Genomic DNA, 115,343 nt, shown 5'->3' with positions numbered 1-115,343 from the left:
TTAATTCTTGATGAACCTACGAACTTTTTGGACATCAAAAGTGTGGAAGCGTTAGAGAGTGTGATTCAGGCATATGAAGGAACAATTCTTCTCGTGTCTCATGATCGGGAGTTTCTTCAAAGAGTTAGTGATGTAGAGTATAAGATCGTAAATCAAACGTTACAAGAACAATAAGTAAACTGAGCCGCAACCGAAGATTGCGGCTCAGCTTCTGTTTAGGCATGGTACCCTATAGGAAACCTTTATAAGGGAGAATGACGGATGACCATTCAATCTTTAGCTGTTGGACGACCGCAAGTGTTATCGTCAAAGCAAGATCAAACGATAACAACGGGAATTAAGAAGACACCGATTAAAGAAGTGGAGTTAGAGTACGCTGGTTTTCAACATGACGATGTTGGAAATAAGAAGAATCACGGGGGAGTAGATCGCGCAGTATGTTTTTACCCATATGAACATTATGCGATGTGGGAACGTGAACACGGTCAGAGATTACCGTTCCCCGCCTTTGGTGAGAACCTTACGGTTTCTACGATGCTTGAAGCAGACGTTTGCATCGGTGATGTTTATCAAATTGGTGAGGCAGTTGTTGAAATTAGTCAAGGCAGGGTTCCGTGCGCGACGATCAATCTCTATACGTCATCTTCACAGTTACTCACTCGTTTTGTAGAAACGGGTTATACAGGTTATTTCGGAAGGGTGTTACAACGAGGGAAGGTGACCGATCAGTCCTCGATTACATTACTCCAAAGGGACCGAACTGAAGTAAGTGTGTTACACGCGATCCAAACGCTATTTCTTGGAGAAGACGTCTCAGAAATGGAAAGGATTCAGTCTATACCGAGTCTTTCTGAAGAATGGAAGAATCGCTTCGAGAAAAAGTTGCTTAAGAAGTCGTAATCGACGTCAATTAGAACAGCTTGCAATGTTTACCATCTTGGTTAGTTTAGCTATTTTTGCGTACGCTAAGCTAAAGAGGTGAAAAATGTGAAGCATTTACGGCTAGACTGGCCTGTCTTTTTAATTAGTGGGGGCGTGCTCTTAGCATTTGTGATCGCTGCACTCATTAATGCAGAGGCGGTTAGCCAGTTTGTTGACGTTACGTTTGCATGGTCTTCAGAGTTTTTCGGCGCGTATTGGCAGATTCTCATGTTGCTAACGTTTCTGATTGCAATTTTTATGAGTGTTATGGACTTGGGGAAAGTTCGTCTTGGTGATCGTGATCTCCCTGAGATTTCAACGTTTAAATGGTTTGCAATGGTCATGACGACGTTGTTAGCGGGTGGCGGTGTGTTTTGGGCAGCGGCAGAACCGATGTATCATTACCTCGATACACCACCATTATTTGATACGGATGATGCTTCAGCATCGGCGTTGCATGCAGGTCTCGCTCAAGGTTTTTACATTGGGGTTTTCTTGCTTGGTCAATGATTGGGACATTGGGTGTCGTCGTTTTAATGTACGCAAAAGAAAAAGGTTTACCGCTAAAGCCACGAACGTTACTTTATCCAATCATGGGCGAGAGGGTCATGCAATCGAATAGTATCATCGGTGCAATTGCCGACATTACTTCAATCATTGCGGCGTGTGCTGGTACAATTGGTCCAATCGGTTTTTTAGGTCTTCAAGCAGGCTATGGATTGAGTTCCATCTTTGGGCTACCAGACACGTTTGCTGTTCAAGTTAGTATGATTTTCGTGCTCGTTGGGATTGCGACAATTTCAGCGGCAACTGGAATTTACAAAGGGATTCAATGGTTAAGTCGATTTAATATCATATTTACGGTTGTGTTGGCGATCTTTATCCTATTGCTCGGACCTACGGGATTTATCTTCGATCATTTTATTAGTGCATACGGGTCTTATTTGCAGAATTTCTTCTCAATGAGTTTATATCGAGGAGACGAAGCTTGGTTATCAGGCTGGACGATTTTCTTTTGGGGATGGTTTATAGGATACGGTCCGATTATGGCAGTATTCATTAGTCGAATTTCTGATGGGCGCTCAATTCGTGAGCTTTTTCTAAGCGTAGCATTTTTAGCGCCGATTGTGACCAACTTTTGGTTTACCGTTGTTGGAGGGACAGGCCTTTACTTTGAAACGCAGAATCCTGGTTCTGTAAGTGATGTATTAAATGAAGGTGGACTTCCTGCTTCTATTTTTGCGATTGTACAGCAACTACCATTTGCGTTTTGGTTCGCTATTGCTTTTATTATCGTAACGTGTGTGTTTGTTGCCACAACTGCAGATACGATTGCGTATACCATTTCCATGATTATTACGGGACAACATACGCCACCAAGAAGCGTACGCATGTTTTGGGCAATTATCTTCGGTGCGGTAGCGGCTGTATTATTGTGGATTGGCCAAGGGACGGTTGATGCGTTACAATCCTTTATTGTCGTTACAGCAGTGCCTGTATCACTTCTAATGCTAACGACTCTTTGGACGGCACCCCAGACGGCGAAGAAGTTACTAAAAGAGAAACATCGACGAATGTAGTAAAGGATGAAAGTACATACTTTGTACTTTCATCCTTTTGTATGATCAGGAGGAAAGTAGTAGTGGCAAACAAGAACATATGCACATCCATAATTAACTGAATAATGAGATGATAAAGAAAATAGGAGGGTTGTCTAGTGAAAAAGTTTTATATGTTATTAGGAGCAGCTGCATTTTTAAGCGCGCCGTCACTTACAGATGCACAAACGGAGCAAGTACCAGAAGCGAATGATGAAGAGTCACGAATTCTTTATATTGATTCTGAAGAATCATTGCAACAACATGCACGAACTTCGCGAGCGGATCATGAACGATTAGCTGAGCGCTTTATTATAGATCATGTCGAAACGTTCGGCATCGAAAATCCAAAAGATGAGTTAACGGTCGTAGATAAAACGACGGATGAATATGGTATGACGCACATTACTTATCAACAGACGATGAACGGATTCCCTGTTGAAGGTCACAAATTGATCGTCCATTTCGATGCGAATGGAACGATTAGTAGCGTGAATGGAAACTATCATGATGGCAATGTAAAAACGGTTCAGAGTATTTCGATTGATGATCGTGAAGCTATAGAAATCGCGAAGGAACACGTTGGTGCTCCGAGTGATCTGGAGTATGAACCGAGCGCAGAGCTCGTCATCTATCCGATGGGTGATGAAGCTGTCACAGTTCAAAAAGTAAACGTCAACTTTATGGGTGAAGACCCAGGAAACTGGTTCGTTTTTGTTGATGTCGCAAGTGGTGATGTTGTAGATGCTTACAACACAATTGGGCATGTGGCAGAAGATGCAGGCTTAGATGAGGAACAAGTTGATGTCGTTGCTCAACCATCACCAACATTGCTTGAAACGGCAGTGAACGTACAAGCTTTGCCAGAAGATATTGACCGATCTGATTTTGGCCCGATGCACGGTTCTGGCTTTGGGGTTCACGGGGACTACCGAGTCTTGAATTTGGTCTATAAAATTTCAGATATTCCTCAAGGGACATTTAAGTTATTTGATTGGACAAGACCTGACTTTGATGGAATTTATACGTACGACATGAAAAATCAATACCAATCCTCGACGTTCAGACTACCAGGGGATCCGTTCACCAATAACACGGCAGGATTTAACTCGACATATGATGCACCAGGCGTTGATGCTCATTACAATTCTACAAAAGTCTATGAGTACTTTCTTGAAGAGCACGACCGTAATTCTCTAGATGATGAAGGAGCTGCTCTGATTTCATCAGCCAACTATGGAGACAATTATAACAATGCATTTTGGAATGGTCGTCAAATGGCTTATGGAAACGGTGATGGTCAACAATTTATTCCATTATCAGCGGGATTGGACGTTGCGGCTCATGAAATTACACACGGTGTGATCACGAATACAGCAGGTTTGCTTTACCGCTTTGAGTCTGGTGCGGTGAATGAATCAATTGCTGACATCTTTGGGGTGCTTGTTGATACATCTAGTTGGGATATTGGGGATAATATCATTGGCGAAGCTTGGTTAAATGAAGGAAGAACGGCACTACGCAGTCTTGAAGAACCAGGGAAGTTCCCAGTGAATGCAAATTACGTTGAATACGGGGACGGTAGTGGTGTATTCCCAGCACATATGGATGAGTTTTATGATATGCCACTGAATGTGGATAACGGAGGGGTTCATGTAAACTCATCGATTATTAACCATGCGGCATATTTAATTGGAGATGAAGTGGGAAGAGAGGCACTTGGTAACATCGTTTATCGAGCGTTAACGGTATACTTAACTCCAATCTCAAACTTCTCGGACACTCGCTTTGCATTTATCCAATCGGCAATCGATATTTACGGTGAAGGCAGTGATGAAGTAGAAGCCACGGTCGATGCATTTGATGGTGTAGGAATTTATGAATAAAGTTGATCTACAGCTTCCTCAGTATGAGGGAGCTGTTTTTTATTGTTGTAAGGCAAAGGAGTAATTGTTTGTGAATTGCAAAATAGTTTGTGAATTTTGGATCATTCATTTTATTGTTCCGGCTTCTATGTTATAAAATAGTCGAGTGTGTTGGTGATTTTGGCATCTATTTAATTCATTATTAAGATTTTTTTTAATTATTAAAATTAGGTGGGTGAATAATCATGAAAAAAAACATCGGTTGGTGCAATTGCTGTCTTGATGTTAACAGCATGTAACGAATCAGATGTTGATGACGTTGAACATGACGAAACGTCGACTGAACCTATGGAAGAAGATAGTGATGAAACTGAATCGAGTGATCAAAGTGATGTAGCATTACAAAGTGAACCAAGTGAAACGATGAATGCTGAGCCCATTGAATATTCTCAAGAATTATGGCACTCCGGCGATGAGGAAACGTATGAAGTGTCTGGAACGGTAGGTCCGATTATTCGTGATGGTGATTTGGCGATCTTACCAGTGTCTATGGATACTGAAGATGATGTGACAACTTTATTTACGAATTTATTTGATCAGGGCTTAAGTACCGGAGAAGGAATTGCCTCGCGTCAAGGTTTAGATATTCAACTCATTGACTCTGAACGGATGGCCGTTTCTCGACCTGGAGCATTCTCAACAGAAAATGACCTTACCGATGCTTTACACACGTTTATCGGTAAGGTAGTCGAAGAACACAATCGAGTGTTGGTGGAAATCAAGAACCAGCCCGTTATTATAGTGTGTTTAAAGCTCCTGAAAATGATTATGTTCATGTGATGTTCAGACGACTTGGTGTGATCGATACGGTGCCTGTGATTGACCGTGAAGATGCGGGTGTTCTAACGATTGCAGAACTTGAATCACAGATGACAGAAGATGAACGTGCAGAGATTGATGAAGATCATGAAGATTACTACGGTCAAGTTGTACCGTCAGTTGAAGATATTATTAAACGAGAATTAAGAACGAGTCATTTTAATGAGTTTGGGGATGAATTAGACCGCGTACAAGTTCGAGAAATGCCGATTGAAAGCTACCGAGAAGGAGTGGAAACATCGGTTAGTCGTATTGACGAGTATGAACATTCAACGTTGATGATCTCAAGCGATGTCTTATTTGAAACGGATTCATCAGATCTATTAGAAGAAGCTGATGAAGAGTTAGCTGCAGTAACTGCAGAACTCGAAGAAGTAGAAGGTGGAGAGCTGAGAATTGTCGGGCATACAGACAATGATGGAACAGAAGAGTATAATCAAGGGCTTTCAGAAGAGCGCGCAGAATCTGTACGTGACGAGCTAGCAACGTTGATTGGTTTAGAGGATTTTGATGTGGCTGTAGAAGGAGAATCTTTTAGAGAGCCAATTGCAGATAATGAGTCTGAAGAGGGAATGGCACTTAATCGACGGGTCGAGTTGCACTTTACCCCTCCAACTGAAACGATTGAAATCGAAATTGAAGGTGAGTTACCAGAAGCTTTAGGAGAAGATGAGGAGTATCCAAACGCAGTTCATACTGGAGATGGAGCAATTGAAATTGAGTCCATTCAACGGATCGACGATTTAATGGTCGGAAGAATTAAGGTTAGTGGTTTAGAAGATGTAGGGGCGAACTACACAGCGCTCACCTTTGGTTTTGGAAGAGGCATTGGAGCCAGAGGCTGGAGTAATGATGAAACGCTCGGTTTCAGTCAATATTCCGCGTATGCACCGACGCTAATTCACAACAACCAACGATACTATCCTTTAGATATTTACCTTACACCATTACAAGGGAGTTCAGCTGAAGAATGGGTAGATGATGCAGATGGAGACATGGATCTTATTATTCCACTTGCTGAACGTAATACGTTTGAAATACGAAACCTCGGAGCAGACGGTCATTATACCGCAACAGTTCTTTGGCCAGCGATTGATGATGAGACTGTGACCGTAGATGTTACAGTACCAAGGCATTATCAAGATGAACTTAGCGACCGTCAAATTGAAAATACGCACCCGTGGAGAATTACAAACGTCCCGATTGAAGATTTATAGCACGGTTATAAACGGTGTAGTTATTTTGAAGGATCCTTAGGTCGGTAAGCAACCTAAATGTATGGAGTACGCACTAACCATGTAATAAAGTTGCTTTGACGTAACATGTTGGGATTTGGTCCCACAATTAAAGAGGGATCGTTAAGATCCCAGCATACGCTATAGAAGAAAGCCCTGGCTCATAGAACCAGGCTTTCTTACTCACCTTTTGATAGCCAATCAGATTAAAAACCTAGCGTACGTTCGGAATCATCCCACCATTCGCCACGTTCGCTTTTTCGTTTCTCTTTTTTTGATCGTGTCGATCGTTTGCGTAATGTTTAGTGTTCCTTCGTTATGCCATTCAATGGCGGAACTCATGAATAGTTCTTTGATCTGTGCAAATGAGAAACCGTCGGTTAATAAAGTAATGTGATCGACGTCGATGCTTTTGTCTAACATCGGGAATCCGAGCTGTTGAATGTATTGCTTACGTAACGCAGTTGGAGGAGCAGTAATCTCATAACCGCGATCAAAACGACCAGCACGGTTGACGAGACCAGGGTCGATTTTCTCAGGATAGTTTGTCGTCCCGATCAGGAAGATTCCTTCTTTTGATGTAGCCCCGTCTAGTGTATTGAGAAAGTAAGAACGTGTATGGTCTGGTAGGGAGTCGATGTCTTCAATAACGAGAATCATCGGAGCCAGTTTCTGTGCAGTTTCGAACACTTCTTGGATCGAATCACTTGAAGTGAACTCGGTAATTTGCCAGTAGGCAACAGGCGCATCGACACTATTGGCAATCGATTTCACGAGTGTGGTTTTTCCGTTTCCTGGTGGTCCATAAAGCAAAATGCCTCGTTTATAAGGAACGTTGTACGTTTCAAAAAAATGATCGATCTGCTTGGAAGAACTGATCAAGAGAACGATAGATTTCTCGTTTAATGAAGTCTTCCAAAATTACTTCGTCTCGTGTTACATCTTTTGAGATGGCTTGATATTCTTGTGATAGACCTTCATCGCTATCTTTTAGTAAGAGGATTTCATTTTTACTTTTGTTCCACATTCTTTCGCGTACGGTAGTTAAAAATGCAGACATGGCCTCTTGGTTACTCGCAAAAACCGCATGCATATAAAAAACAGAAGCTTCACTGAAAATCGGTATTTGAGCAAACGCTACACCGTCATGATGATAGGCAAACACTTGATTCGCATAGGCGCGGTGTACCCGGTACTTAGGGATTTGCGCACCTTCTTCATACTCAAACGTATACTCACCAAGGTGTTCAAAGATTTGCGCAACATGTGTGAGTTCATGGCTTTCACTTTTGACATCTTCTTCAAAGATTGTCCATAAATCAAAAATATGTTCATCAACTTGAAACGCTGAGTAGCTCGTACCAAACGTTTCTTCTAACGTGTCTGTAATGGTTGATAATAATTTGGCAAGAGGAGCATAACCACTCACTTCTGTATTATGTTCATTCACATAGGGATAAATGGTTTTCATCTTTTTCTTTATTTTCCTTCCGTAAACCATGGTTATAAAGCTTATTTATCTTATATAGAAAAGTCAAAAAAAGTCTAGGTCCTTAATAGAAAGATAATAAAACAGAATATTTGTTATAATGTAAAGGGATATAAATCTGCGACATAGAGGGGGAGTAGGTCTATTCATGAAGCGGTGAAAGTAACCCAATCACTCGTTAGAATTCCGTCTGAGAATCCTACCGGTAGTGAGCGTGAGTGTGCACTATATGTGGAACATTACTTGAAAGACTTAAGTGGGATAACGGTACAAGTACAACCTGTAGAGGATCAACGGTGGAACGTTATTGCAACGTGTAAAGGCTCTGATGCTTCTTTACGTCCACTCGTCATTCTCGCTCATATGGATACCGTGCCAGTAGAAGGTACATGGTCACAACAACCATTTGGAGCAGAAATTCGTGAAGGCAGATTGTATGGACGTGGTGCGTGTGATATGAAGAGTGGACTAGCTTCCGCACTCGTTGCTTTTAAAAACGTCGTCGAACAATCGCAACCGAAACGAGATTTGTATTTAGCGATCACGGTTGATGAAGAGGGACCATTTATGAAAGGCGCTGTAGCGTTGGTGGAAGAAAAGCTCATTCCAGAGAATGCAGAACTACTCGTGACCGAACCGACAAGCAATACCATTGCTGTTGCTCATAAGGGAACGATTTGGTATGAAATTATTATTACTGGGAAAAGCGCCCACGGAGGTCATGCTGTTGTTGGTATTGATGCTGGACATGTGGCTGCAGAAAGCATTATTCAGCTAAAGGCAAATGTTGCTGATCTTCCATACGATCATCAACGTTTTGGAAAACCAACGCTCTCTGTAGGAACAATTCATGGTGGAGAAAAGACGAATATGGTGGCGGGGTCTGTCCGAATGGAACTTGATTTTCGTTTAGTCGCACCAATGACGCAAGAAGAAGCAGATGAACTCGTTGACCGTTCACTACAAACCGCTTGCCGTAAATTTGAGGGAGCAAGCTATCGCGTGAATCATTACGGGTACCCGAGGCCACCAATTGATTCGAACTTAGAATCAGATCTGCTCAAGCGATTGGAAAGTACTTATGAAACGACATTGAAAGAAGCGGCTATTCATACCGGCTTCCCTGCGTACACAGATGCCTCGATGATCGCTTTGAAAACAGGCAAACGGGATTTATTCGTTTTTGGTCCTGCAAACTTAGAACAAGCACATCGTATCAATGAATATGTAGAGGTTCAACAAATTGAAGATTGTGTGAACGTACTAGAAGAGTTCATGAAAACATGAAACGAAGGTACCATTCGCAACGTAGAACGTGGTAGAATTTAAAGCGTATATGTTCTTGGAGGTGGGGGAATGGGGAAACGAGCGTTTCTATTTATATTAACGAATATTCTTGTGATGACGACAATCTTTATCGTTTGGACGTTAATCACAACATTTACACCAGTGGGCGGTATGTATGCAGACGGCCAACTCGTGTTATCAAGTTTACTCGTATTTAGTTTACTTTTTGGGTTTGGTGGATCCTTTATTTCACTAGCCATGTCACGTTGGGTCGCAAAGAAAATGATGAAAGTACGTGTACTTGATCCAAATGACAACTTAAATCAATATGAACGCCATATTGTTGAGAAAGTGCACCGACTATCACGTGCTGCTGGACTTGCGCACATGCCAGAAGTCGGAATTTATCATTCAAAAGAAGTGAATGCTTTTGCAACAGGACCATCCAAAAAGCGCTCACTCGTAGCAGTATCGTCAGGACTTCTTGAAGCCATGGACGATGACGCGGTTGAAGGCGTAATTGCTCATGAAGTTGCTCACATTGATAATGGTGATATGGTAACGATGACGCTCTTGCAAGGAATTGTGAACGCAATTGTTATTTTTGCAGCACGCGTTGTAGCATTTGTTGTATCACGTTTTGTACGTGAAGAAATGGCAGGCATCGTGAATTTTATTCTGATCTTTGTCTTACAGATTCTCTTCTCGATCTTAGGAAGCCTTGTCTCAATGCCTATTCAAGACACCGTGAGTACATGCGGACAACGGTGGAGCCGATCTTGCAGGCAAAGACAAGATGATACACGCGCTACGTTCTTTACAGAATTACGTAGATCGCGCAACAGTCAATGATCATCGTGACGACTCAGCAGTCCAAACGATGAAAATCAGCGGTGGTGGCGGTATGATGCGCCTCTTCTCAACACACCCTGATTTAAGTGACCGCATCGAAAGCTTAGAACGTAAATAATGAACGACGCCCTTTAAGGTTTTCTAGACCTTAAAGGGCGCTTTTTGTTTGTGTAAGGAAAATGATTGTGATTATATTCTAATCCTTAATCCACTTCACGTTTAGTGAGAGTAACGAACTTTTGTAAGGCGCTATCCAAATGTTGTTCTTTACGATGTACAAAGATCATTTGGACGTTGGCATGTGATTCTGGAATGCCATAGATGGAGACAGGGCGATCGAATTTGTGGGAATCAACAAGAGAAATCGGAGCAATGGAAAAGCCAAGCCCCGCGTTTACACAGTTCAATATGGATTCCATTGTGTTAAACTCCATGATGCGTTTTGGATAGATCCCTTCGTCTTCTAACCAACTCTCGAGACGTTCGCGATACAGGTCGTTCGGGCGGGTTAACAAGGTTTTATCACGAACATCGTGTACTTGAATCGGCTCACTTGAGAACAAGACAAGCTTTTCAGTAAACACTGGCGTACTGACGAGGTCGGGGTGTTCGATTGGGCCGACCATGAATGCACCATCTAGTTGATAATTGAACAAGTCTTCTAATAAGAACGCCGTTCGCTCAACACGAAGGGAAAGTTCAACATCCGGGTATTTTTTTTGCTATATGAAGCAAGTAATTGTGGCAATTTACTCGATGCTGTCGTTTCATTCGTGCCAATTCGTAAATGACCGAACGGCAATTCATCGTCCATCAATGCATGACGAGTCTCATCGATGAGATGAAAAATCTGTTCGGCATAATCAAGTAACTGCCTTCCTTTAGGTGTTAATGTCATTCCTTTTGAATGTCGGTAAAACAATGGTGTCTGGAATTCTTCTTCAAGCTTTTTAATTCGAGCGGTAATGTTGGATTGGACGTAATTTAGCACTTCTGCTGTTTTTGTTGTGTTTTCTTCGTACGCAAGCGTCACAAAAATCCGCAAGTCCTTTAGCTCCATAATAATCTCCTATCATTTAAAATGATCGATGTTATTCACTTTTAATTATTTTTAATGATGGATGTCCTCATCTATACTATAAGTAGAGCAAAAACAAAAGGAGCTATGATAAACCCATGTGGTTAATTCAAGAGTTAGGTATGAGAGAAAGCCATAACGCTAAATACTATCAGTTCATTGAAGACAATTTGAAACGGTATGAAAACAACGAACCGATGCTTATGATGAACGTAAATGACATTAGCATGATACGTCCAATTTGTTGGATCGTTGGTCTGAAATAAAGCAACAAATTAAACTTATGGATGGTGTGGAAGACAGAATTGAACTTCTGAAAAGCTATCTGAATGAAACAACGCAGAGCAAAAGTTTGAAAGAACTTCTTCAGCTAATTGAAAATGATCGAGAGAACCTTAAAAAAATGAACGAAGATCAAAAAACAATTGACGCCCTTGAAGAACTTCAACAAACCATCACATCTCTACGCAAATTACACCTCGTCTAATCCTTAGCATTAATGATACACTTTTGTTAGAATAAACCTAGTATATATTTTATCAATATACTAGGAGGCTTATGATGAATGTCATGTCTGTTACTGATATGATTGAAGGATTTCAAGCAATACTCCCAGATCACGTATCAATAGCCATAACCGATGGCGATAAATATATGTATTATCGACCGAGCAAGACCATTGATTTAAAGATTGAGCCCGGTGATCTTATTAAAGAAGACACCGTTACCCATAAAGCGTTAACGATCAAAAAGAAAACGGCTGAATATGTTTCAGCACAAGTATTAGGTGTTCCGTATTACGGAATCTCAACGCCTCTATTCTCCGATCATCGCCTCATTGGATGCATCACTCTTATATCAGAGTCGGTCCAGTCACATTATCAGTCTAATTTTTTTAACCGTGATGAATCAAAATTGTTGGTATCCAGTTCCGCACGATGACATTACTGTCATAGAAGCAAACAGTCGTAGAACTTGGGTACACACAAGGTCACGTGTTGGTACGAATAAATTCAATTTATCACAATTAGAAGCAATACTCCCGCACGATACGTTTTACCGTTGTCATCGGTCCTACCTCATTAATATCCTTCAAATCAAAGAAATTCAACCCGAGTCACATTCAACATTTACGCTAATCATGAATGACGATACTGTCGTTCCAGTCAGTCAGTCGTACGCAAGTCACTTTCGAGAGATGCTTGCCTTCTAAAAAAAATGAAAGCAAGCTCTCGCTTGTGTTTTTTAGGCTGCCCTGAACGCTGATTCATGTCGTAAATTTGCTGGCTCATCCAACATCTAAGCCCTTTCATACAGAATTGAATGTTCAGCATAACAGGCATTGATACACTAAATAGAAAAAGAAATGAGGGTCTTATTATGAACACACAAGACAAACTGCGAAACCCCCATTTATCGGAGAAAATCGTCACAGATCAAATCGCAGCAAGTTGGATTAAAGACGGAATGACACTTGGTCTTAGTGGTTTTACTCGTGCAGGAGACGCAAAAGCTGTACCAACCGCACTTGTAGAACGTGCGAAAGCTGAATCGATGAAAGTGAATGTTTTCACAGGTGCATCACTCGGCTCTGACATCGATAAGAAAATGGCAGAAGTTGATCTCGTAAACAAGCGACTACCATTCCAAGTCGATAAAACGATGCGAAACAAGATTAACACAGGACAAATGTGGTTTATTGATCAACACTTATCGCATACTGCTGAAGCGTTGAGACAAGAGGTGTTTGGGGAGATTGACTTTGCGATCATCGAAGCGATTGCGATTACAGAAGATAACCGGATTATCCCAACAACATCCGTCGGTAACTCTGCAGCGTTTGTGAACCATGCCAAAGAAGTGATTGTTGAAATTAATACGGCTCAACCAGCTGCTTTGGAAGGGATGCATGACATTTATGAACTCGGTGAGCAAGGGTCCCGTGTGCCAATCCCACTAACGGATTCGTCTGATCGCATTGGTGAGACAGGAATTGCTGTAGACCCAGATAAGATCCGAGGGATCGTCTTCACAAACCAAGAAGACTCACCGTCAACGGTTACACCACCGGATGAAGATACAGAGAAGATTGCCAACCATCTCATCGCATTCCTTGAAAAAGAAAACGATGAAGGCAGATTACCGAAGACGCTAGCTCCCCTTCAATCTGGAATCGGGACTGTAGCGAACGCTGTATTTAGCGGTTTAAAGAATTCACGATTTACAGACCTTGAGGTTTACTCAGAGGTTCTTCAAGATTCCGTGTTTGATCTTTTAGATGCAGGAAAAGTAAAAATGGCTTCGGGCTGTTCAATTACACTATCCGAAGATAAAATGAACGATGTGTTCCCACGTCTTGACGATTACAAAGATCGCCTCGTTCTAAGAGCGCAAGAGCTATCGAATCACCCAGAAGTGATCCGTCGCTTAGGTTGATCTCAATTAATACGGCAGTGGAAGCTGATATTTACGGCAACGTGAATTCCACTCACGTTCAAGGTACGAAAATGATGAACGGTATTGGTGGTTCAGGTGACTTTGCTCGAAACGCTAGACTCGGGATCTTTGTTACAAAATCGATTGCGAAAAACGGTGACATCTCTAGCATCGTACCGTTTGTTTCCCATGTGGACCATACGGAACATGATGTGGATGTACTGATCACTGAACATGGACTAGCAGATCTTCGTGGACTAGCGCCGAAAGAACGTGCAAAGGAGATTATTACAAACTGTGCCGATCCATTGTATAAAGAGCAGTTGCTCAGTTACTTTGACCGAGCGGTTGAACAAGTTGGTGGTCATACCCCACATCTCCTTCAAGAAGCGTTTGCTTGGTATAAGAACTTTGACGAACACGGAACGATGCGTGAACGAGAACTTGTTATGAATTAATAAAAAAGCTCGAAGGCAATCTAGCCTTCGAGCTTTTTCTAATTTACGATTGATACCAAGCTTTTTTTTAGCGATTGAATGCCTTCTTCAATTGTTTCTTCCGATAAGCCAGCAAATCCGAGCAATACTTGTGAGTAGCTGGCTTTTCATTCGCATAATAAATTGAAGTTGGGTACACTGCTACCCCGAGTGTCTCTGCTCGACGAATCAACTCTTCTTCACTTAGCGGGAGATTTGGCTCCACGATCACATGAAGCCCCGAATCATTACCGGAAACGTTAAGATCTGGCATGTGCGTTTTAAGTGCGCGAAGTAATGTCTGTTGCCTTGATTTGTAGCGTGTTTTCGTACGATTTAGATGGCGCCACCAATCGCCACTTTCCATAAAGCGTTCGAGCGTGTATTGATGGAACCTAGAGACGGTTTGTTGTAAATGAGTAAAGTTCTCTGAATAATGACTGAGCAATCTTTGTGGCAAGACAGCATACGAAATTCGAGCAGCGGGTGTCAATGATTTAGCAAACGTTCCAAGGTAGATGACATGTTCATGATGGTCAATACCTTGCAGCGCAGGGATCGGCAGCCCAACGTAGCGGAATTCACCATCATAATCATCTTCAATGATATATCCGTCTACATTCTTCGCCCATTCTAACAATTCATTCCTTCGAGATAACGGCATTAACAAGCCAGTAGGAAATTGATGGGATGGTGTCACATAGACGACGTTTGCATTGGATTCATACAACTTGTCCACCCGAATCCCTTGGTCGTCAAGGGGAACAGGAGATAAGGAGACTCCGGCATGTTGAAACGTTTCGCGAATTCGATTATATCCGGGTTCTTCCATCGCATAAGAAACCTTAGTGCCAATTAGTTTACATAGCAAATCAACCAGATATTGGGTTCCTGCGCCCACAACAATCTGTTCGGGGAGACACCGCACGCCTCGAGATTGATAAATATAATGAGCAATTTCTTTACGTAAGCCAAGTTCTCCTTGGTGATAACCATAGAGAAAAAGATCTCGATTTTCACGATGAATGCTCTCTAGCGTATACTTGCGCCACTGTTTATAAGGGAAATGTTCAAGGTCAACTTCTCCGTATCGAAAGTTAAAACGAGTCGGAGTTACGGGAGCCGATGTTTCCTCGGTTCGGAAGAGGCCTTGCTTTGGTTCGGGAAAAAACAAATCTTGATTTAATGGAACGACAAATAATCCTTTTCGTTCAACGCCTTTGACATAGCCTTCAGCACTCAATTGTTGATAGGCAATGTCGACGGTATTGCGACTCACATTTAAATGCTTTGCGAGTTGGCGTTGTGACGGTAATTTCGTATGGGCAGGTAAGTGACCTTTTTGGATTTCTAAGCGAATGCTTTTATACAGCTGGATGTAGAGGGGATCACTTCCCTTTTGGACATTCGGTGTAAATTCAATCATGATTGTTCCCCATTTCTCGTGTGGCACCTTTAAAAAGATGAAGGTTGGGTCTTTCAACAGGTGCAAAGCTTTTGTACACTAAGCTTACAGAAAAAAAACGATCAATTGAGAACAGTGTGAAGGGAGAACGTTGTTATGTATGTACCGAAACATTTTCAAATGGCCGACCGAGAAGACGTGTATGAACTCATCACTAAACATAGCTTTGCAACGCTCGTTTCAACAAATGATGAAGTACCGTTTGCGACACATTTACCGCTATCTTTGTCAGATGATCAACAGTATTTAATCGGTCATTTTGCACGAAAAAAACCCGCAGTGGCAAGGGTTAGAAGGGCAGCGAGTATTAGCAATTTTTCAAGGTCCCCACTGTTACATTTCTCCCACATGGTATGAAACCGGTCAAGCCGTTCCAACGTGGAATTATATGGCGGCACATGTGACAGGAACGGTTGAATTTGTTTCTGACGAAATGTTGCATCAATCACTTGCAGAACTTGTTGCGAATTATGAAGACAAAGAGAGTCCTTATTTGTATGAAAAACAAGATCCCGAGTTTTTGAATAACATGTCCAAAGGCGTTGTAGGTTTTCAAATAAAGATTGATCAGCTTGTTGGTAAGGCAAAGCTATCGCAAAATCATCCTGAAGAGCGAAAGCGCCTTGTTATTGATCAGTTAGAAAAACAACCGAGTGATGATGAACGACAAATTGCCACGTACATGCGTCAGCATAACGATCTTTAAAGGAGTCATTTATGGGAAGAGCGATAACAATTGAGAAGAACCATAAAGCATGGGCACATGAGTATATCGTTGAAAAAATAAAAATTGAACAAAACATAAAAGGACACTTTAAAGCGATTGAACATATCGGCAGTACAGCAATTCCAGGTCTTGGAGCTAAGCCAATCATTGATATGATGATTGGTGTCGACGATCTAGAGAAAGTTCATAAAATGAATGAGCCGCTTGCTGCAATCGGCTATACACACGTTTATCATCAAGAGTTTCCAGACCGTCGTTTCTTTAGAAAAGGAGAATGGCGTAAAGGCACACACCATCTTCATGTTTACACATACAACGGTACTGAATGGGTTGCTAGGCAACAATTCAGAGATTACCTGATCGCTCATAAAGAAGAGAGAAAAGCGTACGAAACGTTAAAACGTTCATTAGCTGAGCGTTATCGTAATGATGTTGTGTCTTATACAAATGCCAAGGAACCATTTATTCAAGAGATTATGGCTAAAATAGCTTATGAGGAGAGTTTGTAATGGAAGATGTTGCAACGATCTATTTACGCATAGTTAAAGAGAGGTTCCAAAGTGTGAAGGAGCTCGGTGATAGAACGTTTGACCAATGTACAGAGGAAGATTTACATTGGTCAATGGATAAAAACTCAAATAGTATGGCAACGATTGTACAACATATGAGCGGAAACATGTTGTCGAGATGGACGGATTTTCTAACGACCGATGGTGAAAAACAAACGCGAAACCGAGACGAGGAATTCGAAAGGAAGCGCGAGACAAAAACTTCATTACTAGAGCGGTGGGAAAGAGGCTGGCGTGTGTTATTTCAAACACTTGAGGAGCTTCAACCAGAAAATGTCGAGCAAAGCGTAACAATTCGATGCGAAGAACACCTCGTAATGGAAGCAATTGAACGCCAAGTGGCCCACTATTCTTACCATGTCGGACAAATCGTTTACATAGGAAAAATGATCAAACGTGAGCAATGGGACAGTTTAAGTATACCGAAGGGTCAGTCAATTAATTACTTAGAAGAAATGCAAAATAAGCATGGATCAAAAAGAAAAAGGTAGCTCATTGTAGCTATCTTTTTTTAAATTAGCAAAAATTGGGTAAAGGAAGGTAGGAATGTACGTCCTTAAAACGAGGTGGTTAGCCATTCAGTTCTTTATTGGAGGATCAATCGTACTGCTCGCTTCAATTGTTTTACACATCGGTCTTATTTTAATTAATGCAATTTTCATTAGTAATTCTGTTGATGCAGTCGGAGCACAGCAAATCATCGATTCGACATGGAATCAATTTGGGAATTTGATGACTGGATCAATCGTGTTATTTGCACTTGGTAGTGTCTGTATGTTGGGAGGCGTAGTTTTAGAAATTATCGATCGTGTAAGAACGTAGGGAACCGGATACAAAACTTTCAAGTAAATGCTTAAAGTATATGACGGATGTATTGCTTTTTTTTAAAGACTTCTTAGTTCATAACCTTCTCATTTGCATTCATCTTATAAAATGAAAGGGTAGTCGAGATTAGGAGGTTGAGTGAATGAGTGATTCAAGTAGCAATACGAGTCGAACAATCGCGCTGTTTGATTGTGATTATCATAAGTTTGATGAGCACTTAGAATTTTATACCGCACTTGGTTTTGATATTGTGTATTATCAAAAGGCTCCGTATCGGTATGCGTCAGTGAAGATGGATGGTCTTACGGAGATTGGTTTCTATGGTGCGCGGAACGATCGTGAAGGCATTAACCGTGGTGGGTGTTACGTTGACGTTCCAGATGTACGTGAAGTTTATGAACAATTGCGTGCCAATCTCAAAGCCTATTTCGGACGAATTCCAGTTAAAGGGACGCCTCGAATCTCTCGACTGAACAAAACAGCCGAAGATTGGCGTGTAAACATTACAGACCTTAATGAGAATACGATTATCATCGGTGAGAGCCTAGGCGATTCAACAACATTAATGCAAGAAGAAGAGGCTCGTGTAAAAGCCTTACAGTCGAAGTTTGAGAAGCTTTACGCCTCTGCGTACCGTTTTGCATACTCCAAAGAAGATTATTTTGCCGCCCGCAATACGTTAGAAGTTGCTTTTCATAAGTATGTGAATGATGGGTCGAACGAGTATGTCGTAAAAGCGAGAGTGTTGCAAGCAGAAGTTTTTGATGCTTTAAATCAACGCGATCGAGCGATAGAAGCCATGACATTGGCTAAAGAAATTGTGGTGTCAGAACTAGAACAAGCTGCACTTAGAACAACGTATGAGCGATTGAAAGAACTAGAGCAAAAAGACATCTAGGTTTAGATGTCTTTTTACTAAGGTACACTTTTTCCCGGTGTATGACCTCGCATTGTCTCCCTATCAAAAAGAGATATAGTGTGGAGAGGAATAATGGGAGGATTCATATGGTACGTTTTTATCTTAGTTCGTTTTTTTGTGTACTTGCTCATCGTCATCTTATTAGTTGCATTTGGTGCCCCGTGGTTTGTAGCGGTTGGTTTTCTATTTTTAGCTGGCTTGCAGCTTTTTCATTTTTTTCGATTATCGAAAGCAACAATCTAAAACGTCTAAAAGTCGCTATGGCTTACTGTGATTACAGTAGAAAGATGTCGAGAAAATAGAGAAACAATTTAAATTCCAAAAAAATGCTAGACAAATGAAAGCGCTATCATCTACAATGAAGTTGGGTAGAACAACAATCGTGGTTGTTTCGGCACTTGGCGTAGGTGGGGCCAGTGCTATGTAGGCAATGCTTTGGCATTGCCTTTTTATTTTGCCTCAAAGCTTTACTTAGGCTGAGCGTTTAGAGATCAACTTCTTCCCAGCTCTTTACATACGTGCGTTTTGTTTCTAAGCGAAGAGTGGCTCCTTCTCTTAATGGTGCACTGGCTGTGAACGTGACTTCACGCTCTTCACCGTCTTCGGTGATCCCTGTCAACGTGTATTCCACTCGGCCGCTTCCAAGTTCTTCACCTTCACCTTCCACGATCACATATACATCTTCTTCTGGTACAAAAGGATTGAGTTGATCGGCAAATTCATGTTGAACGAGCATCGTAAATAAGAAGATAAGTCCTACGGTTGCTGTTACGATCGTCAAAATTATAATCAGTGCTTTACGCATTTAATCACCTCTGTGATCAGTCTAATGCGCGGGCAATGAAGGAACCATTGCTTTCCCTTTCACGACTCTTACAAAGTTGTACGAATCCATACCGTTAGCAGGAAAATTCGACAGCACTATCGAATTTTTACTATAGACGAAGTGTTAGTGAAAGGTGATTTTATGGCAAACCAAACATACTCCAAAGAAGTCTTGCAACAACAAGTAAATGTGCTGAATTTGAAAGAAGCACCGTCACTATTATTAAAAAAATGTGACGTATTTGCATTCTTATTTACATACATGGATGAAAGGCAACATCTGGATTTACGGTGAGCGCATTGTGTACGTAGGTAAAGAAATGCCAGAGGATGCTCCGAATGTTATGGATTGCTCAGACATGGTTGCTGTCCCCGGTTACATTGAACCTCATGCCCATCCATTCCAGTTGTACAATCCAGTTTCTCTTGCTCATCAAGCCGCTCAATTTGGGACGACGACGCTAATTTGTGATAATCTTTCATTTTTACTCGGATTATCAACTGAAGAAGCTCATCGTCTGTTAGACGAACTTCGTTCCTTGCCGAGCACGTTATTTTGGTGGAGTCGATTCGATGCACAATCGTTGTTAAACGATGAAGCATCAATGTTTACGGGTGAGTCTGTGAAAGCCTGGCTTGATCATCCTCTTGTCGTACAAGGCGGAGAATTAACAGGCTGGCCGAGACTGCTTCAAGGTGATGATAACATGCATGCGTGGGTGCGCTATGCAAAAGAGAACAAAAAGCGAATGGAAGGACACTTTCCAGGTGCATCAGAAAAAAAACATTGGCGAAACTGATGCTATTAGGCGCTGAAAGTGATCACGAGGCGATGACAGCCGACGAAGTAATCACTCGGCTTTCTCAAGGCTACTATGTGACGTTACGAGATTCCTCGATTCGTCCAGATCTTGAAACCATTCTTGAACAATTAGTAAAGAAAGGGATCAATCGATTCGATCGATTATTCATGACGACGGATGGTTCACATCCATTCTATTATGAACGTGGAATTTCAAACGTCCTCATCAAAAAAGCCATTGATTTAGGAGTCCCAATCATTGATGCGTACCACATGGCGAGTGACAATATTGCTCGTTATTATGGTATGGATCATTCGTATGGGAACATCGCAACCGGCCGCGTTGCGAACATCAATCTATTATCTAGCAAAACAGAACCGACTCCTATGCATGTAATTGCAAAAGGAACAGTCGTTAGTAACAACGAAGAAGACAGCAAACTACCGCAGTTGCCAAGTCTTAAATTAGATTGGCAACTATCAGAAGACGACTTTCAATTTGCAAGTCAAATGGGAATGCATCTCGTGAACAACGTCATCGCGAAGCCTTATCGTTCAGAGCAAGATTTATCAGTAGATCAACTATCACAAGAACAAGATGAATGCTTTCTCATGATGGTTGCAAGAGACGGGAGTTGGCGCTTGAATACGGTTGTAAAAGGATTTGCACAGATTGATGGACTTGCTAGTTCCTATTCTGGAACTGGAGATGTACTTCTCATCGGTAAATGCCGACAAAGTATGATTCGAGCGTTTAATCGGGTGAAAGAATTAACGGGTGGGATTGTTCTCGTTCAAGAAGGAGAGATTCGTGCAGAGATTCAGTTGCCAATCTTCGGTAGCATGAGTCAAAAACCTTTTAATCAAGTCATTGCAGAGGAACGAGAAATCATTCAAGCACTAAAAAAACGCAGGATATGCGTTTGAAGATCCTGCGTTTACGTTGCTTTTCTTAACAGCGACACATTTACCATTCGTGCGAATTACACAAAAAGGGTTAATCGACGTGAAAAATCAAGAAGTTATGATTTCTCCTGTAAAAAGAAAAGGATTCTAGCGATTATGTAACTGCTGGATTTGCTGTTTTAATTCGTCATTTTGCATCATTAAGTCTTTGTTTTGTTCAATAATAATCTTATCATTTTGCTCAATAATGCGTTTGTTTTGAGTGTGAATGAGATCATTTTGTATAAAGAATATAATGCAAAAGGCTAAAAAAAATGAGCACTAGCATGGGCTATCGAACCTCCTAAAACAAATAAAGGTATAGTATAACAAATGTAAGGCTCTTTGTTGGAAAGATTGAGATATTTGTCGCTATTTGTCGAGTTCTAAAATTAAAAGAGCCGTCCCGATCACTTCATATGCTATAATTAAGACACGCATAGTAATGTATGAACGGGAACGGAGGTAAGGGTAATGAAGTATCCAAATTATATGATGCTCATTATGGCTTTATCTGCAGTGATGGCAATGGTCTATGATAGCGATGCATTTTACTCCATCTGGGCACTAACCATCTTTGTTTTTTTCAGGAGCTTCAGCACTCTCAGTTCGTAATACAAAGAAAGTATTTTTATGGATTCCGATCGTCGTTTTGTCGGTCGTGGGACTTGTTATCACATTTCTTTAATAGTAGGAACTGTTCTTATCAATAAGGGCAGTTCTTTTTTTATGACCTTTTAAACCCCCAACCTTTTTAAGCGGCTGGGGGTCTATTTACGTGATACTCTGCTCGATATCGTCCATGAGTAATTCCATGTCTTCATTGCCAAGGCCATCATAACTGCGAACGACTTGGCCTTGTTCATCAATTAGAAAAAAAATTCGTTGTGTGGAGAATATCAGGATCTTCTGGATCGTTTAAGACCGTAGATTGAAAAGAGTCTAGCATTAAGGTTTCAATTTCTTTCTCGGAATATCCGGTCAAGAATTGCCAATTCGATTGATCAACACCGTAACGATCCATATAATCAGTGAGTACGTCAGGAGTATCGTGATTGGGGTCAACGGTAAAAGAGACGAATTGGAGATCAAGATTACGAGATTCAGCTTTCTCTTGAATTTCCACTAAATGTGGAGTCATGAGATTGCAAATGGTAGGGCAACTCGTAAAGATGACATTGGCGATCCAATAGGAACCTTCATAATCCTCGCTAGAAATAACATCTTCGGATTGATTGATATACGAAAATGGTTCAACGGTTAAGTCTGATTCGTTAAATCACGACCAAGTAGATCGGATTCATCTGACGATTGATACAACCAGTTGCAACCACTGATCATCGCAAATAGTGTACATACACTTAGCATGTATATGAGTCGTTTAATCATTAAACTCATGCCTTTCGTGATGGAAATTACGAACTTACCTCATCAAAGATATACTCTGGTAAGTCAATATGAACGTCGTACCGACGTGTAAGGTAGATTCAATGGTCAATGCTCCGTGATGTTTTTTGACAATCTCTTCGACAATGGCAAGTCCTAACCCCGTGCCCCATCCGTCCGTGTTCTTGCATCATTCACACGATAAAAACGATCTTTAATATACGCCAATTGATCTTTTGGAATGCCTACGCCTTCGTCTTGAATGGTGAGGCGATAGCATTGATTCTCCCATCGGATCAGAGACACGTGAATCGTCGTATTACGATTAGAATAGTGAATGGCATTATCTAGTAAGTTACGAACGACTTGTTCCAGGCGTTTGGCATCACCAGTAATAATTGCAGCATCATCTAAGTTTCGTTGGATTTCAATGTGATGCTTGTTTGCCGTGATTTCCATACGCGCAATAAGGTCATGTACGATCTCAGCAAAAACGACAGGTTCTTGTTCAATCGTATACGAGACACTTTGAAGCTTTGTCAAATCAAGAAGGTCATTCGTAAGGTGTAACATCGATTCAGCTTCTGATTGGATAATCGTAATTCCAGTCTTTCGATCAACCACATTTTTCTCAATCGCTTCTGCGTAGCCTTTAATATAACTAAGAGGCGTTCGAAGCTCATGCGAAACGTTACCGATAAAGGTTCTACGAGTTTTTTTCTTCTTCTTCCAATGTTTGTGCTAAATGATTTAATGATTCTCCTAAGCGTTTTAACTCAATTGAACGCGGTTGATGATGCACGCGTTCCTGAAAGTTTCCTTCAGCCATCTTTAAAGCTGTGTGCTGCATTTGTTGAATCGGCTTAACGGCTTCTAACGAAATTACCCTTCCTGTCACGATTAACAGTGCAATGACGATTGCGAGTAAGACTAGCGCAAGCACACGCAATTCAGCGAGTGGTTCGTACACACTAGCTAACGGTTGAGAGAGAAGGATTACCCCTGTGAGTTCATCGTTTTCAATGAGTGGAATCGCCACGCCAAGAATCTCTTGATCGTAACTTGGGTGATTACGTAACATCACGACTGTTTCACCCGCTTCAAGCGCTTGTCTCTCGGCTGCATCCACGAAATCAAGGTGAATGCTCCCGTTGTCGGAACTGCCTTCTGTAATGAGAGGGTGCTCGTCTGTAAGAAAAGCAACATCTGCACCTAAGCTTTGGTCGGTCCACTGTACTCGCCATAAAAACGCACTCTCTGAGTCATAATTATGGTAGACACTTTGCAACTCTTCACCAGAAGTCATTAATAAGTTTATTTGTTCATCGACATACAACCGTTCATATAAAAACGAAATCACATACATTCCTACAAACACAATGGTTATAAAAATTAGTCCTAACGCTAACCAAATGCGTACATGCAATGATTTAAATCGTTCCATTAACTTTGAAATTTATAGCCAACTCCCCAAACTGTAGAAATCATATGTTTCGCGGATTTCAGTTTTACTCGAAGTGTTTTAACGTGTGTATCGACCGTTCTAAGTGTCGATTGTGAACCATTTTTGTCCCATAGAATCTCATGCAAATGTTCTCTAGAGAATACGTGAGAAGGATGCTCACAGAGAAAAAGCAATAAGTCGAATTCTTTCTTTGACAAAGAAAGTCGCTCATCATCGACTGTCACATTTCTAGAACCAACATCGATCGTCAAATTCTCAAAAGATAAGACGTTCTTATGATTTGAATGCCCAAAACGTCTCAAGACAGCTTGCATTCTGGCTAACAGTTCCTCAAGCCCAAAAGGTTTTACAATATAATCATCTGCGCCGAGGCGAAGTCCATGTACCCGTTCTTCTTCCTCGCCTCTAGCTGTTAGCATAATGATAGGAATGTCAGTTTGTTGACGGATTTCATGACAAAGCTGAAATCCATCCATTCCGGGCATCATCACATCTAATAACACAAGCTGAACCTTTTGTATTCGAAGGATTTCTAGAGCCTCAATCCCATTTGATGCGGAAACGACGTCGTAACGTGCAGCTTCAAGTACAGGTTTAATTAGCTCAATCAATTGTTTTTCGTCATCTACGACTAAAATCAATCTATTTTCACTCAAAATGGACCCCCCAGAGATTTATTTTCCTCTGTATCTTCTTAGTATAGCCAATCCATGATTGTCTCGTACACCGGTCTGTATTTTACGTTAGCATATCGTGAAGTTGTGAAGTAATTGTGAGCTTTACGAAACGAAAATTGGAACTTTAAAGGCGTGATCCTCACGGAAATTTCACAAATATAGAATAGAGTAAAAGGAGAGGAGTTGATCGACGTGTTAAAACGATGCTTAGTAGCAGTTGCAAGTTGTGGAATCTTAGTTGGTTGTGCAAATGAAGAAAGCGATAAAAGTGCGACAAACGAAATGATGGAAATCGTTGAAGTAGACGTTCTATTTGATTATGAATTCGAAGAAACTGGCAATCACGAACTTGCAATTCGCATCAGTCAAGGCGACGGGGCAATAGAAGATGCACAACACGTAGACTTTGAAATTTGGAAGGCAGATGAGCGAGCGAATGGTGACATCATCTCCGCATCACACGCTGAGAATGGAGTCTATGAAATTAACTACACATTCAATGAAAGTGGTGCTTACTTCGTTCAAACACACGTAACCGCAAAAGGATATCACGTTATGCCACTCAAAGGTATACTCATCGGAGACTTTACGAAACAAGACCAATCAAGAATTGAAGAAGGACCATTAGAAGATCGATCCAATTATGATCATAGTGAGATCGATGCTATGAAGATTGGTGGGTGATTGTAAAGGTAAAGATATTATTTATAGTAATTGTTGTATTAACGTGTTAATAATCTATTAAAAATATGCAAGTGTAAGAGGCTGGATTAATCGTGTCCTGTCTCTGTTTTTTTATTTCTCTTCCTCAAATTAACGAGGAAAAAAGAGACTTGAATCAATACACCTAAAGTTGTAGAATTTTCAAAATATAATATTGCAAATTAAAATCATAAACATTAATATAGTAATATATAAATCGCTTGTTAAAAGATAGAATTTAACGAAAGGAGAAGATTTACTCTTAAGAAATATCTTTATATTAGCTATATTAACAAAAATAACTATTCTATTCGAATAAGTTTGGGGGGGTACTTATATGAAAAAAAGTATATTCACTTAGTTTTTCAGGCTTAGCGCTAGTATTATTAGCGGCATGTGGAGGGGACTCAGAAGAACAAGCTTCTTCGAGTGAAGTAGATGAAGATTTAGAAATGGATGTTGATGAAGAAAGCCGTGATCTTACAATTGCTTTAGGCACAGATATTGTAACGTTTGATATCCATGATCATAACAATACATCGACCGAAGCCGTTCATGTCAATATGTTTGATTACTTAATACAAAATGATCATGAGAATGAAGAATTTGTACCTAAATTAGCAGAGAGCTTCGAAAATATCGATGATACAACATGGTCATTTACTCTTCGCGAAGGTGTGGAATTTCATAATGGGGACCCACTTACGAGCGAAGACGTTAAGTTTACATTAGAACGTGTTGCGACGGATGAATCATTACAAGAGCATACATTATATAACGTTATTGAAGAAGTAGAAGTAATTGATGATTTGAATTTCAATATTATAACGGCTGAGCCAGAACCTATCTTATTAAATCGTCTTTCTAGAATTGGCTCTGGAATTCTACCTAGCGGTTATATTGAAGAAGAGGGTTGGGATCATTTTCTAAGCAATCCGGTGGGTACTGGTGAATTTGCTTTTGTAGAATGGGCACGTGATGATCGATTAGTGTTAGAGGCATTTGACAATTATTGGGATGGTACAAATGAAGAATGGGATACTGTTACGTTTAGAATTATTCCAGAGAACTCAACACGGGTTGCGGAGTTATTAACTGGCGGTATTGATATGGCTGTTAACGTTCCACCTAGTGAGTGGGAACGTATCGAAGAAACAGAAGGTGTATCACTCAAGTCAGAATCGTCTAATCGTGTTCTTATGCTCACATTAAGAAATACAGAAGGATACCCTACTTCAGATCCTCTCGTTCGAGAAGCAATTGATTTGGCAATTGATAATGAAGCAATTATTGAAAGTATATTAATGGGAGCAGCGACTCCAACCAGAACTCGTGTCACGCCGGGTAACAATGGTGCAAATGAGGAGCTTCATGACACAAGCGTGTACGATTTAGACCGTGCGTTAGAGTTAATGGAAGAAGCGGGTTATGCAGAAGGATTTGAGATGACGTTACACTCTCCAAGAGGTAGATATTTACAGGACACTGAAGTTGCAGAGTTAATAGTAGGAATGCTTTCTACAATTAATATTACTGTCAATTTAGAATTTATGGAGTGGAGTAACTTTGTTGATCTTCGTCAAAGTGGCAACCATGAGGATAGCTTTATGATTGGTTTTGGTAACTCAATGGCAGACGCAGATAACGCATTAGATCGATACTATTCTACAGTATCAGCGGGTGAACACGATTATGAGAATAGCGAAGTTGATGAGTTATTAGATGCTGCTCGACAAAATATGGATATGGATCAACGTGTTGAACAGCATCAAAGAGTGCAAGAGATTATTGCTGAAGAACGACCAGACGTTTATTTACATCAGGAAACAATAAATGTTGGGGTTAATGATCGAATTAATTTCACGCCGACTTTTGATGAAATGTTCTATGTCAATACAATAACTCGTAACTAAATTTCGTTCTATTAAAACGAACACAAGGACTTGTTCCTTGTGTTCAACTTGTAAGTGGATCGATACATAAAAAGTGGTGAAAATATGACAAAGTATCTTTTTTGGAGAATTCTTCAAATTATTCCTGTTTTACTTATTATCTCATTTATTGTCTTCATGCTTGTTTACGTAGCAGGAGATCCAGTGTCCTTAATGTTACCAGATGATGCGACAGAAGAGGATCGACAACTATTAAGGGAGGCTCTAGGGTTAGATCAACCTTTCTTTGTGCAATATGGAACTTACTTACTAGGTATTGTACAAGGTGATTTTGGAACATCGTATCATTATGGTGGAGATGCTATGAGTGTTGTTTTAGAACGATTGCCAGCAACATTTGAGCTTGCCCTTGCAGCAATTATATTTGCAATTGTAATTGCGGTACCACTTGGTATATGGTCAGCTACTCTTAAGAACTCTCCACTTGATTTGTTAGCAACAGGTATCGCTGCCTTAGGTAAAGCAATGCCAAACTTTTGGTTAGGAATTATGCTCATTTTATTCTTCTCAGTAACATTAGGCATTTTTCCGGTATCTGGGAGAGAGTCATTTAGTCATTTGGTGTTACCAGCAGTCACTCTAGGAACAGGTATTTTTGCAGAGATGACCCGTTTAATTCGCTCGAGTATGTTAGATACTTTAAATCAAGATTATATCCGTACAGCAAAAAGTAAAGGTTTAAAAAAAACAAAGTAATTATTTATAAGCATGCATTCAAAAACACGCTAGTGCCTGTGATTACGATAACTTTTTTACAAACATCCACTCTGGTCGGAGGTACATTAATTACAGAAACGGTTTTTGCATGGCCTGGCATTGGTCAATTAATTATACAAGCCGTTAATACACGAGATATGGCAGTCGTTCAGGCTAGTGTGTTTGTTATTGCTTTAATCGTTATTATTATGAACTTAATAGCGGACATATTGTATAGATTATTTGATCCTAGAATTAAATATGATTAAGAAGGAGGTCCATATGAGCCAAACAGTAACTGAACCAGTAAAGAGGCCTTCTAGTCTATTCATAAAAAGATGGAGCTATCTACTTTTTAAAAGCAAGACTGGAACCGTAGGGTTTTTTATTCTACTAGTTATAACGCTTATTGCCCTGTTAGCTCCTGTTATCTCACCACATGCACCAGATGCTGTGAATGCTGTTAATCGACTTATGCCACCTTTTTGGTTAGATGGTGGAACGACAGAACATTTGTTAGGGACAGATCATTTGGGGCGGGATATATTAAGTCGGTTATTCTACGGAGCACAAGTATCTTTACTTGTTGGTATTAGCTCTGTCATTTTGGCTGGATTAATTGGTGTGACTATCGGACTTGTTGCAGGGTATTATGGTGGATTTTTAGATAACGCTCTCATGAGAATTGTTGACTCATTTTTGTCAATTCCGAATATCTTATTTGCACTAGTGATTTTAAGTGTTTTTAGTCCAGGTATGTTAACACTTATTTTAGTTTTGGGTGTTACGAACTGGGTGAACTATGCCAGGTTGGTTCGAGGAGAGGTTTTATCTTTAAAAGAGCGTGAGTTTGTAAGAGCTGCAACGTCTTTAGGGGTTCGAAAAGGCAGAATAATAGTTAGGCATTTACTTCCAAATATTATGTCGTCTTTTATCGTTATCTCGACATTGACAGTAGCGACAACAATTATTTTGGAAACTTCACTGAGTTTTTTTGGGTCTTGGAATACAACCACCACAAGTCTCATGGGGAGGAATTCTTGCAGACGGAAGAGACTATTTGGCTACAAGTTGGTGGTTAGCGACGTTCCCTGGATTAGCAATTACAGTCACTGTTCTTGCGGTCATATTTATTGGAGATTGGATCAGGGATATACTTGATCCGCATTCAGTAACAAAAAGATAAAAGAAGGTGTTCAAGATGACTGAAGAATTACTTCTTGAAATAAAAGATTTACGAACACATTTTCATACAGAAAATGGAGTAGTGCCGTCAGTTGATGGTGTGTCTTTTACGATTGCAAAGGGGGAAACGATTGCTCTAGTTGGGGAATCTGGTTCGGGAAAAAGTGTTTCTTCGCTCTCGATCATGGGTTTGCTTGCGGAGTCTGGAAAGATAGAATCTGGAGAAATTCAATTTAAGGGAAAGAATCTTGCAACCGCAAATGAGAAAGTAATGCGCTCAATTAGGGGCAACGAGATCGCAATGATATTTCAAGAGCCCTTAACTTCTTTAAATCCTGTTTTTACGATAGGGAATCAATTGAGTGAGATGCTCATACTTCATAAAAGGATGAACAAGAAAGAAGCCAAGGAGAAAGCTATTGAAATGTTAGAGCGTGTTGAAATCCCTCGTGCAAGAGAAATAATGAATGCTTATCCACATTCATTAAGTGGAGGTATGCGTCAAAGGGTGATGATTGCAATGGCACTCTCTTGTGACCCAGAGTTATTAATCGCTGATGAACCTACTACTGCTTTAGATGTCACAATCCAAGCCCAAATTCTACAAATGATGAGAGAACTGACCAAGACATTTAATACTTCAATTTTATTTATTACACATGATTTAGGTGTGGTTGCACAAATGGTCGATAAAGTCGTTGTAATGTATGCGGGACAAGTAGTAGAACAAGCAGATGTTCACACAATATTTAAAGCGCCAAAGCATCCGTACACAAAAGGATTACTAGATAGTACTCCTAAGATACATGAAGAGAAAGAAGAATTGCATTCCATTCCAGGTGTAGTACCTAACCCTTTAGAAATGCCTGTAGGTTGTCGATTTGCTCCTAGGTGTAATCAAGTAATGGAAATCTGTAAAACTAAAGAGCCTATACTTCAAGCGACTGAAACGGAACAAATTCGATGCTGGCTTTATGATGAAAGAGAGGAGTATACGTATGCCCACTCTTAATAGAAAAGAACCGCTACTGATCGTCAATGATTTGTCGAAACATTTCAAAATAAAGAGAGGGTTATTTGGACAAAACGCTAAAGATCTCAAGGCGGTTGACGGTATCAGCTTTACTGTATATCAAGGAGAGACATTAGGTATTGTCGGTGAATCTGGCTGTGGTAAATCAACGACAGGTAACGTCATCACTCGTTTGTTGGAACCTACGGAAGGTGAAATTATATTTGATGGACAAAATATCACATCTTTAAAAGAAAGTTCATTAAGAAAAATAAGACGTGACATGCAAATGATCTTTCAAGACCCCTTCTCTTCATTGAATCCACGAATGAAAGTGTTCGATATTATTGCTGAACCACTTCGTACCCATTATTCGTATTCTGCTAAACAATTAAAGTTAGAGGTCCTAGATTTAATGGAGAAAGTGGGGCTTAGCGAAGCACATGCTTATCGCTATCCTCATGAATTTAGTGGTGGACAAAGACAACGAATTGGCATAGCAAGAGCGATTGCGTTAAAGCCTAAAATAATTGTTTGTGATGAACCAGTTTCGGCTTTGGATGTGTCAATCCAAGCGCAAATCTTAAATTTATTGAAAAAGTTGCAACGAGAATTGAATCTTACTTTTGTCTTCATTGCCCACGGACTTCCGGCGGTGAAACATTTTAGTGATCGTGTTGCTGTAATGTACTTAGGGAAGATAATTGAAATGTCATCAAAAAAAGATTTGTTTAAGTTACCAATGCATCCATACACAATGGGTCTATTAAATGCCGTACCAATACCTGATCCTAGTCAACGCAGTCAAATAACAAAGTCTGAGATCCGAGGGGATATACCTAGCCCTGTTAACTTACCGACAGGTTGTAGGTTTCATCCACGATGCCCATATGCAGATGAACAATGTCAACAAATAGAACCTGCTTTTGAAGAAAAGAAGGATGGACATTTTGTAGCTTGCCATTATCCACTAAGTCAACAATTTCTAACAAAAGAGGGATAAGATGAAGGAAGTATATGACTATATAGAATCGAACAAAGAACGCTATATTGAGTGGCTACAAGAGCTGTGTCGTCAACCGAGTGTAGCTGCTCAAAACCGTGGTATGAAAGAGACAGCAACTCTAGTTGAATATTATTTACATCAAACGAGTGCTTCTACTGAACAACTGTCTACTAGCGGGTACCCGGTTGTTTTTGCAGAGGTAAATACGAACGCAGAGAAAACGTTATCATTTTATAATCATTACGATGTTCAGCCGGAAGACCCTATTGAGTTATGGGAAAGCGCCCCATTTGAAGCTGAAATTCGTAATGGGAAAATGTATGCAAGAGGTGTCGCAGATAATAAGGGAAATTTAATGGCAAGAATTTGTGCTGTACATGCCTATGAGCAAGTTTACGGGAAGTTACCAATCAACGTTAAATTTATTATTGAAGGTGAAGAAGAGATTGGGAGTGTACATCTTGATGAGTTTGCGTCAAAGTATCCTGATAAAATCGCTTCAGATGGATGTATTTGGGAGTTTGGTTATAAAAATCCTAATGGTAGATTGCAAGTTTCTCTTGGGGTTAAAGGCATGTGTTACGTTGAGCTAAGAGCAAGGGGAGCCAATACTGATTTACATTCAGCAAATGCAGCAGTTATTAAAAATCCTGCTTGGCGCTTAATTTGGGCACTCCAAACATTAAAGGATGAAAATGAAAATATATTAATTGATGGTTTTTATGATGGTGTCTTAGAGCCGGATGAGACCGAAACTCAATTGTTAGAGGCAATGGAGTACGAAGAAAGAGAGATACTTAGCTCATTAGGATTAGATTCATTTCTTTTAAATTTGGATGGATTGGAATTGAAAAAGAAACTTCTTTTTCAACCAACATGTACAATCTGTGGGGTTGAATCGGGTTATACGGGAGAGGGTTCAAAGACTGTCTTGCCTTCATTTGCGAAAGCTAAGCTTGATTTTAGACTCGTAGGAGAACAAAACCCAGATAAAGTATTTCAATTATTACGAGAGCATTTAGATCGTAATGGCTTTACAGATATTGAAGCAGTGCAATTGTCTGGATGTCACCCAGCAAAAACAGATCCAAATGATCCACTTGTTCGAACAGTTGTTGATAATGTCAAAGATGTTTACGGACAAGAGCCCGTTGTTTTACGAAATACACCTGGTACAGGGCCGATGTATGATCTTTGTCAAAAATACAACATCCCGGCTATATCATTAGGTGTTGGGAATGAAGATTCTAGAAATCATGCTCCTAATGAAAATATTGCTATCGATGATTATATTCTAGGAATAAAAATGATGAGTAAAATTATCCATGAATTCGCCAATTAAACCGAATGAGGAGTTATAGTATGGATACAAAACAAAGGGCAAATGAAATGAAAGAAGAATTAATAGAATGGCGAAGACATATCCATCAAAACCCTGAATTAGGTTTTGAGGAGGTGGAAACTCAAAAGTTTGTTGAAGAAACACTTAAGCAATTTGGTATTCCTTCAAAACGAGTGGCAAAGACGGGGGTTATTGCGACAATACAAGGGAACTCCGATGGCAAAACAGTAGCTCTTAGGCTGATATGGATGCATTGCCAATACAAGAAGACAATCAACAGTTATCATATCGTTCTAAAAGACCTGGAATCTCACATATGTGTGGTCATGATGCACATACTGCGATGCTTTTAGGTGCAGCAAAACTATTAAAAGAAAATCCTCCTGAACATGGGCATGTAAAATTAGTATTCCAACCAGCTGAAGAAGGATTGTTTGGTGCTAAAGCTATGATAGAAGATGGGGTGTTACAACATCCAAAGGTTGAAGCAATAGCTGGATTGCATGTATACGCTAAAAATGAAGTCGGTACAATTTCAATTACACCAGGGTTAAGTTCAGGTGCAGTTGATGTGTTCACAGCAAAGATTGTTGGAAAAGGTGGTCATGCTGCACATCCCTATTTAGCAACAGACCCTATTACAACTGCCATAGAATCAATCTCAAGCTTACAACATATTATTAGTAGAAAAGTGGATCCTCTTAATTCTGCAGTATTATCAATTACTAGGATCAAGGTGGAACTGCAAATAACGTTATTCCGAATGAAGTAACCTTTGGGGGTACAATTAGAACATTAGAGCCTGAAGTAAGAGATTTAGTAGAGAAAGAATTGAAACGAATCATTGCAGGAGTAACATCTGCTTTTGGTGCATCTTTTGAACTTGATTACCAAAAAGGTTTCCCTTCAGTTTATAACGAACCAAAACTTGTTCCTGTTTTAGAAACAGCGACAGAGAAGATATTAGGTAAAGAGTCTATTCACTATGGAAAACCATCGATGGGTGGTGAAGACTTTTCCTATTACACAAATGAAATACCAGGTATTATGTTTAGACTAGGTGTTGGTAATGAAGAAAAGGGGTTAAATGCCTCTTTGCATTCATCTAATTTTAACATCGATGAAGATGCTTTACCTTTAGGCAGTGCAATACTCAGTCAATGGGCATATGATTACTTATCAAAGTAAAAACCAGAGATAGCGAGAAGCTGCCTCTGGTTTTTATATGAATTACAACGTCTTCTTAATATCCTCTTCAAGCTGTGCGGGCTTGTCCTTAGGTGCGAAACGTTTAACGACGTTCCCTTCTCGGTCAACGAGGAATTTTGTGAAATTCCATTTGATATCTTCACCGAACAATCCTTTTTGTTGTTCTCTTAGGTGCTTAAATAGCGGGTTTGCGTCTTTTCCTTTTACGTTCGTTTTTTTGGAAAAGGGGGAATGTGACTCCGAAATTGAGCTTACAAGCTTCTTCCATCTCTTCGTCTTTTAATGGTTCTTGATTCATAAATTGATTGCTTGGGAAACCGAGGACTCGTAATCCTTGACCTTTATAATTTTGATGCAACTCCTCAAGCCCATCAAATTGATTAGTAAATCCACACTTTGAAGCTGTGTTTACGATGAGTAAAACGTCTCCCTCGTACTCAGACAGCGGGAAGTCTTCTCCATCGGGCTTTTTAACGGTGTAATCAAAGACTGACATGTAGAAATCCTCCTTTTCTCTATCTTATCTGATTGTAAAGGTTGAAACAAAGCAATGCGCTCATACAATGCATTGTCAGAACATAAGAAAAATCATGATACACTAGATATGGAAAAGGGGGAGTATGCGTTGAAGTTGAATCATATCACCTACTCTGTGTCAGATTTGGCTCGTTCTATGGCATTTTTTTGAGAGCGCGCTAGGTGCGAAACGGTTGGTAGAAGGTGAAAAGATGGCGTATTACGATGTTGGTGGTGTTTGGTTTGCGTTAAACGTACAACAAGACATTAGCAGAAATGAAATTGAAGAATCATATACCCATCTTGCGTTTGCCGTAACTGAAGAGGAATTAGAAGAACAGAAGGAACGTTTTCAAAGGCTAGGTCTATCTTATACACATGGTCGCCCAAGAGATAAAGAGCATGAAGGTGACTCGATTTACTTTAGAGATCCTGATGGACATTTATTTGAATTTCATACAGGAAGTTTAGAAGGGCGAATCCAATATTATAAAGATGAAAAGAAGCCGATGACGTTTACGGATTAAGGTCATGACAATTAACGATTATATACTGCTTATTCTTAGTATAGGATTTATTATCGCAGCAATTGATTATGTGTTAGGGAATAAGTTTGGGCTCGGAAATCAATTTCAGCAAGCCTTTGCTATGCTCGGTTCGTTAACGATTGTCATTGTTGGCATGGTTACAATAGCGCCGATTATAGCAAACGGTCTTGCATTTGTTAGTGAACCGTTATACATACATACAGGGATCGATCCAGCGGCAGTCATTAATACGGTATTGGCACTCGACATGGGTGGTTATGCTATGGCAGAAACGTTGTCGTATAGTGATCAAGCCGCGCTATTTTCTTGGGTTTTACTTGGGACGATGTACGGACCTACCCTTTCTTTTACCGTCCCTGTAGCACTCGGTATCATTCGTAAAGATGATGTGAGTTATTTTATTAGAGGAATCTTGTTAGGTATCGTTTGCGCACCGATCGGTTGTTTGTTAGGAGGGTTTGTGGCAGGCTTTCCATTGTCAATGATGCTAATCAATTTAATTCCTGCTATTGGGGCTTCAATAATCATTATCATTGGACTTTTATGGAAGCCGGAAGGAACAGTACAGGTCTTTACATGGTTAGGGCGCATGGTGACAGTGATCGCTGTGATCGGATTAAGTGTGCTAATGATGGACGCCATTTTTCCAGGAGTCGAAGTGTCTGGAATTACGCCGATTGAAGAAAGTATGGCGATTGTCGGACGGATTGTGCTCGTTTTGGCAGGTGCAATCCCGCTCACGTATCTACTGTCAAAAGCATTGCGCAAACCATTACAATCGTTTGGTGAACGAATAGGGATTAATAAGGAGAGCAGCACAGGGCTGCTCGCGTCACTTGCTCATGCGATTCCTGCATTTCACCTTTTTCACGAAATGAACCCGAGAGGAAAAGTGCTCGTGGCTTCATTTGCTGTTGCAGGAGCGTTTGTATTTGGGGGTCACTTAGGCTTTGTTGCTGGAATTGATGCCAACTATGTGAGTGCAATGGTTGTAGGTAAATTGACTGCAGGAGTGTTAGCACTTGTGGTCACGTATTCCGTTACAAAGTCAATGCCTTAAGCTTCCTTAACGAGTTGTTGGTAGCGAGTCTGTACATGGTGCAGCTCGCTTTTTTTGTTTTTCTTGTTGGGTGAGAACTTGTTCAAGTAGTTGATTAACAGTATCTTCCATATCCTCAACTTGTAGTTTTGATTCGTTAATGCGATTGTGAACCGTAAGATCAACGATAAAGCCATCGAAGAAGTAATCTGCAAAAGTAAGGAAGTTACCAATCTCAAACGAATGATCGGTTAATTCTTCAAGGTCCATAAGCTCTTCTTGAAAATGACGAAGTGCAGTTTGAGCCTTGTGAATATCATGACTCGCATCGTCCATACGTTGGTGTTTTAAACCGGTCGCAATCATTCCTCCAAAGAAAATATCGTACGTCGAGTAATTTCGTGCACTCTGAATCGTATTTAATGCATCTTTAATTGCCGACGCTGCCCTTTTGCCTGCCTCGAACACATCGTCTAACTCATTAAGTTCAGCATACAGCTGTGCTTCTCTCAATTCGAAATCACTCAATTGTTGGTGTAGTTCAGGATTGTGTTGAATGATCGATAAACGCTTTTCTTCAAAAACGTGTTCATAATCTTCTTTTGCATGTTCAAGCTGTTGCAAATTACATTTGTATTCGTCTATTTCTTTTTCTAAATCTTCGACGGTTCTTTCGGCTTCTTTATATTTCAGTTGTGTCGATAAGACGGATTGTTGTCGCTCATCAATTTCATCAATCTTTTTTCCTACGACTGTGTAGAATAACGTAGAGAATGATAACCGTTCCAATTGCTCGACTCGTTTCTCTAAGGAATGGAGTTCTTCTAGTAAAGTATTCTTCTTAGCCGTCTCAGTTTGTAAATACTGTTCTGCACGCTTTAAATCTAAGCTCCATTTTTTTATATAGATGTTTGTTGTTTTCCGCCTCTATTAAGGCTTTACGTTGAGTTTCAAACATTTTGGACCCTCCGTTTCGTTATTTCCCGGGCAATTACTTTGCTCCAGAACGTTGCAGCCGTTTTGATTGTGTATGAGCAAAAATCCCAAACAATGTATAAACAATAAATAAAGACAATGGTAAATAAAAATGTAAGGAAAGGGGTGCTAATAAAAAAAATCGTACTAATTGCTACAATCGTAACACTAAAGATCGTATAAAGGTGCGTTTGATAGACCCACATATACGGGAAAAAATGAGCGCCATACATAACGCCAATAGCAAACAACAACTGCATTGGTTGTACTAACGCGAAGTAGATGATCACAGGAATGAAAAACAATTGAATGCCGCTGATAATACCGATGAGCATCGTAAAAGGATTGTTCTTAGGGTATAAATCAACGTGTAAAAACTTTGCTAGTAAAATGCCTAAAGGAAGCACAAATGCTAATGAATAGAGATATACCCATGGAAATGCCGAGTCCGGCAAGAACGTTGTACACAGAGCGACAAAAAGCCAATACGTAGCTCCTGCAAAAAGCATTGGAGAACCTAATCGAGAACGATCGGCTAAATCATCATGGTAATGCAATAAATCGTTCATAGCTTCCTCCTCTTACGTAGATTACGAACATTATCCCATAGCTAGAATTACCTCGACAATATTATCTTCAAACTTGCTTTTAAAAACGATTTGTTTTCATAATGGGGAAAAGAAGGACGGAAAGTAGGGATCAGATGACCACGGTTTTACTTGCTGATGATGATGCAAATTTACGAGGGTTTGTCCGAGAGCATTTGCAGCGTGAAGGGTATCATGTTATTGAAGCAAAAGATGGTGTTGAAGCCCTTGAACAAATGGAAACAACACGAATTCAACTTGCGATTGTTGATCTTATGATGCCAAAAATGTCGGGGTACGAGCTTGTTGAGCAACTACGCGAGCATTATGAAATTCCGATTCTCATGCTCACAGCAAAAGACCAATTACGAGATAAAGAGCGTGGGTTTGCTGTAGGGACTGATGATTATATGACGAAGCCCTTCGAAGTGAAAGAGTTAGCGTTTCGTATGAAAGCATTATTACGTCGTTATCATAAACCGAATGAACAAGAAATAATTGTTGGAGATTTGGCGATTGATCGCAAAAGTTTTGAAGTTCGTTGTGAAGACCGAACCATGTTTTTGCCATTAAAAGAGTTTGAGTTACTTTCTCAACTAGCTAGTTTTCCAGGCCGTACATTCACGAGGGAAATGTTGATTGAGCTTGTTTGGGGGTTTGATTATGAAGGAGACGACCGTACGGTTGATGTACATATCAAGCGATTACGGGAACGTTTTAGCGAAATCAGTAAATTGGTCCACATCAAAACCGTTCGAGGTGTCGGTTATAAGTTGGACGTGCATTCATGAGAAGTTTTTATGTTCGGATGCTCTTAATTACGTTTGCTGTCATGATTCTAAGTAGCCTACTCGCTTTTACTCTAGCAAATGGGTATTACCAGTTCGTATTACAAGAGCAAAATGAAGAAAAAAATTGAACAAACTGCACGAGATGTAGCTCAGTTTCTAACCGATTTGCCTAGTACTTATCACGAAGATTACTTAATTCATGCAGGGGAGTTAGGTTATCAAGTCACACTTTTGCATGAAAACGGTTATTCCAGTCACTATGGTACACCTTACCGAGATGCTTCAATTCCGAGTGATGTCATAGCTGAAGTGTTAGAAGGAACGGTATATCGAGGCATCACAGCTCAAGAGTTTGAGTGGTTTGTGACAGGTTTTTTTTAACAATGTTGCGACGAACACGATCGGGGTTCCAGTTCAGATTGAAGGAGAAAACTATGCCTTATTTATGCGTCCGGATGTTGAACAAAACCTCGGAGAATTCCGTTCATTTTTAGCGATACTTCTCGTATTAACCCTTTTGTTTAGCTTCCTGTTTATTGCGATTGCAGCGAAGCGGATCGTTAAGCCGGTCGTGTCGTTAACTGAGGCTACAAAGCAAATTTCAGAAGGTGAATTTCACGTAGACTTAAACGTAAGAAGGCAAGATGAGATTGGTCAATTAGCGAAGCATTTCAAATCAATGAGTAAAGAATTAGGTCAACTTGATGCGATGCGACAAGAATTTGTCTCAAATGTATCTCATGAAATTCAATCGCCGTTAGCAACAATTTCGGCCACATCTCATGCGTTACAAGCAAACGATATCTCAGACAAAGAGCGAGTCACTTATAGTGAACTTATTGAAAAAGAAAGCTTGCGACTGTCTTCGCTCAGTAAGCAATTGCTCACATTAGCATCTCTCGACCAAGAAACAGACGTCGTAAACAAAGAAACGATCAATTTAGAAGAGCAGATTAAAGGAGTTGTGCGTTCACTCATTTATCAAGCTCAACAAAAGGGTATTTATATTCAGTTAGATACGATGCCGTGTACGGTTACGGGAGATCCTTTGTTGCTTCATCAAGTTTGGGAGAACCTTATATTTAACGCAATAAAATTCACACCTACCGGTGGCACCATTCACATTACGTTCAAAAATCGTCAGGTGTTGATTCAAGACAATGGAGTGGGCATGACCGAGCATCAAATCAAACGCATTTACGAGCGTTTTTATACAGTCGATGAGGCGAGAACAAATGAGCAAAACAGTACGGGATTAGGTTTATCAATCGTTAAAAAGATTGTTGATTTGCATAACGCTGATATTAACGTCACAAGCACAGTTGGAATCGGCACAACATTTACAGTTACGTTTTAATGTTCATTTTCCGTTCATAATCCACCTTTACCGTTTAGTGTAGCGAAAGCAATCCTAAATGTGAGAAGGTGGATGTTTTGTTTTTAGCATTAAAAGAACTGCGATACGAAAAGACTCGGTATGCACTCGTTGCTGGGATTATGTTTCTCATTTCATTTCTAGTTTTATTTGTGTCTGGATTGGCACAAGGGTTGGCGTTTAACAATGCGTCTTCGCTTGAGACGATGAATGTTGATCATTTTGTGCTTGATGAAGAGGCTGAACATCAGCTAACGAGGTCTCTTGTATCTGATGCAGACCAGCAAGTAATTGAAGATGGAGAGATTGATGCCACACCTTTTGGTCTTCATATGACGATGCTCATTCGAGAAGAGGCAAGTAACGTTGATGTTGCGATGATGAGTGTTGATTTAAACTCTCCAATTGCTCCAACGATCATTGAAGGTCAGACACCGAGTGAAGGACAAGCGCTAATTCATGAATCCATTCAAGAGGAAGGCATTGAGATTGGAGATGTTGTTACGGATAACGCCAGCGACATGGAATTCGAAGTGTCGGGTTTTACAGAAGATCAGACATTTAGCCATGCGCCAATTATGCACGTACATGAAGAGGACTGGCGCGAAATGCGTGATGGAGAGTTTATCGTAAGCACAATTGCCATTCACGGAAGTGAAGAAGAAGCGGCACAAGTTGGAGAGCAACTTACCGATAGTGAAGTCATTACATTGGATGAGGCTCTAGCAGGAATACCTGGCTATAGTGCGGAGCAAGGATCCCTTACGATGATGATCGTCTTTTTGTACATCATCGCTGCGTTTGTACTAGCTGCATTTTTCTATGTTATTACGATTCAAAAATTGAATCAATTCGGCATTATGAAGGCGATCGGATCACCAGTCAGCGTGTTGGCAAAATCCTTGCTCGTACAAGTGATGGTTCTTTCAGCTGTCAGTCTAACACTTGCAATCGTTGTAACGTTAGGTGCTGCACAGATTATGCCTGAAGGACTTCCGTTTCAGTTAACAGGTACGATGGTTGCCATTAGTGCAGGATTATTCCTTTTAACAGCGATTGTGGGCTCGTTATTGTCACTGTATAAAGTCGCAAAAGTTGATGCGTTAGAAGCCATTGGAGGTGGGAAATAATGAACGCAAAATTATCATTACAACATGTGCAAAAGACATTTACAGACGGCGACCGAACGTTGACGGTTCTAAAAGACGTTTCTTTCGACATATTTCCCGGGGAATTTGTTGCGATTGTCGGACCGTCCGGTTCAGGTAAAAGCACGATGTTATCCATTGCAGGTGCATTGTTGTCACCATCATCCGGAAAACTTTTACTTGATGGCAAAAACATCGCCGATGCGAGCGAGAAAGAACGGCAACTCATTCGACTCCACCAAATCGGCTTTATTTTTCAATCGTCACATTTGCTTCCGTATTTAACAGTCAAAGACCAACTCATGCTCATGACTCGACTGAGTAAGGAGTCAAAAAAAAGACGCAGAACAACGAGCCGAACGCTTATTAACGGAACTTGGACTTCGCCATCGACTTCACCAATATCCAGAACGCTTATCAGGAGGCGAACGCCAACGAGTCGCGATTGCCCGTGCATGGATGAATGAACCAGACTTAATTCTTGCCGACGAACCAACCGCAAGCCTAGATACAGAACGGGGCCAACACGTCATTGAGCAGCTAGCTCATCAAGTGAAACAACAGAAACGAGCCGCAATCATGGTCACTCACGATGAACGAATGCTCGCGTATTGCGACCGCGTCATCACGTTGGAAGACGGCGCAGTAAGTTAGTTAGCGGGGCGGATAATGTAGCAAGCGAGTGCGTAGGTGTAGCAAGTAAAGGCTGAGTTGTAGCAAGTGAAGGCTGAGTTGTAGCAAGCGGAGGCCATGGTGTAGCAAGCGGGGGCGTAGGTGTAGCAAGCGAAGGCCGAGTTGTAGCAAGCGAGGGCCTGGGTGTAGCAAGCCGAGCCCATGGTGTAGCAAGCAAAGACACCCAGACAGCCTAAACAGAGTTTCCACCATGAATACGGAAGAAAATATCCCTTCTTATGCTCTACCACCGTACGAAAACCGCGGGCCTTCAAAAGGTCCGCGGTTTAGTTTAGGATGCTTGTTCTTCTTCAATTGGTGGGCGTTTGAAGGAGAAGATCGCAAAGCCGAGTGCGATGATGACGAGAATACTACCGGCGATTGGAGCAGCTTGTACGGAAATGCCGTTAACGACGAGTCCGCCGACGCCTGAACCGATTGCGATCCCGAACTGTAGCTGATGTGTTCACACTTTGTTGGATATCAGATGTGCTTGGTGCGGTTTTAATTAGATATCCTTGTTGAGCTGGTGCGATCGACCAGCTTAGCATTCCCCAGATAACAACGGCAATTGTGAAGAGCACGATTGAGAAGGTTGTAAATGGGATGAACGCAAGAACGAAGAAGAACATGATAATGAAAATGATAACGGTGCGTTCGGGTCCGATGCGGTCCGTAACCCAACCACCAATTCCACCACCACTTACTGCAGAAATACCGAAGACGAAAAATGCAACGCTGACCCAAAAGGGCTCGACTTGCATCGTTACGTTTAGAAATTCTGCAAAGTACGCGTAAAACGTGTAGTGTCCGGCTAAAACGAGCAAGGTAACGATGTGTGCTGTTGAGAGCTTTACGTGTCTTAACGAGCGGATTTGTTCTCGTACGGTGCTCACTTGTTCAGGTTTGATAGGATCTAAGAATTTCATAATAACGAGTGCAGCGATGAGTGTCATAAATGCAATGATTAAGAACAGGATTCGCCAGCCGAATGCTTCGCCGATCAATACACCGAGTGGTACTCCGAGGACGAGGCTGAACTAACGCCCATTGTAATAATGCCGATGGCGCGTGATTTATATTCAGGCTTTACAATTTTTGGTGCGATGGTTAGGGAGAGCACAATGATTAATGATGCGCTCATTGCAGTAATCACTCGAAAGAAAACGAGTATGGCATAATTCGGGCTTAGAAATGCCCCAATATTAGCAAAGAAAAAGATCGTTAGGGCAATAAGGTATAAGTATTTTCGTTCATATTTGCTCGTTAATGAGAGTAGAACGGGTCCACTTACGGCAAAGACAAGTGCAAAGATTGTAATTAATTGGCCAGCGGCGCCGACAGAGACGCCGAGGTCTTCGGAGATGATTGGAAGAATACCTCCAATGATTAGTTCGACCATTCCGACGACAAATGCTGAAACTGCTAAAACATAGACTTTGAAGTTCATGATGTTCCACCTTCTTTTTTTGTAAAGAAATCTAACTGCTCCATTCTACTTTAGTTAAATCAAAACAACAAGTTCGCCACACGAAACATAAAAAAAAACAAGCGACTAATTAAAGTCGCTCGTTAAAATATTAGAGAATGACTGCAGCGAGCCAGCCGAAGATCACAAGTGGAATATTAAAGTGTAAAAAGGTCGGTACACATGTATCCCAAATGTGATTGTGCTGACCATCTGCGTTTAGACCGGCACTTGGACCGAGTGTACTATCAGATGCGGGAGCACCTGCGTCACCAATTGCACCTGCAGTACCAATTAAAGCAAGGGTTGCTAATGGACTAAAGCCCATCGCTGCACAAATTGGAACGAACAAGGCGGCGATAATCGGTACAGTTGCAAATGACGACCCAATGCCCATCGTAATGAGCAAGCCAATTAAAATCATAACGATTGCAGCTAGACCTTGACTATCACCCATCCAATTGGTCGAGATAGCAACGATTTGTTCGACATGGCCGGTTTCACGGATGACTTCTGCGAAGCCTGATGCCGCAATCATAACAAAACCGATGAAAGCCATCATTTTCATTCCTTCAGTAAGGAGCTCATCGGACTCTTTAAAGCGCACCGAGCGGCTAAAGACGAGTACAATGAGTCCAGCAACACCAGCAAAGATCATGCTGTCATAGAGAACTTGAATGATGACCGTTGCGATTACAGCGACAACCGCACTAATGAGTGAATACACCGAATAAGTTGATGGTTCTTCATCTTCTTGATGCCCTTCAATTGGGCGGTTTTCGTAGTCTCTAGACTTTCTATAAGAGAAGAACACTGCGACAAGTAAGCCGAGAAACATTCCAATTGTCGGATGAGCATCGCAATAGGCATATCAGACATGTTGGCACTCATACCATTTGCTTCGGTATTTTCAACGACAATACTGTGGAAGATTGCACCGAATCCGAACGGTAGCAACATATAAGGTGCTTTTAATCCAAAGGTCATAATCGTTGCAACAGCGCGACGGTCAATTGCTAATTCATTAAGAACTTGTAAGATTGGCGGAATCAATATAGGAATAAAGGCGATGTGAATAGGTACTAGATTTTGTGACATACATGAAATTGTAAAGATAATTAAAAAGATCAGTGCCTTCGGCAACGCTTTAGAGCGTGACTCACCTTTCTTACCGACAATCTTAATCGAGATATCTACGAGTAAGCGTGGCAACCCAGTTTTAGAAAGAGCAACGGCAAACGCACCGAGAACAGCGTAACTTAATGCAATGTTGGCGCTATCTCCAAGTCCATCCGAAAATGTTGCGATGGTTCCTTCGAATCCTAATCCACCAAGTAGTCCACCGACAAGGGCTGCGATGATGAGGGATATAACGACATGGACGCGCATTAAGCTCAATACAATCATTAGTAAAACGGCAATAACGACAGCATTCATTGAAATCATCCTCTAAAATACTTTAGTTCGATAAATCACTAATACGATAAAATGTATGCTATCATTGCTCCTTCATTTTTGTCAATACAAAAAAAAGCAGCCGAGAAGCTCGGCTGCAACAACTTAAACGGAATAATCACTGTTTTCATTTCGAGTCGTAAGATTTAAGCGTCGGCGTTTATGCTTTTTCATTAAGAAAGTTCCACCAGACACATCTTTTACGTTATGAACGACGATAAAAGCGTGATCATCGACTTCCTCGATGATCTTTTTCAAATAAAAAAAGACGCGGGGTTTGAATGACGATATAAATTACATCACGTGATTGTTTTGTGTACATTCCGTGCCCGGAGAAGACCGTCGCGCTAGCTGACATTTTTTTCGATGACAGCATCTGCGATTTCTTCGGCACGAGGAGAAACGATGTTCACAGCTTTTCTCGTATTAATTCCTTCAAGAATAAAATCTGTCGCTTTTTTTCCGATGAACAAGGCAACAATCGTATACATGGTGAGCAGTGGTCCAATAATAAACATTCCACTCAAAACAATGAGAAGATCCAACACGAAGTTCGTGGCAGTCAAATCCCAGCCGAATCGGTAGTTCAACATTCTTGCAATGATTGAAGTACCACCCATCGTCGAGCTACCACGAAAGATTAAACCGAAGCCAAAGCCAGTAAGTAATCCAGCGAAAATCGCTGCAATCAACGGATCATCAATCGGTTGGCCAAGATTTTCTGTAAAGTAAATGAATAGCGATAATAACGGAATGTTCAGAATTGAAAGCATGACCATTCGTCTTGGTAACAAGCGGTAACCGATCACAAGTAAAATTCCGTTCACAATCAATGTTACGAATGCTGGTGAGAGCTCCACCGCGTAATAAAGCAGTAAAGATAAGCCAGCAACTCCACCTTCTGCCAGTTGATTTGGCATTGAAAGTAAAGTGATGGATAAGGCAAATAAAAACGTTCCAGATGTCATGAGGGCTAAATCTTTAGCGATTCTCACGCAAAACACTTCCTTTCTCTCTCTATTGGAATTGTTGTAGGCGAGATTATCTTAACACTTCCATTGTGACAAATTTCGTACTTTTCCTTAAAATGAAGTGAGAATAACTGGAAAGGTTGTGATGTGTTGAAAGCGGTAGGGTTTTATAAAGGCGCACAATTACAAGATGTTTCGGTCGAGAAGCCACAAGCGACAGGACGTAATCTCGTAGTCCGTGTTCAGGCAGTTTCGGTGAACCCGGTTGATACGAAGCAATTTAAGGCAGGAACTGAAGATGAAAAGCATCCAAGAATTCTTGGGTATGATGCATCTGGAATTGTTGAAGAAGTCGGCGAAGAGGTTACATTGTTTTCGCCCGGCGATCATGTTTATTACGCAGGAGATGTGACCAAAGCTGGGACAAACAGTGAATATCATCTTGTTGATGAGCGAATCGTTGGCAAAAAGCCGGAATCATTGTCTTTTGCTGAAGCTGCGGCGATGCCGCTTACGACAATTACAGCATATGAAGGCCTGTTTGATCGTCTGGATATATCAAAAACTATTGAGGACAATAAAGGAAAGAAAATACTAATTGTAGGTGGTGCAGGAGGTGTCGGTTCCATAGCCATCCAACTCGCCAAAAAAGCGGGCTTGCATGTCGTTACCACAGCCTCTCGTGCGAAAACGTCAGAATGGGTGAAGCATCTTGGTGCAGATGTCGTTATTAATCATCAGCAACCTTTGAATGAACAATTAAAGAAACATGATATAGAGTACGTTTTTTTGTTGTACACATTTAACGACGCATTGGGATGCCATTTGTGAGGTTGTTGCTCCAGAGGGCAGGATTGTGAGCATCGTATCAGAGGAGAAAGTCGACCTGAATCTGTTAAAGACGAAGAGTGTAACGTTTTCTTATGAATTCATGTTCACACGTGCAATGTATGAAACGGAATCGATGATTAAGCAGCATCATCTATTAAATGAGGTAAGCAAGTTCATCGATCAAGGTGAAATTCAACATACGATGACTGAAGTTCATTCTCCACTTACCGCACAAACAGTTGCTAAAGCACATGAGAAACTTCAATCACAATCGATGATCGGTAAGTTAGTTATTGAGGTGAAGAATTGAACAATTATGTTCAATTCTTCATCTTCTTTACTACATAATCTGAATATTCTTCAGGATTGAAATTTGATACTAACGAAGATAAAATAGTTGAAGACGTGTGCCAACATATACCTACACAGAACGTTCACAAGCTTATTTGTAGAATGACGGTTTTTTTATAGAAATCATGGTAAACTAACGAGAGATACTTAGTCGATAGGAAAGAGGGGGAACATGCGGAGTAATGTAAAAGTCAACAAAACAATGGATAAGGCTACACCTGCGACAGCAACTGCCTCTCTATCCATACCACGACAACGTACTTCTAAAGTAATCGCCGAAACCGTAAAGACAGGCATCGTTAAGTCGAACTTAATTGCGATGTTTGCCGGAATGGCGCTAGCGCTTTATGCAAATCAATTAAATCCACTAATTATGATTCCTGAAATTGTACTTGCGACAATTGGTTCAGCTTTTGTCATCGGTGCAGCAGGGACATTTAATAATTTATATGATCGCGATATTGATCGGATTATGGAACGTACGAAGAATCGTCCTACCGTGACAGGGGTCATGTCACTGCGAAACGGATTGATCTTCGGTAGTTCACTTGCAATTTTAGGACTCATATCATTATTTATTGCATCACCGCTTGCAGGATTGTTCGGTTTCTTAGGTCTGTTTTTGTATGTAATTCCATATACGATGTGGACAAAGCGTCGCACCATCTATAACACTGAAATTGGAAGTCTTTCGGGTGCAGTGCCACCGTTAATTGGATGGGCAGCAATTTCAAGTGACATGATGAGCCTGGTGTTTTAGGACTCTTTATCGTGATGTTGTTATGGCAGATGCCGCATTTCTATGCGATTGCGATTCGTAAGCACGATGAGTACAAGGCAGCATCTGTACCGATGTTACCTGTCGTTAAAGGATTAAGAAGAACATATTTGCAAACGAACTTTTACTTAGTGTTGTTGATTGCAGCGAGTTTCTTGTTCTTGCCACTAAGTCTAGGAATTGTTCTCGTAGCCCTTCTTCTAAGTGGAGCATGGCTCGTACTGAGCATTGTGGGCTATCATAAGATGGATGAGCAGAAATGGGCACGTGTGATGTTCATCTATTCGTTAAATCATATGAGTATTTTATTTGCGACAATTATTTTGTATTGCATTGTTGCAACGGTCTTTTAAACGTTCAAAAAAAGATGAATGGTGAACACCATTCATCTTTTTGGCATCTAATGGCGAACTAAACATTGCAACCACACTCCTGGTTCTGCTTCAGAGATGTAGTCGTGAACAAAGCCAAATCGGCGATACAGATCAATGGCAGGTGTGTTGAGGCTACCGGTTTGAACGTGAATTGGTCCTGATTTACTTGTCGTTAAGATGTGATCAACGAGTCGGCTCGCGACACCTTTTCGAAAGTGTGTTGGTACAACACAGAGCCTAGTGATTTGATAATGATCTTCCCGTTTTTCGTAAGCGATAAACCCGAGTAAGTGATCATCATCATAACAACCAATAAATGTTTCTTGGCTCATCATAATCGTATCTATGTTATCGTTCAGATAAGGAATCCCATCAAAACCGATAATTTTGGATTCTTCTTTATACGCAGGGCATTGGACGGAAAGGATGTCTTTTGCAGTTGACGTATTCGTATGATCCAAGCGACAAAGTTGCATGCATGGCCTCCCTATATTGACTCAACTTTAATCATCTTAAAGAGTATTCTAGCATATTTGACTAATGATTATTGCCGGAATCATCAATTAATTCATCTACATCTTATGAAGAAGACATGAGGATTGCGCACGTCCTAAAGAGTTGGTGAGAAATAACAAAATGCTTACGGACAGTTTAATGATATGATAATAGATATGTACTAGACACGAGGAGGAATTTCGTTTGACTCAACCAAACTTGCAAATACAACAAGTGATTGAAGCAGTAGAACAAGTCGTCATCGGGAAGCGGGAAACGATTAAGCTTGCTGTGATTGCGTTCTTGGCGAAAGGGCATGTATTGATTGAGGACGTACCAGGGTAGGGAAAACGATGCTCGTGCGTGCGATTTCTAAAGTAACAAATGCTGAGTTTCGTCGAATTCAGTTCACACCGGATTTATTACCATCTGATGTTACGGGTGTTTCAATATACAATCAAGACAAACAAACTTTTGAATTTCGTGCTGGGCCAATCATGGGCAACATTGTGTTAGCAGACGAGATTAATCGATCGTCACCGAAAACACAATCTGCTCTTTTAGAGGCATTAGAAGAAGGAAAAGTGACGATTGACGGAGAGTCGCACCAACTTCAAGATCCGTTTTTTTGTGATGGCAACGCAAAACCCAATTGAACATGGGGGAACGTACCCTTTGCCTGAGGCGCAGCTGGACCGGTTTCTTTTTCGGATTAAGATGGGCTATCCAACAGAAGCAGATGAGTTGGAGTTGCTTTCAATGACTGAGCACGGTCATCCAATTGATCAAGTGCAACCTGTTATTCACGTGGACGATCTCGTCTCATGCAAAATGAAGTGCCAGCGGTATATGTAGACGGAGCCGTTAAACAGTATATTGTCTCACTCGTTCGAGAAACTCGCCAGCTTGAAGGCGTAGAGCTTGGCGTCAGTCCACGAGGTGCTATCGCTCTTATGCGTGCAAGTCAGGCGCTTGCATATGTTGAAGGTCGAAGCTATGTGTTGCCAGATGATGTGAAATATCTCGCACCTTATGTTCTCGGTCATCGTCTTGTTGTAGATACTGATTTACTTTCTGCGCAATCAGAAGATGCAGAGAAGATTGACCGAGTATTGCGTAAAGTGAGTGTACCTACTGCATCGAAGGATTTTGTACGATGAAACGAAAAGTCGGCTCACTGATTAAGCAGTTGGTGAGAACGCTACTTCTGTTATCAATAATCGTCATCTTGTACAGTTATGCGATGTTTCAAGGAGGATTTATTAGTTGGTTCCTCTTTTATAGTGTAACAACGGTTGTTGTGTTAGGGTTTGTGACTGCGCTTTTTCCACTTCGCTTCATTTCTGTAGATCGGTCTATTCAAAAGCCGTATCTTGAGAATGGCGATCATGCAACGGTAAAAGTTACGATCACAAAGAACGTACCGATTCCGCTTTTTTATCTTGGAGTGTACGATGCACCTCCCAACTCCATTCGCGTTGAAAGTCATCCAGGATCGTTTTTCTTTATGCTTTTTAAAAAAAGAACAAACGTATAGTTATGTGATTCGTGGTGACAAGCGGGGTGTACACACCTTTACAGAAGTGGAGCTCGAGACTGGTGACATGATTGGTCTTATTAAACGAAGACGGATTGTTCGGGTAGACAACGAGATTCGCGTTTATCCAAAGCGCGCAAGCTTGCCAATCGCATTCTCAAGTCTTCGTAAAGCCATTAAATTGCAAAACGAAGGCAATTCGAGTCGTCGTATGACGTTTAATGAAACGCTAGATTTCTCGCACCTACGAGAATATGCACCAGGCGATCGCTTATCAACCATTGATTGGAAAGTAACTGCAAGACGAGGGGAACTAGCGACTAAAGAATTTGATACTGAAGACCCGAAAGGTTTACTGTATTGCTCGATTGCCGCGCGGAGACTGATGAACAGTTCGAGACAGCTGTTGAATGGGCTGCAGGCTTGTGCACCATTCATTTACTGAGAAAGATATTATGAACTTTGCAGCAATCTCATCGACACCACTTGCACTTAACAAGACGTATGAACAAAAACAACTGCGACAAGTGATGAACGTGTTAACGAGTGTCGAGAGAGACGACTTAGATGAGAATGTACAACTGCATCGTTCGTTTTCTTTGTTACGTACGATCGTTTACGTTGCGCCGACAGTGACTGAGAAAACGACTGCAAAACTAAAACAGTTGGCTGCAAGAGGTACAAGCTCATCGTTCTTTACGGAGATGACGGGAATAAGGCAGATCGTGTACTCAGACAATTGGACGTTCATTTGCTTGCGATGCCAATCACTAAGAAGGACAAACGTAGGAGGCGAGCTTCATAATGAGTAGAGATACTTCATTGTTCCGCCACCCCCATTTAGCTGTTTTATATGTATTAGGGTTTTTATTACTGGCTGAGTGGCTATTTCCACTTCCGCAATTTACAGATACAGGTTATGTGCTTGTGTTTCTCATGTTGGCAGGTTTCTTCTTTATTCTAAGTGCGATCCCCATGTCTACGTGGTTGCGCTTGCCACTTGTTGTACTTGCAATTTTAGTAAGCTTAGACGTCATTTTCTTTAACGAAACCTTTATGTCAGTGGCTTGGTGGCAGACGTTTATGAGTGAAGCGGTCTCCCAAGGTAACTTGCTTCTAACAGGTGAATGGCAAACGTTATCGCCAATGTTTCGAACGTTACTCTTTATGATTATGCTCATGCTCATGAGTTTCTTGATTTACTATTGGGTGATTTATGTAAAGAGAATCTTATTCTTTTTCGCTTGTTCAGTCATTTACGTAGCAATCTTAGACACATTTACGATGTATGAAGGTTCATGGGCAATGATTCGACTCGTTGTAATCGGTTTTGTATTGCTGGCTTACCTGAAGTTGTCACGGTTAAGCACGGTTTATGCGAACATATCATGGCGTGATTGGACGCGTTGGTCGATTGGAACGACACTTGTCATCTTTGTAGCAGGTAGTGTTGCCTTCTTCGGACCGAAATTCTCACCACAATGGCCAAATCCTGTACCTTATATTCAAGCAGCAGGTGGGTTTGGAGAAGGATACTCAACTGAAAATCGCAGAATTGGATACGGTGAGCATGATGACAGACTCGGTGGAGGTTTTGAATTAGACGAATCACCTGTCATGTATGCTGAAGTGGAGGACCCTGGTTATTGGCGAGGTGAGGCCAAGCACATTTATACAGGCCATGGTTGGGAGTCAGAACAGCACGGAGAAGCCGTTGAAGAACAAGGCGAGCTTAATTTATACGAAGAACAAACGGACGTAGAAGAGAACGATGCGACACTCCGATATACTCCGTATTTCCAAACGCGAGAGCTTATTTTTGCACAAGGTGAGTTTTTCGAGGCTACGTCTGCAGAGCAACCGCTAAATTATTATGTGGATGCAATTAGTGGGCGTATTGAAATGGGATCAGGCTACGATGAAGAAGTAGGGATGAGCCTGTCTTATCGAGAAGCTGAGTTCTCAATTGAACGAATGCAAGAGGTGCCTTTCCAAGAAGGTGACGCAGGTGATCCTGAAGGAATTGAATTAAGGTACCTACAAACGCCAGAAGAGTTGCCAGAACGTGTTACTGAATTGGCTGCAGAGATCACTGGTGAAGAAACGGATCGTTATCGTGCAGTTCGAGCAGTAGAAGATCATTTGCGTAACGAATACGAGTATGAAACGGAAGATGTCCCCATCCCTGAAGAGGGACAAGATTATGTGGATCAGTTTTTATTTGAGAGTCAAATTGGGTATTGCGATAACTTCTCTACAGCAATGGTCGTCATGCTCCGAAGTCAAGACATTCCTGCTCGCTGGGTGAAAGGCTTCACACCTGGTGAGGAAGTTGAAGACGGTACGTATCAAGTTACAAACGCTAACGCCCATTCATGGGTTGAAGTCTATTTCCCAGAAGTTGGCTGGGTGCCATTTGAGCCTACACCAGGATTTAACAATGAAGCGAACCATGCTTATACAGACTTAGAGCTTTCAGATTCACCTGATTTAGATGATCGTGATGTTCCAGATCCTTTAGAGGATGAACAGCTCGATGAAGGTGATACTAATGAGGAAGAAGAAAGTGCAGCAGCGGGCAGTTCAGACGCTGAGGGAGGGCTATCGCCTGTTTTGATTGGAACGGTCAGTGTAATGCTTTTAGGTGGGATTATCGTTTTCTTCTTGCGAGAGCGTATTATCATCAACTGGATGAAGCGTAAACACCAAGACATTCAAAGCACTGAGCAGTTCCAACGAGCGTATCTATCACTCCTGTGGTTACTCAAATTTACTGGATTTAAGCGTAATAAATACGAGACATTATCAGAATATGCGAATCGGATCGATCAACGGTTGGATAATGAGAATTTCACGCGACTAACTCGTCAGTATGAAGATTTGTATTATGGAAAAGAGCGTTCGTCCATTACAGATGGAACGAACGAGCAATATCACCAACTGTTGCGGGATGTTCACAGTCGGATCGCGAGATAACATTGACCACTACCAAGGTTATTGATAAAATTATGTTCGTATTTTATAAGCGAAACGTCTATCTTTTAGACACGAGACAATGTCTTGATCATAAACTCACGAGGTGCAATGATGAATAAGGAAATAAACGAAACGATTGCAGTGCTCGATTTCGGTGGGCAATACAATCAATTGATTACGCGACGTATTCGCGATTTAGGTGTTTACAGTGAACTGTATCCTAATACAGTTACAGCGGAAGAGTTAAAGCAACTCGATTTAAAAGGGATCATCTTCTCAGGTGGACCGAACAGCGCGTACGTGGAAGGCGCTCCGAGTTGTGACCCTGAGATTTATGAATTAGGAGTTCCAATTCTTGGAATTTGTTACGGAATGCAGTTAATGACGCATGATTTTGGTGGGAAGGTTGAAGCTGCTAACCACCGTGAATACGGAAAAGCGACAATGACAGTACAAAATCGTGACGTAAAGATTCATAAAGGATTACCAGAAGAGCAACTCGTTTGGATGAGTCACGGTGACAAAATCGTTGCACCGCCAGAAGGCTTTACCGTTGATGCAACGAGTCCATCTTGCCCAGTAGCTGCAATGAGTAACGTTGACAAGAACCTTTACGGTGTACAGTATCACCCAGAAGTTCGTCACACAGAACACGGCAATGCATTGCTCAAAAACTTCGTCTATGAAGTATGTAACGCAAGTGGCGAGTGGTCGATGGAGAACTTCATCGATATGGAAGTTGAGAAAATCAAACAAGCAGTAGGCGACAAGAAAGTGCTTTGTGCACTAAGTGGTGGGTTGATTCTTCCGTTACTGCGATGCTCGTTCACCGTGCCATAGGTGATCAACTAACGTGTATGTTTATTGATCACGGTCTTCTTCGTAAGAACGAAGGCGATATGGTTATGCAAATGTTCGAAGGGAAATTCGATATTAAAGTTGTACGCATTGACGCAGCAGATCGCTTCCTCGGAAAATTAAGTGGTGTCAGCGATCCTGAACAAAAGCGTAAAATTATCGGAAATGAGTTTATTTACCTGTTTGAAGAAGAAGCGGACAAGCTAGAGAACATGGACTTCTTAGCACAGGGTACGCTATACACCGACGTGATTGAAAGTGGTACGGCAACTGCAGAGACGATTAAATCACACCACAATGTTGGTGGTCTTCCAGAAGAGATGCGCCTCGACTTGATTGAACCATTAAACACACTCTTCAAAGATGAAGTTCGCGCGCTCGGTAAAGAGCTCGGCTTGCCAGAGAACTTCGTTTGGCGTCAGCCATTCCCAGGACCAGGTCTTGGAATTCGTGTACTTGGAGAAATTACAGAAGAAAAGCTTGAGATTGTACGTGAATCGGATGCAGTTCTTCATGAAGTCTTAAAAGCACACGGTTTAGATAAAGAGATTTGGCAATTCTTCACAGCACTTCCGGATATGAGAAGTGTAGGTGTTATGGGTGACTCTAGAACGTACGATTACACAGTAGGCGTTCGTGCAGTTACGTCCATTGATGGCATGACTTCAGACTGGGCAAGAATCCCGCACCATGTTCTTGAAGAAATTTCAGTTAGAATCGTGAACGAAGTACCAAATGTCAATCGCGTTGTTTACGATATTACGAGTAAGCCACCTGCGACGATTGAGTGGGAATAACGTATAATGGAGATGCCTAAAGAGATTTAGGCATCTCTTTTTTGATGAGGGGGGAAGGTACATGTACACAATTAAGCGACTCGATCAACTCGATAAGTCTTATAAACAACAAGCAGCGAGCGTATTGATTCAATCGTTTAAAGAAGATTTTGCAATCTTTAATAAAGATGAGCGTTCACTTTCAATAGATATTGCCGATAGTTTTAGAAGCGATCACGTTTACGTTGCGATGAGTGATGAAGAAGTTATTGGGCTCGCGGCTTTCTCAACGAAGCATCGCTATTCGCAAGTGAGTACACTGATCCGATCGGTTCGAGCTTTCGGTTTTTTTGAAAGGATATTTGTTCGCGAAAGCGATTAAAACAAAGCCAGTGCCGATCGAAAGCGGTCAATGTTACATTGAAGACGTCGCAACCTCCCCGAGTCATCGTAAAAAGGGCGTTGCTCATGCGGTTATTACTCACCTCATGCAACATGAACCTTACTCTGAGTTTATTTTAGAAGTGTATCAAATAAACAAAGGTGCAATTTCTGTATACGAATCATTAGGGTTTGAGACGTACAGTATGGGCAAAGAGAAGCTATGGTTTATTAATTTAAGTGAAAATCAACGCAAACAATACATGAAACGAAGCGTTCGAGCAAATTCTTTGTAAGAAGGCAACAAATCAATTATCGTAAATGATTAAGGGGGATTTAACATGAATATTGAAGTATGGTCGGACATTGCTTGTCCATTTTGTTATATTGGAAAAAGAAAATTCGAGATGGGTTTAGATCAATTTTCGGATAAAGAGAACGTCAAGGTGACGTACAAAAGCTTCCAACTCCAACCGGATGCAGACGTACACACGACAGAGACGTTAAATGAGCAACTTGAGAAGAAATTCGGGCAAGGACCAGAACAAGTTGTTGCAATGCAACAACAAGTCGTCCAACAAGCGAATGATGTTAACCTTGATTATCATATGGACGATGTAAAACCGACGAACACAGAATCCGCTCACCGCCTCATTCATTACGCTAAAGAACACGGCAAAATGGCTGAGATGAAAGAAGAGTTGCTAAAAGCGTACTTTATCGAAGGGAAGCACGTCGGTGAACACGAACAATTAGCCGCTCTTGCAGAACGAGTGGGACTAAATAAAGAAACCGCATTGGCGATTCTTGAAAGCGGTGCGTACAAAGAAGCCGTACAACAAGACATCCAAGAGGGCGCTCAACTAGGTGTACAAGGCGTTCCGTTCTTTGTCTTCAACGTAAGTATGCCGTATCAGGTGCCCAACCTCCTGAAGCATTTCTTGAGGTACTAAACAAAGTACGCGATGAAGAAAAAGATCAAGGCCTTAAGGTGATGAATCAAGGCGATGCGTGCACGGATGAATCTTGCTAATTAATTGAACCTCAGCGATGGGGTTCTTTTTTTTATTTGTGATGAGGACTTAAATACGAACGAATGGTAAAATAGTCATTTTAATGTTCGTATTTTACTTGACTTCAATGATATAGGCTGATAGTATAATTATAGACAAAATCATCAATGATACCTCATATAACAACAAGGATATGGCTTGTAAGTCTCTACCAAGACACCGTAAATGTCTTGACTATGATCGGTATACTTTTGACTTCTTTACTCTTACAAAAGTGATCGGTCGTCTTGCTTTTAGGCAGCGACTTTTTTTTATTTTGAGGAAATCAGAACTTACAATCAGGGGGCAAAGAGGTTGAAGAATTACTTTGAATTTGAGAAGCACAACACATCGTATAAAAAGGAAACGCTAGCTGGTTTCACGACGTTTCTTGCTATGGCGTACATTTTAGCGGTTAACCCACTGATTCTTGGTGACGCGGGTATGGATGCGAACGCAGTCTTTGTTGCAACGGCCATTGCTGCAGCGATCGGTTCACTCGTTATGGGGGTTTGGGGGAAATACCCAATTGCACTAGCACCAGGTATGGGTCTGAATGCATTCTTCGCTTATACTGTCGTTTTAGGTATGGGGATTGATTGGCAAATTGCTTTGTTCGGAGTTTTTCTTTCTGGTATTATTTTTCTAATTATTACGTTGTTCAAAATCCGTGAAGTCATTATTAATGCAATCCCAGCAGAGATGAAGTATGCAGCGGGTGCTGGTATCGGTTTGTTTATCGCTTTTATCGGGATGCAAAATGCTGAAATTATCGTTCCAGATCCAGCGACACTCGTTAGTCTTGGAGACTTTAGAAATCCTTATACGTTCTTAGCCGTGTTTGGTGTGATTGTGACTGCCTGTTTAATGGTACTTAACGTTAAGGGCGGAGTATTCTTCGGTATGGTGATTACAGCGGTTGCGGGGATGCTTTTCGGTCTTATTTCACCTCCTTCTGGTATTATTAGTTCAATTCCAAGCTTAGCACCAACGTTTGGAGCCGCGTTTACTCATTTAGGTGAAGTTCAGTGGACGACAGAAATGATCTTGCAACTTTCAATTGTAGTACTTACGTTTTTATTCATTGATTTCTTTGATACAGCAGGAACGCTTTATGCGGTTGCAAATCAAGCGGGCTTTATTAAAGATAATAAATTACCGAACGCCGGGCGTGCATTACTCTCTGATGCATCAGCTACGTCGGTCGGTGCGATTCTCGGTACGTCAACAACGACGGCCTATGTCGAATCATCTGCTGGTGTTGCAGCGGGCGGACGAACTGGATTTACGGCGATTGTAACGGCAGGGTTTTTCCTGATATCATTGTTCTTCTCACCGTTGCTTGAAGTTGTAACGTCACACGTTACGGCAGCTGCTTTGATTATCGTAGGTGTGTTAATGGCATCCGCCTTACGCCTTATTGAATGGGATCGAATTGAAATTGCCATTCCAGCATTTCTTGTTGTGGTCGGTATGCCACTTGCCTACAGTATCGCGAGTGGGATTGCACTTGGTTCATGTTCTACCCAATCACAATGATTCTTGCAGGGAAAGGGAAAGAAGTTCATCCGATTATGTACTTCCTCTTCTTCGTCTTTGCTGGATATTTGTTCTTCTTATAACTCTAAACGTCGACAAGCGATCATCAATCGCTTGTCTTTTTTTTATGAGTAAATCGATGCCAACTCGGACAAAATAGTGCCAGTTACATAGAGGAAGGAACGAAGAACGAATGAAACGAGTTGCACGACAGTTTGCTTTGCTGGTGATAGCCATCGTGTTCGTAACAACAGTTACGGATCATGTAAAAGCAGAAAATGTAGGTCCATTTACATCAACGTTAACGAATAGTGAAGGAGAACGAATTGGTCTTGCCTACTTTGAGCCTGACGATGAAGGCGTTCGGGTTCATTTTAGTGTTTCGGGTCTAGAGCCGAACAGAACGTATGAATTTAATTTCCATGAGCATGCAACATGTGAAACACCGCTGTTTACGAGTGCAGGTGATGTATTCAATCCTACAGCCGAAAAACAAAACGTTGCAGGAGAGTTGCCGAGTATTCGAACAGACAACAACGGACGCTACAGTGATTCTTTGGTCGCTGAGCATGCCAGTTTAGATACGATGGATCTCACAAATCCGGCACTTGAGGAAGGATCTTCGCTCGTTTTACAAGCCGGGGGCGAACGGATTGCATGTGGCATAGTGCAATATTGAAGTTAACACGAAAAACTGCCGAATTGGAGGTGTTCCAATCGGCAGTTTTTTTGTAATTTAAGCAACAGGTGTTCCGTTTAATACGGGTTGGTCAGGAGTGAGCAAGACGACGTCTCCTTTTTCAGGAACTGCGCCAATGACGAGAACTTCTGACTTAAAGCCTGCAACTTTCCGAGGTGGAAAATTAACAACGGCAGTTACTTGCTGACCAATCATTTGTTCAGATTCATACCGAGCAGTAATTTGTGCGCTTGATTGCTTAACGCCAATTTCTTCTCCGAAATCAATGGTCATTGCAATTGCTGGGACTTTCGCTTTTGCGAGCGGCTCAGCAGTAAGAACTGTACCGACGCGAATATCTAATTTCAAAAAATCTTCAATGGTAGCCATAGGTGTTCAATGTCTCCTCTTTTGTTTTTTTCCTTAGTGTACCGAAACTTCTAACTCTGGTTCAATGAGTGACCAATTCTGATCGTTCACTAAGCTCCAATTCTCTGGATCAGACGGGCGAATCCACCAGCCTTTTCCGTTAGAGCCACTCGTTACATATCGAAAACGGACGAGAATTTCTTCTTCTGTTAAATGTTCAATTGAGGCTTGTGCTTCAACCCAATGATTTTTCGTTGAGCCAATCCAAGAATGGTGCATTGTTTTTGTATAGTCATCCATGGCGATCGTTACAGGCAGTGGTTTCCATGTGTCACCATCATCGGTCGAAAAATCTACGAAGCCTTGATCACGTGCGATATCATTAAGAATATCAAAGGAAGTATCAAAGACTAGACGGTCTGTTTCGTGAGTGTCAAATTCGAAAACGAGTTCACTACTCACATTGCTTGTCATACCTGAGTACCAAGTGTGACCTTCAAGTGGATGGCTGTATGGAATGGAACGTATGAATTGCTGAACAAGGTCGTGGCGCACGCCATTAATGGAACCTTCGTCTCTAGTAGGATGTACACGATTCGTTAAGAAAATAACAAACGAGTCAGTCAGAGGATCAAGGACAAATGAAGTACCCGTGAATCCGGTATGACCAACGGTCGATGGTGAAGAAAGACCAGCCATAAACCAGCCACGGTTTACATTCCAACCTAAGCTTTGACCGAGATGCGATTCTGTTGTGATTTGATCTTCCATCATTAACTGCACGGATTCAGGTTGCAGCACTTGTGCATCACCATAACTACCACCATTAATCATCGTTTGTAAAAAGATTGCAAGATCATAGGCAGTACTAAAGAGACCAGCGTGACCTGCAACGCCTTGTAAGGCAGCTGCTTTCTCATCATGAACATCTCCCAAACGAGTCCGCGATCAGGCTGTATTCAGTCGGAGCAATGGTATGTAGCTCTCTATTCGGATTAAACATCGTATCAGTCATGCCAAGAGGAACTGTAATCCATTCTTCAACATACGAATCGAGCGATTGCTCACTCACAACTTCCACGATTTTACCGAGAATCATCATACCAACATCGCTATAAATCATTTGTGCTCCGGGTGTATAAACCGTCTCCAAAGACAATATGGCGCCCCACATTTCTTCTTGCTCATCATAGTCGGCTAATGAAATTGAGGCTGGAAGACCAGAAGTATGAGTAAGCAGTTGCTCGATTGTAATCGTATTTTTATCTGGATGCGTAGAAAACTCTGGAAGGTAATCAATGACGAGATCATCAATGGAGAGGCGATTTGTCTCATGGAGTTGCATAATGGCAGTTGCTGTAAATGTTTTCGTTAACGAAGCAAGATCAAACAACGTTTCGTTCGTCATTGCAATCGCTTCTTCACTAGTAAGTGGCTCACCGTTTGCATCGTACTTGTACGAATCCCCAACCGATTCGTGGAATACAATATCTCCGTCCTTAGCAATGAGTGTGACAGCACCGGGGTACAGTTTGTCTTGAAGACCGGAGGTCATCACATCTTCAGCTTTCTTTAGTTCGTCATCGTTAAGGTTCAATTCTTCAGGAAGTGCATAGCGAAGTTGTGTCGTCTCTAGCCGGTCTGCCCAATCAAAATCATACGAAAAGTACAACGTGTCGTGCCGATGAAGAAAGTAATTGGTTAACGTACGTAATTGTTCGTAACTCGTTTCATTAAGTCGACTTTGATCACGGTATTCAGCAAGTGACTGTTGAAATTCAAGCATGTACGAATGAAGCTTTTCGTCGGTCGGATCTTTAAGGAAAAAAACGCATGACGGTGAGCTCTCTTTGCAGGTCGCTCGCTAGCCGACGATCGGTAAGGAGACCTTGTCGTTCAAGACGTGAGATGGCTAACTGGATGTCGCCAAGCGTCACGGACGGATGTTCTGTCAGCGCTGCATCAGTCGCTTCTGTTTCGGCATGAACAAGATCAGTGGAGAACATGACGGGTGAAAAGATGAGAGCAATGGCTAATGTTAGTTGCAATATAGATTTCATAGCACACCCCTTGAAGTTAGAATAATGAAACTATTCATATCATCTCTATTGCCTACGAAAAGGTCAAGCTAATGATAAGAAATAATAACAGGGAAATGGAATGAGCTACTCAGAACAACAATAAAAAACGTACCTTCACATTGGGTTGTAAAGATACGTTAGTAACAGGTTTATGGTGGAGCTGGAGGGATTCGAACCCTCGACCTCTTGTCTGCCAGACAAGCGTTCTCCCCCTGAACTACAGCCCCAAAAATGATAACAACAATTAAAAATATACCAGTTAACTTTCGCGATCGTCAAGGAATTTTCGAGTTTTTTTGACAAATTCAGTTGCTCAGTAAATAGAATATGGAGAAACCTATTAAAAGAGAAAAAGCACAATCATGTTGATTGTGCCATCAAGTGTATTTAGTTATTGTTCGATGCTTAGTCTTCCTTCAGCAACTTCACGAAATTCTTGTCCCTCTTGATCAATGGCTTTAATTTCTATTTCTGCGCCGTCGACTTGCAGATTATTTGTTGCAGTCCAATAGCCTTCATAGTACCCATCTTCAACTTCACGCATCATGATTTCTGTCGGTGCAGCAGCTCTCGTAAAAAGCGGGATTCGAATAGCAAAAGAAGCGTCAAGTCCTGGTTCTCCTTCAAACGATACACGCACTGATTCACCAGCTTGAAGCGTTTGATCTTCCGTTGGTTGAATGTTTCGAATTACAGATTCGTCTTGCTCGGGTTGTTCTAGAACCGGAGCTTCACGGTAATTCGTGTCTTGTTCATAGCTATAAGCCATCGCCAGCAGTTCTTGCTCGCTCCACATTTCCCCAAAGAACGCAAGTGAGAATGGAGAGCCACTTTCATAATTGCCAGCTGGAACGGTTACAAGTGGTAGACCACTCATATTAATCTCAGGAACCGTTGTTGCGGAGTGATCACCTCCATGAAGGTTTGGGATCTCTTCCGACATTTGTGGATAAACAAATCCATCAAGGTCATGCTCTTCAATCACTTGGTCCACAATGTGAAGGTAGGCGGTACGTGCTTTCGTAAAGTCGACTTGTTCTGGAATGTCGTATGGATTCTGTAAATCTTCTTCAAAGTCAACCCCGCGATTACCAAAGTGCGCGAGCGGTCCACCTTTAGCCCACGGTACTTCTTCAGCTTGTTCAAAAAGCTCGGCAATCGATGGAAGATCGCCACTCGGATTTAATCGATCCAAATACGCTTGGAAATCACTAACTAACGCTTCGTAGCCGATGTTACCATATTGTTCCGCCACACCAATAAATTCTGAACCTGCAAACGGATCCTCAACGACTTCAGCTCCGAGAGCCTCTAGCTCTTCAATTGAACGTTCATAGAGTTCTTCAGTTTCCTCAGAAAGTTCCTCATCACGCCATCCTTCACCATACAATCCAATTCGTTTTCCTTCTAACGAACCTTCAGAAAGACTATCGGTGTAGCCATCCGCTGGGATGTTACCGATTGCTGCGATGGTTTTTGGATCTTGCACGGTGTAACCAGCTGTCACATCAAGCATAATCGCTGCATCTTCAACCGATCTTGAATGCGGACCAAGTACGTCACGTGTATTTGCCGCAAGAGGTGTTGTACCTGTGTTTGGCACGAGTCCAAATGAAGGTTTAACACTTACTAGAGATTGAGCAGCTGCTGGATTTTGGATAGAACACCGGTTTCTTCAGCAACCCCTAAGACAGCGAAGTTTCCAGAAATGGCTGTTGCCGTTCCGCTACTACTACCGCCTGGTGCGAGCGCGCGATCCACGGCATTATACGTATCACCGGCCCAACTCGTATCTGCTCGAGTGCCAGACGTACTGAACGCAGGGATGTTTGTTTTTCCGACAATAATTGCACCTTCTGCTCGTAAATCTTGTACGATCGGTGCATCTAGCTCAGGGACAATTGAAATTGATGAATCAGGTCCAAATCCTTCCCATCCGAAAGTCGACTGAAACCCTTCTACATCAACCGCTTCTTTAATGACAACAGGTATGCCTTCAAGTGCACCCGCTTCACCGTTTTGAATTCGTTCATCTGAAGCTTTAGCATCTTCGATGGCTTGGTCGTTTAGAAATGTAAACGCATTATAGTGGTCTTCATAACGTTCAATTCGTTCTAAGTAGCTCTCTGTTACTTGTTCGGCGGTGTATGTCCCGTCTTCATATGCTTCTTGTAAATCTGAGACGGTAACTTCTAGTAATTCAAATTCCTCTTCTGCCGCTGCTGGTGTTACTGAAGCGATGGATAATGCAAGAGCTGAAACCGATAGAAATGCCGCTCTTTTAACATTCAAGTAAGTGTGTGCTCGCATATCGTCGTCACTCTCCTCATTTTTATCTCTCCTATTCTTTGTATCAAATGAGTCTAAGAGAAGACGACTAGTTTGTTAGATTATCTAACCTCGACTAAGAGCGCTGAGGATATGCCCAATGCCCGTGTCGAACGTGCAGAGGAGATAGTGTTGTAAATCAAGATCGACCTGACTTCTGTGTAGAAGTTGGTTTAAATGGAATAGGAAGGAGTTCGGGGGAAGATGATCTAAATCTAATTCAAAAATAATGTGTACAGTCTACTGATCATCTTTCGTTTGCTACTAAAAGATAAGGGTAATCATAAGCAATGATGGTCGCTTTCTTTTGCGGTGAATGCTCGTTATGGCTTCGCGCTACAAATGGTGCTAAAATGATAATGTACTGGAGGCTGTTGGATGCTAAATAATACGAATGTAATCATTGAAGCACTTAATTATACTCGTGCAGGGGTATTAATTACGGATCCAAGTTTGGAAGATAACCCGATTGTTTATGCGAACCAAGGGTTTGTAGATATGACGGGGTATACAAAAGAAGATATTATCGGAAAGAACTGCCGATTTCTGCAAGGTGAAGAAACGAACCGCTCAGAAGTATCGCGGTTACGAGAAGGTATAAAAAAAATAAAACATCGGTTTTTGTTGAATTCGTCAATTACAAAAAAAGATGGCACGAAGTTTTGGAATAGCCTGTCGGTCGATTCGCTTTATATGGAAGATGAGGACAAGCATTATTTCGTTGGGGTACAACGCGATGTGACAGAGCGTAAAGAAATTGAACTAAACTATGAAAAATCACTTGAAGAAGTGAAATCATTGGCGTTTCCTATTGTGCCTTTACTAGATGGCATTGCGGTATTGCCACTTATTGGGGAGATGAGTGAAGAGCGCTTTCAAGCAATCTTCCGAGATGCTTCTGCCTATGTTGGTGAAACGAAAGTGGAAACATTCATTCTTGATGTATCGGGCTTAACGAAGTTACGCAACTATGAGATGGAAGGGATTTTGAAGTTGAAATCGGTTCTATCTTTACTTGGTACAGAAATGCAATTAAGTGGTGTGTCTACTGATATGGCTATTCAAGCCGTCAATCTTACAGACATTAAAAACCACAACATTAAAACGGCAACGTCCGTAAAGCACATTCTCGAGCGGTTGCTAAAACATTAATTCAAAAAGCGCGGAGGTCATTCGTGCTTTTTTTACATGAATGTTCCAACACATACTGGTACAATAACATTTGGACAAGGAAAAGGAGAATTACATATGTTGAAAAAATGGTTAGCAGTAGGATTTGTAGCAACTCTACTCGTCGGTTGCGCAACGGATGAGGAAGCACCGGAAGAGCAAGAACTAGAACCTGTTGAAGAAGCGGAAGATGAAGCAACGACTGATGATGAAACAGCATCGGATGCAACAGAGGAAACGTTCGAAGCGACGATCATTTTAACCGAAGATGGTGAAGAAGTGATTGAAGAAAGTACGGTAGAGTTTTCTGAGGGAGATAACCTCATGGAAGTTATGGATGAATATTTTGAGCTATCGACAGATGCGGATCAAACGTTCATTGAAGGGATTAACGGGTATGATTCAAATGAGGCTGACGGCTACTTTTGGACGTACACAGTAAACGAAGAAGAGATTTTTGAAGGTGCTGCAGATTACGAATTAGAACCTGAAGATGAAGTTCACTTTGACTTTGCAGAGTGGTAGGAAGAAGGAAAAGCGCGGGCGATCCGCGCTTTTTTTTAGTTCACTAAAGCAGTGGGGGTCAGTCCCCCGCTGCTTTAATAGGTTAAAGAGATAGACATAATACTGTTACGAATGTACGGTGCTGAACCATTACCGAATGATAACAAATCTTCATCACAGTAACGCGATGGGGGACTGTCCCCGGACGTTTGGCGACCTGTTCTGTACTCTTTGCAACGACGGCGTTTTAGAGTCACGGTAAGCGTGTATAGATAGGCAACACGAAGACGTGTACACAGACAGGAGGACGTAACACATGAAAAAAATACGTAGCGATGCTTGGAATCTCACTTTTACTCACGGCTTGTACGACAACAAATGATGAAGCAACATCAGATGAAGAAATGACCAATGATGACGAACAGGTTGAACCAGAAGCTAATATACAAGAAGAGACTGAACAAGTAACAGAAACTGAAATAGATACTGAAGGGGAAGGCGGCTTCCTCTGGAAGGTTGAGGAAGGAGAGACAACGGTCTATTTGCAAGGTACGATCCATGCAGGAATAGAAGAGATTTATCCATTAAATGAGGAGTTGGAAGCGGCATTTGATGAGGCTGACGTATTACTACCAGAGATTGACTGGCCTCGAATGGACCCGACAGGTGGTTTAAGTGAAGAAGAGATGATGGATTTAATTACATTTGATGATGATAGAGTATTGTCAGATGTCCTGGATGAAGAGACTTACGAAACTCTTTTAGACGTAATGGCTTCTGAGGGAATGCAAGAAGATATGATTGAACAAATTGAACCTTGGTACTTTGTGATGGGGCTTGAAGATGTTGAGACCGGTGAAATCTCATTAGATCAAGGGGTTGACTATCATTATCTAGAGCGAGGCTATGAGGAAGGCAAAGAGATTCGTGAGCTAGAGGGGCAAATTATTAGCTACAAGCAATGGAAGGGCAGTCATATGAACTACAAGTTGAACAATTAGAGTATTTGCTCAATCAAGATCGTCATGTAGAAGATGAGATAGATGAAGTCGAATTTTTCAACATGTATATGCATGGTGACGAAGAAGCAATGATCGGCGTATGGGAAGATGCCTCATATGGCGATGAATATGACCGAACAAATTTGTTTGATCGTAACGAACGAAATGCAACGATCATTGACGAAATTCTTCAAGAAGACGACGGACAAACCTACTTGGCGCTCATTGGTACGTTTCATTATGTCATCGAACCTGGAGTACAACATTTTCTAGAAGAAAAAGGCTACAGCGTTGAGCGAATAAATTAACGTTTTGTGCACAACTAAGTTACTTGGTTGTGCATTTTTTTGTTGCTTGGATCCATTTACGTACACCGACGAACGTAGAGATTTTTATTATTGTCATATTCTGAAAATTTGGTATGGTTTTTATGACGTGTGAAATTGAAGTAGATGTTAGGGGGAATCGTATGAGGATGCGCATTCACACGAAAATTATGCTGTTAATTGTTAGTCTCGTTTCAAGTGTGGCGATAATTATAGCAAGCATTTTTGCCTACTTAGAGACGAGAGATATTTACGAGACCCTTGGGGATAAGGCGTTAAGTACGGCTGTGCATATCGCAAATTCGGAAACCGTTATTGCGGCGTACACCGATGACAATCCTTCACTCGTCTTGCAAGCATATGCCGAACGATTTAGAGAAGAAACAGGAGCAGAGTTTGTCGTTATTGGTAATGATAAAGGAATTCGTTTAGCTCACCCTGATTATTGGAAAATAGGGCAAGCAATGGTTGGAGGAGATAATGATCCGGCGTTAAAAGAAGGCGAGTCTTACATTTCGCGAGCAGAAGGAACGAGGGAGAATCGTTACGAGGAAAAACTGCGGTTCGTTCTGAAGATGGAGAAGTCATCGGCGTTGTTTCAGTTGGTTTTTTTTGATTCAAGACGTTCATGCAGCGATTTGGCAGAGAATTGGATTGTTAGGGATTATCACGCTTGTCATCGTTAGCGTCGCAGCAATTGGAAGTTTGCAATTGTCTCGTAGTATACGAAAAGATATGTACGGATTAGAACCGTTCCAAATTGCGGGAATGTACGATGAAAGGCAAGCAACGCTTGCGGCGATCCGAGAAGGTGTGATCGCTGTCGATGCGGATGCGCTCATTACAACGCTCAATGATTCAGCCAAAAAGCTATTAGGGATTAGCGGGGATGTTATCGGAAAACCGATCGACAAGATTATTGAAGGGACGCAAATCCAGAAGGTATTAAGCGAAAAAAAAGCAGAATATAACCGTGAGCTAACGATGAGAGGACGTGTGTACATTGTTAATCGTGAACCGATTATGAGAAATGAACATGTCCGAGGTGCAGTATGCACATTTCGAGATAAAACAGAGATGATTGAAATGGCAAACACTCTTTCAGATATTAAAAAATATTCTGATGATCTTAGGGCGCAAAATCATGAATTCACGAATAAATTGTATGCTATCTCTGGGTACTTGCACTTAGGTTTTTATGAGAAGGCTGAACGGTACATTGAAGAAGAGACAACGCGTCATGATGAACAAGGACAAGTTCTTACAACCTCGATTAAGGATGCAACGGTTCAAGCGATCTTAATGGGGAAAGCAGGAAGAGCATCCGAATTAAAAGTAACGCTTCGTGTTGATCCGACAAGTCATTTAGACACTTTACCAAATCACATGGGCTCATCTCAAATCATTTCAATCCTTGGGAATGTTATCGATAATGCTCTAGAAGCAGCTCTAGTGAACGAAGTACCGCAAGTATCTGTTTTTATTACAGACATTGGTGATGATGTTGTATTTGAAGTTAGTGATAACGGTGCTGGCTTACCTACTGACTTCTTGGATGTTACGAAACGTGGATTCTCCACGAAAGGTCGTTCAAGGGGGTTTGGACTTTCGATCGTCGAGGAATTAGTGTCGCACTTTGAAGGATGGTTTGAGCATCACTCATTGCCAGAAGGTGGAAGTTTGTTTTCAATTTATTTACCTAAAACGTTAAGGGGGGAGAGCGATGATTGACGTTCTGATTTGTGAAGATGATTTTCGTATTGCCGATATCCATAAATCGCTAATTGAACAATATGCTGAACTGAATTGTATAGGGAAAACGAATTCAATTATAGATACAAAAAGGATGTTAGAGGAGAATAAGGTTGATTTATTGTTATTAGATATTTATTTGCCTGATGATATTGCAGTGAAGAGGCTCGGAGAATTCAGAGTATTGCGACCTAATTTGGATGTGATTGTTGTCTCTGCTTCAAATCATGATGAGCACATCAAAAAGTCATTGCGATATGGTGTTTATGACTACATTTTAAAAACCGATTCTTTAAAGCGCTTAAAGTCTTCATTATCGAGTTATATTAAATACTTTCAGACGATAGAAGAACAGCAAACGTTCAATCAAGATACGATTGATCACCTCATTTATAAGCAACAGCAATATGAACCGATAAAAGTGCTTCCGAAAGGAATTGATGGAATTACACTAGATTTAGTACGGCACCAATTAATGACTCATCAGGATGGCCTCACAGCAGAAGAATTAAGTGAACATCTAGGTGCATCTAGAACGACAGCGAGGCGTTACCTTGAATACTTAATTCGCTTAAAACACGCGAAAGTTATGCCGATTTACGGAATTGTGGGTCGACCTGAACGGCGTTATTTTTCTTTATAAACGGACCGCTATGAACAATATGAATTTAATATCGTTTATGCTACTTATGAATCTTAGAATGTAAACGGTTACATTCTAAGATTTTTCTTTTAGTATCTGTTAGTAACTAAAGGAGGGGTAGCATGAAGAAATTAGTTTCAGTAAGTGCAAGCTCGTTTTTAACGTTGGTAATGCTGTCTGCTTGTTCAGATAATGGGTCGGAAGAAGCAGCGTCATCGGATCAAGGGGAATGGTCACCGACGAACAACCTTGAATTTGTCGCACCTGCAGGTGCGGGTGGAGGTTGGGATACAACTGCAAGAATGGCCGCCCAAGCATTTGAGGAAGCAGACATTGTTGATGTTGGGATAGGGGTTATCAATCGAGAGGGTGGTGGAGGAGCTGTTGGTTGGTCATACATCGCTAATCAGGCTGGTGATCCTCACTATTTGTTTGCCGCATCACCACCATTACTCTTAATTCCACTAAATGGCCAATCTGAATACAGTTATGAAGATTTTACGCCAATTGCTAACGTCATTGCTGATTTTGGAGCATTTGCAGTACGAGACGATGCACCGTGGCAAGATTTAAATGAGTTGTTTGAAGACATGCAAGATGAATCGAGTTCAATTACAGTTGTTGGAGAATCCGCACCTGGAAGTATGGACCATGTTCAATTTGTCAATATCGCAAAAGCTGCTGGAGTGGACCCGGGTAGCATTACGTATGTTTCGGCTCAAGATGGTAGTGCAATGACGAATTTATTAAATGGAAGTGTAGACGTTTATTCTACAGGTGTGACAGAAACGATCGAACAAGTACGTGCAGGTGAAGTTCGAGTGCTTGCAGTAACAGCAGAAGAGCGTCTTGAAGGAGACACAGTGGAAGATTATCCAACAGCTATTGAGCAAGGAATAGATGAGGTATTTGTTAACTGGCGTGGATTTTTCGGTCCACCGGACATGACTGAAGCTGAAGTTGAGTATTACGTAAATGCGTTTACTGAATTAAATGAGTCGGAAGAATGGGATGCCGTAAGAGAACGGTATTCATGGGATGAATACTTTATGGTCGGCGAGGAATATAAGCAATTTCTAGAGGAACAAAATGAAGAGATGAGACTGCTTTTAGAAGAGCTCGATCTATACGGAGAGAGTGAGTAACACATGGCGTTAACCGTTCATCGTGGCATTTCTATTGTTCTTATTATTATCGCCATTTTTTTTATTTGTATCTAGCTTTTCAATTGCCTAGCTTTATGAATACGGTCATTGACGCAGATACAATACCGAAGATTACTGGGTTTCTACTCATCATTCTTTCTGTTCTCTATTTCTTTATGCCTGTGAAAGAAACGGAAGTAGAAAAAGAAAAACGCACTGAAGCAAAAAAATGATTGGCGTTACATTCTCGGTATGTTCATCATGACGTTTTTATACATTACGCTTTTAGAGGTTAGTGGATTTTTAGTAACTTCTATCGTATTTATTTTCGTTTGCACTCGTATGCTCGGATACAAAAAAATGGAAGACGAATAGTATTGTTTCAGTTCTTGTGCCACTTTTCTTGTATTTAAGCTTTACGTTTTTACTAAATGTTCGATTGCCAACCGGATTCATGCCATTTTAGGGAGGGTACTTAGAGATGATTGATTTTAGCGGAATATTAAGTGGCCTTCAAATGGCAATCAGTTTAGAAGGAATACTTTTTGTGTTTATTGGCGTCTTTGTTGGAACATTTATTGGACTTATGCCAGGGTTAGGTCCAATTAGTGCCATTGCCATCATGATTCCGATGACATACAACATGGACCCAACCATTGCCCTTGTCATGATGGCCGGTGTTTATTACGGAGCGATCTTCGGTGGGTCGACGTCGTCGATTCTCCTAAATGCTCCGGGAGTAGCTGGGACAGTAGCCACATCTTTTGATGGATATCCTATGGCACAACAAGGGAAAGCTGGTAAAGCACTTGCTATTGCAGCGATTGCGGCATTTATTGGGGGAACAGTAAGTGTTGTATTCCTCATGTTATTTGCGCCTGTTTTATCAAGTGTAGCGATTCAGTTTGGTCCACCGGAATACTTTGCGCTCATGTTACTTGGACTGACTGCGATTGCAAGCTTATCTTCAGGGTCAACGATTAAAGCTCTCATGTCTGCGTTACTCGGAATTATGGTCGTAACCATCGGAATTGATGCGCAAACGGGTACGGTTCGATTTACGTTTGGAAGTGCTAATTTATTGGAGGGCATCGATTTCTTAGTGATTGCATTAGGGATCTTTGCGCTCGCTGAGGTGTGTGCGTTAATTATTAACCGTCAGAAGACGACATTTAACGCGAAGACGATTGGAAGTCTGAAAATAACGAAAGAGGACTTTAAAGAAATGGTCGGACCGATGAGTCGTCAATCTGTTTTAGGTTTTATCATCGGTGTTTTACCTGGTGCTGGTGCAACAATTGCTTCGTTTATCGGTTATACGACTGAAAAGCGATTCGCAAAAAATCCCGATGAATTTGGTAAAGGTTCGATTAAAGGATTAACAGCTCCAGAAACCGCGAATAATGCAGCAACGAGTGGTGCGTTCGTGCCTTTACTTAGTCTCGGTATCCCAGGTTCGGGAACGACTGCGGTCATGTTAGGGGCTTTACTCGTATTGAATGTACAGCCAGGTCCATTACTCATGACAGAGAATCCCACGCTTTTCTGGGGTGTCATTATGAGTATGTACATCGGAAATATTTTCTTATTAATTCTGAACTTACCCCTTATCCCGTACATTTCAAAGATCTTAGCGATCCCAAGACCGATGTTGATCTCATTGGTTGTTGTGTTCTGTATCATTGGGGTATATTCAATTAGTTTTAGCATCTTTGATTTATACGTGTTGCTGGCTTTTGGGGTGATTGGCTATTTAATGAGAATGTTCCAATTCCCCGCAGCGCCGTTTATTCTTGCGTTTATCCTAGGTGGAATGCTCGAGCAATCATTCCGTCAAGCAATGACAATTTCAGGTAACGATGTCTCGATCTTTATCTCAAATCCATTGTCAGCACGTTACTTGCTTTGGCTGCAATCTCATTCTTGTTCCCTCTATGGCAAAGTTATCGGAATAAGAAGAAGAACAATCAAACACTGTCTATGTAAGAGTAAATAGACAAAGTCATCTCTTGCTCATTCAGTGTTGCGTGTGAAATTACACCATGTAGTTCAAATGCGTCTGTCGTGTCTGAGACGTCTATAGGAGTTCGTTAGCCTGAAGAGCCCATTTATTCGTTGTTAGTACTTAGACAGTATATGTCAGTTTCTTAGCAACTCGAGACCTTCTTGTAATTAGAAAAATACTTTATTTGTGACCAATGCTTAAGCTTTTGTTGACCTTCTGTTGAGACTAGTCAAGTAATCTAGCGATAACAACTAATTTGTATCGCTTGGAGGTCATTGCATTGAATACAACAAAACATTACCACATCCTCGCTCATCCTTTTGCGTTAGATTTAGTAAATGCATCTGAAAATGAGGCTAATGAGAAAGAACAACGAACGTACACGACGTTTTTAACGTCAATTGGATATGTAGTAGGGATTGTAAATGTGCACGTTGAATCAGTTCCATTACATGAAGAAAACGGTGAGGTATCAATGGTGATGAATGAGGAAGCCTATTCTTTGTCTTCATACATTGAGGCAATTCAATCAATCGCTCACCCAGGTAAAAAAAAGAAGACATTGCGATCTATTTATCAGATGTGAGCATCTACTCAAACCTACAAGTGGAACATCCTCATCAGTCCACGCATCTTACACTCTATACAGATCAAATTATTGGAGTCATACCTGGCGATTTTAAGCAGTGAAATTTTATTTAAGCACGTAAAAAGAGCAGATTCCATTCTGCTTTTTTTTTAGTTTGTCATAAAAGTATTTTGTGGTATGGTTTGTTTTGCATCTAGAATATTGAATGGGATACACGATGAATTGAAACCCTAAACGTAATTCCTGATAGATCGAAAAGGAGGAGACCACAGTGAATAAACAAGAACTTAAGCAACTCGTAGAAAATCACGGACTATACATTCTGGAAGAATCGGTTCAAATGAATGAATCAGGTGTTGATTTTCAAGTTGCGCATGCGAAAGATACTGGTGGAGAGCCGTGGATTATTCGCATTCCTCGTAGAAAGGAGTCTATGAGAAATGCAAAAGTGGAAAAGCAAGCACTTGATGTGTTGGAGCGCACGGTGAATTTCCAAGTACCAACGTGGTCCATTTTTTCTGAAGAAGTTATTGCATACAAGCAATTAAAAGGGTCTCCTGCGGCTACAATTGACCTTGAACAGCTCGGTTACAAGTGGAGCTTTGATGAGAAAAATGTGCCGAAAGAATATATCCAGTCACTTGGATCGGTGATGGCAAACTTACACACTGTTGAACCGAAGGAATTTAAAGGCATTCCGATGGAAATCTTAACTGCCCAAGATTTGAAGACGTCAATGAAGCAGCGTATGGAGCGAGTGAAAGAAAGTTATGAAATTCACCCCGATTTATGGGAGCGGTGGCAGGTATGGTTAGGAAAAGATTTCTGGCCATCATTTGTCGGAGTAAAGCATGGCGATTTGCATCCTGCTCACATTCTCCTGAATGACGATCATCGCGTAACTGGACTCATTGATTGGACAGAAATTGGGATTGGTGATAGTTCCGTAGATTTTATGTCTCATCTGTTGCTATTTGGTGATGAAGGACTAAAGAAATTAATTGATGCGTATGACAATGCTGGGGGAAGAACCTGGTCTGGGATGGAAGATCACATTAAAGAACTGTTATCAACGAGTGCCATTACCGTTGCTGAATATGCACAAGTGTCAGGATTACAAGAAATGCATGAAACAGCAAAAAGTATGCTCTCTCAGCGGGGAGATAGTTAAACTGTTTTACTTATTGAATTGATGGTTATTCGTCGTTTCTACAAATTCCGTCGTACGCATGACCGATTGATTGTGAATGAAACTTCTTTTCATGCTTGTTCGTATACAATAAAAGCAGATTACGAAACGTGTTAAGAGGAGGGTGCTGATCAATGTTTCGCTTTATTCGTCGACGTAAACAATTGAAAAAGATTAAGAAAGTGAAAGAAGGAGACGGTCATTTATTAAAGCCGTATCGATTCTGGCACATCCTTACACGTTCCGTTTTTTATTTGAAGTTAAAAAAATGAGCAAGATGAAAAATTAATCTATGCCATTAATTACAGTTATTGGGCGGATGATTATGAGGTTGATCTCTATCGGAATGGCAAGCACGTGGCTTCATCCAAATTGCCAGCAACATTTCCTGTCTATGGCGGTGTCATTGAGATGGCAATTGGTTCATATGGGTTCAGTCGCGCTCATTATGTTCCGGATCATGGAGAATCCGATCCGTTGCTTCCAGATCGACAGTCCGTTAGAGGGCTTCGTCTTAGATTTCATAAACGTTTCAAGAAAATAAGCACTGTTATCGGAATTATCGCTGCACTTACGTTACTCGCTTCTGTGTTTCTTAGCCTCCCGCAGTTAATCGAATACCTATCACAAATCCCTTGGGTTGAAGAGAATATCGGAACTTTTGTTTCACCAGTTTCTTTACCGGGTTGGGCAAACGTAACAATCATTACTGCAGGAATTTTGGCTGCAACTGAAAGGGCGCTTATGTTACGAAGTCATTGGTTAATAGATATGGAAACAAGTTATTGGGATCATTAACAAAAAAAGGATACCAAATGGGTCCTAAGCTGTTAAGAAACATAGAAGTACTAGATAGGTACTAAAGCAGATAACGTAGGTTATGTGAGGTTGTCGCAACAGTGGTTGCCATACTATCAACACATCATCGCGTATATGTTGGGATTTTGCTTCTGGAAATTAAGCAAAATGATGAAAATCTCTGCAGACACGAGCTGGGCTGTGCAATCTTCAAACTATGAAAGAAAGCGTTGGTTCACGAAACCAACGCTTTCTTTTCTATTCCTCTTTATATGCACTAAAACGTAGTCTTACGTAATCGGCGTACCATTGTTCACCGTCACGTAATGCAGGTTCTGCAAATTGAATCGTTCGCTCGAGCACTTCTTCACGTACTTCAGCATCAAGAGGCTGTAGCAATGGATCGGCGAAGTTCTGCATCCATGTCTTTAGCCCTTCCGCGCCACCTTGTAGTGGAGTTGGACGTTTGAAGTATGTAGCATTTTCTACGATAAAGCCGTGTTTTTCGAGCAACGTCGTGTATTCACCAAGACTTGGGAAATACCATGGGAAAATCGCAGGCATCGGTTCTTGACCGATCTCTACAAAGGCCATATTTACAGCAGCAATGATCGTTGCGATGTTATCGTTTGCACCCATTTCACCGACAAATCGTCCACCTGGTTTTAGTGATTTTGAGACCGCTTTCAACACGGGTTCAGGTTCAGTCATCCAATGAAGTGCAGCGTTAGAGAAGACAGCGTCTACTCGCTCATCAACTTTAAAGTCTTTCGCATCAATAACTTCGAACGAGAGTTCAGGAAACTTTCCTCGTGCGGTTTTAATCATCGATTCAGAAGAATCAATGCCATGAACGGTTGCCCCTGACTTCGCAATTCGAGCAGCCAATTCCCCAGTTCCACATCCTAAATCAACGATGTGATCCCCTTGTTTTGGTGCGAGCCAATCATCAAGCAAGCTTTTGCCATATTGTGAGACATAAGATGCCGTATCATCGTAAAGGGAAGGATCCCATTCTTTTGCAGTCATGAGTAGTAAACTCCTTTCTTTAATTCTTAAGTATATGGAAAAAAAGTCGAAAAGCCAATAGGAATGGTACAATGAAATCCGACAAAATGTTACAACTTGGAGGTATTCATGGCAGAAACACTCATTCCTTTAGACGTTGAGCATGCGAAAAGCATCATTCAACTCTCTCAGGCAGTCGGTTGGTCTTTTGATTTGGCTGATGCAAAAACGCTTCTATCAGCCGGTCATGCATTTGGTGTCATCGATGACAAAAACGAGTTAATTGCTACGGCGACAGCGATTCATTATGATCGTAGGCTTGCATCATTAGGTATGGTCATCGTCCACCCGAACCATCAGAAAAAGAGTCTAGGTAAACGGGTAACGAAGGCATGCCTACAATCGTTACAAACCAATCAATCAATGATTTGTGTGGCAACCGAAGCGGGATTTCCACTATACAAAAAGCTAGGCTTTGAACCTTTGCATACGGTACATAAGTATACGACGAATCAAGTTATGGCGCCAAAAGAGCGAATTTTTCGTCCCTTCAAAAAAGAAGATATAAAACCGATAATAGAACTTGATGCAAAAGCAACGGGCTCAAACCGTAGCGATTTTCTAAAGAAACGTTTTAAGCAGGCCGAAAAAGTATTGGTGAAGTATGATGCTAACGGTCAAATCATTGCTTACGGTGTAGCAATTCAAGGGGAGCATATGCGCGTAATCGGTCCCATTGTTGCCAAAACACAACAAGACTTCTGCATGCTCGTGCAAGAGCTTGCAGTGGATGCAAAAACGCCGATTCGAATCGATGTGCCGACCGACCGTTACCACGATGAACTAGTAACGATTGGTTTTACAATCGACGCGACACCATGGATGATGGGATATGGTCGTAGTGATTCACCGTACGAAGAAAACTATCATTATGCATTAGCCGCTCAAGCTTACGGGTAATAAATCACGCGTCCACCTCATAGAGTCTAGTAATAGTATAGAGGAGGGCGATTGAGTGAAGCGTGAGAATTCGTTCTTTCAATGGTTACTTTGCATGGCACTAGCAGTGGCGCTTCTATATATGCCAGTTCAGCTTTTGCGACGGCGCAAAAAGAGGCCATGCTAGAGACGAATATCCAAGAAGAAACGCAGTGGCAGACATTTCAATATCAATATTTGGGTAAAGGACAATTATATCGAAATGGGAATCACTCATTCTATCTAGCGAACAACTATGCAGGTTACTACTTAATCAGTGTGCAACAAGATGGGCATACGATTGAACGGGTAACCCCAATTGGTGCAGACCGTTCTATGATTGAACGAGAAGTTGAGCGATACAACATTTCCCAATGAGAGCTTACGGTTTATTTTTGAAATAAATTTCTGTATGATAATATAGATTGGCTATTTTTATAGAAAGGAGGGGTATGTGATGAAAAGAGATAAAGCAGTTGTTGTTTTTAGTGGTGGACAAGATAGCACGACGTGTTTGTTTTGGGCACTAGAACGATTTGAAACGGTCTATGCCGTCACATTCTCTTATGGGCAACGTCATAGTCAAGAAGTTGAGGTGGCCAAATCAATCGCAAATGATGTTGGTGTTGAGCATCATGTGCTAGATATGGATTTACTCAATCAACTTGCGCCTAACGCACTTACGCGTTCAGATATTGAAGTAACAGACGGAGGCGAAGGTGAGCTTCCTAGTACGTTTGTTCCTGGCAGAAACCTGCTCTTTTTGACGTTCGCAACGATTTTCGGTCAGCAACGAGGTGCGTTCGACATTATCACAGGTGTGTGTGAGACTGACTACAGTGGGTATCCAGATTGCCGTGATGGTTTTGTGAAATCACTAAACGTAACGCTCAATCTTGCGATTGACAACACCTTCGTTATTCATACTCCTCTCATGTGGCTGGATAAAGAAGCAACATGGAAGTTAGCAGATGATCTTGGAAAGTTGGATTACGTACGTGAACGCACGTTAACGTGCTACCACGGCGTTCAAGGCGATGGCTGCGGCGAATGTCCAGCATGTGAGTTACGAATGCAAGGATTACAAAAGTACCTCGATCATAAGGGTAGGGATGACTAATGCTCCAACAATTTTACCCACAAGTACACCATGACTATCGGTATGAACTCAACAAGGACATGCATTTTGCTGCTGCGCATTTTATTGATGATGAGCGAGCAGGTGTATGTAAAGAAATGCACGGTCATACGTATTTCGTGAACATTACCGTCGCAGGTGATGACCTTGATGATACGGGCTTTTTAATTAACTTTAAATCACTAAAAAAACAAGTGCATGGTCGTTTTGATCATACACTCTTAAATACACATCCAGAGTTTCCAGAAGGGATTCCAACGACTGAAGTCGTTGCGAAAGTGATCTGGGAGCTTGTTGATGAATTGTTATCACAAGAAAAGCATCGTCCTTATTGTTTACAAGTAATCGTTCGTGAAACGCCTACGAGCTATGCGATCTACAGGCCAAAGCGAGGCGAACATCGATGAAAATACCAGTACTTGAAGTATTTGGACCAACGGTTCAAGGCGAAGGCATGGTTGCAGGTCAAAAGACGATGTTCGTACGTACGGGAGGCTGTGATTACAGTTGTGCATGGTGTGATTCGGCATTTACGTGGGACGGAAGCCAAAAGGCGGATGCTCTGACACCAGAAACAATTGTGGCAAAGTTGCAAGAGATCGGTGGCGATCGCTTTAATCACGTAACCATCTCAGGTGGAAATCCTGCTCTTCATAAAGGGATTGGTGAACTCGTTCAGCTACTGAAAGCGCAAGACATTGGCACTGCGGTTGAAACACAAGGTAGTTTTTGGCAAGAATGGTTACGAGAGATTGACGATGTTACGATTTCCCCAAAGCCCCCGAGCAGTAAGATGATTACGGATTGGGAGAAACTCGATTATTTTTGTGAACAGCTTCAAACAAGACCATCGGGTAGTCAGTCGTTAAAAGTCGTTATTTTCAATGAAGGCGACTTGGCTTACGCGAAAAAAGTGCATGCACGTTATCCGAATATGGCATTCTATTTGCAAGTCGGCAATGACGACTTAGAAGAAGGAGCACCTACTCGTTTGCGTGATCACCTTTTGGAGCGCTATGAATGGCTTGTTGATACAGTTATGGAAGACAAAGAACTAAACAACGTCCGTGTTTTACCTCAAATTCATACGTTGATTTGGGGCAACAAGCAAGGCGTCTAAAGAAAGGAATTTGATTGATGGTTGGTAGAGGAAAAGAAGACTTACCAGAGATTACGCAGCTTGGTAATCAAGGTACGAAGTATTCGTTTGAATACGACCCAGGGGTTTTAGAGACATTTGAGAACAATCACCCAACGAGAGACTATTTCGTTAAATTCAATACCCCTGAATTTACAACACTATGTCCAATTACTGGACAACCGGATTTTGCAACGGTGTACATTAGCTACATTCCGGATGTGAAAATGGTAGAAAGTAAATCACTTAAACTTTATCTATTTAGCTTCCGTAACCACGGTGATTTTCATGAAGATGCGATGAATATTATCGTAAATGACCTCGTGGAATTAATGGATCCTCGATACATTGAAGTGTGGGGTAAGTTTACACCTCGTGGCGGAATTTCGATTGACCCGTACGTAAATTACGGTAAGCCAGGGACGAAATACGAAAAATGGCAGAGCAACGACTGCTCTACCATGACATGTATCCAGAAACGATTACAAATCGTTAAAAAAAACCGCTAAACAGCGGTTTTTTATTTGCGATTTTCGATACCAATTAATTCACTAACCGTCACAAATTCATACCCCTGAGATTGCAACTCTGGAATGATCGTTTGTAATGCTTCTGGTGAATTCACCGTCAAATCAGGCTGTCGACGCATCATGCAATAAGATGATACTGCCAGCTGTTGTGTCAGCGATGACTCGTTCACTGACTTCATCAGCAGGAATCTCTTGCCAATCATTGGGGTCCACATCCCACCCAATCGCCACGTTGTTCATCTCTCCGAGCCGTACAACGTCTTCTTCTGAAATACTACCAAATGGTGGACGGAAGAGACGTGGTCGAAAACCGACGATATTCTCAATGACAGCATCTGCTTGATTAATTTCCTGTTCCATCTCATCAACAGTAAGGTCAGCGAGATTTGGATGGGAATAAGTATGATTGGCAATATCATGCCCTTCATCAACGATGCGTCTTACATAATCAGGGTTTGCTTCTGCTCGTTGCCCGAGTACGAAGAACGTTGCAGGTACATCAAATTCTTCTAATGCGTTCAGCACCGTGTCCGTGAACCGAGGATCAGTCCATCATCAAATGTAAGTGCGATCTGGTTTGATGCATCATTTCCTCGAACGAATACAAGTTCAGGATATTGATCAGCAAGTCCTGGCAACGAACCGACTTGTCTTGCGTCCATTGAATCAACAAATACCGAAAGAGCAATGAGTAATGTACAAAGAATACTAAGTGTAAATCGTTTCATCACGAGTATCATCCTTTCTTTTCCTTTCATAGTGTCACCGTGCAATGAAATTTCATACGAGAAAAAAAGTAGAGAAATAAGGCTAGTGTAAGTTTTGTCTTACATGTCTTTCAGAACATTGACTGTTTTTCTGAAAATAATGCTTGCATTAGCAAATAACCCATAGTAAAGTAACACTATCAACTACATATAGAATCTTATGAAGAGAGGTAGAGGGACTGGCCCTATGACACCTCAGCAACCCCACGTCAGTGGAAGGTGCTAATTCCATCAGAACGATTGTTCTGAGAGATAAGAACGGATACTACTCTCTTTTCTCTTAGAAAAGGGAGTTTTTTGTTCTTGTGAATTTCATATATTCTAATAACAACTAGAAGGTGGATGAACATGGATAAGAGTAAAGTGAAATTCGGATTGTTTGCGTCAGTTGCGGTCGTATTAGCCGCGTGTTCTTCAGAGCCAACAGATGAACTTAGCAATTCTGGCTCTAGTAATGAAGGTGAATCAGCAGGAGGAGACGAGCTTATTGTTGCCGTAGCCAATGATGCGATTAGTCTTGATCCTCATGGTTCAAATGATACTGCTTCAACACATATTCGAACGAATATTTATGATAAGCTCGTTAATCACGATGAGAACATCGAATTACAACCTGAGCTTGCTGAAAGTTTTGAACAGATTGATGATTTGACATGGGAATTCGTATTACGTGAAGATGTGACGTTTACCGATGGTGAACCATTTAATGCTGAAGCTGTAAAAATTAATCTAGAGCGTGTGATTGACCCTGAAGTTGCTTCACCAAAAGCATTTATGTACGACATGATTGATGAAATTGAAGTCGTTGATGAGTATACAGTTCATGTGACAACCGAGTATCCCTTTGCACCGTTTGCGATGAACCTCACTCATGACGGTGGAGGAATGATTAGTCCAAAGGCGATTGAAGAACACGATAATGGTGAACGCAACTTAGAGCTTGAACCAGTTGGGACTGGAAGCTTTCAGTTAGATGAATGGAACCAAGGTGAATCGGTGCGTCTCGTTCGCAACGATGAGTATTGGGGAGAGCTTCCTGAGATTGAAGCATCCACATACAAGATTGTTCCAGACCAGTCCACTCGAATTGCGATGTTAAACAATGATGAAGCACACGTCATTGACGAAATTGAGCCTGTCAATACATCACAAATTGAAACGATGGACCATGCTGATGTCGAGACGGTTGAAAGTACAAGATTGAACTTTATTATCTTAAATAATGATGTGGAACCGTTTGATCAAGTTGAAGTTCGCCAAGCGATTGCAAAAGCTGTTGATACAGAAACGATTGTAGAAGGTATTTATGAAGGATATGGTCGTGCGGCTGATGGCCCGGTTCCTCCTGGTGTCTTCGGTCATACGGAAGATTTAGATAAAAATGATTATGATCTTGAAGAAGCTCAAGAACTGCTTGCATCTGCAGGATATGAAGACGGGTTTAGTACGACGCTTTACGTGCGTGACAACGACCAAATCAACATTCAAACTGCGGAATACATTCAAGATCAACTTGGACAAATTGGAATTGATATTTCTATTGAACAGCGTGAGTGGAGTGCGCTTTTAAGTGCAATGGGTGAGGGAGAACACGAAATGGCGATTGCGGGTTGGACGACTGTGACTGGGGACGCTGACAATGCAACATACTCGGTTTTCCATTCTGATAACAAAGGTGCGAATGGGAACCGTTCGTTTTTGATCACGAAGAAGCAGATCGTCTGTTAGATGAGGCGCGAGAAGAAAGTGATCCTGAAGTGCGTGAACAATATTATGCTGAATTTCAACAAATCGTCTTAGATGAGTCACCGTTAGTGTTTATTGCCAATGATCCATTCCGTGTTGGTGTTCATGAGAATGTGGAAGGATTCATTCCATTGCCAATTGGTGTATTTGATATAAGTCAAGTTCGTCTTCAAACAGATCAATATTAAGATCATGCGAAGAACAAGGAGATCGTGTCCTTGTTCTTTTTTTATTGCTAAATCTGGCGAAAGTTTGGGGGAATGTGTGAATCGTGTTGGATAAAGGGGGGTTGTTATCAGAATGATGACACGGAGATTTCAAAAGGATTTCGCAAATGTGGTAAAGCCTATAGCATCTTCAAAAAACGTCAGAAAGGGTAGGCGATTTAAATTTCAGTTGCTATGATGTACTCAGCTAACAAGGAAAGCCAAGCCGTTAGCAATAACGATCCTCATAATATAGGAGTGTTAAACAATGAATAAGAAACTTCTTTACGGAGCTCTATCAGCAATTTTTTTCAGTAGGACTACTAGCAGCGTGCGGTGAAGAAGCACCAGAAGAAGATCCGGGCATGGACACTGAGGCTCCTGCTGAACCAGCACCTGGTGAAGAAGAGGATGGTCTTGAAGATGGTGGGCTAGAAGATGATGGACTTGAAGACGACGGTCTTGAAGATGAAGATCCATTAGGTGAAGAAGACGAAGATCCACTTGGTGAAGAAGATGAAGACCCACTTGGTGAAGACGACGAAGATGGCGACTTATAATAAATAGCGGACTCTACTGTCCAAAACAAGAAGCGCAAGGAAAATCATCCTAGATTTTCCTTGCGTTTTTTTATGTATCAAGTACTTACTTGTTAATTAATTCCATAAATTTAAAGGTTATAAGACATATTGTACAAAGCACGAAGCATCGTTGAGGATTGCTGACAATGGGGATGAGGAAGTCCTCTTATTACACAGAATGATCGGTTTAATGGTAATACCGCCTTAGATGAGGTTTGTGGAATGGAGATGATCGTGATAACTTTTATGAATGACTTTAGTTGCATAACAACAGGAGGGGTTTAACGAATGAAAAAATTCGCAATGATGAGTGCATTTCTAAGCACTGCTGTCATACTTACTGCTTGTGGAAATGGAAGTGAGGACGAAGAATCAACGGCAAGTCTCGGTGAGCAAGTAGAATATGAAATTATCGGGATCGATCCCGGTTCTGTCATGATGGATACGACAGAAGAAGCACTTGTTCATTATGGCTTGGATGACTGGACGCTTACGAGCAGTTCTGAAGGTGCGATGGTTGCAGCACTTGATACCGCTTACCAGAATGAGGATCCTATTATTATTACGGCTTGGCAACCTCATTGGAAGTTTAATGCGTATGAATTAAAATTTCTTGAAGATCCAGAAGGTGTAGTAACGGTAGAAAATGACGTTCATACCCTAGTGCGTAATGGGTTAGAAGACGACCTTCCTGATGTTTTTCAGTTTTTAGATCAGTTTCAATTTGAATTGGATGAACAACAAGAAGTAATGGCATTGATGGACATAGAAGAGATGAGTGCATACGATGCTGCTCGTGAATGGCTTGAAGACCACCCAGAACGAGTTGAAGAATGGACAGACGGTGTTGGAGAAGGTGACGGAGAGGAAGTTCGATTTGTACTCGAAGCTTGGTCTGATGCACAAGCAGCAACGAACATGGCAGCTGTTATGCTCGAAGACCTTGGTTATACTCCGCATTTAAATGAAGTAGCGGTTAATATGATGTATGCAGGATTAGCTACAAACTCAGCAGACGCACTTCTTGCTTCATGGATGCCAAACCAAACGCCACTATTTGAAGAATTTGATGGTGATTTTGTAGATCTTGGTCCGAACTCAGTCGGCGCAGTTACAGGTGTTGCGGTTCCAAAGTATATGGGTATTGATTCATTTGAAGAACTCCAAGATGAATAGTCATCGATCACGGGTTAGTGCCTCATCCGTCAAATACTTTGACCGGATGAGGCACTAACTTTTTTTACATCGAATGTCCGAATGTACAATACATAAAATTGCCAATGAGGGATACTCTACCCATATTGACTAATAGTGAGGTGTAGAGGTTGGCTATTATTGAATCTGTCGCTACGGCATTGCCAAAACATCCAGTTTCACAAGATCAAATTGCATCGCTTGTGCGCGGAGTATTCAAAGATAAATATAGTGATATTGACCGTCTTTTACGTGTGTTTAATAACGGAGATATTGAAGAGCGACAATTCGTCATGCCCCTTGAGTGGTATCAACAACCCCACTCTTTCGGTGACAAAAACAACGAGTTCATTGAACGTGCGGTGGAATTAGGTGCCGAAGCGGTGACGAATTGTCTACATAAAGCCGAAGTTCATTCAGATGAAGTAGATGCGTTAATTTGTGTGACGAGTACAGGGATTGCAACTCCAACCCTCGACGCGCGAATCATGAATCGACTGAACATGAACATGCATACGAAACGTATTCCGATTTGGGGCTTAGGGTGTGCAGGTGGTGCAGCTGGATTATCGAGGGGATTCGAATATTGTCGTGCATTCCCTAATGCTCGTGTCCTCGTTCTTTGCATTGAGTTGTGCAGTTTAACCTTTCAAACAGGCGATGTTTCAAAAAGCAACCTTGTTGGAACATCGCTATTCTCTGATGGAATCGCTTGTGCGTTATTACAGGGGACAGACGTATCGTCTAAGCAAAAATATATGCCAGTCATTACCGGTTCACAATCTACGCTTATGCCTGATTCTGAACGTGTGATGGGGTGGGACGTGGAAGACGACGGATTGCATGTTGTTTTCTCCAGAGATATTCCGACGATTGTTTCTTCTTGGCTCGATGACAATGTGATTCATTTTCTAAATTCAATAGGAAAATCAAAAGATGACATTACGCATTTCATTGCCCATCCTGGAGGAAAAAAAAGTTCTAACTGCGTATGAAGATGCATTGAAATTACCAGATGGCAAAACGAATCCTGCAAGAGACGTATTACGAGCTCATGGGAATATGTCTTCTCCGACGGTTCTTTACGTATTGAAATCCATTTTAGAAGGGAACACCGCACCTCACGATGAAGGCATTATAACCGCTTTAGGACCAGGGTTTAGTTCAGAACTATTGTGGGTGGAATGGAGTGAACACGCATGATTTTATTTTTAATTATTATTTCGTGGGTCATCTTTCAGAGAATCGTCGAGTTGTACGTTGCCAAAGTGAATGAGCGACACGTGAAAGATCTCGGAGCGATTGAGTATGGGGCGAGGCACTACCCGTACATGGTCGGCATGCACGTCCTCTTTTTTGTGACATTGATTAGTGAAGTCATCTGGACTGGTTTTCAAACTTCCCCAGTTTGGCAACCGTTATTACTCGTATTTCTAGGTGTGCAAGCATTGCGCCTTTGGGCGCTGATGACACTCGGACGTTTTTGGAACACGAAGATTCTCGTTTTACCTGATGGACAACGTGTCGCCGAAGGACCTTATCGCTTTATGAAACATCCGAACTATGTGGTTGTTATTTTAGAAATTATGTTGTTACCGCTGATTTTCCAAGCCTATGTCACAGCGGCTATTTTCTCTGTTGCCAATTTCTTATTTCTATATTTTATACGAATCCCTAAAGAGGAAGAGGCATTGCGTCACTACCAAAAATAGATGTCGAAAACTGCGATTTTTTTACGTCTTCTAAAGGAAGAACAATCATGTTATATTTTGGCGGAAGTCTTAAGTTACGAGTACAGGGGGATCGCCGCCATTGTTTAACGAGCTCATGGAACATATGTGGAGTGTTGTTCTTCTCATTTTTGTCATTAACATCGTTATGTAAGTCTTTTGACGTTACGGTTAATTTTAACGCTTAAAGGTTTAAAGATGCTAGCTGCACTCGCGGGTATGTTTGAAATCATTGTTTATGTAACAGGGCTTGGAATCGTGTTAGACAATATGACCTCTGTGTTTCACATTGTTGCGTACGCACTAGGATATGGAATTGGTGTCATTATCGGAATAAAAATCGAAGAAAAACTGGCGCTCGGTTACATTACTGTCAATGTCATTACGAAAGAATACGAGCCAGATATTCCGAATTATCTGCGAGACAAAGGGTACGGGGTAACGAACTGGGTGGCGTACGGGCGTGAAGGAGAACGACTTATGATGGAGATCTTAACTTCTCGTCGAAGTGAAAAGGCACTTTATGATACAGTGAAGTTATTAGACCCAAAAGCATTCATTATTTCCCATGAACCGAAAGCGTTTTTTGGTGGTTTCTGGGTGAAAGGATTACGTAGATAACATGGCTCGTAAGAAAACATTTGAAGTCGAAGGACATGAAACGATTAGCGATTGTTTAGTACGAATCGACCGAGAAGGATATCGCCCCGTTCGTCGCATGGAGAAACCGATCTTTACCGAGGACAGCAACAAGAATGTCACGGTAAAAGAACAAAGAATCGTTTTTGAAGCAGTGTTGAAAGAATAACCTTCTCCAAGTGGAGAAGGTTATTCTCATTTTCAAATGTACTAAATCCGTAAAAAAAAGTTAATTATGGATCAGATCGTTCGGAAAAGTTCAGTTAAAATGAGGTGTAACTTTTGGTATACTTGTCATACAACTAGATAAAGAGGTGGGAAGTCGTGCAGAACGTCATGGCAAAATTAAGAAAACAACCGTTTATCGTACAAATGATCATTCTCGTCCCCGCATCGATCCTCGGCGCTGTATTGTTTATGACCGTCTATGAATGGTTAGTTGCCGTACTGCAACCGTAGTAAAACAGAGATATACGCAAATGACTGTTTGAACTTACGAATGTTTACGAGTAATCGGTATACGATTGATGGCAAGTTGCTCTCAAATGAGGTTTCTGAATACAGGAATAGTTATGATTTCATGGGGATGATTAAGTAATCGCTATGATAAATGGAAAATTGCGTACGGGAACGAATTCATACATAGTCAATATCCGAACGATTTATTAATAAAAGGTATAAATATTCGACTTTACATTGACATTTAATCTTACACATACTACGATAGAAGAAGAGAAAGGCATTTCATTGATCCTTCAAAAGATACCTCATATAAATTCGAGAATATGGCTCGAAAGTTTCTACCTAGCTACCGTAAACAGCTGGACTATGAGGAGACGATTTTTTTTGTTGTGCTTATGGATGTGACATAAGTTCAACACGTCTTCTCCCGGTGCTCGGATGAACATGACAGCGGGCTCTTTGATATGCCTATAGATAGGAGCGTACAGAATGACTGTTGAAGTTGGCGTAATAATGGGAAGTACCTCAGATGAACCGACAATGATTCATGCTATTCAAGTGTTGGAAGAATTACAAATCCCATATGAGAAGCGAATTGTTTCGGCTCACCGAACGCCAGACTATATGTTTGACTATGCAGCAACAGCAAGAGAACGTGGCCTTAAAGTGATTATTGCTGGAGCAGGAGGAGCGGCTCATTTACCAGGGATGGTCGCTGCAAAAACAACATTACCTGTCATTGGAGTGCCTGTACAATCTAAAGCGTTAAGTGGATGGGACTCACTATTATCGATCGTACAAATGCCAAAAGGCGTACCAGTTGCAACGGTCGCAATTGGAACAGCAGGAGCAGAGAACGCAGGACTTTTGGCTGCGCAAATGCTGAGTGTATTTAGTGAAGAGCTTGCACACAAACTAGATGCAAGAAGAGAAGCTAAGAAAAACGAGGTGCTTTCACACCAGGAGGCGGACGTATGATTATTCCTGGCCAAACAATCGGATTTTAGGTGGCGGACAACTCGGTCGCATGATGGCGCTTGAGGCAAAAGCGATGGGCTTTAAAGTTGCTGTGTTAGAACCATCAGCCAACTCGCCAACAGCTCAAGTCGCAGACGTTGAAGTAATCGGTGCTTATCACGATCCAGAAGCTGTTCAGAAGTTAGCGGATCAGAGTGATGTCGTTACGTTTGAATTTGAGAATGTCGATGCAATAACAGCTACGATTCTCCAAGAAGCAGGTAAACTACCTCAAGGTACAGCGTTGCTAAAAACGACGCAACACCGCTTACGAGAAAAAGAAGCGTTAGAAAAGGCTGGCTTAACCGTCGCTCCTTACCGAGCTGTTTCTTCTATTGAAGAGTTACGTACTGCAATTGATCTTCTCGGGACACCAGCTGTGTTAAAAACGTGTCGCGGTGGCTATGACGGAAAAGGACAATATGTCATTCAGTCAAAGGAAGAAAGTGCAAAGGCATTTCACGAGCTTGATCGCGAAGGCGTTGAGCTTGTTCTCGAAGGCTTTGTTTCCTTTGAAAAAGAAATTAGTGTGATTGTGACAAGAAATGCTAAAGGAGAGCTTCAAACGTTCCCAGTCGCAGAGAACGTCCATGAAGCCAACATATTAAAGCGTACAATCGTGCCAGCACAAATTAGTGCAGAAGCAGAGGCGCATGCCATTCAAATGGCAGAAACGTTTGCAAAGAGCATTGACTTGATTGGAACGCTCGCAGTCGAGATGTTCTACACTTCAGATGGCGAGATTTATGTAAACGAACTAGCACCAAGACCACATAACTCGGGGCATTATACGATGAACAGTTGCAACGTCTCTCAATTTGGTCAGCATGTACGGGCGATTTGCGACTGGCCGCTCGTTGAACCGATGCTTCATCAACCAGTAATCATGGATAATATTCTCGGGGAACATGTTGAGAAGGCACTTGAAGCCATTCCACAGTTCACAAACGCATTCCTCCATTTATATGGAAAGAGTGAAGTGAGAACTGGACGGAAAATGGGTCACGTAAATAGTGTCGGAAAAACAATTGAAGAAGCAATAAATACATCCAAACAATTAAACATACGAATGCATGCAATGGAGGCAGCAAGATGATTGAACGTTATACAAGAGAAGAAATGGGAAGTATTTGGACAGAGCAAAATCGTTTTCAAGCGTGGTTAGAAGTTGAAATTGCAGCATGTGAAGCATGGGCAGAACTTGGTGACATACCAAAAGAAGATGTTGAAAAGATTCGCGAGCATGCATCATTTGATGTAAATCGCATCCATGAAATTGAGGCAAGTACACGACATGATGTTGTTGCCTTTACACGTGCGGTGTCAGAAACTCTTGGCGAAGAGCGCAAATGGGTACATTACGGTCTAACGTCAACGGACGTTGTTGACACAGCGTTGTCGTACTTATTAAAACAAGCAAATGATATTCTTCGTCGTGACCTTGAACGATTTATTGACGTGTTAGGAAGAAAAGCTAATGAACATCGCTATACGCTTATGATGGGAAGAACACATGGTGTACATGCAGAGCCGACAACATTCGGCTTGAAGCTTGCACTCTGGTATGCAGAAATGAAGCGTAACTTAGAGCGTTTTGATCAAGCATCAGAAAGTGTTCGAGTAGGAAAGATGTCTGGAGCTGTAGGGACATTCGCGAATATCCCTCCTGAAATCGAAGCGCACGTATGTGAACGCTTAGGATTAGACGTTGCACCGATTTCAACACAAACGTTACAACGTGATCGTCATGCGCACTATGTTTCAACTCTTGCACTCATTGCGACGAGTATTGAGAAGATGGCAGTAGAAATCCGTAACCTCCAAAAAAACTGAAACTCGTGAAGTTGAAGAGTTTTTCGCAAAAGGTCAAAAAGGATCTTCAGCAATGCCTCATAAGCGTAATCCGGTTGGATCAGAGAATATGACCGGCTTAGCACGTGTAATTAGAGGACATGTGACGACAGCATTTGAAAACATGCCACTTTGGCATGAGCGCGACATTTCCCACTCTTCAGCAGAGAGAATTATCTTGCCAGACAGCACAATTCTTTTGAATTACATGTTAAATCGCTTTACGAAAATCGTAGATGAACTAACGGTATATCCTGAGAACATGAAAGAGAACATGGAGAAAACGTTCGGTCTCATTTATTCTCAGCGCGTACTTTTAACTTGATTGACAAGGGGATGGCTCGTGAAGAAGCGTACGATCTCGTACAACCAAAAGCGATGGAAGCTTGGGAAACAAAGGTACCATTCAGAACTCTCGTCGAAGCGGAACCGAAGATTACTGAAGTGTTAACACAAGCTGATTTGGATGAATGCTTTGATGAAAAGCATCATATGAAAAATGTTGATGTACTGTTTGAACGTGTCGGTCTTTAATACAAGATAAGTTCTGGAGGGAAACGGTATGACACTTCTATATGAAGGTAAAGCGAAACAATTATTCACGACGGAGAATGAGAATGAACTCCGTTTGCAATATAAAAATGATGCAACGGCATTCAATGGGGTAAAACATGACATCGTTGAAGGGAAAGGGAGGCTGAACAACGAAATATCAGCACTCTTCTTCCCGTTGCTCGAAGAGGCTGGAATTCCAACCCATTTCATTAAACGTCTAAGTGAAACAGAGCAACTTGTGACACCGACGACAATTATCCCGTTAGAAGTAGTAGTCAGAAATATTGCAGCAGGAAGCCTCGCCAAGCGACTCGGCTGGGAAGAGGGGATCGAATTACAACGATCCATTGTTGAGTTTTATTACAAAGATGATGCTCTTGGTGACCCGCTAGTCACTGAGGAGCACATCGCCCTCCTTGAAGCTGCAACTGTCGAACAATTGGAAGAAATGAAGCGTTTAGCTCTCTTAACGAATAAAACGCTCCTTTCAATCTGTGAATCTGCGAATTTGTTGCTCGTTGATTTTAAGTTGGAATTTGGGATGACGAAAGATTGTGAATTAATTCTTGCAGATGAAGTCTCTCCAGACACGTGTCGCTTTTGGGATCGAGACACATTGCAAAAACTAGATAAAGATTTGTATCGCTTTGAACTTGGTTCACTTACAGCAGGGTACGAGACAATATTAGAGCGCATTGGAGGCGTTGTTCATGGTTAACGTGCACGTATACATCACACTTAAAGAAGGCGTATTGGATCCTCAAGGAAAAGCAGTTGAACATTCGTTAACAGCACTTGGGTATGAAGGTGTTGAAGAAGTTAATGTTGGGAAGTGGATTCAACTTAAAGTAGAAGATGGAGAAGGATTAGATGCACGAATTACAGCGATGTGTGAACAACTCTTAGCCAACCCAGTCATTGAGAATTACAGTTACAAAGTGGAGCGGGAGGCAACGGTATGAGAGCCGCAGTCATCGTTTTTCCGGGTTCGAACTGCGACACTGACATGTTTCATGCAGTAAAGGATTTCACGGAAGCAGAAGTGGTTGAATTTGTTCCACATACTGCAAAAAGTGTAGCAACCTATGACGCGATTTTTATTCCTGGTGGGTTTTCTTACGGTGATTACCTTCGTACAGGAGCGATTGCACGATTTGCGCCCGTTATGAAAAGCGTGGGTGAGGAAGCGGCTAAGGGCAAGACGATCGTAGGTGTGTGTAATGGTTTTCAGATTCTTCAAGAAGCGGGCTTACTACCAGGGGCAATGAAGCGAAACAAAGATCTGAAGTTCATTTGCCGAACGGTTGATCTGAAAGTTGAGAACAGTAAGACGCGTTTTACTTCAAGTTACGACACAGGTGACGTTCTTCGCATTCCTGTTGCCCACGGTGAAGGAAACTTTGAATGTGATGATAAGACGTACGATCAATTGCAACAAAAGGGACAAATTGTATTCACATACGTAGATGATGTGAATGGTTCAAAAGGTCAAATTGCAGGCGTTCAGAACGAAGCAGGTAACGTTCTTGGCATGATGCCACACCCTGAGCGAGCGATGGAAGCTTGGCTTGGTAGTGAAGATGGACGGAAATTGTTTACGAGTGTTTATCGCAATTGGAGGGAATCGAATGTTGTTACAAACTGAACCATCATCAACAACGATTAAAGAAGAGAAAATCTATCAAGAGATGGGCGTTAAAGATCATGAGTATGAGAGAATCGTTGAGTTAATCGGACGCGAGCCAAACTATACAGAGATTGGCATGTTCAGCGTACTCTGGTCAGAGCATTGTAGCTACAAACATTCCAAACCATTACTTCGCCAATTTCCTGTCGACGGTCCTCACGTATTACAAGGACCGGGAGAAGGCGCAGGTGTCGTTGACATTGGAGATGAGCAAGCAGTCGTCTTCAAAGTTGAAAGTCATAACCACCCGTCAGCAGTAGAGCCATATCAGGGGGCAGCTACTGGTGTAGGTGGGATTTTGCGTGATGTGTTTTCAATGGGCGCGCGTCCCATTGCGCTACTTAACTCGCTTCGTTTCGGTCCACTAGACACACCTCGTGTACGTTATTTGTTTGAAGAAGTTGTCGCTGGGATTGCGGGTTACGGCAACTGTGTAGGCGTACCTACTGTTGGTGGTGAAGTGCAATTTGACCGCTCTTATGACGGGAATCCTCTCGTGAATGCGATGTGTGTTGGACTTATTGACCACAAAAATTTACAAAAAGGTGTAGCCGCAGGTGTTGGGAACACGGTCATGTACGTAGGTGCAAGCACTGGACGTGACGGTATTCACGGTGCTACCTTCGCTTCAGAAGAACTTAATGAAGAATCACAAGCGAAACGACCGTCTGTTCAAGTTGGAGATCCATTCACAGAAAAGCGTGTCTTAGAAGCTTGCTTGGAGCTTGTTCAATTAGAATCTCTTGTTGGAATTCAAGATATGGGTGCAGCAGGTCTGACGAGTTCATCAGCAGAGATGGCGAGTAAAGCCGGTTCTGGTATTAACATGAACTTAAATCACGTACCACAACGAGAGAAGAACATGACACCATACGAAATGATGTTGTCTGAATCTCAAGAGCGTATGCTCCTTGTCGTCAAGAAGGGACACGAGTCAGAGATCGAAGCGATTTGTGAAAAGTGGGACCTTGATTATGCTTCAATCGGTGAGGTCACGGATGACCGTAATTTAACGCTTTATTTTGACGGAGAAATTGTTGCGGATGTTCCGGTCACAGCACTCACTGACGATGCTCCAGTCTATGAAGTAACTTCAACGGAACCACAGTCTTTTAAAGAGAATCAAGCGAAGAAGTGGCAACCAGAAGCGATTACTGACTACAACGAGACACTTCGTGAATTGTTAAGGCGACCTACAATTGCATCAAAAGAATGGGTATACGATCAATACGATCATATGGTTCAAACGAATACCGTTGTTGTTCCAGGTTCGGACGCTGCTGTTCTACGCATTCGTGGTACGAAAAAAGCACTTGCCATGACGATGGATGGTAACAGTCGTTACATTAAGCTAGACCCTGAAAATGGTGGGAAACTTGCTGTAGCGGAAGCGGCAAGAAACATCGTCTGTTCAGGTGCAAAGCCACTCGCACTGACTGATTGTTTAAATTACGGAAGTCCAGAGCAACCGAACATTTACTGGCAAATGAAAGAATCGACAAAAGGCATGAGTGAGGCTTGTCGCACCCTTTCTACCCCAGTCATTAGTGGAAACGTTTCGTTGTACAACGAAACATCTGGGGAAGCCATTTACCCAACGCCAATTATCGGTATGGTCGGTTTAGTTGAAGACACAGACCACATTACGACGCAACAAGCAAAAGCTGCTGGTGACGTGGTGTATGTTCTTGGTGAAGGTTCTGAACACTTTGGTGGAAGTGAACTTCAGCTTATGCAAGACGACGACTTGTCTGGCATTGTACCGAAGATTGATCTAGCGCTTGAAGGCAAGCGTCAAGAACAAGTGTTAACTGCGATTCAAGCAGGCGTCGTTCAATCTGCTCACGATTTAGCAGAAGGTGGATTGGCTGTTGCACTTGCAGAGAAAGTAATGGGAACAGAACTCGGTTTGAAAGTGACACTGTCAAAAGACGTGGAAACGCTGTTCTCAGAAGCACCTTCTCGCTATGTGTTTACAGTAAAAGCAACAGACGCTAAGCAATTTGAAGCGTTGATCCCAGAAGCTGTCGCTGTTGGTACGGTTACAGCTGACCAACACGTCACGATTGAAGATGAAAACGGGCAGCCATTTGTAAACGAGTCTACAGAAGAACTAACTCGCATTTGGAAGGGAGCCATCCCATGTTTGCTGAAATCAAAGGCTTAAATGAAGAGTGTGGATTGTTCGCGATTTGGGGACATAATGAAGCCGCTCAACTGGCTTACTATGGTCTTCACAGTCTGCAACATCGTGGTCAAGAAGGTGCAGGCATTGTTACGAGTGATAAAGAACAACTGTATGCACATAAAGGAGTCGGACTACTCACAGAGGCGTTTGGACCTGGCGATATAGAAGGACTAAAAGGCAATCATGCGATCGGTCACGTTCGGTATGCAACAGCAGGTGGAGGCGGAATTGAAAACGTTCAGCCGCTCCACTTTCGCTCCGAAGACGGTGGCATGGCCATCGCTCATAATGGTAACCTCGTAAACTACCAAATTTTAAAGGGTGACCTTGAGCGTAAAGGCAGTATCTTTCAGACGACAACGGATACTGAAGTGTTGGCGCATCTTCTTAAGCGTCAAAGTTCTACGAAACTCCGTAAACAGCTGCACGCAGCACTACCGCAATTGATCGGTGCCTATGCATTTGCTGTAATGACTGAAACAGAGCTTATTGTCGCTCAAGATCCACACGCTTACGCCCGCTTTCACTCGGTCGCCTCGGTGATGCGTATGTCGTTGCTTCTGAAACGTGTGCGTTTGATATTATCGGTGCGACGTATGAACGAGAAGTCGCTCCAGGTGAAATGATTATTTTCGATGAAAGTGGCATGCACTCGTCACGCTTCTCAGAAGCAGAAGACCGAGCGTTATGTAGCATGGAGTACGTATACTTTGCTCGTCCTGATTCGAACTTAGACGAAATCAACGTCCACACAGCAAGAAAGCAGCTCGGAAAGCAATTGGCAGTAGAAGCGCCAATTGAAGCAGATGTCGTTACAGGTGTTCCGGATTCTTCAATCTCAGCCGCAATTGGCTACGCTGAAAAAACTGGGATTCCGTATGAGCTCGGCTTAATTAAAAACCGTTATGTTGGTCGTACGTTTATTCAACCGTCTCAAGAGCTTCGTGAGCAAGGCGTGAAAATGAAGTTATCTGCCGTGCGCGGGGTCGTTGAAGGAAAACGGGTCGTGATGGTCGATGATTCAATCGTTCGCGGTACGACGAGTAAACGAATTGTTCGCCTTCTAAAAGAGGCAGGAGCTACGGAAGTACATGTACGTATTAGCGCTCCACCAATTATTCGTCCTTGTTTTTACGGTATTGATACGTCTAGTCGTGGTGAACTTGTTGCGGCGAACTTAAGCATTGAAGAAATGCGCGAAATGATGGGGGCAGACTCATTAAGCTTCTTATCCGTAGAAGGATTAAAGTCTGGCATCGGCCGTGACGAGTCACAACCAAACTGTGGTCAATGTTTAGCTTGTTTTACCGATCAATATCCGACTGCCATTTTCAACACGAAAAAAAGAACTTGTCACCGTAGGCATGGATTAGGGGGAATTGCGTTGAGCGAGGCATATAAGCAAGCCGGTGTTGATGTAGAGGCCGGTTATGAAGCTGTGAAACGAATGAAAAAGCATATTACACGCACAGAGCGACAAGGGATTATGGGGACATTTGGCGGCTTTGGTGGCATGTTTGATCTCTCGCAATTAGCATGAACGAACCCGTTCTCGTGTCAGGTACAGATGGTGTCGGAACGAAACTTATGCTTGCGTTTCAAGCGGATCGTCACGATACAATTGGAATTGATGCGGTTGCAATGTGTGTAAATGACATTCTAGCTCAAGGGGCCGAACCGTTGTATTTCCTAGATTACATTGCAACAGGTAAAGCTGATCCTGACCGCATTGAGCAAATTGTAAAAGGAATTAGTGACGGCTGTGTAGAAGCAGGAAGTGCACTCATCGGTGGGGAAACCGCTGAAATGCCAGGGATGTATGCAGAAGATGAATATGATCTTGCTGGGTTTGCTGTTGGTGCTGTTGAAAAGGCGAAAATCGTCACGAATGAGAATGTTCAAGAAGGAGATCTTCTCATTGCGATCCCGTCTTCGGGTGTTCATAGTAACGGATTTTCTCTCGTACGAAAACTCGTAGATGACGGTGAGCTTAATTACCATGAGATCTACGAACCATTTAAGCGTTCGCTCATTGAAGAGCTACTCACACCTACTCGTATTTATGTCAAAGATGTTTTGCCACTCTTAAAGGACACCGATGCTGTAAAAGGAATGGCTCACATCACTGGTGGAGGTTTGTATGAGAACATTCCACGTATGTTGCCGGATGGTCTTGGTGCAACGGTAGATCCTTCAACGTGGCATCGACTTCCAATCTTTGCGTTCTTGCAACAACTTGGACAGTTGTCAGATCGTGATATGTATGGAACGTTTAATATGGGCATCGGTTTTGTGCTTGCAGTGCGACCTGTAGATGAAGCAACAGTGCTTGAGCGCATCGACGGATCGGTGACAATTGGAAAAGTAACAACCAACAACGGTCTTACGGTTAAGGGAGTGACGTCGTGAGGTTCGCCATATTTGCATCGGGTTCTGGAAGCAATGCAGCACGCATTCTTCAAGCGGTACAAAGCGGTGACTTAGAAGGTGTACCACAATTCGTTTTTAGTGATCGTAAAGATGCCGGTGTTCTTTTTAAAGCAGAGCAATACAACGTTACGGCGTATCAATTTTCTCCAAAAGAGTATGAATCCAAGGAAGAGTATGAAGAAGCTTTACTTAAGCTTCTAAAAGAACATCGTGTGGAATGGGTTGTACTTGCAGGGTATATGAGGTTGATTGGCGATGTGCTACTTCGTCATTATGAAGGAAGAATGGTCAATATTCATCCATCATTGCTGCCAAGTTACCCTGGACTTGATGCAATCGGTCAAGCGATTGATGACGGAGCAACGAAAAGTGGAGTAACCATTCACTATGTTGATCGTGGAATGGACACAGGACCAATTATTGCACAACAATCACTTTCCATTGAACGAGGAGAAACGAAGGAACAACTCACAACGCGCATTCAGCAACTCGAACATCAACTGTATCCAAAAACGCTACAAAGGGTTTTTAAGGAAGGGGAAGCATACCAATGAAACGCGTAATCATTTCCGTAAGTGATAAAACAGGAGTCGCTTCATTTGCTAAGCAACTCATTGAACTAGGTTTTGAGATTATCTCAACAGGAGGTACGAAGAAGGCGTTGCAAGATGCTGGAATCGACGTAATTGGCATTTCAAACGTCACGGATTTCCCTGAAATTCTTGAAGGTCGTGTGAAGACATTGCACCCAGCCATTCACGGTGGACTTCTTGCAAAACAAAGTGATCAGAACCATATGAAAGCTCTTGAAGAACAAGGAATCTCTCCAATTCACCTCGTTGTCGTTAATTTGTATCCATTTAAAGAAACAATAAAAAAAGAATGGTACAACATTTGAAGATGCAATTGAAAACATTGATATTGGTGGTCCTGCGATGTTACGCGCATCAGCCAAAAACCATGAAAGTGTTACGGTTGTAACGGACCCAACTGATTACGACGTTGTTCTTGAAGAGCTTTCAAAAGGAGAAGTGAGCTGCACGACGCGACGTCGCCTCGCAGCGAAAGTGTTCCGTCATACCGCAAGCTATGATGCGTTGATTGCTGAATACTTAACGAAAGAAAGTAATGAGAAATACCCGGAAAGCTTAACACTTACATATGAACGTAAACAAACGCTTCGCTACGGGGAAAACCCTCATCAAGAAGCAGCGTTCTATGAGACGGCACTTCCAGCTAGTCCATCTCTTGCAAATGCCGAGCAACTTCATGGGAAAGAACTTTCGTACAACAATATTAATGACGCAGATGCAGCGCTTGCGCTCGTATCCGAGTTCAAAGATACGGTTGCAGCAGTTGCTGTGAAGCATACGAACCCTTGTGGTGTAGGGATCGCTGACACGCTTGAAGGCGCATTTAATGAAGCGTATGAAGCAGATCCTGTATCGATATTCGGAGGAATTGTCGCTGTAAATGAAACGATCGATAAAGCGACCGCTACAAAGTTGGCAGACATATTCTTAGAAGTGATTATTGCTCCAGACTATAGCGAAGATGCTCTCGCAATTTTAAAGAAGAAAAAGAATATCCGTCTCTTAAAAGTGAACAACACGACGAAGAAAAACGACGTTCAAACGATTACATCAGTCAAGGCGGCTTACTCGTTCAAGACGAAGACCGTTCTGGCTTAGATGAGGCAATGGTAGAAGTTGTAACAGAACGTAAGCCAACTGAAGAAGAGTGGAAAAGCTTGAAACTCTCTTGGAGCGTTGTAAAACATGTGAAATCAAACGCCATTGTACTCGTGAATGGAAACCGTACTGTTGGCGTTGGAGCAGGACAAATGAACCGTGTTGGCGCTTGTGAAATCGCTGTTAAGCAAGCAGGAGAATTAGCAAAAGGCAGTGCACTTGCATCAGACGCATTTTTCCCGATGAAAGATACGGTTGAAAAAGCAGCTGAAGCAGGTATAAAAGTTATCATTCAACCTGGCGGTTCCATTCGTGATGAAGAGTCGATTCAAGCTGCTAATGAAGCAGGTATTGCAATGGTTTTCACTGGTATGCGCCACTTTAGACACGCTAGGAGGAATGATGATGAACGTTTTAGTTGTAGGTAACGGTGGTCGCGAGCATGTGCTTGCTTGGAAACTTGCACGAAGTAAGCGCGTAGAAACGGTCTACGTTGCACCAGGGAATCCTGGTATGGAAGACGTTGCAACGTGTTTAGACGTAGATATTGCAAATCACGATGAGCTAATCCAAAACGCAAAAGAACTCAACGTAGAGCTTACCGTGATTGGTCCGGAAGCGCCGCTTGCTGCAGGGGTTGTTGATGCGTTCACGGAAGCTGGATTAGCCGTGTTTGGACCAAGTAAAAAAAGCAGCACAAATCGAGGGTAGCAAAGCGTTTGCAAAAGATTTGATGAAACAGTACAACATCCCTACTGCAGACTACGAAGTGTTTACTGATTTTGAAGAAGCACTTCACTATACAAAAACACAAGGCGCACCAATCGTCGTAAAGGCAGACGGTCTTGCTGCGGGTAAAGGTGTAACGGTTGCCATGACTCTAGACGAAGCGGAGATAGCTCTTCGCGACATTTTACTTGATGATGCATTTGGCACTGGCGCGAAAGTCGTGTTAGAAGAGTATCTCGAAGGAGAGGAACTGTCGATCTTAGCACTTGTTAATGGTGACACTGTCGTTCCTCTTGCAGAGTCTCAAGACCATAAGCGAGCGTTTGATGCTGATCAAGGCCCTAACACAGGTGGAATGGGGCTTATTCGCCGGTACCACACATTGATCGTAGTGACATTTCTAAAGCGATTGAGACGATCGTAAAGCCAACCGCACAAGCGATGATTAAAGAAGGGACACCATTTACTGGCGTCTTGTATGCAGGATTGATGATGACCGCAGAAGGCCCAAAAACAATTGAGTTTAATGCTCGATTTGGAGACCCAGAAGCGCAAGTCGTCCTTTCTCGTATGGAAAGCGACCTTGTTGATATTATTCAAGCTGTATTAAATGACGAAGAGCCAGCGGTCCATTGGTCAGAAGAAGCCGTTGTTGGTGTTGTACTCGCAGCAGACGGTTACCCGAGTAGCTATACCAAAGGATTAACCGTGCCAAAGCGACCGAGCGGAGAGGTGTTCTACGCAGGAGTTGAAAGAGGTTCCAAGAGTCTTACGAGTAGCGGGGGGCGTGTGTATATTGCCATTGGCAAAGGTTCATCATTGAAAGAAGCACAAGCAAAAGCCTATGAAAATGTAGACTCGTTAGATACAACAGGTTATCATTACCGAACCGATATTGCGTACCGAGCGCTATAATGATCGTGAAGAAACCACCCTTTTGAGGGTGGTTTTTTTATGTTTGTAAGGCACGCTTTTGTATCCGAAGACTAAGTCTTAAATCACATCGCCACAAGAATTTTTGGCTAGTAACGACGCGAGATCAACCGTTTACACGAGAAAAGGTTGATCGTTCGATAGGTTTAAATTTATGGACAGCGGGAACACCCTCTGTACAATCAAAGGGAGTGAAGCAATCATGTTTAAACACGAAAACAAGTTGTTTATTAACGGTGAATGGATTGACTCGACAAATGATGAAACAATTAACGTAATTAACCCTGCGACTGAAGAAGTGATCGGTACAATTTCAGCGAGTACTAGCGAAGATTTAGATAAAGCTGTGCAAGCAGCGCGGGATGCTTTACCCGCATTTTCTAGAACGATTAAGAAGGAACGTATTGATTTATTAAATCGAATCGCAGATGAATATGAGAAGCGCAAAGATGAATTCATTGATGTGATGACACTAGAACTTGGTGCGCCACGGACAATCTCTGAAAACGTTCATTATGAAATGGGACTCGCTCATTTTCGAACGGTCGCAAAAGCATTAGAAGACTATTCATTCGAAGAAGAGCGTGGCGGTCATACGGTCGTTAAGGAATCAGTCGGTGTTAGCGGGTTGATTACACCGTGGAATTTCCCGACGAACCAGACGTCAACGAAGATTGCTGGGGCGATTGCAGCGGGAAGTACGATTGTTTTAAAGCCATCAGAAGAGACCCCATATGCAGCGATTATGCTTGCAGAAATTATCGAAAAGGCAGGAGCACCAAAAGGTGTCTTTAACCTCGTAAATGGAACAGGAGATACGATCGGTGATGGCATTAGTTCTCACCCAGACATCGATTTCGTGTCGTTTACCGGTTCTGGAGCAGTAGGAACGAAAGTAATGAAAAATGCATCACAAACGATTAAGAATGTCGCACTTGAACTCGGCGGAAAGTCTCCACTCTTCGTTTTGAAAGATGCCGACCTTCAAAAAGCTGCAAAGTCCGCCGCTCAACACATGATGCTCAATAGTGGACAAGTATGTTCGGCTGGAACGCGAATTCTAGTACCAAAAGAAATGCAATCAGACTTTGAAACGGCGTTAGTCCAAGCGTTAGACAAGTTTAAGATGGGTGATCCACAAGACACAGCCAACTTTACTGGACCTCTTATTTCAAAGAAACAATATGATACGGTTCAGTCTTATATCAAAAAGGGACAAGAAGAAGGTGCTCGCCTCGTAGAAGGTGGGGAAGGAAAGCCTGAAGGCCTTGAAAAAGGCTATTATGTGAAACCGACGATCTTCTCAGATGTATCGAATGATATGGTTATTGCCCGTGAAGAAATCTTTGGTCCTGTAACGGCAATTATTACGTATGACGACATTGAAGAAGGTCTTCGAATTGCTAACGATACTCCGTATGGCTTAGCAGGATATGTTATTGGTGAAGATGAGAAATCCTTGAAATATGTCGCAAGCAACATTCGCGCTGGTCAAATTACAGTAAATGATGCCAAAACGGATCATCTAGCGCCATTTGGCGGTTTCAAGCAATCTGGAATTGGTCGTGAGTGGGGCGACTTTGGTATTGAAGAGTATCTAGAAGAAAAAGCAATTATGGGAGTGTAAACGAACAACCGAAGGTCATCCCTTCGGTTGTTTCTAAGCGAGGTGGAAAATTGAAGCGACACGTCGTTTTCTATGATGCTACGTGTACACTATGCCAAGGGCTAAAACGAATGATGAAGAAGTTGGATTGCAATCAAAACGTCGATTGGTACCCTGTTCAAGAAGTTAGTAATAAGACGAAAAGGCTGGCAGCGCAATTTAAGGATATGGAAAAAGAAATTTACTTGTTAAGTAATGCGAAGACTGTGTATATCGGGTATAATGCCATTCGAAAGCTTTTGATTACAATACCGATTACAAGGCCAATTGGAATCGTTTTATATATACCTGGTGCGCGTCTCATAGGGCAACCGGTTTACCGAATTGTTTCAAACAGGCGCCATCGTTGGTTCAAAACACTGCCTTACAAATAAGCATAATAAAAAGTGCCCCGAAAGGGACACCTAATTATTGAACGTCTAGCCATTCGTCAACCGTTTCACGATTGTCGTCGATCCATTTTTGAGCAGCTTCTTCTTCTCCCATACCCTCTTCAGAGATGTAGAGCATGACTTCGTTCATATCATCTGTTGTCCAATAGAAGTTATCAAGAATTTGGAAAGCGACTGGGTCGTCTTCTTCTAAGCCTTCGCGTACGATTGTACGAATTTCACCGTCTTCTTGGAAGATTCCTTTTGGATCTTCAAGAAACTTTAAATCGTGCGTATTAAATTTCCAGTGTGGTTGCCAAGCAGTGACAACAATCGGTTCTTCATTTGCAATATGTGTTGCTAGTTCTTGAGTCATTGCAGCGTCGAAGCTTGTCTGTACGGTTACATCATCAATACCGTATTCTTCTAGAGCTTCTTCAGTTGTTGATACGACCCCAGCACCTGCATCAATACCTGTAATTTGACTTACGACAGAACCATCAAGTTCTTCAATTGAATCGATGTCCATGTACGTTGGTACTGCAAGTCCTGTTTGAGCGTTTTCAAGATTCGGTCCAAGATCAACGACATCATCGCCAAACTGTTCGTAGTCGTATTTCATATCATCTGGTAACCAACCTGCGACGTGAGCGTCTGCGTCACCAGAAGCAACACTTGCCCACATGACTCCTTGCTCGACTGTCGTAATTGTCGTGTCGTAACCCGCTTCTTCTAGGACGAGTTTCATTACGTTATTTGATGCAACTTCAGAATCCCACGTTACGTATACGAGTTCAAGCTCGCCACCTTCTGTAGCCGATTCTGTTGTTTCTTCTTCCTCGGTTGCGCCGGCATCATCATTTGCGGCCTCTTCATCTCCATTCCCGCAAGCTGCGAGCATGACTGCGCTGATCCCTAATAAAGAATGCTTCCAATACTTCATAAACTCTCTCCTTCAAAGAATTTCGTTTGTTTAATATTATTTAAACGTTGCTTATAGGTTATCATAAATATGAGTGAAGTCAAACAATAAGGTGTTTGTCACAAAAAGTAAACTTGCAAAGACGAAACCTCAAAGCTATACTAGTTTTGAAAATGTTTTATATGTTTTAAACAAAAGGGGTGCTAGCGATGTCTGATCATTCAGCAGCTCAAGAAGAACTAGAACAAATTCATGCTCTTATTAAAAACGGTATTGCCGATACAATGGATATTTACGGAGTGAATCGCTCTGTAGGCCAACTTTATGCAACGCTGTATCTAAGTGATGAACCGATGACACTCGATCAATTAAGAGACGAACTTGGCATGAGTAAAGGTAGCATGAGCCTAGGTGTAAGAAAACTTCTTGAAGAAAAGATTATTCATAGAGTCTATCGAAAAGGCGAACGTAAAGACCTGTATCAAGCAGAACAAGATTTTTTCCAGTTTTTTATTTCTTTCTTTACTCGTCGTTGGGAAAGGGAAAAGAACGTGAACTTGTATGCTGTTAAGCAGGCACAGCCACGTTATCAAGCATTAATGGAAGACCCAGACACACCAGAAGATGTCCGTGCAGAAGCAGAACGACATTTTAATAAGATTAATGATTCACTACAATACTACCGTTTTCTTGATATTCTCGTTGAAGAATTTGAAGAAGGCGACTTGGCTCAAAAGCTTCTTGAACGTCATAACAAAAGACAAGCATCTGAATTGTAACGCATTAAGAGCGAGTACCTATGAGGGACTCGTTCTTTTTATATTGTGCTTAGGCTAGGAATGCCCTCAGACTGCCAATCTTATAAATTATAATCATTTCCTTTGACAGTTATTTTGAACGGTGGTAAATTATTATACATAGAACGTTTAATATATATTAAATGAATTGAAGGAGAGTGAGTTCCTTGGAATTAAAAATGTACATTAATGGCGAATGGACCGAATCGGTGCATGGCGCAACGAGGGACATTATTAATCCGTTTAATCAAGAAGTGATTGCAACGGCTACAGAAGGAACACGTGAAGATACAGAGAAAGCAATTCGTGCTGCACGAGTAGCATTTGATAAAGGAAGTTGGAGTACGACACCAGCGAGTGATCGTGGCAAGATTGTCGGTCACATCGGTCGTCTAATTAGAGAGAATGCGTTGGAACTAGCACGACTAGAGACGCTTGATACAGGAAAGACGCTTGAAGAGAGTAAGGGAGATATGGAAGACATTGCGAATGTCTTTGAATTCTTTAGTGGACTGGCCGACAAAGATGGCGGTGAAGTCATTGAAAGTCCAATTCCTGACTCGACGAGCAAGGTTGTACGAGAACCTATTGGTGTATGTGGTCAAATTACACCATGGAATTATCCATTGCTCCAAGCAGCGTGGAAGCTTGCTCCAGCATTAGCAGCAGGAAACACACTCGTCATGAAGCCGAGTGAAATTACTCCGCTAACAACGGTTCGTGTCTTTGAACTGTTTGAAGAAGCAGGAGTACCAAAAGGTGTTGCTAACCTCGTTCTTGGAACAGGTCAAGAAGTAGGAGCACCACTATCAGAAAGTCATGATGTTGACCTAGTGTCCTTTACAGGCGGAATTGAAACAGGAAAAACGATTATGAAATCAGCAAGTGACAACGTAAAGAAAATCGCGTTGGAGCTCGGTGGTAAGAACCCGAACATCGTGTTTGCAGATGCAGACTTTGACACAGCGGTTGATCAAGCATTAAACGCAGCCTTTTTCCATGGTGGCCAAGTTTGTTCAGCAGGATCACGCTTACTAATAGAAGAATCATTGCATGACCAATTTGTTGAAGAACTAATTAAGCGTGCGAGTCACATTACGCTTGGAAATGGCTTTGATGAGGCAACAGAGTCAGGTCCACTAATTTCAAAAGAACACCGTGAAAAAGTGGAAGCCTACATTGAAGTAGGTGTAAACGAAGGTGCAACGCTTGCACTTGGTGGAAAACGTCCAGAAGGGGAAGCGCTTCAGAATGGATTCTTCTTTGAGCCGACAATTTTCACAAACTGTACGTCTGAAATGAGAATCGTTCAAGAAGAAATCTTCGGTCCTGTCATTACAGTCGAGACATTTACAACGACTGAAGAAGCAATAGAAAAAGCAAATGACACGATTTACGGTCTTGCTGGTGCAGTCTTTACAAACGACATCGATCGTGGTGAAGAAGTAGCCGAGCGCCTTCGAATGGGTACGGTCTGGATTAACGATTTCCACCCATACTTTGCACAAGCCCCTTGGGGTGGTTACAAGCAATCAGGATTTGGTCGTGAATTAGGAAAGATCGGACTCGAAGAATATACCGAAGTTAAACACATTTTTAGAAATAAAAAACCGGCAGCCGTTAACTGGTTCCAGTCATAATAAAGGAGAGATTATAGATGAGTATGCACATGAAAGTAGAAGCGATGTTAGGGTATCACACGTTTGAAGTACCAACAGCAATTAAGCACGGAATCGATTCAATTCAATATTTAGGAGAAGAAGTAAAGAACCTTGGTTCTACAAAAGTAATGCTCGTTACTGACCCTGGTATTTACAATGCAGGCGTAACTAAGCCGGTTGAAGAAAGCTTGAAAAGTGCAGGCGTTGAAGTAGCTGTCTTTAACAAAGTTGAGCCAAACCCTCCAACAAGATTGATTGCTGAAGGATCGAAGTTTTATGAAGAAAACGGTTGTAATGGTTTAGTCGCGGTCGGCGGTGGTTCATCGATGGATACGGCTAAAGCAGTTGGTGTTGAGGTAACACACGAAGGATCAGTACTTGATTATGAAGCAGCTGAAGGAAAGAAACCTTTAGAAAACCGCGTTCCACCACTTGCAACAATTCCTACAACAGCAGGTACTGGTTCAGAAGTTACCCAGTGGGCAGTAATTACGGATGAAAAGCGCGAGTACAAGTTCAATACTGGTGGTCCTTTAATCGCTGCGCACGTCACGATTATTGACCCGAAACTTCACGTTTCTATGCCTCCACACGTAACGGCAATGACAGGTATTGATGCGATCGCTCACGCAGTTGAGTGTTACACAATGAAGTATGCACAACCAGTTACGGATGCCGTAGCACTTCTTGCGATTGAATATGCAGCAACGTATATCCGTCGCGCATTCTCTGATGGTGAAGACCTTGAAGCTCGTTACGGAATGGCTCAAGCAGCGATGCTTGCTGGACTTTCTTATGGTAGTGAATCAGCCGGTGCGGCACACGCTATGAGTCAATCACTTGGTGGAATCGTTCCAGTTGCACACGGTCAATGTGTGGCTGCAATGATGGGACCTGTGATGGAGTATAACTGGAAAGGTGCACCTGGACGTTTTGCTCGTATTGCACAAGCGTTTGGCATTAACACAGCGGACATGACGACAGAAGAAGCTGCCAAAGCTGCTGTAAACTACATGTACGAACTCGTTGAGGAGCTTGAAGTACCAACTCTTGAAGAACAAGGTGTTGACCCGAGCCAAGTTGAGCGTTGGGCAAAAGCTGCAATGGACGACCCACAAACAGTAGGGAATCCGAGAGACTTGACGATCCCAGCGTATGAGTGGATTTATAACCGTTGCTTCGACCGCGTAGAAAAAACAGTATAATAAATAGTAGGAACCAGACACTTGTGAGTGTCTGGTTCTCTTGGTTTAAAGAAGACAATTTCGCGCGTGGAATTGTAAAATGGCATAAGGCCTAATAATAATCTCATTTTTTTACAATAAAAAGAATTTCTTCCTAAATGTTTAAGAATATACAACGAGGGAAGTAGTCCTTTGTATTACTTAACAGCACAGGAGGATTTACATCATGAAAAAAATTCGGAATGGCAGCATTAACAGCAGTAGTTGCAACAGGTCTCGTAGCATGTGGAGATGCAACAGATGATGAAGGACAAGATACAGTAGAAGTACCTGCAGAAGACGAAATGGATGACGATCTAGATACAGATGAAGATGATACAGATATGGATGATGACACAACGGAAGACACAGATTCACAAGAAGCTGCTGCTGAAGACTGGTTCGAAGAGCTTAACTTTGAGCAATTCCAATTAGACGCTGAATACGGTGAACAAACATTCATGGTTGACTATGACTACAATGATGGTGAGCCACAAGCAACAATTGAAGATAACCGCGATCAAGAAGCTGGAGAGATTCAAGGTGAGGAAGCACTTGATGAACTCGCAACAATTCTTCCAGAAATGAACATTGATGACCAAGCTACCGAAGAAGAATTGATTGAAGAAGCGATTATGGCCTTCGAACTTGACGAAGATTATGATGAGATCGAAGTAGAAGTTGAATTCTTTAATGACGCTGACATCGATGCAGATGATGAAGACGAAGACGAGAATAACCTATAAGTAAGCGCATAGTGTTGACTGTCTGTTCCTTTGGAACGGGCGGTTTTTTTTGTGTAAAAAAAAAGTTTTTTTGTAAAAAAAACGAACAAAATGCCGATGCTAAACGTAGTAGTTATGAACAGCTCGAGAGGAGAGGTGAAAATGAATGATCTGAAAAAGGCGAAGAAGGGCGATGAAGCAGCTCTTGCGCGCGTGCTCCTTCATGAATACGACTTCGTTTTTCATTATTTACTCAAGCTCACCCTCCATCCGTCGATGGCGGAAGACTTGACTCAAGATACAATGGTAAAAGCCATCGAACGGTTTGCTCAATACAATGCCAAAAAGGCAAAGCTGTCTACGTGGCTCATTCAAATTGGAACTAATCTTTGGCGTGATGAATTACGAAAAGAGAAAAGGAAGCAACATCACCAAAGTCTCCAGCAACTTGAATGGGAAATGCGACAAGAACCAACAACAGAGTGGATTGCTGTCATAGCGGAACTAGAGAAACTAAAACCCGAAGAACGCATTCCCGTTATTCTAAAACATTATTATGGCTATGGATATAACGAGATCGCATCCATTACGGGTGCACCTTCAGGAACGGTGAAATCAAGACTGCATAGCGGAATGAACCGATTAAGAAAGGAGCTCACACATGAATGAACAGCGATTTAAACATGACTTAACGAAATTAGAACAACTCGAACCTAAGAACAAGCCATCACAAATTGAAATGATGCTTACGATTCTAGCAACGAGAAAAAGACAGCGAAACGAACTAATCTTCTTTTTCGTTGTTGCATTCATCGTTGTGGCGAGCACCGTCCTTCTTATGGTAAAAGCTCCGGTCTGGTTTATTCTGCTTCAAGCAGTTGTGATGGTACTGGCTTTGGTTGGCTTCCTTTCAAGAAGGAAGGTGTACAGTCGTGCACTATAACTTAAATGAGTTGCCGTATTGGCTGTTGATCCTTATCTTTGTGCTGTTGTTTGCACAAGCTACCTTTTTATTTATTCATGCAAGACGAAACGGACGATTGTATTGGTTCTGGGGGATTTGGGGAATGATTAGCGCCCCAATGCCTATTATCGTTTACCTTATCTATATAAAAGTATTTATCCCTTACCGACAGAGGAGGAATAGCAATGCCTGATTTATTTATGCTCATTTTACCGTTAATTGTTATTGAATTTATATTAAAGATCATTGCGTTTATTGATTTGTATCGCCGTGAATCAACATCATTACCGAAGTGGCTGTGGGCGCTAATTATCCTTTTTGTGAATACGATTGGTCCGATCCTTTACTTCATATTAGGAAAGCAACGGAGGCAAGTCACATGATTGCTATGAATCAGATTAGTAAACGTATCGGGAATAAGAGCATTGTTCAAGATGTGAGTTTCTCTTTAAAAACTAACCAAATAACAGCATTGCTCGGAAAAAACGGTGCAGGCAAGACGACGATCTTGCACCTGCTTGCAGGCATTATGAGTCCGAGTGACGGAAAGATTACAGGGCGAGAGCGTACAAAGATCGGATTCTTGCCCCAATATCCCGTTTTCCCAGATTGGATGACAGCTTTAGAATACGTTGTGTATAGCGTGCAACTCTCGGGGCTGTCCAAGCAACAAGCAGTGGAGGAGAGCCATAAATTTTTAGAAATTGTAGGGTTAGAAAAAGCAAAAGATCAAATGATTTCTAAATTTTCAGGTGGAATGAAGCAGCGGCTAGGCTTAGCTCAGGCAGTCGTCCATGAGCCACAAGTATTGTTGCTCGACGAGCCAATGAGTGCGCTAGATCCAGAGGGAAGAAGCGATGTTCAAACGTTATTGCAACAGTTCAAAGAAACGATGACAATTCTTTATTCAACCCACATTTTACACGATGCAGAACAGCTAGCTGAAGACGTACTAATGTTGCAAGATGGCAACGTTATTGCGCATCAACCGTTGCAGGAACTTCTCGATAATCTCCCTACGAAAGGGGTCGTTATCGAAACGAACAAGTCCCTTGAGACGTGGGCGCAGTATTTTCATCAACAATTTCCGAGCGCAACGATTGAAGCAGACGCAATATTGCCAGAGTGGAAGGGAAGGATGCAGAACGTAACGTTGTCCAAAGTCTACTCGATCACCAACTTGAACTCGTTCGTTTTCAAAAAGACCGACCAACCTTGGACTCCTATTTTAAGGAGGTTTCAAGCCAATGAAACTCGTTATGATTATTAAAAAAAGAATGCTTAGAGACGTTCAGAAGTTATCGTTGGCTTTGGTTACCTGTTTTCTTTCTCCTTCTAGGATTGATGCAACCGCTAACGTCGTATTTTCTCTCGGACATTCTTGAGCAATTTGGGGGCTTGCCAGAAGGGGCGGTTGTAGAAATCCCTGCACCATCGTCTGAAGAAGTGTATGGAGCAACGCTTGGACAGTTCACGCAATTAGGAACAATCGTGCTCGTACTCGCCTTTATGGGAAGTATTAGCGAAGAACGACGTAGTGGCGAAGTAAAGATGTTGTTACTACGACCAGTTAGTTATGCATCATACTGGTTTGGGAAATTTATCGTAAGCTCAACTGTTATGACAGTCAGTTTTATACTTGGAATTGGAATCGCACTCTTTTACATTCAACTGTTGTTTGAACCGATTCTTATGTCTGAGTTGTTTGGCTCGCTTGCCATGTATTGGCTCTGGTTGTTGTTCATCATTGCCGTAACGACAACCTTTAGCACACTTATCAAACGACAAACCGTCGTCGCCGTTTGTTCACTGATTTTCGTCTTTGGTTTGCAAATGTTTGCTTCTTTATTTACATCATTGGCATCCTGGACCCCGGGTGCATTGCCGAATCTTGCAGTTGCAATGACAACAGAAGAAATCGTACTCCCGATTGCAAGTACAATCTTGAGCATCGCCCTCATCGCATGGATGAGCATACTTTATATGAAAAAGACAGATTGGCTTTACTAGTAAAAGAGACTTGTCCATAGGGGCAGGTCTTTTTGCTAAAAGTGAGGAGAGCGAATAAGTTGGGAATGGGTGTATCGAAGGCGTGATGGCATGTGAAGCTCTACATCTAAGTCGAGTCGTGGATATTTGATCTTTCATATATTCACTTCTTAAACAAATGTCGTTGTAGCATTCCTGATTAATCAACTATTTATCCAAATGCAAATAAAACCTTGCTTTAATAAAAATCAGAAATCATTGACAAACTAAAATGAATTTAATATCATCATGTTAGTAAGTACTTACATTCGATTTAGTGAAAGGATATAGGTTATGGATTTAAGCAAATTAGGGAGCGGAGACCGACTTTTGTTGGCGGCGATTGATTTAATTTCTGAGAGAGGCTACAACGGCGTAACAACACAAGAAATTGCTTCCAAAGCGAAGGTAAGTGAAATTACGTTGTTTCGTCATTTTGGCAATAAACAAAACTTGCTTGAAACCGCCCTTGATCGTCATCATTATGCACAAGAAATGAAAAAGTTGTTCGATGAGAGGCTAGTTTGGAATCTAGAAGAAGACTTAATGATGGTTTCTAAGACATATCATGAGATTATGAATCGAAATCGAAAGTTGATTCAGATTAGCACGAAAGACGAGTTTCAATTACCTGGATTTAAAGAAAGAATTCAACAACATCCTTTGCAACTATTAGAATTTTTAGCGAACTATTTGAAAATGATGGAGGACAAAGGGAAGGTTATTAAGACTGATTATAAGATGGCAGCCTTTACATTTATGATGGCTCAATACGGTGCATTTGTTAACGATCTAGACACGAAGATAAATTATCCAGATATTTCATTGGATTCATTTATACGTGAGAGTGTCAAAGTATTTGCTAAGGGATTAACACCTTAGCAATTCTTTTTATACTGCATGTTAGTAAGTACTAACATGCAGTGGTGGTGTTTACCATTGTGTAAGTTTAAAAAATAAATTGGGAGGTTTCTTAATGACCTTATTAAACGAAACGTATGAAATTGCGATCATTGGTGGGGGACTTACAGGATTAACGGCTGCTGTTTACTTGGCAAAAGCAGGTAAACATGTCGTGCTTTTTGAAAAAGAAAGTCGGTTAGGAGGACTTGCTCAAACGACAATAGTTAATGGATCAGCATTTAATCTTGGACCCCATGCCCTGTATGAAGGTGGTGCAGCACTTGAAATTTTGGATGAACTTGGTGTATGCCTAAAGGTGCTCATGCCTATAAAGGGAATATGAGTGGAATTCAAAAGGGAGTGATTGTAAACATTCCTACAGAATTATCGTCGGAAGAAAAATTGGAATGGAGTTCGCTTATGAGTGGATTGAGTCGAGTAAACACAGAATCCATTCATTCAGTAAGTCTGCAAGAATGGTCAGAAAAGAACATACAGAATGAAAGAGTTCGTCTACTTTTTCATGGTATGTGTCGACAATGGTCGTATTGTCATGACATGCGTATCGTGAGTGCTGGATATGTAATTAAGCAAGGGAAGCTTGCGGGTAATGGTGTTCGTTACATCGAAGGAGGATGGCAAACAATCGTTGATGACTTACGTATTGAGGCGATAAAGCACGGAGCTCATATCGTAACGAACCGCCCCGTAGAGCAGGTCATATTAAGAGACGGTCAAGTGCGAGCAATTAAACTAGCTAACCTTAAAGAAGTTAAGATTTCCGCTGTTATATCGGCTATAGGAATTGATGACACATATAAGCTCATTGAAGGAGCCGAGCACATTTCACTTGGTAAGTGGAAAGCACAATCATATCCTCTTTATGCAGCTTGCTTAGACGTTGCGTTAAAACAAATACCTTTCCCGGAACGTGTGTTTGCAATTGGCTTAGATGAACCATATTATTTCTCTAGGCATTCAGGTCCGGTCAAACTTAGTAATAATGGTGCATTTGTCTTTCATGTAATGAGGTACAACGATAATCAAAACGATAGAGACGCAAGCCAAGATGAGGAAGAGTTACAAAAACTTTTAGATCTATTAGAACCAGGTTGGCGAAACAATGTCTCTGCGATTCGCTTTTCTCCTAATGTTCTAGTCGCCCACGATGCACGGACAATTGCTCAAGGAGGAAAAGGAATAACAGATAGCCCAGTTGTCCCAGAAATTGATGGCTTATTTGTTGCAGGGGATTGGGTGGGTCAAGAAGGAAGATTGGCAGATGCAGCAATGATAAGTGCTAAGATGGCTGCACTAAGATTAATAAAAACGTAAATATGCGGGGGCGTACAAAAAGCTGTCGTTCAAGCAGATGTATTATATAAAGGGAAAAACTAATAGTGTAATATGCCTCTCTTGCATCGTGTCGCAAACTAAATACATGAGAAAGAAGTACTTTGCCCTTGCTAGTAAATTTGCTCGTAATCGTTTTGCTTACTGCGATTAGCATATGGTAAATGCCAAAAACCGATTTGGTTAAGATCATGACCGACCACGAGCATGATAAGGTGGTCGGTTTTTTTAAGCGGAAGCTCATGGTGCAAAGAGTTAGCTGTTGTATCGTGTAACTACCACATCCCAACAGTAACTTAATCGACCTATCCATATACAAGAGAAGACCGATGGTCTTCTCTTCGAACTTCGTTTACATAAAAAAACACTGCATAAAGGGTACTGAGCAACAATCCTAAGATGACGGGAAAGAAACAAACACGTACGAGAGTTTGAACATCGACACGTGCCACCCCGGCTACAGCAACGAGGGAAGACCAGGCAATGAGTGTACCGCCACCGACCCATATGGCTCCCATTTGTCCGATTGCTGCAAGGGTTGCAGCGTCGACGCCAGTGACGGTGCCAAGTGCACCTGATAAGGCACCGGTGAGTGGTAAACCAGAGAATCCTGAACCATCTAGACCCGTGATCATTCCGATGAGTAAGATTCCAAAGGCGGCAAAGATGCCATGTTCTGGGATGAACTGTTGACCTGATTGAACGAGATCGAACAGGAATGCGGGAGCAGTCTCTGTTTGTAAAATGCTTCCGCTAAATTCGTCACTCCCGAGGAAAAAGAAGCCGGCAATCGGAATGACTGGTCCCATAGCTTTAAAAGCGAATAGGAATCCATCGACCATACAGTCACTAACGTTGTCGAACACTTGCTTCGGTTTGTAAAACACGCTGGCAAGAATGAGTAGGATGAGGGCGGCACCTCCAATTAATGCAGCACCTGAACCTCCTTCTAAGCTAATGTCTGTAAAGAATGTCGTATAAAGCATATAGAGAATGACGATGAGGAATGTGACGGGAACGACAATTGCAAATAGTTTTCCTTTCCAACCGATGGATTCACGATGTTCGATTCGTTTTTCACCCATCCACTTATTTAAGTGAGTAGCACTCGGTTTTTGAATCGATTTCCGAAGCATAAGATAGGCGACTCCGATGGCGACGACACCTGTAATTATGGATAAAACAAAGGCACGATCAGCGACAGCTTGAATGTCTACACCAGCAGCGGTTGCACTGAGCATCGGTGCAATTTGGATAATATAGTCACTCGATAACGCCATTCCTTGACCGGCGATGGCAATCGCAGCAGCCCCTGCAATAGGTGGTAATCCTGCTCGAATGGCAACAGGTAATAAGAGTGCACCTACGAGTGGGACGGCTGGCGTTGGCCAGAAAAACAACGAAATACAGTACGTGACAATGATGATGACATAGTAAGAAATGTGACCATTTGTCATGATTTTCCCAAACGGTTTGATCATTTGTTCATTGGCACCAACGACCTCGAGCCCTTGTAGTAAGGCGGTCATAATGGCGATAATTAAAAAGATGCTAAACAGCTCACCGGCGGCGACGAGACTGGCAGTGAAAATCGTCTGCAGTCCCATTGTTACAGAACCTGTAAAAACGAGACCGATGATAAAGGTCATCACAATGGCAGGAACGACGACGTTTCTTCGAAGAAGCATCGTTAGAATGATGAGTAAAATCCCTGCAAAGTAGATCCAATGAGACGCTACGATATCCATATTGAGCCTTCCTTCATTAAAAGAATACGATATTGTACGTCAACATAGGCGGAGTGTGTGTGATGCTACAAAAGTTTTGTTTTGACAAATAATACGAAAACTTCCAAAATTAAGGGAGGGGTACGCTGAGAATTTCTATGAGAGATGTCCTTCCGAAGATTGTTACATTGTTGTCACGCTCTTTTATAATGGAAAGTATGAAACTATGGTAAACTAAAGGAAACTAATCGTAGACAACATTTAGAATCTACATCAATATTACAAAGCAGGTGATTGTTATCCACCCCCATCATTCATTGTGGAACAAAAGAGAGAAAAGAAATCAGATTAGTGTCGTGCGTGGAGAACTTGCACCATCGAAAGTCATAACAAATGCGACATTTCTAAATAGTGGGCGCAAAGCTTGGACAAAAGGGAACATTTGGATTTATGGAGATCGAATTGTCTATGTCGGGAAAGCGCTTCCATCTAGTGACGAGAATACGGAATGGATTGACGCGAGTGAACGGTACATCGTACCAGGTTACATTGAGCACCATGCTCACCCATTTATTGCTTATAACCCATCCACTTTTGCGGATTATGCTTTAGAAAGAGGGACGAGCACAGTCTTTAATGACAACTTAATCGTGATGATGAATGTTGATAAAAAGAAAGCGCTTACTTTGATTTCGGAAATGAACGAAGGGCCGTCTTCCCTTTATTGGTCTTGCCGAATTGATCCGCAAACGGAAACGAAAGATGAGCATCAAGTGTTCACACCACAAGCGTTAGAAGATTGGCTGAATCATCCTCTTGTTGTGCAAGGTGGAGAGTTGACGGGGTGGCCGAAGGTCATTTCTGGAGATGACACGCTACTGCACTGGATGGAGGAAGTGTTAAAACGCAACAAACGAATTGAAGGTCACTTGCCTGGAGCTTCAGAGCGAACACTCGCTCAGCTTGCAATTTTAGGGGTTACGAGTGATCACGAAGCAATCTCAAGTGAAGAGATATTAAAGCGTTTAGATGCAGGCTATACGACAACGTTACGTCATTCTTCGTTACGACCAGATTTGCCAATGCTTATCAGTGAAATTGTTGAGGAAGGTGTGACGAATTTTAACCGTTTCTTGCTTACAACGGACGGGAGTACACCGCGTTTTCATGAGCCTGGCGTGATGGACCAGTTGCTTCGTATTTGTATTGAGGCTGGTGTCGATCCAATTGCAGCTTATGAAATGAGTTCTTATAACGTAGCGAGACACTATGGAATTGATGCGCATCACGGTATGATTGCACCGGGTCGACTTGCGCATTTGAATTTCTTAGAAGCTGTCGATACGCCTGAGCCTGTATCGGTTATTGCGAAAGGGGAATGGATCGTACGTGAAGGTGAGCGCGTTTATGAAGCGAAGCCGTTTCCGTGGGAGAACTATACCGAGAAATGGCAGCCGGTATCTTGGGATTTAAGTGATGATGATTTGCACTTCTCGATGCCAATGGGAATTCACCTCGTGAGCTCTGTCCTGCTCAAACCGTACCATATTGAAGTTGACGGAGCCGTTGACTATTTAAATGCGTCCCATGATGAGAGTTTCTTTGCGATGTTTGATAAAGAAGGCAAATGGCGTATGAATACAATCATTAAAGGGTTCTCATCAAACATCGATGGATTGGCGACGTCGTTTTCAATTACAGGCGATGTTACATTAATCGGTAAAAAGAAATCAGCCATGAAGAAAGCCTTTGCAGTGCTAAAAGAACAAGGTGGCGGTATTGTCATCGTTCAAGATGATGAAGTTCAATTTCAGTGGGCGTTTCCACATTTTGGTGTGATGAGCGATAAACCGATGGAAGAAGTTATTGAAGAGCACAAGCAGTTTGAAAGTGTTTTAAAAGAGGCGG

110 protein-coding genes, 1 tRNA gene, 30 pseudogenes and 3 riboswitches (2 of these 144 only partly in view) are annotated in these 115,343 nt (G+C 41.8%); of the genes and pseudogenes, 109 read left to right on the top strand and 32 right to left on the bottom strand.

Annotated features, from left to right (window positions below):
- The 6 genes and pseudogenes from abc-f to JCM19055_RS06330 all read left to right on the top strand — a co-directional run.
- On the top strand, positions 1 to 174 hold the final stretch of the coding sequence (gene abc-f, locus JCM19055_RS06355) for a ribosomal protection-like ABC-F family protein (protein ID WP_370543019.1). It extends 1,035 nt beyond the left edge of the window; the window shows 174 of its 1,209 coding nt (coding positions 1,036-1,209); its start codon lies off the left edge, out of view; it ends in the stop codon at positions 172 to 174.
- 87 nt (positions 175 to 261) lie between these two features.
- A complete protein-coding gene (locus tag JCM19055_RS06350) occupies positions 262 to 900 on the top strand; it encodes an MOSC domain-containing protein (protein WP_042359035.1) in 639 nt (212 codons plus the stop codon).
- A 78-nt stretch (positions 901 to 978) separates the two neighbouring features.
- Positions 979 to 2,501 (top strand): annotated as a pseudogene (locus tag JCM19055_RS06345) (BCCT family transporter).
- A 137-nt stretch (positions 2,502 to 2,638) separates the two neighbouring features.
- The gene (locus JCM19055_RS06340; protein WP_052366008.1) at positions 2,639 to 4,405 is read left to right on the top strand and encodes a M4 family metallopeptidase; all 1,767 of its coding nucleotides are present in this window, start codon (positions 2,639 to 2,641) and stop codon (positions 4,403 to 4,405) included.
- Between the two features lie 258 nt (positions 4,406 to 4,663).
- Positions 4,664 to 5,224, top strand: coding sequence for a hypothetical protein (locus JCM19055_RS06335; RefSeq protein ID WP_042359033.1), 561 nt, complete (start codon positions 4,664 to 4,666; stop codon positions 5,222 to 5,224).
- Positions 5,224 to 6,480, top strand: a complete 1,257-nt coding sequence (locus JCM19055_RS06330) for an OmpA family protein (RefSeq protein ID WP_265181885.1) — start codon at positions 5,224 to 5,226, stop codon at positions 6,478 to 6,480. The genes JCM19055_RS06335 and JCM19055_RS06330 overlap by 1 nt, the downstream gene beginning before the upstream one ends.
- A gap of 249 nt (positions 6,481 to 6,729) precedes the next feature.
- Here the strand turns inward: JCM19055_RS06330 and JCM19055_RS28770 are convergent, their stop codons facing one another.
- Positions 6,730 to 7,380: an ATP-binding protein gene (locus tag JCM19055_RS28770; protein WP_265181884.1), complete on the bottom strand. Its 651-nt coding sequence runs from the start codon at positions 7,378 to 7,380 to the stop codon at positions 6,730 to 6,732.
- Positions 7,343 to 7,948: a hypothetical protein gene (locus JCM19055_RS28765; RefSeq protein ID WP_265181883.1), complete on the bottom strand. Its 606-nt coding sequence runs from the start codon at positions 7,946 to 7,948 to the stop codon at positions 7,343 to 7,345. The genes JCM19055_RS28770 and JCM19055_RS28765 overlap by 38 nt, the downstream gene beginning before the upstream one ends.
- 195 nt (positions 7,949 to 8,143) lie before the next feature.
- Here JCM19055_RS28765 and JCM19055_RS06320 point away from each other — a divergent pair, with 195 nt between their 5' ends.
- Both JCM19055_RS06320 and htpX read left to right on the top strand, forming a co-directional pair.
- Complete coding sequence (locus tag JCM19055_RS06320) at positions 8,144 to 9,274, top strand: M20 family metallopeptidase (RefSeq protein WP_042359031.1); 1,131 nt, start codon at positions 8,144 to 8,146, stop codon at positions 9,272 to 9,274.
- A gap of 69 nt (positions 9,275 to 9,343) precedes the next feature.
- Positions 9,344 to 10,244: pseudogene (htpX, locus tag JCM19055_RS06315) on the top strand (protease HtpX).
- A gap of 85 nt (positions 10,245 to 10,329) precedes the next feature.
- On the opposite strand, the pseudogene JCM19055_RS23020 reads toward htpX, so the two are convergent.
- A pseudogene (locus JCM19055_RS23020) lies at positions 10,330 to 10,785 on the bottom strand (LysR substrate-binding domain-containing protein); the annotation flags it as partial.
- A 2-nt stretch (positions 10,786 to 10,787) separates the two neighbouring features.
- On the bottom strand, positions 10,788 to 11,186 hold the full coding sequence (locus tag JCM19055_RS23015) for a LysR family transcriptional regulator (protein WP_052366006.1): 399 nt from the start codon (positions 11,184 to 11,186) through the stop codon (positions 10,788 to 10,790).
- Between the two features lie 116 nt (positions 11,187 to 11,302).
- On the opposite strand from JCM19055_RS23015, the gene JCM19055_RS27165 reads away from it, so the two are divergent.
- The 5 genes and pseudogenes from JCM19055_RS27165 (at position 11,303) to JCM19055_RS06295 (ending at position 14,098) form a co-directional block, all read left to right on the top strand.
- Positions 11,303 to 11,470, top strand: a complete 168-nt coding sequence (locus tag JCM19055_RS27165) for a hypothetical protein (RefSeq protein ID WP_193745333.1) — start codon at positions 11,303 to 11,305, stop codon at positions 11,468 to 11,470.
- A 17-nt stretch (positions 11,471 to 11,487) separates the two neighbouring features.
- The gene (locus tag JCM19055_RS28755; protein WP_042359030.1) at positions 11,488 to 11,691 is read left to right on the top strand and encodes a hypothetical protein; all 204 of its coding nucleotides are present in this window, start codon (positions 11,488 to 11,490) and stop codon (positions 11,689 to 11,691) included.
- A 74-nt stretch (positions 11,692 to 11,765) separates the two neighbouring features.
- Positions 11,766 to 12,146, top strand: a complete 381-nt coding sequence (locus JCM19055_RS23010; RefSeq protein WP_052366005.1) for a hypothetical protein — start codon at positions 11,766 to 11,768, stop codon at positions 12,144 to 12,146.
- On the top strand, positions 12,109 to 12,417 hold the full coding sequence (locus JCM19055_RS25220) for a LytTR family DNA-binding domain-containing protein (protein ID WP_081833488.1): 309 nt from the start codon (positions 12,109 to 12,111) through the stop codon (positions 12,415 to 12,417). The genes JCM19055_RS23010 and JCM19055_RS25220 overlap by 38 nt, the downstream gene beginning before the upstream one ends.
- Positions 12,418 to 12,584: 167 nt before the next feature.
- Positions 12,585 to 14,098: pseudogene (locus JCM19055_RS06295) on the top strand (acetyl-CoA hydrolase/transferase family protein).
- Between the two features lie 67 nt (positions 14,099 to 14,165).
- On the opposite strand, the gene JCM19055_RS06290 reads toward JCM19055_RS06295, so the two are convergent.
- Positions 14,166 to 15,542 (bottom strand): PLP-dependent aminotransferase family protein, encoded by a 1,377-nt coding sequence (locus JCM19055_RS06290; protein ID WP_265181880.1) that lies wholly within the window; start codon positions 15,540 to 15,542, stop codon positions 14,166 to 14,168.
- 135 nt (positions 15,543 to 15,677) lie between these two features.
- Here JCM19055_RS06290 and JCM19055_RS06285 point away from each other — a divergent pair.
- The 6 genes and pseudogenes from JCM19055_RS06285 (at position 15,678) to JCM19055_RS27160 (ending at position 18,864) form a co-directional block, all read left to right on the top strand.
- A pseudogene (locus tag JCM19055_RS06285) lies at positions 15,678 to 16,287 on the top strand (FMN-binding negative transcriptional regulator).
- Positions 16,288 to 16,298: 11 nt separating this feature from the next.
- The gene (locus JCM19055_RS06280) at positions 16,299 to 16,817 is read left to right on the top strand and encodes a GrpB family protein (protein ID WP_042359029.1); all 519 of its coding nucleotides are present in this window, start codon (positions 16,299 to 16,301) and stop codon (positions 16,815 to 16,817) included.
- Positions 16,817 to 17,368: a DUF1572 family protein gene (locus JCM19055_RS06275; protein WP_042359028.1), complete on the top strand. Its 552-nt coding sequence runs from the start codon at positions 16,817 to 16,819 to the stop codon at positions 17,366 to 17,368. The genes JCM19055_RS06280 and JCM19055_RS06275 overlap by 1 nt, the downstream gene beginning before the upstream one ends.
- A gap of 55 nt (positions 17,369 to 17,423) precedes the next feature.
- On the top strand, positions 17,424 to 17,699 hold the full coding sequence (locus JCM19055_RS06270) for a hypothetical protein (RefSeq protein WP_042359026.1): 276 nt from the start codon (positions 17,424 to 17,426) through the stop codon (positions 17,697 to 17,699).
- A gap of 145 nt (positions 17,700 to 17,844) precedes the next feature.
- Positions 17,845 to 18,600: a hypothetical protein gene (locus JCM19055_RS06265; protein WP_042359024.1), complete on the top strand. Its 756-nt coding sequence runs from the start codon at positions 17,845 to 17,847 to the stop codon at positions 18,598 to 18,600.
- Positions 18,601 to 18,693: 93 nt separating this feature from the next.
- Positions 18,694 to 18,864: a hypothetical protein gene (locus JCM19055_RS27160; RefSeq protein ID WP_193745332.1), complete on the top strand. Its 171-nt coding sequence runs from the start codon at positions 18,694 to 18,696 to the stop codon at positions 18,862 to 18,864.
- Between the two features lie 241 nt (positions 18,865 to 19,105).
- Here the strand turns inward: JCM19055_RS27160 and JCM19055_RS06260 are convergent, their stop codons facing one another.
- A complete protein-coding gene (locus tag JCM19055_RS06260) occupies positions 19,106 to 19,426 on the bottom strand; it encodes a YxeA family protein (protein WP_042359023.1) in 321 nt (106 codons plus the stop codon).
- Between the two features lie 162 nt (positions 19,427 to 19,588).
- Between JCM19055_RS06260 and JCM19055_RS06255 the strand changes: the two are divergent.
- Both JCM19055_RS06255 and JCM19055_RS28750 read left to right on the top strand, forming a co-directional pair.
- Positions 19,589 to 21,305, top strand: a pseudogene (locus tag JCM19055_RS06255) (adenine deaminase C-terminal domain-containing protein).
- 362 nt (positions 21,306 to 21,667) lie between these two features.
- Positions 21,668 to 21,808 carry a hypothetical protein gene (locus tag JCM19055_RS28750; RefSeq protein WP_265181879.1) on the top strand — a complete coding sequence of 47 codons (141 nt, stop codon included), beginning with the start codon at positions 21,668 to 21,670 and terminating at the stop codon, positions 21,806 to 21,808.
- A gap of 250 nt (positions 21,809 to 22,058) precedes the next feature.
- On the opposite strand, the pseudogene JCM19055_RS23005 reads toward JCM19055_RS28750, so the two are convergent.
- The 4 genes and pseudogenes from JCM19055_RS23005 to JCM19055_RS06240 all read right to left on the bottom strand — a co-directional run.
- Positions 22,059 to 22,436: pseudogene (locus tag JCM19055_RS23005) on the bottom strand (SCO family protein); the annotation flags it as partial.
- 180 nt (positions 22,437 to 22,616) lie between these two features.
- Positions 22,617 to 23,236: pseudogene (locus JCM19055_RS23000) on the bottom strand (sensor histidine kinase).
- A 49-nt stretch (positions 23,237 to 23,285) separates the two neighbouring features.
- Positions 23,286 to 24,023, bottom strand: a complete 738-nt coding sequence (locus tag JCM19055_RS22995) for a HAMP domain-containing protein (RefSeq protein ID WP_052366002.1) — start codon at positions 24,021 to 24,023, stop codon at positions 23,286 to 23,288.
- Entirely contained in the window at positions 24,023 to 24,682 is a 660-nt protein-coding gene (locus JCM19055_RS06240; protein ID WP_042359049.1) for a response regulator transcription factor, read from the bottom strand. The genes JCM19055_RS22995 and JCM19055_RS06240 overlap by 1 nt, the downstream gene beginning before the upstream one ends.
- A 231-nt stretch (positions 24,683 to 24,913) precedes the next feature.
- Here JCM19055_RS06240 and JCM19055_RS06235 point away from each other — a divergent pair, with 231 nt between their 5' ends.
- From JCM19055_RS06235 to JCM19055_RS28735, 10 genes and pseudogenes are all read left to right on the top strand, one after another.
- Positions 24,914 to 25,405, top strand: a complete 492-nt coding sequence (locus JCM19055_RS06235) for a FixH family protein (protein ID WP_152549779.1) — start codon at positions 24,914 to 24,916, stop codon at positions 25,403 to 25,405.
- Positions 25,406 to 25,875: 470 nt separating this feature from the next.
- Positions 25,876 to 27,336 carry an ABC transporter substrate-binding protein gene (locus JCM19055_RS06230; protein WP_152549778.1) on the top strand — a complete coding sequence of 487 codons (1,461 nt, stop codon included), beginning with the start codon at positions 25,876 to 25,878 and terminating at the stop codon, positions 27,334 to 27,336.
- Positions 27,337 to 27,420: 84 nt separating this feature from the next.
- A pseudogene (locus tag JCM19055_RS06225) lies at positions 27,421 to 28,340 on the top strand (ABC transporter permease).
- 13 nt (positions 28,341 to 28,353) lie between these two features.
- Positions 28,354 to 29,257 (top strand): annotated as a pseudogene (locus JCM19055_RS06220) (ABC transporter permease).
- A gap of 15 nt (positions 29,258 to 29,272) precedes the next feature.
- Positions 29,273 to 30,268: an ABC transporter ATP-binding protein gene (locus JCM19055_RS06215; RefSeq protein ID WP_042359020.1), complete on the top strand. Its 996-nt coding sequence runs from the start codon at positions 29,273 to 29,275 to the stop codon at positions 30,266 to 30,268.
- Entirely contained in the window at positions 30,255 to 31,271 is a 1,017-nt protein-coding gene (locus tag JCM19055_RS06210) for an ABC transporter ATP-binding protein (RefSeq protein ID WP_042359019.1), read from the top strand. Before JCM19055_RS06215 ends, JCM19055_RS06210 begins: the two co-directional genes overlap by 14 nt.
- Position 31,272: 1 nt before the next feature.
- Positions 31,273 to 32,616: a M20/M25/M40 family metallo-hydrolase gene (locus JCM19055_RS06205; protein WP_042359018.1), complete on the top strand. Its 1,344-nt coding sequence runs from the start codon at positions 31,273 to 31,275 to the stop codon at positions 32,614 to 32,616.
- A 20-nt stretch (positions 32,617 to 32,636) separates the two neighbouring features.
- Positions 32,637 to 32,969: a hypothetical protein gene (locus JCM19055_RS28745; RefSeq protein WP_265181893.1), complete on the top strand. Its 333-nt coding sequence runs from the start codon at positions 32,637 to 32,639 to the stop codon at positions 32,967 to 32,969.
- Entirely contained in the window at positions 32,861 to 33,388 is a 528-nt protein-coding gene (locus tag JCM19055_RS28740) for a M20 family metallopeptidase (RefSeq protein ID WP_265181878.1), read from the top strand. Before JCM19055_RS28745 ends, JCM19055_RS28740 begins: the two co-directional genes overlap by 109 nt.
- Before the next feature lie 59 nt (positions 33,389 to 33,447).
- Positions 33,448 to 33,804: a M20/M25/M40 family metallo-hydrolase gene (locus JCM19055_RS28735; RefSeq protein ID WP_265181877.1), complete on the top strand. Its 357-nt coding sequence runs from the start codon at positions 33,448 to 33,450 to the stop codon at positions 33,802 to 33,804.
- Between the two features lie 42 nt (positions 33,805 to 33,846).
- Here the strand turns inward: JCM19055_RS28735 and JCM19055_RS06195 are convergent.
- A pseudogene (locus JCM19055_RS06195) lies at positions 33,847 to 34,321 on the bottom strand (glutathione peroxidase).
- A 108-nt stretch (positions 34,322 to 34,429) separates the two neighbouring features.
- Here JCM19055_RS06195 and fosB point away from each other — a divergent pair.
- Positions 34,430 to 34,868 (top strand): annotated as a pseudogene (gene fosB, locus JCM19055_RS06190) (metallothiol transferase FosB).
- A gap of 4 nt (positions 34,869 to 34,872) precedes the next feature.
- Complete coding sequence (locus JCM19055_RS06185; protein ID WP_042359016.1) at positions 34,873 to 35,949, top strand: ethanolamine utilization protein EutH; 1,077 nt, start codon at positions 34,873 to 34,875, stop codon at positions 35,947 to 35,949.
- 6 nt (positions 35,950 to 35,955) lie between these two features.
- Here JCM19055_RS06185 and JCM19055_RS06180 read toward each other — a convergent pair whose 3' ends face one another.
- Together JCM19055_RS06180 and JCM19055_RS06175 are read right to left on the bottom strand one after the other, a co-directional pair.
- The gene (locus JCM19055_RS06180; protein WP_042359015.1) at positions 35,956 to 36,717 is read right to left on the bottom strand and encodes a hypothetical protein; all 762 of its coding nucleotides are present in this window, start codon (positions 36,715 to 36,717) and stop codon (positions 35,956 to 35,958) included.
- A 161-nt stretch (positions 36,718 to 36,878) separates the two neighbouring features.
- On the bottom strand, positions 36,879 to 37,472 hold the full coding sequence (locus tag JCM19055_RS06175) for a hypothetical protein (RefSeq protein ID WP_042359014.1): 594 nt from the start codon (positions 37,470 to 37,472) through the stop codon (positions 36,879 to 36,881).
- 134 nt (positions 37,473 to 37,606) lie between these two features.
- Between JCM19055_RS06175 and JCM19055_RS06170 the strand changes: the two genes are divergently transcribed.
- The 6 genes and pseudogenes from JCM19055_RS06170 to JCM19055_RS06155 all read left to right on the top strand — a co-directional run bounded on the left by JCM19055_RS06170 (position 37,607) and on the right by JCM19055_RS06155 (position 41,458).
- Positions 37,607 to 38,281 (top strand): response regulator transcription factor, encoded by a 675-nt coding sequence (locus JCM19055_RS06170; protein ID WP_042359012.1) that lies wholly within the window; start codon positions 37,607 to 37,609, stop codon positions 38,279 to 38,281.
- The gene (locus tag JCM19055_RS28730) at positions 38,278 to 38,409 is read left to right on the top strand and encodes a hypothetical protein (protein ID WP_265181876.1); all 132 of its coding nucleotides are present in this window, start codon (positions 38,278 to 38,280) and stop codon (positions 38,407 to 38,409) included. Before JCM19055_RS06170 ends, JCM19055_RS28730 begins: the two co-directional genes overlap by 4 nt.
- Positions 38,393 to 38,662: a hypothetical protein gene (locus JCM19055_RS22990; protein ID WP_052366001.1), complete on the top strand. Its 270-nt coding sequence runs from the start codon at positions 38,393 to 38,395 to the stop codon at positions 38,660 to 38,662. The genes JCM19055_RS28730 and JCM19055_RS22990 overlap by 17 nt, the downstream gene beginning before the upstream one ends.
- 64 nt (positions 38,663 to 38,726) lie before the next feature.
- Entirely contained in the window at positions 38,727 to 39,638 is a 912-nt protein-coding gene (locus tag JCM19055_RS06165; protein WP_052366000.1) for a cell wall metabolism sensor histidine kinase WalK, read from the top strand.
- Positions 39,639 to 39,715: 77 nt separating this feature from the next.
- Complete coding sequence (locus tag JCM19055_RS06160; protein ID WP_042359010.1) at positions 39,716 to 40,786, top strand: ABC transporter permease; 1,071 nt, start codon at positions 39,716 to 39,718, stop codon at positions 40,784 to 40,786.
- Positions 40,786 to 41,458: pseudogene (locus JCM19055_RS06155) on the top strand (ABC transporter ATP-binding protein). Before JCM19055_RS06160 ends, JCM19055_RS06155 begins: the two are co-directional and overlap by 1 nt.
- A 310-nt stretch (positions 41,459 to 41,768) precedes the next feature.
- Here the strand turns inward: JCM19055_RS06155 and JCM19055_RS06150 are convergent.
- The 5 genes and pseudogenes from JCM19055_RS06150 to JCM19055_RS06140 all read right to left on the bottom strand — a co-directional run bounded on the left by JCM19055_RS06150 (position 41,769) and on the right by JCM19055_RS06140 (position 45,394).
- A pseudogene (locus JCM19055_RS06150) lies at positions 41,769 to 42,926 on the bottom strand (MFS transporter).
- 130 nt (positions 42,927 to 43,056) lie between these two features.
- Positions 43,057 to 44,381, bottom strand: a pseudogene (locus JCM19055_RS06145) (Na+/H+ antiporter family protein).
- Between the two features lie 123 nt (positions 44,382 to 44,504).
- Positions 44,505 to 44,657, bottom strand: coding sequence for a DUF2179 domain-containing protein (locus JCM19055_RS28725; protein WP_265181875.1), 153 nt, complete (start codon positions 44,655 to 44,657; stop codon positions 44,505 to 44,507).
- Positions 44,629 to 44,721, bottom strand: coding sequence for a hypothetical protein (locus JCM19055_RS28720; RefSeq protein ID WP_265181890.1), 93 nt, complete (start codon positions 44,719 to 44,721; stop codon positions 44,629 to 44,631). The genes JCM19055_RS28725 and JCM19055_RS28720 overlap by 29 nt, the downstream gene beginning before the upstream one ends.
- Positions 44,722 to 44,746: 25 nt before the next feature.
- Positions 44,747 to 45,394 (bottom strand): YitT family protein, encoded by a 648-nt coding sequence (locus tag JCM19055_RS06140; RefSeq protein WP_265181874.1) that lies wholly within the window; start codon positions 45,392 to 45,394, stop codon positions 44,747 to 44,749.
- A gap of 126 nt (positions 45,395 to 45,520) precedes the next feature.
- On the opposite strand from JCM19055_RS06140, the pseudogene JCM19055_RS06135 reads away from it, so the two are divergent.
- Positions 45,521 to 46,511 (top strand): annotated as a pseudogene (locus JCM19055_RS06135) (zinc-binding alcohol dehydrogenase family protein).
- 243 nt (positions 46,512 to 46,754) lie between these two features.
- Positions 46,755 to 47,683 (top strand): annotated as a pseudogene (gene cyoE, locus JCM19055_RS06130) (heme o synthase).
- Between the two features lie 47 nt (positions 47,684 to 47,730).
- Here the strand turns inward: cyoE and JCM19055_RS06125 are convergent.
- Positions 47,731 to 48,180, bottom strand: coding sequence for a GNAT family N-acetyltransferase (locus tag JCM19055_RS06125; protein WP_042359009.1), 450 nt, complete (start codon positions 48,178 to 48,180; stop codon positions 47,731 to 47,733).
- A gap of 223 nt (positions 48,181 to 48,403) precedes the next feature.
- On the opposite strand from JCM19055_RS06125, the pseudogene JCM19055_RS06120 reads away from it, so the two are divergent.
- From JCM19055_RS06120 to JCM19055_RS22985, 11 genes and pseudogenes are all read left to right on the top strand, one after another.
- A pseudogene (locus JCM19055_RS06120) lies at positions 48,404 to 49,359 on the top strand (AAA family ATPase).
- Positions 49,356 to 49,736, top strand: coding sequence for a hypothetical protein (locus JCM19055_RS06115; protein ID WP_042359008.1), 381 nt, complete (start codon positions 49,356 to 49,358; stop codon positions 49,734 to 49,736). The pseudogene JCM19055_RS06120 and the gene JCM19055_RS06115 overlap by 4 nt, the downstream one beginning before the upstream one ends.
- Positions 49,678 to 50,181, top strand: a complete 504-nt coding sequence (locus JCM19055_RS06110; protein WP_265181873.1) for a DUF58 domain-containing protein — start codon at positions 49,678 to 49,680, stop codon at positions 50,179 to 50,181. Before JCM19055_RS06115 ends, JCM19055_RS06110 begins: the two co-directional genes overlap by 59 nt.
- Entirely contained in the window at positions 50,162 to 50,548 is a 387-nt protein-coding gene (locus JCM19055_RS06105; protein ID WP_042359006.1) for a hypothetical protein, read from the top strand. Before JCM19055_RS06110 ends, JCM19055_RS06105 begins: the two co-directional genes overlap by 20 nt.
- A complete protein-coding gene (locus tag JCM19055_RS06100) occupies positions 50,541 to 52,712 on the top strand; it encodes a DUF4129 domain-containing transglutaminase family protein (RefSeq protein ID WP_042359005.1) in 2,172 nt (723 codons plus the stop codon). Before JCM19055_RS06105 ends, JCM19055_RS06100 begins: the two co-directional genes overlap by 8 nt.
- A 111-nt stretch (positions 52,713 to 52,823) precedes the next feature.
- Positions 52,824 to 54,367, top strand: a pseudogene (gene guaA, locus JCM19055_RS06095) (glutamine-hydrolyzing GMP synthase).
- Between the two features lie 61 nt (positions 54,368 to 54,428).
- Positions 54,429 to 54,728: a hypothetical protein gene (locus JCM19055_RS06090; RefSeq protein ID WP_042359004.1), complete on the top strand. Its 300-nt coding sequence runs from the start codon at positions 54,429 to 54,431 to the stop codon at positions 54,726 to 54,728.
- Complete coding sequence (locus tag JCM19055_RS06085; protein ID WP_081833485.1) at positions 54,697 to 55,023, top strand: N-acetyltransferase; 327 nt, start codon at positions 54,697 to 54,699, stop codon at positions 55,021 to 55,023. Before JCM19055_RS06090 ends, JCM19055_RS06085 begins: the two co-directional genes overlap by 32 nt.
- Positions 55,024 to 55,068: 45 nt before the next feature.
- On the top strand, positions 55,069 to 55,680 hold the full coding sequence (locus JCM19055_RS06080; protein ID WP_081833484.1) for a DsbA family protein: 612 nt from the start codon (positions 55,069 to 55,071) through the stop codon (positions 55,678 to 55,680).
- A 215-nt stretch (positions 55,681 to 55,895) separates the two neighbouring features.
- Positions 55,896 to 55,997, top strand: a riboswitch (purine riboswitch).
- Between the two features lie 97 nt (positions 55,998 to 56,094).
- Positions 56,095 to 57,401 (top strand): annotated as a pseudogene (locus tag JCM19055_RS06075) (NCS2 family permease).
- A gap of 110 nt (positions 57,402 to 57,511) precedes the next feature.
- A complete protein-coding gene (locus tag JCM19055_RS22985; RefSeq protein ID WP_052365999.1) occupies positions 57,512 to 57,997 on the top strand; it encodes a superoxide dismutase family protein in 486 nt (161 codons plus the stop codon).
- 57 nt (positions 57,998 to 58,054) lie between these two features.
- Here JCM19055_RS22985 and csaA read toward each other — a convergent pair whose 3' ends face one another.
- The 7 genes from csaA to JCM19055_RS28710 form a co-directional block, all read right to left on the bottom strand.
- Positions 58,055 to 58,387 (bottom strand): chaperone CsaA, encoded by a 333-nt coding sequence (csaA, locus tag JCM19055_RS06065; protein ID WP_042359001.1) that lies wholly within the window; start codon positions 58,385 to 58,387, stop codon positions 58,055 to 58,057.
- A gap of 33 nt (positions 58,388 to 58,420) precedes the next feature.
- A complete protein-coding gene (locus tag JCM19055_RS22980) occupies positions 58,421 to 59,302 on the bottom strand; it encodes a serine hydrolase (RefSeq protein WP_052365998.1) in 882 nt (293 codons plus the stop codon).
- Positions 59,286 to 60,152 carry a serine hydrolase gene (locus JCM19055_RS22975; protein WP_052365997.1) on the bottom strand — a complete coding sequence of 289 codons (867 nt, stop codon included), beginning with the start codon at positions 60,150 to 60,152 and terminating at the stop codon, positions 59,286 to 59,288. The genes JCM19055_RS22980 and JCM19055_RS22975 overlap by 17 nt, the downstream gene beginning before the upstream one ends.
- A gap of 31 nt (positions 60,153 to 60,183) precedes the next feature.
- A complete protein-coding gene (locus JCM19055_RS06055; protein ID WP_042358999.1) occupies positions 60,184 to 60,426 on the bottom strand; it encodes a hypothetical protein in 243 nt (80 codons plus the stop codon).
- Between the two features lie 173 nt (positions 60,427 to 60,599).
- Positions 60,600 to 60,674 (bottom strand) — tRNA-Ala (locus tag JCM19055_RS06050).
- Positions 60,675 to 60,838: 164 nt separating this feature from the next.
- A complete protein-coding gene (locus JCM19055_RS28715; RefSeq protein WP_265181872.1) occupies positions 60,839 to 62,050 on the bottom strand; it encodes an amidase family protein in 1,212 nt (403 codons plus the stop codon).
- 26 nt (positions 62,051 to 62,076) lie between these two features.
- The gene (locus tag JCM19055_RS28710; protein WP_265181871.1) at positions 62,077 to 62,739 is read right to left on the bottom strand and encodes an amidase; all 663 of its coding nucleotides are present in this window, start codon (positions 62,737 to 62,739) and stop codon (positions 62,077 to 62,079) included.
- A 414-nt stretch (positions 62,740 to 63,153) separates the two neighbouring features.
- On the opposite strand from JCM19055_RS28710, the gene JCM19055_RS06040 reads away from it, so the two are divergent.
- The 14 genes and pseudogenes from JCM19055_RS06040 (at position 63,154) to JCM19055_RS22960 (ending at position 73,897) form a co-directional block, all read left to right on the top strand.
- On the top strand, positions 63,154 to 63,927 hold the full coding sequence (locus tag JCM19055_RS06040) for an STAS domain-containing protein (RefSeq protein ID WP_042358998.1): 774 nt from the start codon (positions 63,154 to 63,156) through the stop codon (positions 63,925 to 63,927).
- Positions 63,928 to 64,023: 96 nt separating this feature from the next.
- On the top strand, positions 64,024 to 64,470 hold the full coding sequence (locus JCM19055_RS22970; protein WP_052365996.1) for a DUF4430 domain-containing protein: 447 nt from the start codon (positions 64,024 to 64,026) through the stop codon (positions 64,468 to 64,470).
- A gap of 314 nt (positions 64,471 to 64,784) precedes the next feature.
- Positions 64,785 to 65,450: a TraB/GumN family protein gene (locus JCM19055_RS06030; protein WP_042358997.1), complete on the top strand. Its 666-nt coding sequence runs from the start codon at positions 64,785 to 64,787 to the stop codon at positions 65,448 to 65,450.
- On the top strand, positions 65,411 to 65,758 hold the full coding sequence (locus JCM19055_RS06025) for a TraB/GumN family protein (protein ID WP_042358995.1): 348 nt from the start codon (positions 65,411 to 65,413) through the stop codon (positions 65,756 to 65,758). The genes JCM19055_RS06030 and JCM19055_RS06025 overlap by 40 nt, the downstream gene beginning before the upstream one ends.
- 161 nt (positions 65,759 to 65,919) lie before the next feature.
- Positions 65,920 to 66,462, top strand: a complete 543-nt coding sequence (locus JCM19055_RS22965; protein WP_052365995.1) for a hypothetical protein — start codon at positions 65,920 to 65,922, stop codon at positions 66,460 to 66,462.
- Positions 66,389 to 67,507 (top strand): sensor histidine kinase, encoded by a 1,119-nt coding sequence (locus JCM19055_RS06020; RefSeq protein ID WP_193745330.1) that lies wholly within the window; start codon positions 66,389 to 66,391, stop codon positions 67,505 to 67,507. The genes JCM19055_RS22965 and JCM19055_RS06020 overlap by 74 nt, the downstream gene beginning before the upstream one ends.
- On the top strand, positions 67,500 to 68,171 hold the full coding sequence (locus JCM19055_RS06015) for a response regulator (RefSeq protein ID WP_042358994.1): 672 nt from the start codon (positions 67,500 to 67,502) through the stop codon (positions 68,169 to 68,171). The genes JCM19055_RS06020 and JCM19055_RS06015 overlap by 8 nt, the downstream gene beginning before the upstream one ends.
- Before the next feature lie 122 nt (positions 68,172 to 68,293).
- Positions 68,294 to 69,316, top strand: a complete 1,023-nt coding sequence (locus tag JCM19055_RS06010; RefSeq protein WP_042358992.1) for a tripartite tricarboxylate transporter substrate binding protein — start codon at positions 68,294 to 68,296, stop codon at positions 69,314 to 69,316.
- A 95-nt stretch (positions 69,317 to 69,411) separates the two neighbouring features.
- Complete coding sequence (locus JCM19055_RS27155; RefSeq protein WP_193745329.1) at positions 69,412 to 69,549, top strand: hypothetical protein; 138 nt, start codon at positions 69,412 to 69,414, stop codon at positions 69,547 to 69,549.
- Positions 69,550 to 69,797: 248 nt separating this feature from the next.
- Positions 69,798 to 71,302 (top strand): annotated as a pseudogene (locus JCM19055_RS06000) (tripartite tricarboxylate transporter permease).
- 299 nt (positions 71,303 to 71,601) lie between these two features.
- The gene (locus tag JCM19055_RS05995; protein ID WP_042358991.1) at positions 71,602 to 71,907 is read left to right on the top strand and encodes a hypothetical protein; all 306 of its coding nucleotides are present in this window, start codon (positions 71,602 to 71,604) and stop codon (positions 71,905 to 71,907) included.
- 274 nt (positions 71,908 to 72,181) lie between these two features.
- Positions 72,182 to 73,081, top strand: coding sequence for a macrolide 2'-phosphotransferase (locus JCM19055_RS05990; RefSeq protein WP_042358989.1), 900 nt, complete (start codon positions 72,182 to 72,184; stop codon positions 73,079 to 73,081).
- Positions 73,082 to 73,233: 152 nt separating this feature from the next.
- On the top strand, positions 73,234 to 73,371 hold the full coding sequence (locus JCM19055_RS27150; protein WP_193745328.1) for a hypothetical protein: 138 nt from the start codon (positions 73,234 to 73,236) through the stop codon (positions 73,369 to 73,371).
- An 85-nt stretch (positions 73,372 to 73,456) separates the two neighbouring features.
- Entirely contained in the window at positions 73,457 to 73,897 is a 441-nt protein-coding gene (locus tag JCM19055_RS22960) for a hypothetical protein (protein ID WP_265181870.1), read from the top strand.
- A 258-nt stretch (positions 73,898 to 74,155) separates the two neighbouring features.
- On the opposite strand, the gene JCM19055_RS05980 is transcribed toward JCM19055_RS22960, so the two are convergent.
- Positions 74,156 to 74,926 (bottom strand): class I SAM-dependent methyltransferase, encoded by a 771-nt coding sequence (locus JCM19055_RS05980; RefSeq protein WP_042358987.1) that lies wholly within the window; start codon positions 74,924 to 74,926, stop codon positions 74,156 to 74,158.
- Between the two features lie 108 nt (positions 74,927 to 75,034).
- Between JCM19055_RS05980 and JCM19055_RS05975 the strand changes: the two genes are divergently transcribed.
- From JCM19055_RS05975 to queF, 6 genes and pseudogenes are all read left to right on the top strand, one after another.
- Positions 75,035 to 75,865: a GNAT family N-acetyltransferase gene (locus tag JCM19055_RS05975; protein ID WP_042358986.1), complete on the top strand. Its 831-nt coding sequence runs from the start codon at positions 75,035 to 75,037 to the stop codon at positions 75,863 to 75,865.
- A gap of 81 nt (positions 75,866 to 75,946) precedes the next feature.
- Positions 75,947 to 76,261: a hypothetical protein gene (locus JCM19055_RS05970; protein WP_152549776.1), complete on the top strand. Its 315-nt coding sequence runs from the start codon at positions 75,947 to 75,949 to the stop codon at positions 76,259 to 76,261.
- Between the two features lie 79 nt (positions 76,262 to 76,340).
- The gene (gene queC, locus JCM19055_RS05965) at positions 76,341 to 77,003 is read left to right on the top strand and encodes a 7-cyano-7-deazaguanine synthase QueC (RefSeq protein ID WP_042358982.1); all 663 of its coding nucleotides are present in this window, start codon (positions 76,341 to 76,343) and stop codon (positions 77,001 to 77,003) included.
- Positions 77,003 to 77,428, top strand: coding sequence for a 6-carboxytetrahydropterin synthase QueD (gene queD / locus JCM19055_RS05960; protein WP_042358980.1), 426 nt, complete (start codon positions 77,003 to 77,005; stop codon positions 77,426 to 77,428). Before queC ends, queD begins: the two co-directional genes overlap by 1 nt.
- On the top strand, positions 77,425 to 78,141 hold the full coding sequence (gene queE, locus JCM19055_RS05955) for a 7-carboxy-7-deazaguanine synthase QueE (RefSeq protein WP_042358978.1): 717 nt from the start codon (positions 77,425 to 77,427) through the stop codon (positions 78,139 to 78,141). The genes queD and queE overlap by 4 nt, the downstream gene beginning before the upstream one ends.
- Positions 78,142 to 78,158: 17 nt before the next feature.
- A pseudogene (queF, locus tag JCM19055_RS05950) lies at positions 78,159 to 78,655 on the top strand (preQ(1) synthase).
- A gap of 24 nt (positions 78,656 to 78,679) precedes the next feature.
- On the opposite strand, the gene JCM19055_RS28705 reads toward queF, so the two are convergent.
- From JCM19055_RS28705 to JCM19055_RS22950, 3 genes are read right to left on the bottom strand one after another with little or no spacing between them, the layout of a single operon-like run.
- Positions 78,680 to 78,811 carry a hypothetical protein gene (locus JCM19055_RS28705; protein ID WP_265181869.1) on the bottom strand — a complete coding sequence of 44 codons (132 nt, stop codon included), beginning with the start codon at positions 78,809 to 78,811 and terminating at the stop codon, positions 78,680 to 78,682.
- Positions 78,792 to 79,214 (bottom strand): polysaccharide deacetylase family protein, encoded by a 423-nt coding sequence (locus JCM19055_RS22955; RefSeq protein WP_052365992.1) that lies wholly within the window; start codon positions 79,212 to 79,214, stop codon positions 78,792 to 78,794. Before JCM19055_RS22955 ends, JCM19055_RS28705 begins: the two co-directional genes overlap by 20 nt.
- Entirely contained in the window at positions 79,208 to 79,417 is a 210-nt protein-coding gene (locus JCM19055_RS22950; protein WP_265181868.1) for a hypothetical protein, read from the bottom strand. Before JCM19055_RS22950 ends, JCM19055_RS22955 begins: the two co-directional genes overlap by 7 nt.
- 194 nt (positions 79,418 to 79,611) lie before the next feature.
- Positions 79,612 to 79,715: riboswitch (SAM riboswitch) on the top strand.
- An 89-nt stretch (positions 79,716 to 79,804) separates the two neighbouring features.
- Here JCM19055_RS22950 and JCM19055_RS05940 point away from each other — a divergent pair.
- The 23 genes and pseudogenes from JCM19055_RS05940 (at position 79,805) to JCM19055_RS05840 (ending at position 101,135) form a co-directional block, all read left to right on the top strand.
- Positions 79,805 to 81,184: an ABC transporter substrate-binding protein gene (locus tag JCM19055_RS05940; RefSeq protein WP_052365990.1), complete on the top strand. Its 1,380-nt coding sequence runs from the start codon at positions 79,805 to 79,807 to the stop codon at positions 81,182 to 81,184.
- A gap of 29 nt (positions 81,185 to 81,213) precedes the next feature.
- Positions 81,214 to 81,390 (top strand): hypothetical protein, encoded by a 177-nt coding sequence (locus JCM19055_RS27145; RefSeq protein WP_193745327.1) that lies wholly within the window; start codon positions 81,214 to 81,216, stop codon positions 81,388 to 81,390.
- A gap of 383 nt (positions 81,391 to 81,773) precedes the next feature.
- Complete coding sequence (locus JCM19055_RS05935) at positions 81,774 to 81,968, top strand: hypothetical protein (protein WP_052365989.1); 195 nt, start codon at positions 81,774 to 81,776, stop codon at positions 81,966 to 81,968.
- 309 nt (positions 81,969 to 82,277) lie between these two features.
- Positions 82,278 to 83,165 carry a glycine betaine ABC transporter substrate-binding protein gene (locus JCM19055_RS05930; RefSeq protein ID WP_042358977.1) on the top strand — a complete coding sequence of 296 codons (888 nt, stop codon included), beginning with the start codon at positions 82,278 to 82,280 and terminating at the stop codon, positions 83,163 to 83,165.
- A gap of 149 nt (positions 83,166 to 83,314) precedes the next feature.
- A pseudogene (locus JCM19055_RS05925) lies at positions 83,315 to 84,386 on the top strand (type III polyketide synthase).
- Complete coding sequence (locus JCM19055_RS05920; RefSeq protein ID WP_042358975.1) at positions 84,383 to 84,895, top strand: isoprenylcysteine carboxyl methyltransferase family protein; 513 nt, start codon at positions 84,383 to 84,385, stop codon at positions 84,893 to 84,895. Before JCM19055_RS05925 ends, JCM19055_RS05920 begins: the two are co-directional and overlap by 4 nt.
- Positions 84,896 to 85,010: 115 nt before the next feature.
- Positions 85,011 to 85,534 (top strand): annotated as a pseudogene (locus JCM19055_RS05915) (DUF2179 domain-containing protein).
- A 1-nt stretch (position 85,535) separates the two neighbouring features.
- The gene (locus tag JCM19055_RS05910; RefSeq protein ID WP_042358973.1) at positions 85,536 to 85,721 is read left to right on the top strand and encodes an NETI motif-containing protein; all 186 of its coding nucleotides are present in this window, start codon (positions 85,536 to 85,538) and stop codon (positions 85,719 to 85,721) included.
- A gap of 155 nt (positions 85,722 to 85,876) precedes the next feature.
- Positions 85,877 to 86,011: a hypothetical protein gene (locus tag JCM19055_RS28700; RefSeq protein WP_265181867.1), complete on the top strand. Its 135-nt coding sequence runs from the start codon at positions 85,877 to 85,879 to the stop codon at positions 86,009 to 86,011.
- Positions 86,012 to 86,299: 288 nt separating this feature from the next.
- Positions 86,300 to 86,401, top strand: a riboswitch (purine riboswitch).
- A gap of 102 nt (positions 86,402 to 86,503) precedes the next feature.
- Positions 86,504 to 86,992, top strand: a complete 489-nt coding sequence (gene purE, locus JCM19055_RS05905; protein WP_042358972.1) for a 5-(carboxyamino)imidazole ribonucleotide mutase — start codon at positions 86,504 to 86,506, stop codon at positions 86,990 to 86,992.
- Positions 86,934 to 88,127, top strand: a complete 1,194-nt coding sequence (purK, locus tag JCM19055_RS05900; protein ID WP_081833480.1) for a 5-(carboxyamino)imidazole ribonucleotide synthase — start codon at positions 86,934 to 86,936, stop codon at positions 88,125 to 88,127. The genes purE and purK overlap by 59 nt, the downstream gene beginning before the upstream one ends.
- Positions 88,124 to 89,416 (top strand): annotated as a pseudogene (purB, locus tag JCM19055_RS05895) (adenylosuccinate lyase). The gene purK and the pseudogene purB overlap by 4 nt, the downstream one beginning before the upstream one ends.
- Before the next feature lie 28 nt (positions 89,417 to 89,444).
- A complete protein-coding gene (purC, locus tag JCM19055_RS05890) occupies positions 89,445 to 90,155 on the top strand; it encodes a phosphoribosylaminoimidazolesuccinocarboxamide synthase (protein ID WP_042358969.1) in 711 nt (236 codons plus the stop codon).
- Entirely contained in the window at positions 90,148 to 90,399 is a 252-nt protein-coding gene (gene purS / locus JCM19055_RS05885) for a phosphoribosylformylglycinamidine synthase subunit PurS (protein WP_042358968.1), read from the top strand. Before purC ends, purS begins: the two co-directional genes overlap by 8 nt.
- Positions 90,396 to 91,082: a phosphoribosylformylglycinamidine synthase subunit PurQ gene (purQ, locus tag JCM19055_RS05880; protein WP_042358967.1), complete on the top strand. Its 687-nt coding sequence runs from the start codon at positions 90,396 to 90,398 to the stop codon at positions 91,080 to 91,082. The genes purS and purQ overlap by 4 nt, the downstream gene beginning before the upstream one ends.
- Positions 91,066 to 93,291 (top strand): phosphoribosylformylglycinamidine synthase subunit PurL, encoded by a 2,226-nt coding sequence (gene purL / locus JCM19055_RS05875; RefSeq protein ID WP_042358966.1) that lies wholly within the window; start codon positions 91,066 to 91,068, stop codon positions 93,289 to 93,291. The genes purQ and purL overlap by 17 nt, the downstream gene beginning before the upstream one ends.
- Positions 93,267 to 94,645: pseudogene (gene purF / locus JCM19055_RS05870) on the top strand (amidophosphoribosyltransferase); the annotation flags it as partial. The gene purL and the pseudogene purF, both read left to right, overlap by 25 nt.
- Before the next feature lie 51 nt (positions 94,646 to 94,696).
- Positions 94,697 to 95,721: pseudogene (gene purM, locus JCM19055_RS05865) on the top strand (phosphoribosylformylglycinamidine cyclo-ligase).
- The gene (gene purN / locus JCM19055_RS05860) at positions 95,718 to 96,296 is read left to right on the top strand and encodes a phosphoribosylglycinamide formyltransferase (RefSeq protein ID WP_042358964.1); all 579 of its coding nucleotides are present in this window, start codon (positions 95,718 to 95,720) and stop codon (positions 96,294 to 96,296) included. Before purM ends, purN begins: the two are co-directional and overlap by 4 nt.
- Positions 96,293 to 97,861 (top strand): annotated as a pseudogene (gene purH / locus JCM19055_RS31390) (bifunctional phosphoribosylaminoimidazolecarboxamide formyltransferase/IMP cyclohydrolase). Before purN ends, purH begins: the two are co-directional and overlap by 4 nt.
- Positions 97,839 to 99,077 (top strand): annotated as a pseudogene (gene purD, locus JCM19055_RS05850) (phosphoribosylamine--glycine ligase). Before purH ends, purD begins: the two co-directional pseudogenes overlap by 23 nt.
- A 220-nt stretch (positions 99,078 to 99,297) precedes the next feature.
- Complete coding sequence (locus JCM19055_RS05845; protein ID WP_042358963.1) at positions 99,298 to 100,722, top strand: aldehyde dehydrogenase family protein; 1,425 nt, start codon at positions 99,298 to 99,300, stop codon at positions 100,720 to 100,722.
- Positions 100,723 to 100,772: 50 nt separating this feature from the next.
- The gene (locus JCM19055_RS05840) at positions 100,773 to 101,135 is read left to right on the top strand and encodes a thiol-disulfide oxidoreductase DCC family protein (RefSeq protein ID WP_042358962.1); all 363 of its coding nucleotides are present in this window, start codon (positions 100,773 to 100,775) and stop codon (positions 101,133 to 101,135) included.
- Between the two features lie 34 nt (positions 101,136 to 101,169).
- Here the strand turns inward: JCM19055_RS05840 and JCM19055_RS05835 are convergent, their stop codons facing one another.
- Complete coding sequence (locus JCM19055_RS05835; RefSeq protein ID WP_042358961.1) at positions 101,170 to 102,075, bottom strand: glycine betaine ABC transporter substrate-binding protein; 906 nt, start codon at positions 102,073 to 102,075, stop codon at positions 101,170 to 101,172.
- Between the two features lie 188 nt (positions 102,076 to 102,263).
- On the opposite strand from JCM19055_RS05835, the gene JCM19055_RS05830 reads away from it, so the two are divergent.
- The 13 genes and pseudogenes from JCM19055_RS05830 to JCM19055_RS05775 all read left to right on the top strand — a co-directional run bounded on the left by JCM19055_RS05830 (position 102,264) and on the right by JCM19055_RS05775 (position 111,690).
- Complete coding sequence (locus JCM19055_RS05830) at positions 102,264 to 102,833, top strand: GbsR/MarR family transcriptional regulator (RefSeq protein WP_042358960.1); 570 nt, start codon at positions 102,264 to 102,266, stop codon at positions 102,831 to 102,833.
- Positions 102,834 to 103,018: 185 nt separating this feature from the next.
- A complete protein-coding gene (gene betB / locus JCM19055_RS05825) occupies positions 103,019 to 104,491 on the top strand; it encodes a betaine-aldehyde dehydrogenase (protein ID WP_152549774.1) in 1,473 nt (490 codons plus the stop codon).
- Positions 104,492 to 104,508: 17 nt separating this feature from the next.
- Positions 104,509 to 105,717, top strand: coding sequence for an iron-containing alcohol dehydrogenase (locus JCM19055_RS05820; protein ID WP_042358959.1), 1,209 nt, complete (start codon positions 104,509 to 104,511; stop codon positions 105,715 to 105,717).
- Positions 105,718 to 105,938: 221 nt separating this feature from the next.
- Entirely contained in the window at positions 105,939 to 106,481 is a 543-nt protein-coding gene (locus JCM19055_RS05815) for a YusW family protein (protein ID WP_042358957.1), read from the top strand.
- 141 nt (positions 106,482 to 106,622) lie between these two features.
- Positions 106,623 to 107,129: a sigma-70 family RNA polymerase sigma factor gene (locus JCM19055_RS05810; protein WP_042358956.1), complete on the top strand. Its 507-nt coding sequence runs from the start codon at positions 106,623 to 106,625 to the stop codon at positions 107,127 to 107,129.
- Positions 107,122 to 107,403 carry a DUF5345 family protein gene (locus JCM19055_RS05805; RefSeq protein WP_042358954.1) on the top strand — a complete coding sequence of 94 codons (282 nt, stop codon included), beginning with the start codon at positions 107,122 to 107,124 and terminating at the stop codon, positions 107,401 to 107,403. The genes JCM19055_RS05810 and JCM19055_RS05805 overlap by 8 nt, the downstream gene beginning before the upstream one ends.
- On the top strand, positions 107,393 to 107,617 hold the full coding sequence (locus JCM19055_RS05800) for a hypothetical protein (protein ID WP_042358952.1): 225 nt from the start codon (positions 107,393 to 107,395) through the stop codon (positions 107,615 to 107,617). The genes JCM19055_RS05805 and JCM19055_RS05800 overlap by 11 nt, the downstream gene beginning before the upstream one ends.
- Entirely contained in the window at positions 107,610 to 107,807 is a 198-nt protein-coding gene (locus JCM19055_RS05795) for a PLD nuclease N-terminal domain-containing protein (RefSeq protein WP_042358951.1), read from the top strand. Before JCM19055_RS05800 ends, JCM19055_RS05795 begins: the two co-directional genes overlap by 8 nt.
- Entirely contained in the window at positions 107,804 to 108,694 is an 891-nt protein-coding gene (locus JCM19055_RS05790; protein WP_052365988.1) for an ABC transporter ATP-binding protein, read from the top strand. The genes JCM19055_RS05795 and JCM19055_RS05790 overlap by 4 nt, the downstream gene beginning before the upstream one ends.
- 56 nt (positions 108,695 to 108,750) lie before the next feature.
- Positions 108,751 to 109,434 (top strand): annotated as a pseudogene (locus JCM19055_RS05785) (ABC transporter permease); the annotation flags it as partial.
- A gap of 312 nt (positions 109,435 to 109,746) precedes the next feature.
- Positions 109,747 to 110,334 (top strand): TetR/AcrR family transcriptional regulator, encoded by a 588-nt coding sequence (locus JCM19055_RS05780; protein ID WP_042358950.1) that lies wholly within the window; start codon positions 109,747 to 109,749, stop codon positions 110,332 to 110,334.
- Positions 110,335 to 110,428: 94 nt separating this feature from the next.
- Entirely contained in the window at positions 110,429 to 110,698 is a 270-nt protein-coding gene (locus JCM19055_RS28680) for an FAD-dependent oxidoreductase (RefSeq protein WP_265181864.1), read from the top strand.
- Positions 110,662 to 111,690 (top strand): NAD(P)/FAD-dependent oxidoreductase, encoded by a 1,029-nt coding sequence (locus tag JCM19055_RS05775; protein ID WP_265181863.1) that lies wholly within the window; start codon positions 110,662 to 110,664, stop codon positions 111,688 to 111,690. The genes JCM19055_RS28680 and JCM19055_RS05775 overlap by 37 nt, the downstream gene beginning before the upstream one ends.
- 323 nt (positions 111,691 to 112,013) lie before the next feature.
- On the opposite strand, the gene JCM19055_RS05770 is transcribed toward JCM19055_RS05775, so the two are convergent.
- Entirely contained in the window at positions 112,014 to 113,456 is a 1,443-nt protein-coding gene (locus JCM19055_RS05770) for a membrane protein (RefSeq protein WP_042358949.1), read from the bottom strand.
- 296 nt (positions 113,457 to 113,752) lie between these two features.
- Between JCM19055_RS05770 and JCM19055_RS05765 the strand changes: the two genes are divergently transcribed.
- Positions 113,753 to 115,343: the 5' portion of an adenine deaminase C-terminal domain-containing protein gene (locus tag JCM19055_RS05765; protein ID WP_265181862.1), read on the top strand. It continues 134 nt past the right edge of the window; only the first 1,591 of its 1,725 coding nucleotides appear in the window; its start codon is at positions 113,753 to 113,755; the stop codon falls past the right edge of the window.

The organism is Geomicrobium sp. JCM 19055, from assembly GCF_000698185.1.
In the GTDB taxonomy this organism is placed as follows: domain Bacteria; phylum Bacillota; class Bacilli; order Bacillales; family Marinococcaceae; genus Geomicrobium_A; species Geomicrobium_A sediminis.
Note: the sequence above shows the minus strand (reverse complement) of the source record. Positions and strands in the feature narration are given on the sequence as shown.

What these genes read in the sequence shown, in the direction of transcription:
- JCM19055_RS06350 (WP_042359035.1), top strand. Translation starts at nt 262, where the DNA reads ATGACCATTCAATCTTTAGCTGTTGGACGACCGCAAGTGTTATCGTCA.
- JCM19055_RS06330 (WP_265181885.1), top strand. Translation starts at nt 5,224, where the DNA reads ATGTTCAGACGACTTGGTGTGATCGATACGGTGCCTGTGATTGACCGT.
- JCM19055_RS23015 (WP_052366006.1), bottom strand. Translation starts at nt 11,186, where the DNA reads ATGGAGCTAAAGGACTTGCGGATTTTTGTGACGCTTGCGTACGAAGAA.
- JCM19055_RS27165 (WP_193745333.1), top strand. Translation starts at nt 11,303, where the DNA reads ATGTGGTTAATTCAAGAGTTAGGTATGAGAGAAAGCCATAACGCTAAA.
- JCM19055_RS28755 (WP_042359030.1), top strand. Translation starts at nt 11,488, where the DNA reads ATGGATGGTGTGGAAGACAGAATTGAACTTCTGAAAAGCTATCTGAAT.
- JCM19055_RS23010 (WP_052366005.1), top strand. Translation starts at nt 11,766, where the DNA reads ATGAATGTCATGTCTGTTACTGATATGATTGAAGGATTTCAAGCAATA.
- JCM19055_RS25220 (WP_081833488.1), top strand. Translation starts at nt 12,109, where the DNA reads ATGAATCAAAATTGTTGGTATCCAGTTCCGCACGATGACATTACTGTC.
- JCM19055_RS06290 (WP_265181880.1), bottom strand. Translation starts at nt 15,542, where the DNA reads ATGATTGAATTTACACCGAATGTCCAAAAGGGAAGTGATCCCCTCTAC.
- JCM19055_RS06280 (WP_042359029.1), top strand. Translation starts at nt 16,299, where the DNA reads ATGGGAAGAGCGATAACAATTGAGAAGAACCATAAAGCATGGGCACAT.
- JCM19055_RS06275 (WP_042359028.1), top strand. Translation starts at nt 16,817, where the DNA reads ATGGAAGATGTTGCAACGATCTATTTACGCATAGTTAAAGAGAGGTTC.
- JCM19055_RS06270 (WP_042359026.1), top strand. Translation starts at nt 17,424, where the DNA reads ATGTACGTCCTTAAAACGAGGTGGTTAGCCATTCAGTTCTTTATTGGA.
- JCM19055_RS06265 (WP_042359024.1), top strand. Translation starts at nt 17,845, where the DNA reads ATGAGTGATTCAAGTAGCAATACGAGTCGAACAATCGCGCTGTTTGAT.
- JCM19055_RS27160 (WP_193745332.1), top strand. Translation starts at nt 18,694, where the DNA reads ATGGGAGGATTCATATGGTACGTTTTTATCTTAGTTCGTTTTTTTGTG.
- JCM19055_RS06260 (WP_042359023.1), bottom strand. Translation starts at nt 19,426, where the DNA reads ATGCGTAAAGCACTGATTATAATTTTGACGATCGTAACAGCAACCGTA.
- JCM19055_RS28750 (WP_265181879.1), top strand. Translation starts at nt 21,668, where the DNA reads ATGAAGTATCCAAATTATATGATGCTCATTATGGCTTTATCTGCAGTG.
- JCM19055_RS22995 (WP_052366002.1), bottom strand. Translation starts at nt 24,023, where the DNA reads ATGGAACGATTTAAATCATTGCATGTACGCATTTGGTTAGCGTTAGGA.
- JCM19055_RS06230 (WP_152549778.1), top strand. Translation starts at nt 25,876, where the DNA reads ATGGATGTTGATGAAGAAAGCCGTGATCTTACAATTGCTTTAGGCACA.
- JCM19055_RS06215 (WP_042359020.1), top strand. Translation starts at nt 29,273, where the DNA reads ATGACTGAAGAATTACTTCTTGAAATAAAAGATTTACGAACACATTTT.
- JCM19055_RS06210 (WP_042359019.1), top strand. Translation starts at nt 30,255, where the DNA reads ATGCCCACTCTTAATAGAAAAGAACCGCTACTGATCGTCAATGATTTG.
- JCM19055_RS06205 (WP_042359018.1), top strand. Translation starts at nt 31,273, where the DNA reads ATGAAGGAAGTATATGACTATATAGAATCGAACAAAGAACGCTATATT.
- JCM19055_RS28745 (WP_265181893.1), top strand. Translation starts at nt 32,637, where the DNA reads ATGGATACAAAACAAAGGGCAAATGAAATGAAAGAAGAATTAATAGAA.
- JCM19055_RS28740 (WP_265181878.1), top strand. Translation starts at nt 32,861, where the DNA reads ATGGATGCATTGCCAATACAAGAAGACAATCAACAGTTATCATATCGT.
- JCM19055_RS06185 (WP_042359016.1), top strand. Translation starts at nt 34,873, where the DNA reads ATGACAATTAACGATTATATACTGCTTATTCTTAGTATAGGATTTATT.
- JCM19055_RS06175 (WP_042359014.1), bottom strand. Translation starts at nt 37,472, where the DNA reads ATGAACGATTTATTGCATTACCATGATGATTTAGCCGATCGTTCTCGA.
- JCM19055_RS06170 (WP_042359012.1), top strand. Translation starts at nt 37,607, where the DNA reads ATGACCACGGTTTTACTTGCTGATGATGATGCAAATTTACGAGGGTTT.
- JCM19055_RS28730 (WP_265181876.1), top strand. Translation starts at nt 38,278, where the DNA reads ATGAGAAGTTTTTATGTTCGGATGCTCTTAATTACGTTTGCTGTCATG.
- JCM19055_RS22990 (WP_052366001.1), top strand. Translation starts at nt 38,393, where the DNA reads ATGAAGAAAAAAATTGAACAAACTGCACGAGATGTAGCTCAGTTTCTA.
- JCM19055_RS06165 (WP_052366000.1), top strand. Translation starts at nt 38,727, where the DNA reads ATGCGTCCGGATGTTGAACAAAACCTCGGAGAATTCCGTTCATTTTTA.
- JCM19055_RS28720 (WP_265181890.1), bottom strand. Translation starts at nt 44,721, where the DNA reads ATGTACACAAAACAATCACGTGATGTAATTTATATCGTCATTCAAACC.
- JCM19055_RS06125 (WP_042359009.1), bottom strand. Translation starts at nt 48,180, where the DNA reads ATGCAACTTTGTCGCTTGGATCATACGAATACGTCAACTGCAAAAGAC.
- JCM19055_RS06115 (WP_042359008.1), top strand. Translation starts at nt 49,356, where the DNA reads ATGAAACGAAAAGTCGGCTCACTGATTAAGCAGTTGGTGAGAACGCTA.
- JCM19055_RS06100 (WP_042359005.1), top strand. Translation starts at nt 50,541, where the DNA reads ATGAGTAGAGATACTTCATTGTTCCGCCACCCCCATTTAGCTGTTTTA.
- JCM19055_RS06090 (WP_042359004.1), top strand. Translation starts at nt 54,429, where the DNA reads ATGTACACAATTAAGCGACTCGATCAACTCGATAAGTCTTATAAACAA.
- JCM19055_RS06080 (WP_081833484.1), top strand. Translation starts at nt 55,069, where the DNA reads ATGAATATTGAAGTATGGTCGGACATTGCTTGTCCATTTTGTTATATT.
- JCM19055_RS22985 (WP_052365999.1), top strand. Translation starts at nt 57,512, where the DNA reads ATGAAACGAGTTGCACGACAGTTTGCTTTGCTGGTGATAGCCATCGTG.
- csaA (WP_042359001.1), bottom strand. Translation starts at nt 58,387, where the DNA reads ATGGCTACCATTGAAGATTTTTTGAAATTAGATATTCGCGTCGGTACA.
- JCM19055_RS22975 (WP_052365997.1), bottom strand. Translation starts at nt 60,152, where the DNA reads ATGCTTGAATTTCAACAGTCACTTGCTGAATACCGTGATCAAAGTCGA.
- JCM19055_RS06055 (WP_042358999.1), bottom strand. Translation starts at nt 60,426, where the DNA reads ATGAAATCTATATTGCAACTAACATTAGCCATTGCTCTCATCTTTTCA.
- JCM19055_RS06040 (WP_042358998.1), top strand. Translation starts at nt 63,154, where the DNA reads ATGCTAAATAATACGAATGTAATCATTGAAGCACTTAATTATACTCGT.
- JCM19055_RS22970 (WP_052365996.1), top strand. Translation starts at nt 64,024, where the DNA reads ATGTTGAAAAAATGGTTAGCAGTAGGATTTGTAGCAACTCTACTCGTC.
- JCM19055_RS06030 (WP_042358997.1), top strand. Translation starts at nt 64,785, where the DNA reads ATGCTTGGAATCTCACTTTTACTCACGGCTTGTACGACAACAAATGAT.
- JCM19055_RS06025 (WP_042358995.1), top strand. Translation starts at nt 65,411, where the DNA reads ATGGAAGGGCAGTCATATGAACTACAAGTTGAACAATTAGAGTATTTG.
- JCM19055_RS22965 (WP_052365995.1), top strand. Translation starts at nt 65,920, where the DNA reads ATGAGGATGCGCATTCACACGAAAATTATGCTGTTAATTGTTAGTCTC.
- JCM19055_RS06015 (WP_042358994.1), top strand. Translation starts at nt 67,500, where the DNA reads ATGATTGACGTTCTGATTTGTGAAGATGATTTTCGTATTGCCGATATC.
- JCM19055_RS06010 (WP_042358992.1), top strand. Translation starts at nt 68,294, where the DNA reads ATGAAGAAATTAGTTTCAGTAAGTGCAAGCTCGTTTTTAACGTTGGTA.
- JCM19055_RS27155 (WP_193745329.1), top strand. Translation starts at nt 69,412, where the DNA reads ATGAATACGGTCATTGACGCAGATACAATACCGAAGATTACTGGGTTT.
- JCM19055_RS27150 (WP_193745328.1), top strand. Translation starts at nt 73,234, where the DNA reads ATGTTTCGCTTTATTCGTCGACGTAAACAATTGAAAAAGATTAAGAAA.
- JCM19055_RS05980 (WP_042358987.1), bottom strand. Translation starts at nt 74,926, where the DNA reads ATGACTGCAAAAGAATGGGATCCTTCCCTTTACGATGATACGGCATCT.
- JCM19055_RS05975 (WP_042358986.1), top strand. Translation starts at nt 75,035, where the DNA reads ATGGCAGAAACACTCATTCCTTTAGACGTTGAGCATGCGAAAAGCATC.
- JCM19055_RS05970 (WP_152549776.1), top strand. Translation starts at nt 75,947, where the DNA reads ATGGTTACTTTGCATGGCACTAGCAGTGGCGCTTCTATATATGCCAGT.
- queC (WP_042358982.1), top strand. Translation starts at nt 76,341, where the DNA reads ATGAAAAGAGATAAAGCAGTTGTTGTTTTTAGTGGTGGACAAGATAGC.
- queD (WP_042358980.1), top strand. Translation starts at nt 77,003, where the DNA reads ATGCTCCAACAATTTTACCCACAAGTACACCATGACTATCGGTATGAA.
- queE (WP_042358978.1), top strand. Translation starts at nt 77,425, where the DNA reads ATGAAAATACCAGTACTTGAAGTATTTGGACCAACGGTTCAAGGCGAA.
- JCM19055_RS28705 (WP_265181869.1), bottom strand. Translation starts at nt 78,811, where the DNA reads ATGATGCGTCGACAGCCTGATTTGACGGTGAATTCACCAGAAGCATTA.
- JCM19055_RS22950 (WP_265181868.1), bottom strand. Translation starts at nt 79,417, where the DNA reads ATGAAACGATTTACACTTAGTATTCTTTGTACATTACTCATTGCTCTT.
- JCM19055_RS05940 (WP_052365990.1), top strand. Translation starts at nt 79,805, where the DNA reads ATGGATAAGAGTAAAGTGAAATTCGGATTGTTTGCGTCAGTTGCGGTC.
- JCM19055_RS05935 (WP_052365989.1), top strand. Translation starts at nt 81,774, where the DNA reads ATGGACACTGAGGCTCCTGCTGAACCAGCACCTGGTGAAGAAGAGGAT.
- JCM19055_RS05930 (WP_042358977.1), top strand. Translation starts at nt 82,278, where the DNA reads ATGAAAAAATTCGCAATGATGAGTGCATTTCTAAGCACTGCTGTCATA.
- JCM19055_RS05920 (WP_042358975.1), top strand. Translation starts at nt 84,383, where the DNA reads ATGATTTTATTTTTAATTATTATTTCGTGGGTCATCTTTCAGAGAATC.
- JCM19055_RS05910 (WP_042358973.1), top strand. Translation starts at nt 85,536, where the DNA reads ATGGCTCGTAAGAAAACATTTGAAGTCGAAGGACATGAAACGATTAGC.
- purE (WP_042358972.1), top strand. Translation starts at nt 86,504, where the DNA reads ATGACTGTTGAAGTTGGCGTAATAATGGGAAGTACCTCAGATGAACCG.
- purK (WP_081833480.1), top strand. Translation starts at nt 86,934, where the DNA reads ATGCAAGAAGAGAAGCTAAGAAAAACGAGGTGCTTTCACACCAGGAGG.
- purC (WP_042358969.1), top strand. Translation starts at nt 89,445, where the DNA reads ATGACACTTCTATATGAAGGTAAAGCGAAACAATTATTCACGACGGAG.
- purS (WP_042358968.1), top strand. Translation starts at nt 90,148, where the DNA reads ATGGTTAACGTGCACGTATACATCACACTTAAAGAAGGCGTATTGGAT.
- purQ (WP_042358967.1), top strand. Translation starts at nt 90,396, where the DNA reads ATGAGAGCCGCAGTCATCGTTTTTCCGGGTTCGAACTGCGACACTGAC.
- purL (WP_042358966.1), top strand. Translation starts at nt 91,066, where the DNA reads ATGTTGTTACAAACTGAACCATCATCAACAACGATTAAAGAAGAGAAA.
- JCM19055_RS05845 (WP_042358963.1), top strand. Translation starts at nt 99,298, where the DNA reads ATGTTTAAACACGAAAACAAGTTGTTTATTAACGGTGAATGGATTGAC.
- JCM19055_RS05835 (WP_042358961.1), bottom strand. Translation starts at nt 102,075, where the DNA reads ATGAAGTATTGGAAGCATTCTTTATTAGGGATCAGCGCAGTCATGCTC.
- JCM19055_RS05830 (WP_042358960.1), top strand. Translation starts at nt 102,264, where the DNA reads ATGTCTGATCATTCAGCAGCTCAAGAAGAACTAGAACAAATTCATGCT.
- JCM19055_RS05820 (WP_042358959.1), top strand. Translation starts at nt 104,509, where the DNA reads ATGAGTATGCACATGAAAGTAGAAGCGATGTTAGGGTATCACACGTTT.
- JCM19055_RS05815 (WP_042358957.1), top strand. Translation starts at nt 105,939, where the DNA reads ATGGCAGCATTAACAGCAGTAGTTGCAACAGGTCTCGTAGCATGTGGA.
- JCM19055_RS05810 (WP_042358956.1), top strand. Translation starts at nt 106,623, where the DNA reads ATGAATGATCTGAAAAAGGCGAAGAAGGGCGATGAAGCAGCTCTTGCG.
- JCM19055_RS05805 (WP_042358954.1), top strand. Translation starts at nt 107,122, where the DNA reads ATGAATGAACAGCGATTTAAACATGACTTAACGAAATTAGAACAACTC.
- JCM19055_RS05795 (WP_042358951.1), top strand. Translation starts at nt 107,610, where the DNA reads ATGCCTGATTTATTTATGCTCATTTTACCGTTAATTGTTATTGAATTT.
- JCM19055_RS05790 (WP_052365988.1), top strand. Translation starts at nt 107,804, where the DNA reads ATGATTGCTATGAATCAGATTAGTAAACGTATCGGGAATAAGAGCATT.
- JCM19055_RS05780 (WP_042358950.1), top strand. Translation starts at nt 109,747, where the DNA reads ATGGATTTAAGCAAATTAGGGAGCGGAGACCGACTTTTGTTGGCGGCG.
- JCM19055_RS28680 (WP_265181864.1), top strand. Translation starts at nt 110,429, where the DNA reads ATGACCTTATTAAACGAAACGTATGAAATTGCGATCATTGGTGGGGGA.
- JCM19055_RS05775 (WP_265181863.1), top strand. Translation starts at nt 110,662, where the DNA reads ATGCCTAAAGGTGCTCATGCCTATAAAGGGAATATGAGTGGAATTCAA.
- JCM19055_RS05770 (WP_042358949.1), bottom strand. Translation starts at nt 113,456, where the DNA reads ATGGATATCGTAGCGTCTCATTGGATCTACTTTGCAGGGATTTTACTC.